The sequence below is a fragment of the Pseudomonas sp. GW821-FHT05H12 genome, from assembly GCF_059419385.1.
The window spans coordinates 81,278-196,189 of sequence record NZ_JBWKRS010000004.1 but is presented as its reverse complement, the minus strand read 5'-3'; the positions used below and the strand labels follow the sequence as shown (position 1 = coordinate 196,189).

The following is a 114,912-nucleotide window of genomic DNA, read 5'->3' as shown; positions in this document are numbered from 1 at the left end:
GCACCAGGCCGTCACGTTGCAGGTGCACCGAGTCGATCTGCATGCCGGCCGCCGTCCAGTGCGCTGCCAGTTGCAAGCCCTTGAGTTCTTCGCTGCCATTAAACAGCAGGCTACCGACGCGAACGTCGCCCAACTGGATCGCAACCGGCAGCTTCAACTCAGGCAGCTGGATTGGCCCACTGCTTTCTTCGGTACTGGGCGGGAATTGCAGGCTGACCTGCTCAACATCGAGCGTGTTGATGCACAGGGTCATGCGCAACAAGCACCCGGGCGACCAATCGAACGTCGGCGTTGTGAGTTCCACGCGACTGCCGTCCTGCTGCCACACCAGATGGTCAGCGCTCCATTGGCCGCCCAAGCGGCCCTGGAAATTCTCTACGCTCAAACCCGGCACCTGGCCCAGAGCCCAGCGACTGCCCGCTTGGGTGCCGAGCACGCTCCACAGCGCCAACAACACCAACGCCAGGACCGCCAACACGGCCAGCCCCGCTATTTTCAAACCACGCATCACAGCTCAGGCCCCATGGAAAAGTGCAAACGAATGCCGCCCGGATCTTCGAGGGCATGGGCCAGGTCAAGGCGAATCGGGCCGACGGGCGAAACCCAGCGTATACCCACGCCCACACCGGTTTTCAGGCTGGGCATTTCCAGGGTGTTGAAGGAGTTGCCCTGGTCGATAAACGTGGCGATCCGCCATTTATCGGCGATGGAATATTGGTATTCGGCACTCAGGGCCATCATGTAGCGGCCGCCGATGCGATCACCGCGATCGTTCTCCGGTGACAGCGTCTGGTACTCATAACCGCGCACGCTCTGGTCACCACCGGCAAAGAAACGCAGCGACGGCGGCACCGACTTGTAGCCATTGGTGGCGCTGCCGCCGAACTGGGCACGGGCGAGGAAGCGATGGTTGTCCCACAGGGTGGTCAAGCCCTTGATGGTAGCCGTGCCGTAAAGCAGGTTGGTGTCGGAGCCGAGCCCTTCCTTGGCGACCTTGGTGTCGAACATCAGACGATAGCCATTGTGCGGGTCGATGCGGTTGTCGCTGCGCAAGTAGGAATAGGTGACACCGGGCATGACCAGGTTACTGAGGCCCGAGTCATTGCCCAGGCGATATTCTTCGCGCTGGTATTTGAGGGAGATCACCCGGGTCCAGCCACTGGGCAGCTTGCTGTGCCATTCGGGGCCGACGGTGAGCAGTTTGCTCAAGGTGTCGGTGCCCGCCAGTTCTTCGTTCTGGTAGCCACCGGCGAAACGCAATTTGTCGGTGAGCGGCGGGTCCAGGGGAATGTCGTACCACAGGCCGACGTTCTGGCGCGGCGCCGACAGCTCGGCCTCCCAGCCGTAACTGTGGCCCTGGGGGTTGACCCAATGACGCGTCCAGTTGGCCTTGCCGCGTGGGCCGACGTCGGTGGAGAAACCCAGGCCAAGGCCCATGGTGCGCGGCTTGCGGGTTTCCAGTTGCACGGCCACCGGGATCACATCGTTGGTCGCAGCAGCAGGCGCGGCGTCCACGCGCACGCCTTCGAAAAAGCCACTGCCTTGCAGGTTCTGGTTGAGTTCGGCGATCAGTTCAGAGTCATAGGGGGTGCCGCTTTTAAACGGCACCATGCGTTGCAGCAGGTCTTCATCAAACGGCGTGTCGCCGGTAAAGCTGACAGCGCCCATGGTGTAGCGCGGGCCGCTGTCGTAAATGAGCTCGATGTCAGCCACACCCGCTTGGGGGTCGACGGATAACTTCTGGCTGGTGAAGCGCCCGCTGAAAAAGCCGTAGCGCGAGGCCTGGTTCTGGATCAGACGCTTGGCGTCTTCATAGTGGCCGTGGTTGAGCACGGCGCCGGATTTGAGGTCGTCGCTGGCGGGTACGCGAAACCCCTTGAGGTTCGCGGCCTGGCCATCGACCCGAATGGTCACGTTACGCAAATGCACCGGTTCGCCGGGGTCGATGGTGAGGATCAGGCGCGGATTCTTGCCGCCCTTTACGTCACTCTCGATCTGCGGTTGATAGAAGCCAAGGGCCTGGGCCGCCTTGCGCGCCTGCTCCTCTGCGCCACGACTGAACCGCAGCAAGGCTTTTTCATCACGATCGCCAACCCCGCCGATGTAGCCTTCGATGTTGGCTTTCAACGCGTCGTTTGAAGGCTTGATGCGCACGTCCAACTCGCTTTGCGCAAAAACGCTGCAGCTTGTGAACAGCAGAATCAAGCCGCTGGTATATCTTCCTGGAAACTTCATAGGCACGGATGCTACACGAGCTAGGGAGTTTCTTTGAATTGGGAATTGTCTGAATAATTCTGTCCTAAGCCGTTTTAGCCTGTAACGACTGGGGGTTGGGATGAAAAAACACGTGCTCAAGCACCGGTCCTACAGCTACTTCACCAATTTCCTGGTAGCCCTGGCGTTTGTAGAACTCCAGGTAGCGCGAGTTGCCGGTATCGAGCACCACGCCTGAGGAATGCGGGTCTTCGGCACACCAGTTGTGCACCGCTTCCAACAACTGCTCGCCGTAATGCTTGCCCTGGAATTGCGGGTGGATGCCCAACAGCGGCAGCACATGCACCGACTCGCTCGGCAGGCAGGCCAGCACCGCGTGATGGTAGTCGAGGTAACGCCGCGTGCCGCGCACGCCGGTGCTCAGCCACATGCGAATCTGCCAGGCCCAGCTTTCGGTGATGCCCAGGCGTCGTTGCGGTGGCGCGATCAGGGCGATGCCGATCAGGCGGTCGTTGACGAACAAGCCGAGGGCGGGCAGCTTCTGGAAAAAGTGTTGCTTGACCAACTCGCGCACCGTGGCACGCACCCGCTGTTCATAGCCGGGACGCTCGGCTTCGAAGATGTAGGCAAAGGTCGGCTCATGCCGGTAAGCCTGATACAGCAAGGAACGCGCTTCACGGGAATAGCCGCTGTTGAGCAGGCGGATTTCGGCAACGGCAGTCGAAGTTTCAGGCATACGGTCAATCTCCCTGGGCGCCACTGAAAAAGATGGCGTTCTTATGGGTACGAACCTGCACGGAACGAGTCGTTCCCAGACCTTAGCAGCGCATCTGCCCTACCGCCACGCTGGCTCCCGTCCGACTTGTCGGCTAGCATCGCCCTTTTGCCAGACTGGACTGCCGACCATGAAAATCGTCTCTTTCAATATCAACGGGCTGCGCGCCCGCCCTCATCAGCTGGCGGCGCTGATCGAAAAACACCAACCGGACGTCATCGGCCTGCAGGAAACCAAGGTCCACGACGACCAGTTCCCCCTGGCCGAAGTACAGGCCTTGGGCTATCACGTGTATTACCACGGCCAGAAAGGCCACTACGGCGTGGCCCTGCTCTCGCGCAAAGAAGCCTTGAGCGTGCACAAAGGCTTTGCCAGCGATGAAGAAGACGCCCAGCGTCGGTTTATCTGGGGCACGTTCGCCGATGAAAACGGCCACCCGATCACCATCATGAACGGCTACTTCCCCCAGGGCGAAAGCCGCGACCACCCCACCAAGTTCCCGGCCAAGCAGCGCTTCTACGAAGACCTGCAGCAATTGCTGGAAAGCCAGTTCAGCAATGAGCAGGCGCTGGTGGTGATGGGCGACATCAACATCTCCCCCGAAGACATCGACATCGGCATCGGCGCCGACAATGCCAAGCGCTGGCTCAAGACCGGCAAGTGCAGCTTCCTGCCCGAAGAGCGCGAGTGGATGGCCCGCCTGAAAAACTGGGGCCTGGTGGACAGCTTCCGTCACCTCAACCCGGCGGTGGCCGACCGTTTCAGCTGGTTTGACTACCGCAGCCGTGGTTTCGAGGACGAGCCCAAGCGTGGGCTGCGTATTGATGTGATCCTGGCGTCCAACGGCCTGGTGTCGAGGGTCAAGGATGCGGGGGTGGATTACGAACTGCGCGGGCTGGAAAAACCATCGGACCATGCGCCGATCTGGCTTGAACTGAGCTAACAACACCATCCCCCGTAGGAGCCGGCTTGCCGGCGATAGCGGCCGAGCGACTTGTATAAGCCTCAAGGGCCTCATCGCCGGCAAGCCGGCTCCTACAGTTGGTCGTCATATTGTTGCAACCTGCCTGACTTATTCTCGCGGCACTCCCTTTGGCTTGAGAAGGTGCCGGCATGAGGCTGCGCGTTCTGTTCCTGCTGGTGCTGTACCCCCTGTTCGCTGTGTCTGCTCCCCTCTCCGCTCCCGATCAAGGCCCCGCGCTACGCGTGCAGGGCTCCAATACCATCGGCGCAGCACTGGGGCCGGCATTGGTCAAAGGGTTGATGGAGCATCAGGGCCTGCAAGGCGTGCACAGCGAACCGGCCGACGGCGCCAATGAACAACGCGTGGTCGGCAAAACCCGCGCAGGCAAGACGGTGACGATCGAGGTAGCCGCCCACGGCTCCAGCACCGGTTTCAGCGCGCTGAAAAAAGCCACGGCGGACCTCGCGGCCTCATCCCGTCCGATCAAGGACGCGGAGCTGGTCGACCTTGAACCCCTGGGCGACCTGAAAAGCCCCGAGGCCGAGCAGGTGATCGCCATCGACGGCCTGGCGATCATTCTGAACCCGCAAAACCCCTTGAACACCCTGAACACCGAGCAACTGGCGCAGATCTTCAACGGTGAAATCAGCACCTGGGAAGCCTTGGGCGGCGTCGGTGGGGCCATTCATCTGTATGCGCGGGATGACCAGTCCGGCACCTACGACACCTTCAAGGACCTGGTCCTGCGCCTGCGTGGCAAACCCCTTGCGCCGTCGGCGAAGCGCTTTGAATCCAGCGAGCAGTTGTCCGATGCGGTCAGCCAGGATCCTCAGGGCATCGGTTTTATCGGCCTGCCCTACGTACGCCAGGCCAAGGCGGTGGCGATTGTCGACGGCGACTCGCAACCGATGTTGCCGCTCAACAGCCTGATCGCGACCGAGGATTACCCGCTGTCGCGCCGCTTGTTCTTTTACCTGCCACCGTCGAGCCATAACCCGTGGGCCAAGGCGCTGGTGAACTTCGCCCAGAGCAGCAAGGGCCAGGCGATCGTGGCGGCCAATGGGTTTATCGCGCAGCAGGTGCAGGCCATGGGCGTGGAGCCGCGTGCGTCGATGCCGACGGAATATCAGGCGATCGCCCGTGAGGCCCAGCGCCTGAGTGTGAATTTCCGATTCGAAGAAGGCAGCGCGAGCCTGGACAACAAGGCGCGCCAGGACCTGCAGCGGGTGGTGGCTTACCTGAAAACCCACGGCAAGCTCGACAAGCAGGTCACGCTGGTGGGTTTTGGCGATGCCAAGAACGACCCGCAGCGCGCGGCGTTGCTGTCGAAATTGCGCGGCATGGCGGTGCGTCGTGAGCTGGTGAAGAACGGTGTGGTGCTGCGCGATATCCAGGGCTTTGGCGCGCAGATGCCGGTGGCGGCGAATACGGCGGATGAGGGGCGGATCAAGAATCGGCGGGTGGAGGTGTGGGTCTACTGACCTTGAGGGTTGTATTGTTCAAACCGGCCTCATCGCGGGCAAGCCCGGCTCCCACAGTTGACCGTGTGGGAGCCGGGCTTGCCCGCGATGCAGGCGACGCGGTGTTACTGGCCGCTGCGCATCAGCTCTTTAGGCACATATTTGCCAATCTCAAACTTGCCGATCGCCGCACGGTGCACTTCGTCGGGGCCGTCGGCCAGGCGCAGGGTGCGTTGCATGGCGTACATGTAGGCCAGCGGGAAGTCGTTGGACACCCCGGCGCCGCCATGGATCTGGATCGCGCGGTCGATCACCTTTAACGCCACGTTCGGCGCCACCACCTTGATCTGGGCGATTTCGCTTTTCGCCACCTTGTTACCCACGGTATCCATCATGTACGCCGCTTTCAGGGTGAGCAGGCGGGCCATGTCGATTTCCATGCGTGAGTCGGCGATCTTGTCGATATTGCCGCCCAGGCGTGCCAAGGGCTTGCCGAACGCGGTGCGGCTGACGGAGCGCTTGCACATCAGTTCCAGCGCGCGCTCGGCCATGCCGATGGAGCGCATGCAGTGGTGGATACGGCCTGGGCCAAGGCGGCCCTGGGCGATTTCAAAACCGCGGCCTTCACCCAGCAGCACGTTTTCGTAAGGCACGCGCACATTGTCGAACAGCACTTCGGCGTGGCCGTGGGGCGCGTCGTCGTAACCAAACACCGGCAGCGGGCGCACGATCTTCACGCCAGGCGTGTCCACCGGCACCAGGATCATCGAGTGCTGCTGGTGGCGCGGCGCGTCCGGGTTGCTCAGGCCCATGAAGATCAGGATCTTGCAGCGCGGGTCGCAGGCGCCGGAGGTCCACCACTTTTTGCCGTTGATCACCCACTCGTCGCCCTGGCGTTCGGCGCGGGCGGCCATGTTGGTGGCATCTGAGGAAGCCACGTCCGGCTCGGTCATGGCGAAGGCCGAGCGAATCTCGCCGCGCAGCAGTGGCTCCAGCCAGCGTTGTTTCTGTTCTTCATTGGCGTAGCGCACCAGCACTTCCATGTTGCCGGTGTCGGGGGCGGAGCAGTTGAACGGCTCCGGGCCCAGCAGCGAACGGCCCATGATCTCGGCCAGCGGTGCGTACTCAAGGTTGGTCAGGCCCGCGCCCAGTTCGGATTCGGGCAGGAACAAGTTCCACAGACCTTCGGCTTTGGCCTTGGCTTTCAGCTCTTCCATGATTGCGGTGGGCTGCCAGCGGTCGCCTTCGCTGACCTGGCGTTCGAACACCGGCTCGGCCGGGTAAACGTAAGCATCCATGAACGCAGTGACGCGTTCACGCAGTTCCTGAACCTTGGGCGAATAGGCGAAATCCATGAGCAGCTCCCTTCTCTGAGAGGTTGTTTAGGTCATGCAATCGATGCTAGAACAGCGCTGATAATTTACCTAGCCTATTCTCGGCGTGTATTAACATTCATCACCGATATATGATCGGCGTATGGACACCTAACAATAAGAGCGCAACGAAATGAATCTGAGCAAGGTCGACCTGAACCTCTTCATCGTCTTTGACGCGATCTACACCGAAGCCAACCTGACCCGCGCCGGGCAGATTGTCGGCATCACCCAGCCGGCGGTGTCCAACGCTCTGGCCCGCCTGCGCGAGACCTTCAACGACCCGCTGTTCGTGCGCACCGCCCAAGGCATGGTGCCCACGCCCATGGCGCAGAACATCATCGGCCCGGTGCGCAACGCGTTGTCGTTGCTGCGGGTGTCGGTGCAGGAAAGTCGCATCTTCAACCCGCAGCAGGCGGCCAAGACCTACCGCATCAGCATGACCGACCTGACCGAGGCGGTGATCCTGCCGTTGCTGTTCCAGCGCCTGCGCCGCCTGGCGCCGACGGTGGTGATCGAGAGCTTTTTGTCCAAACGCCGCGAAACCACCAAGGAACTGGCGGCCGGGCGCCTGGACTTTGCCGTGGATGCACCGCTCAACACCGACCCGCAGGTGCGCCACGTCAAGCTGATGGAAGACCGCTACGTGTGCGCCATGCGCAAGGGCCATCCGCTGGCGAGCAAGGACAAACTGACCCTCGATGATTATTTGGGGCTGACCCACATCCATATTTCCAGCCGCCGCAACGGCCTCGGCCATGTCGACCTGGCACTGGGCAAGATGGGCCTGCAACGCAAGATCGCCCTGCGCTCCCAGCATTACTTGATGGCCTCGCAGGTGTTGCAACAGACCGACATGGTGATGACCGTGCCCGAGCGCTTCGCCCGTCGTCATGAACTGCACTGGTTCAATTTGCCGGTCAATGACGTGCCACCGGTGGAAACCCACCTGTACTGGCACGAAAGCACCGACCAGGACCCGGCGAACCGCTGGATGCGCGAGCAGATGATCGAGCTGTGCCAGCAAGTGACGGCCCATGAAAAGAAACTCGATGGCAAACAGGCTTGAAACCCCTCACGCCCCCTGTAGGAGCCGGCTTGCCGGCGAAAATCTCGCTGCCACCGCGCGTAGTCAGGTAGCCAGCGTCATCGTTGACGAGCATCGCCGGCAAGCCGGCTCCTACAGAGGGGTGCTTGACGTTAACGTCAACCAGACACTAGCCTAGCGCTCAAGACCTTCTTGAGCGCCGCCATGAGCACCACCTACAGCATCTCCGACCTCGCCCGCGAGCTCGACATCACCACCCGCGCCATCCGCTTCTACGAAGAACAAGGCCTGCTGAGCCCCGAGCGTCGGGGCCAGGAGCGCATCTATTCGGCGCGGGACAAGGTCAGCCTCAAGCTGATTCTGCGTGGCAAGCGCATCGGTTTCTCGCTGGCTGAGTGCCGCGAACTGATCGAACTCTACGACCCCACCAGCGGCAACCACATCCAGCTCAACAGCATGCTGGCCAAGATCGCCGAGCGCCGCGAGCAGTTGGAGCAACAGCTGCTGGACATCGAACAGATGAAGCTGGAACTGGACACCGCCGAAGAGCGCTGCACCCAGGCCCTGGCCCACACCATGAGCCAGGTTGGCCATTGATCAGAAGGTAACTGCCATGTCCCTCCCCTCCCATGTGCGCCTGGTTGAAGTCGGCCCGCGCGACGGTTTGCAGAACGAAGCCCAGCCCATCAGCGTGGCCGACAAGGTTCGACTGGTGGACGCCCTCAGCGCGGCGGGCCTGGGTTACATCGAAGTCGGCAGCTTCGTGTCACCCAAGTGGGTGCCACAGATGGCCGGCTCCGCCGAGGTGTTTGCGCAGATCCAGCGCAAGCCCGGGGTGACCTACGGCGCCCTCGCGCCGAACCTGCGGGGGTTTGAAGACGCGCTGGCGGCCGGGGTCAAGGAAGTGGCCGTGTTTGCGGCGGCCTCCGAGGCGTTTTCCCAGCGCAATATCAATTGCTCCATCAGTGAAAGCCTGGAGCGATTCGCGCCGATCATGGCGGCCGCCAAACAACACGGCGTCAGCGTGCGTGGGTATGTGTCCTGTGTGTTGGGTTGCCCTTACGAAGGCCAAGTCGCACCGCAACAGGTCGCGGCGGTCGCCCGCGAGCTGTACGCCATGGGCTGCTATGAAGTCTCACTGGGCGACACCATCGGCACCGGCACGGCGGGTGCCACACGCAGCTTGTTCGAGATCGTCGGTGCACAGGTGCCCAGGGACAAGCTGGCCGGTCACTTCCATGACACCTATGGCCAGGCCATCGCCAATATCTACGCCAGCCTGCTGGAGGGTATCAACGTGTTCGACAGCTCTATCGCGGGCCTCGGCGGCTGCCCCTACGCCAAGGGCGCCAGCGGTAACGTCGCCACCGAAGACGTGGTGTACCTGCTCAATGGCTTGGGTATCGAGACCGGTATCGACCTGGAGGCCTTGATTGGCGCGGGCCAGCAGATCAGCAACGTGCTGGGCCGGCCTACCGGCTCGCGCGTGGCCAAGGCACGTAACGCCGGTTGAGTAGCTTAGTCGTGACAATGTGTTACCGCCGCCTTACATAACGAGTAACACGGGAACATATTTTGTCGCATTTGCCGTAGGCCAAACCCTACATAAAAATCAACTCATTGATTTTAAAGGACTTTTAAAAGTTGGCACGGCTTCTGCTATCTCTATGGCATAACAAGAATAAAAAGCGCCAAACCTAATAAAAATAAGACGAAACGACTCTGACATAACAAGAACAACACGGCAGAGACGCAGCTAACAGATTTTTTTGGAGAAGATGTGCTTCGCAGGGTACGGCGTGCCGAAACCCGCAACCGGTTAGAGAAGAACAAAACTACCTCAAGGTAGCTACCCACTGGTTGGATCGCGTGCGAAGAAGCAGATCAGCGCTCAAAAAAATACGTTTGCTCTTGACCCCGGATGGGGGTCGCCAAAAACAGCGGTAAAGGGTCACGGCTGCCAAAAACAACAACAGGCCGCCCCTCAATAATAAAAAAAGAGCACGCAACGACAAATTAAAGGGGACCCTCGGGTCCCCTTTGTGCTGTCTGTCCCTTTAATTCAGAGGGCGGTCCCGCTCGTGGCCGCGAAGTTGTTCAGTACCCTGCGCGTCAAGGTTTTCAAGGCTCGCTGCTCCAACTGGTGGCGCTCAGCGCCCAAGCTGTTGAGTTCTCGCTCATAAAATGCGCTTTGCATCGAGCCGTTCACCAGGATTTCATCCCTGCGTTTACCCAACAGTCCCGCCAGGTGGTCCGCTGCCGCACCGTGCCTGGCCTGCCAGTCCTCTCCTGCGTCCGGCTGGCCTTGCAAGTCCGAGAGTTCGAACAAAGCCGCACTTTTCTCATCAATCACGTCAAGCTCAGGAGCCATCAGCGCGCTCAGCGCTTGCGAATAACGGGTACGCAGGTGCGTCTCCCAGAACGTGCGCCCGACAAAAAATTCCTCCTCGAGCACAGGGTTGCGCTCATCCCGGAGTACCTGCCCATACGCTGCATCAAGCGTCGCCTGGGCCACGTTGGCCTGTTGTGGAAACAACATGCCGCGGGATTTGACTGGCAATTCCAGCGAGTCGGCAAGCCGCGTTCGATAAGCCAATACGACTTCAACCTGCTCGGTAAACCCTGGCCCTCTTGCCGCAACATCGCGTAGAGCAATGGCGTCGACCAACGCTAAACGAAACAGCTGCCTGGCGGTGGCGATCAGCGCGCCTTCGGCATTGTCCGTTTCTGCCCGTTCAACGGCCCTCGCCCCCATCAGCTCACTTTCAAGGTTCATGAACTCGACCGAACTGCCATCACCACAGGTCACCCGATCATCGGCAGCGGTGAATAACGCTTCGCGAATAGCCTGGTGTTCACTCGCCGCCGTCAGCATGTCCCACACCCGCTCAGCCAGTACCAGGCGAGTCACCTCGCTGGCGTACTCGGCGCTGCGGGTGATGTCGGCCACCACTGCAAAAAAAGCCGCCGATTCGGGGCTGCCCCGCAGTTCATCCCAAACCTCACCGCGCCGTGCCAGCTCGGTCGCCGACACTCCCTCCAGCCATAAGCCCCGTGCTTCGTCCACGGAGATGTGCTCATCCCACTGCACCGGGTTAAAACGCTGATCCAGCCGGGCGAGCGTTGCCGCCGATAAGGGATTGTCATGCACATTGATACGTTCCAGATGCTGGTACGCGTATTCAGGCAACGTGGTGATCTGGTTTGAATGCAGATCAATGCGGGCCAGATTAGGCAATTGTTCGGCGCCTGCAGGAAATGCAGTTGTGCCGGTGTCTGGCAGATAAAGCTGGTTGAGGTTTCGCAACCTGCGCAAATCCGCCCGCCAGCCCAGGCGACGATTGCCGCCAAGCTTGAGAATCTTCAGGCTCTGCATCCCTTCCAGGCGCAGGCGACTGTGTTCGCTCAGTTGAATGTCATTACCGCTCAAATTGAGCTTGGTCAGCCCGGCGCCGTCATTGGCGAAGTCCGGCAGTTGCGTCAGGTTGTTGTCACTCATGTTCAGCCAGCGCAAACCGCCGAAGGCATGCAGGAACGGCTGCGAAGCATCCGATAGCGCCATTCGACGCAGAACCAGGTGCCCCACGTGATCCATGTTGGCGTTGAGCGCTGGCAGCTCGCCCACGCTTTCATCCGAAAGATCCAGCACGTAGCCGATCGGTGTCTGGTCCCCTGCCAATGCCTGTGTACCCGTTCTGCGCCAGGCTGCCTTGATGGTCCCCGACACTCTGCGCCTGGCGCTCGCGTAGCCCGCTTCCCCTGCCTGCTGCCAACTGACCAGCGCTTGATCCAGCGCGACAAATTCTTCTTCGAGCTGGTTCAGCTTCGCCAGGAGCACACTGTCACCCACCCCCTCAAGGCCGAGCATTGTCTCGATCTCTTGCATGGACCTTGATGGATAGAGCGACAGTGCTTTCATCCTGCACACCCAGGTACGCTCAGTCGCGCCGCCCAATGGACTGAGCGGATAGCCCACGCGCCCGTCGGCCAGGCGCATGGGTGATTTGAAACCGGGCTTGATCGCTTGCAAGCCAAGTGCTCGCCGGCTTTGCAACTCACTCAGAGGCTGTTCTGCCAGCTGCCTCTTCAACCGTTGCGCAGCCGCGTTGAAGACTGCCCAACCGGTGAATTCGCCACTGCTCGCCATCCAGAGGGCATTGAAAAAGGCATCCTTGTCGCGGCGCCAGTACTCGACTTTTTCCGGGCCGCTGCAGAGCTTCCATTCCGTCAAATCGGTGTGGATAAGACGAAGCTGCCGAGCGCCGCTGACATCGCCCACTCTGTCCAGCAAGGCGCCGTCGTAGGTACCCGAGCGGAGCTCGATACACGTCTCATTGAGCAACCCGGGGATAGCGGCCATCTTGTGCAATGCCAGGTGCACGCCGTCCAGTGTGAGCGGGTTGTCGAAGAGAAGGTCAGCCTGCGCCCGCATGACCCGCGCCTTCTGCAGGTACACACGCGCTTCCTCGGCCAAACGTTGTGGTAGACGCGACGCGGACCTCATGCGGGCCAGCTCCTGAGCGTTGGCATGGGCCACCATTTCTTCGGCGGCCAATTTAGGCAAGCCGGGGAAGTCGCGCTGGATCAGTTGAACATTGGCGTCGTTGGAAACATCACCGCCTGCTATTTCACGCTTGACTAGTTTGTCTCTGTTGCTATTAGCCGCGCTCAGCAAACGGTCTCGATACCTCACGAACCTTGCATACGGCCTGCGTAAGTGCTGCCTCAACGGATCGGCGCTTTCATCTTCCCGGGTCTGGGAATGCGCAGCCCAACCATCATCTGATACGTCTCGGGTACGCAGGTAAAGTTCGCCAACTTCTCGCTCTGTCATCAGTTCCTCACCCAGCAACTGACGAATTTCAGGCTCCGTCAATTGCTGGACAAAGGACCGAAACAGCAGCCCACTCTCGAGTTGTTCGTGCGTCAGTTCAACCACTTGAGTGGAACCGTTCGGGACGGCTGAGCGCCATACCGGCTGCCCCCCTGCATCCAGTGCCACCAATACCCGAGACTCGGGCCACAAGCCGCCTTCCATCAAAAACTGCACTTGCATCCGCCAGTCGATCCGGCCAAAAACCACAGGGTCCGGGTGCTTTAGCTGGTCGATAACCCTTTGGTATTTGTTGTCGCATTCAAATCGTCGGAGCATGTCTTTGAACAGCGGCGCGGGCGTGTGATGATCGATGAACACGCTTCGCAACTCTTCATCCGACACACCACTGAACGCCCTGGCCAATTCCAATTGGCTATCGCTCAAGTGATCGACAGAATGCCCAATGCGCCGCAACAAGGTCTTACGATCCCAAGTCAAAGGCTGCTCGAACTCATGCACCCAGGCTCCTTCCCCGTTGTGTTGGATTCGGGGTGCATAACGTGAATCGCCATCGGGATGCAGGAGCCTGAACTCATTGGGTTCGTCGCTGGCCCGGACTTTGTAGTGATTGCCGCCCCCTGCCGACAGGTACAGCTCGCCTTCATGACGATACAGGCCCTGGGTGTTGGGTCGTTGACCGTCAGGCAGCGTTATCCGGTGCAGGTAGTGTGCGGGGTCGAATGCATACAAGCGCTTGCGTCCATCGAATTCCACATGCACCAGGCGCTTGATGAAAGGGGCATCTTTGGCTGCCATCAGCCCAGGCGGCACGGCCAGCCCAGCCAGGTTGAGCGCCACGGCCGAAACGTGTGCCCAGGCGGTTTGGGTTTCGTCTTGTGACCAGGCTTCAATGCCTTCGCCGACCTCGTAAGCCATCTGCACGGCGGCGACGATCAGCATTGCCTCCCCCAGGAAAGGCACCACGAACGAGGCAAGATTGAGAATGTCCAGCGCACGGCTGCCGAATGACCATAGCCAGGCGTTGTAGACGCGCTCATCCACATCCCGGGTAGGTACCACGCTGGTGCGAGCATTTTCCACAGTCAGCTGCATGCGCCTTATCGCGCAGTCCACCCACACATCACGCCATGGCGGCGCGTAGCTGCCGTGCCGATTGATCCGCTCCTTTTGGGTGGGCACAAAGTCCACATCGTCGGCGTGACGGGCGTCCGGGTCCAGAAAGGCCTTGAGCCGCGTGAAGAATGCATCCTGGCTGGCAAGCGGCACAAACTGGCTGAAGAAAGTGCGGTACTCGACCCGGCACAGGCGTGTCGTCAGGTGGTCGGTAAACGCGGCAATATCGTCATATAACTTGAGTGGATACTGGGGGTCACCCGGGATGTAGACAATGCAAGGCCGGGAGACCAATTCGGCGTTTCTGAGGTTCGCCCGCCACACGACCGGACCGATGATCAGGATGTTTTCGATGTCGAAAGCGAATAACCGAAACGGTGAAAACTTGACCTCCTCCCCCGCCCATGTCACCTGTGCCTGGCTTCGCAGAAGATCGATGATCAATTGGTGGCCATCGGGCTGGATATCACCCTTCATCAAGGCAATCTCTGCCGCCAACTCCAACTGATGCCGATGGCTGAGGATCAACGTGCTGTACAGCTTGCCGATGCCTGCTTCCGTGCTGGTGATATGTATCCGGCTATTGATGAAGGTTCGCACATACTCGTTGTACGAGCCGCCCAGATCCAGTTCCCGGCAAAGTTGGGCAAACTCGTGGGCCTTGATGCTCAGCTTGACCGACTGGACGTCGCCTGGAGAGGGAAGCCTGACGCGTGACGAGCGGGAAAAGTCGTAACGGGTGACCAGGTGGCAATCCGCGCAAACCGGCTCAGTCGCTTCATCCTGGGTGAAGTTATTTAGCGCCGCTCCCAACAGGCTGTTGCCTTGGTAGGAATAGAATTGCGGGGCCAATGTGCTGGTGCGGCTGGTCGAGACCTCTTGAGGGCCGGCCTCGCATTCTTTCTGCTCCATCTTGCGGGCAAAAAATACCTTTCGAGTGTCCAGGCGCTGGCCGAATTTCTTTTCAATCGCGGCCACCAGCAACGGCTCGGCAAAGGCCGCCGGCCCTTTGAATGGCTTGAACATTTGATCGAGTTCATTCAAGGAACGCCGACTGCGCAGATGGACCGCCCGCAGACGGTCCTTCGCAGCCGTCGAGGCATGGGTGTACCAGTCCGGAATGCGCAGTTGCAATGAGGCCAATTCGGTTTTGCGCTCATCCAGCGCTTCGGTGTACCAGTCTGGGGTGTTGTCCCGTATCACGCGGCCGTGGGGGCTGGGGTCGTCGGCAACCGGGCGCACGGGCGGATCGATAGGGGGGCTGGTCATGGGCATGACCCTCAAGTGGCGAAGTAATGCGCCACTTTAGGGCCCCCCGTTCAGTCCGGAGCAGTAGACATGCACCGCCTCTTAGCGGTCGTTGCGCAACTCCTCGATACTGATCTCGCGCATGCGGAATTTCTGGATCTTGCCCGTTACCGTCATCGGAAACTCCTCCACGAACTTGAAATGCCTGGGAGTCTTGAAGTGCGCGATGCGGCCCTTGCACCAGGTTTGCAATTCCAGTTCATTGGCCACATGGCCGGGGTGGAACTTGACCCAGGCGACGATCTCTTCGCCATAACGCTCATCCGGAATGCCGATGACCTGCACATCCGCCACCGCAGGGTGAGTGAAGAAAAACTCCTCCAGCTCGCGCGGGTACACGTTCTCGCCGCCCCGGATGATCATGTCCTTGTTACGCCCGGCGATGCACACGTAGCCGTGCTCATCCATGGTCGCCAGGTCGCCGGTGTGCATCCAGCCAGCCTCGTCGATGGCCTCACGGGTGCCGTCGGGGTTGTTCCAGTAGCCAAGCATCACGCTGTAGCCACGGGTGCACAACTCACCGATTTCACCGCGCGCAACCGTGTTGCCATCGGCATCGATGATTTTATTTTCCAGCTGAGGTTGTGTGCGGCCGACGGTGGTGACGCGTCGCTCCACGTCGTCGTTGGCACCGGTCTGCAAGGAAACCGGGCTGGTTTCGGTCATGCCGTAGGCGATCTGCACCTCGCCCATGTGCAACTCACTGATGACCCGCCGCATCACCTCGATGGGGCAGGTGGCGCCAGCCATGATGCCAGTGCGCAGGGTGGCCAGGTCCAGCTCGCCCCGGCGTGGGTGGTCGAGCATGGCGATGAACATGGTCGGCACGCCGTACAGGCCCGTGGCGCGTTCTTCGGCAACAGCGGTGAGCGTGAGTAACGGGTCGAAGCCGTCATTGGGGTAGATCATGGTGGTGCCGTGGGTGATGCAACCCAGGTTGCCCATCACCATGCCGAAACAGTGATACAGCGGCACCGGGATCACCAGGCGATCCTGCGCGGTCAGGCCCAGGCTTTCACCGACCATGTAGCCGTTGTTGAGGATGTTGTGGTGGCTGAGGGTGGCGCCCTTGGGAAACCCGGTGGTGCCGGAGGTGTACTGAATGTTGACGGGCTGATCGAAGTGCAGGCTGGCCTGGCGTGTGTGCAGTTGCTCGGGCGGGACGCCAGCCCCAAGCACCGCCAACTGCGACCAGGGCATGAAGCCTTCAGGCGGGCTGGGGTCCAGGCTGATGATGCCGCGCAGGTCGGGTTTCAGTTCCTGGAGCATGGCGTGGTAGTCGGAGCTCTTGAACGAACCGGCGCACACCAGCCAAGAGCAACCCGACTGCTTGAGCACGTAGTCCAGCTCACTGCTGCGGTACGCCGGGTTGATGTTGACCAGGATCACCCCGAGCTTGGCGCTGGCGATCTGGCTGATGCACCACTCGGTGCAGTTGGGCGCCCAGATGCCCAGGCGATCGCCGGTCTGCATGCCCAGGGCCAGGAAGGCACGGGCGTGTAAGTCGACGGCGTCGGCCAGTTGCCGCCAGGTGTAGCGACGCTGTTGATGGCGCACCACCAGGGCCTCGCCCTCGGGAAATTGTGCAACGGTGCGATCGAACGCCTGGCCAATCGTCATGGCCAGCAAGGTCTTGTCCTGAGAGCCACGGCTGTAGCTCTGATTCGGTTGATCCATAACGACCCCTGTTGTCTTTTTTGTAGGTTGACGTAAACGTAAACTACGATTGACAGCGCCGTAACGCAAGCTTACGTTAACGTAAAGGTTAGCGCCCGCCCCTGGCGCGCCACCCACAACAAAACAACGCTCACATTAAGGTGCCTGTCCATGAGTTACCCGTCCCTGAACTTCGCCCTCGGTGAAACCATCGACATGCTGCGCGAACAGGTGCAGCACTTCGTAGCTAAGGAAATCGCACCTCGCGCGGCACAGATCGACAGCGACAACCTGTTCCCCGCCGACCTGTGGCGCAAGTTCGGTGACATGGGCCTGTTGGGCATCACCGTGCCGGAAGAGTACGGCGGCGCGGGCCTGGGTTACCTGGCCCACGTGGTGGCCATGGAAGAGATCAGCCGGGGGTCGGCCTCGGTGGCGTTGTCCTACGGCGCCCACTCCAACCTGTGTGTGAACCAGATCAACCGCAATGGCAACCATGCACAGAAGCTCAAGTACCTGCCCAAACTGATCAGCGGCGAACACGTCGGCGCCCTGGCCATGAGCGAGCCGAATGCTGGCTCCGACGTAGTGTCGATGAAACTGCGCGCCGACAAACGCGGCGACCATTACGTGCTCAACGGCAGCAAGACCTGGATCACCAACGGCCCCGACGCCAGCACCTACGTGATCTACGCCAAGACCGACCTGGAGAAAGGCGCCCATGGCATCACCGCGTTCATCGTCGAGCGCGATTGGAAGGGTTTCAGCCGCAGCAACAAATTCGACAAGCTGGGCATGCGCGGCTCCAACACCTGCGAGCTGTTCTTCGATGACGTGGAAGTACCCGAAGAAAACATCCTCGGTGCCCTCAACGGCGGCGTGAAAGTGTTGATGAGCGGCCTGGACTACGAACGCGTGGTGCTCTCCGGTGGCCCCACCGGGATCATGCAGGCGTGCATGGACCTGATCGTGCCCTATATCCACGACCGCAAGCAGTTCGGCCAGAGCATCGGCGAATTCCAGCTGATCCAGGGCAAGGTCGCCGATATGTACACCCAGCTCAACGCCAGCCGCGCCTACCTCTACGCCGTGGCCCAGGCGTGCGAGCGCGGTGAAACCACGCGCAAGGACGCCGCCGGGGTGATCCTCTACAGCGCCGAACGCGCCACGCAAATGGCCCTTGATGCGATCCAGATTCTCGGCGGCAACGGCTACATCAACGAGTTTCCCGCCGGCCGCCTGCTGCGCGACGCCAAACTGTACGAAATCGGCGCCGGCACCAGTGAGATTCGCCGGATGCTGATCGGCCGCGAACTCTTCAACGAAACCCGCTGAAGGAGCGCGCCATGGCCACCTTGCACACCCAGCTCAACCCGCGTTCGGCGGAGTTCGCCACCAACAGCGCCGCCATGCGCCAGCAGGTCGACGCCCTGCACACCCTGCTCGCCCATGTGCAGCAAGGGGGCGGCGCCAAGGCCCAGGCGCGGCACACCTCACGGGGCAAGCTGCTGCCGCGTGAACGTATCAATCGCCTGCTGGACCCGGGCTCGCCATTTCTGGAACTCAGCCAACTGGCCGCCCATCAGGTGTATGGCGAAGACGTACCGGCAGCCGGGGTGATTGCCGGGATCGGTCGCGTGGAAGGCGTCGAATGCATGATCGTCGCCAACGACGCCACGGTGAAAGGCGGCTCCTATTACCCGCTCACCGTGAAAAAGCACCTGCGTGCCCAGACCATCGCCGAACAGAACCGCTTGCCGTGCATCTACCTGGTGGACTCCGGCGGCGCCAACCTGCCACGCCAGGACGAAGTGTTCCCGGACCGTGAGCACTTCGGGCGGATCTTCTTCAACCAGGCCAACATGAGCGCCCAGGGCATCCCGCAGATCGCGGTGGTCATGGGTTCCTGCACCGCCGGTGGCGCCTATGTGCCAGCCATGGCGGATGAAGCGATCATGGTGCGCCAGCAAGCCACCATTTTCCTCGCCGGGCCACCGCTGGTGAAGGCGGCCACAGGTGAAGTGGTCAGCGCCGAAGACCTCGGTGGTGCCGATGTGCATTGCAAGATCTCCGGCGTGGCCGACCACTATGCCGACAGCGACGAACACGCCCTGGCCCTGGCGCGACGCAGTGTGGCCAACCTCAACTGGCGCAAACAGGGCCAGTTGCTGCAACGCACGCCGGTGGCGCCGCTGTACAACAGCGAAGAGTTGTATGGGGTGATCCCGGCCGATGCCAAGCAGCCGTTCGACGTGCGCGAAGTGATCGCGCGGCTGGTGGACGGTTCGGTGTTTGATGAATTCAAGGCGCTGTTCGGCACCACCTTGGTGTGTGGCTTTGCGCACCTGCACGGCTACCCGATTGCGATCCTCGCCAACAACGGGATCCTGTTTGCCGAGGCCGCGCAGAAAGGCGCGCACTTTATCGAGCTGGCCTGCCAGCGTGGCATTCCCCTGCTGTTCCTGCAGAACATCACTGGCTTCATGGTCGGCCAGAAGTACGAGGCCGGCGGCATCGCCAAGCATGGTGCCAAGCTGGTCACCGCCGTGGCCTGCGCCAAGGTGCCGAAGTTCACCGTCATCATCGGCGGCAGCTTTGGGGCCGGTAACTACGGCATGTGCGGCCGCGCCTATGACCCGCGTTTTTTGTGGATGTGGCCGAACGCGCGCATTGGCGTGATGGGCGCCGAACAGGCCGCTGGCGTACTGGTGCAGGTCAAGCGTGAACAGGCTGAACGGGCTGGCAGCGAATTCAGCGCCGAAGAAGAAGCAGCGATCAAGCAGCCGATCCTCGACCAATACGAGACCCAGGGCCACCCCTACTACTCCAGTGCCCGCCTGTGGGACGACGGCGTGATCGACCCGCTGCAGACCCGTGACGTGCTGGCCCTGGCCCTGTCCGCTTCGCTGAATGCCCCCATCGAGCCGAGCCGCTTCGGCGTGTTCCGCATGTAAATGGAGCTGTACCCCATGAGCGATTTCAACACCCTCGAACTGATCACCGACAGCCGTGGCTTTGCCACCCTGTGGCTCAGTCGTGAAGCAAAGAACAACGCGTTCAACGCCGAGATGATCCGCGAACTGATCATCGCCCTCGACCGAGTGCAAGGCGATCCGTCCCTGCGCTTTCTGCTGCTGCGCGGACGCGGCAAGCATTTCAGCGCCGGAGCCGACCTGGCCTGGATGCAGCAATCGGCCGAGCTGGATTACCACACCAACCTGGATGATGCCCGCGAACTGGCGGAGCTGATGTACAACCTGGCCAAGTTGAAGATCCCCACGCTGGCGGTGGTTCAAGGCGCGGCCTACGGCGGTGCGCTGGGCCTGATCAGTTGCTGCGACATGGCGATTGGCGCCGATGACGCGCAGTTCTGTCTGTCAGAAGTGCGCATCGGCCTGGCACCGGCGGTGATCAGCCCGTTCGTGGTGCAGGCCATCGGCGAACGTGCGGCGCGGCGGTATGCCCTGACCGCCGAACGTTTCGACGGCCAGCGCGCCCGGGAAATCGGCTTGTTGGCCGACAGCTACCCCGCCAGCGAACTGGACCTGCAGGTGCAGCTGTGGGTCGCCAACCTGCTGCAGAACAGCCCGGCCGCCATGCGTGCCAGCAAGGATTTGCTGCGTGAAGTCGGGAATGGCGCCCTGACACCGGCCCTGCGCCGCTATTGCGAAAACGCCATTGCGCGGATTCGCGTCAGCACCGAGGGCCAGGAAGGCTTGCGCGCATTCCTGCAAAAACGCCCGCCCAGCTGGCAAGCACAGGAGCCGCGCTCATGAGCACACTGACCACCCTGCTGGTGGCCAACCGTGGCGAGATTGCCTGCCGCGTGATGCGCACTGCCAAGGCCATGGGCCTGACCACCGTGGCCGTGCACAGCGCCACTGACCGCGACGCGCGACATAGCCGTGAGGCGGACATTCGCGTGGACCTGGGCGGCAGCAAAGCCACCGACAGCTACCTGCAAATCGACAAGCTGATCGCTGCCGCACAGGCCAGTGGCGCCCAGGCGATCCACCCGGGTTACGGTTTCTTGTCGGAAAACGCCGGCTTCGCCCGTGCCATTGAAGCAGCGGGCCTGATCTTCCTCGGCCCGCCTGCCTCGGCCATCGATGCCATGGGCAGCAAATCTGCCGCCAAGGCGCTGATGGAAACCGCCGGCGTGCCGCTGGTGCCCGGCTATCACGGTGAGGCGCAGGACCTTGAAACCTTCCGCGCCGCCTGCGAGCGCATCGGCTACCCGGTGCTGCTCAAAGCCACGGCCGGTGGCGGCGGCAAGGGCATGAAGGTGGTCGAGGAGGTCAGCCAACTGGCCGAAGCCCTGGCCTCTGCCCAGCGTGAGGCGCTGTCGTCCTTCGGCAACGGGCAAATGCTGGTGGAGAAATACCTGATCAAGCCGCGTCATGTGGAGATTCAGGTGTTTGCCGATCAGCACGGGCATTGCCTCTACCTCAACGAGCGCGACTGTTCGATTCAGCGTCGCCATCAAAAGGTCGTGGAAGAAGCACCGGCGCCAGGCCTGAGCGTCGAGCAGCGCAAAGCCATGGGTGAAGCCGCCGTGCGCGCTGCCCAGGCCATCGGCTATGTGGGCGCCGGTACCGTGGAATTTTTGCTGGATGCCCGTGGCGAATTCTTCTTCATGGAGATGAACACACGCTTGCAAGTGGAACACCCGGTGACCGAGGCGATCACCGGCCTGGACCTGGTGGCCTGGCAAATCCGTGTCGCACAGGGCGAGGCGCTGCCAATCACCCAGGAGCAGGTGCCGCTGATCGGCCATGCGATTGAAGTGCGCTTGTACGCTGAAGACCCGGCGAATGATTTCCTGCCGGCCACCGGGCACCTGGCGCTGTACCGCGAATCTGCCCCAGGCCCTGGGCGACGTGTGGACAGCGGCGTTGCACAAGGGGACGACGTGTCGCCGTTCTACGACCCGATGCTCGGCAAGTTGATCGCCTGGGGCGAGGACCGTGAGCAAGCACGCCTGCGGTTATTGAGCATGCTCGATGAGTTTGCCGTGGGCGGCCTGAAGACCAACCTGGGTTTTCTGCGCCGGATCATCGGCCACCCGGCCTTTGCGAGCGCCGAACTGGATACCGGGTTCATTCCGCGCTATCAGGACCAATTGTTGCCGACCGCCGGCGCCCTGAGCGATGAGTTCTGGCAGGCGGCGGGCGCGGCTTATATGCAGAGCTTGCCGGCCGGTGATGGGCCTTGGGCGGACACCCGCGGGTTCCGGGCGGGGCTGCCTGCGGAGGTTTCGCTGCATTTGAGCTGCAATGGACAGGATCGGTTGGTGACGTTGCAGGGGGATGCCTTCAGGTTGCACGGCGAGCAGTTGTCGAGCGAGCACCAAGGCGTGCGTCGCAACCTTCTGGCCGTACGCAGCGAGGGCGGCGTGTTCCTGCGCTGGGACGGCGAGATGCACGCCATCAGCCTGTTCGACCCGATTGCGGCGGTCGAGGCCAACCAGTCTCACCAGGGCGGCCTCACGGCGCCCATGAACGGCAGCATCGTGCGCGTGTTGGTTGAAGTCGGCCAAAGCGTGGAAGCCGGCGCGCAACTGGTGGTGCTGGAGGCGATGAAGATGGAGCACAGCATTCGCGCGCCTGAGGCCGGGATGGTCAAGGCACTGTTCTGCCAGGAGGGTGAAATGGTGGCCGAAGGCAGCGCGCTGGTGGAGCTGGAAACGGCGGGCTAGAACTTCGCCTTGGCTTGCACGACAACGCCGAGGATGCGGCAGTCGTCAGTGAGCAGTTGTTTGGGGTAAGTGGGATTGAGCGGCGTCAGGTAGAGCTGGCCGCTCTCTTCCATCAACTGGCGGAAGGTGGCGTGAGTGCTGTTGGCCCATTGTGCGACCACCAGCCTGCCGGGTTCGGCTTCTATGGCCGGGTCTACCAGGATCATCATGCCAGCGCCGACGCTCAAGCCGCTGGGGGCCGCCATGGCGTCGCTGGTTACCGGCAGCCAGAACGCCTCGCCTTCGCACCGATAATCTGTCAGTTCGAATCGTTGGGCGTCATAGCGCGCGGGTTCTTCGCGGATTTCGCACAGGCCCCTCCAGTCGCTGACCGGGTAACGGAAATACGGCGTGTAGGGTTTTATCGGTGGCGGATCCTGTTCAGTGCCCCGCTCGCGAATCTCAAGCACCACTTCCAGCTCATCAAGCCCCAATGCCTGCAACAGCCGGTTCATGTCTTCCAGGCTCGGCACGCGACGTTTGTTGAGCCAGTGGCCCACACCGCCCTGGGACATGCCCAGGCGTTCGGCCAGTTGGTCCTGCGTGACCTTGCGCTCTTTCATGTTGGCCTTGACCAACGCTATCCAGTTATCCATGGGGCCTGACAATACGTCGCGTATTTTTCAGGGCAATAAACAGTTTGTAGTAATCCATAAAACGACATAAATACGATACGTACTATCATCGATCATATGGTTTTCGACACCCCCACAGAGTACCGACCCTTATGACGACAAGCCCGTACCTCCTGCCTGAAACCGCTGAAAACGATGAGTTGCACGACATGTGCAGCAGCAGCGCCGCCCAACGTGCGCTGGACTATTACTTGAAAGAGGATGTGTCGGCCCCCGTGCCGGACGGCGCCCTGTTTGCCATCAAGCCCGGCATCAGCCAGGAGGAAGCGTTGGTGCACGCTTCTGACCTGTTGCGCAGTGCGGCGGCCACGGCCTATGAGTCTGCGAGCAGCCATCATGGCAATCAACGCGACCTGGCATTTTCAGTGGTGTATTTGATCGATATGGCGAAGGCGATGGTGGAGCGGTCGTTGCAGGCGCAGCAGGCATCGGCAAACGTGTAACGGGCGCGAAAGAAAAATATTTCTATCCCTCGGATAAAAACATTTGACTTGCAAATGATAATGATTATTATTGGACGCAGCTGGTCGCGAGATCAGTCGATAGACCAAGGGACCTTAGGTCGGACTCTTGGAATATCTCCTCATCAGGCTAATCACGGTTTTTGACCCGGCTCTTTGGCCGGGTCTTTTTTTTGCCAGTTTCCCTGGCGTGGCTTCAGGCTAATGAAGACTGTGTGTTGCTTGATGGCGCGCATGGTAGCAAAAGACCATCGCCAAAAGAAAGCCGAACGAGCGCTCTAGCCCGGATCTTTAAGAAATAGCGCTTGAGAATCAATCTCATAGATTCTAAGCTGCTGGCGCGTCAAGGATGACGCCCCCTCCCCATGCAACAATTTTGCATCAAGATTTTGCCCGACTCCTGTGTAAGATATCTGCCACAACACAGCTAATCAGGCGACCCGACCATGACCGTGGCCTTGACCTCCATCAAGATCAGCACCGACTTCGACAGCGGCAACATCCAGGTCCTGGATGCCAGCGACGCCTATCAGTTGCTGCTGGCGATCAACCCCGACACCCGTAGCCCACATTTCCAATGGTTCCACTTCAAGGCCGAAGGCATGCATGTGGGCCACACCCACACCTTCCGCCTAAGCAATGCGGGCCAGTCTTCGTATAAGCATGCGTGGAGCGGCTACAACGCAGTGGCGTCCTACGACCATATCAACTGGTTCCGTGTGCCCACGCGTTTTGATGGCGAGATCCTGCACATCAGCCTGGAAACCCGCGAAAAGCACGCCTGGTTCGCCTACTTCGAACCCTATAGCCGCGAGCGCCATGACTGGCTGATCGAGCAGGCCCTGAACGGTGCCGGCACCCAGCTGCTGGCCACCGGCAAGAGTGCCGAAGGCCGTGACATCCAGTTGCTGCGCCGGGGCAAAGGTGGCGAAGGTCGCCGCAACGTGTGGATCATTGCCCAGCAACACCCTGGCGAACACATGGCCGAATGGTTCATGGAAGGCATCATCGAGCGCCTGCAACAGGACGGTGACGCCGAGCTGAAAAAGCTCCTGTCCGTAGCCGACCTGTACCTGATCCCCAACATGAACCCCGACGGCGCCTTCCACGGCCACCTGCGCACCAACGCCATGGGCCAGGACCTCAACCGTGCCTGGCAGAGCGCCAGCCAGGAAATCAGCCCGGAAGTGCTGTTCGCCCAGCAGCAAATGGATAAGTACGGCGTGGACCTGTTCCTCGACATCCACGGAGACGAAGAAATCCCCTACGTCTTCACCGCAGGCTGCGAGGGCAACCCGGGCTACACCCCGCGTATCGAAGGCCTTGAAAAACATTTCCGCAGCCACTTGAGCGCCCTCACCCGCGACTTCCAGACCGCCCACGGCTACACCCGCGACCTGCCGGGCGAAGCCAACATGACCCTGGCCTGCAACGCCGTTGGCGAGAAGTACGACTGCCTGTCCCTGACCCTGGAAATGCCGTTCAAGGACAACGACGACGCGCCCAACCCGAAAACCGGCTGGTCCGGTGAGCGCTCCAAGCAGTTGGGCAAGGACGTATTGAGCACGGTCGCCGACATCGTGACCATCCTGCGCTAACCCTTTGTAGGAGCCGGCTTGCCGGCAATGAGGCCCTTGATAACAGCAAGAATTTCAAGGACGCCATCGCCGGCAAGCCGGCTCCTACACGGTCAACGTTTGCTGCCGGTCATGCTTTGCAACACACCGTCGCGTCGGATCAGCCCATGGAACAACGCTGCCGCCAGGTGCAACAGCACCGTCAAGAACAGCAGGTAAGCCAGAAAGCCATGGGCCTTGCGCAACACCGCAAACAACGGCGCATTCGCCCCCACCAGCGCTGGCAACTGCACCGAACTGCTAAGCATCACCGGGTCGCCTGCCGCTGAGATCATCGCCCAGCCCAGCACCGGCAACACCAGCATCAAGGCGTACAGCACGACATGTGACGCCTTGGCCGCCAACACTTGCCACAGGGGCAAGTCAGCTGGCAACGGCGGCTGACGCGTCGAAAAGCGCACCACCAGCCGCACGATCACCAACGCCAGGATCGCGATCCCCAGCGGTTTGTGCAGGTGGATCAGCCATTCATGGCGCTCCGACACTGATGCCACCATGCCCGCGCCGATAAACAGCATCGCGATGATCATCAACGCCATCAGCCAGTGCAGCAAGCGCGCCAGAGGGGCGAAAAACCGCGGTTGAACATTCATGGCTTCGACTCCTGAGGGGCACTGTGCAAGGGGCTGACTTCACCGGCACGACGCAAGTACGAACTGGCATACGCAGCCGAGCGTGCCGCCAGCAGCGGGTCGTTGGAAGCCTCGATACCACTGGGTAGAACCAGCGGATCAAAGTTGATATCACGACAATCGCCGTCCGCTTGCGGTTGACTGCCCTGCAACACCAGGGTGCCGGCGTTCAACACCTTGTGTTCACCGCTCCAGGCCTTGCTGGCATCGTCCAGTGGGTCGCCAGGGTTGGCCAACGTCATGTTCAACTGCCAGCGCAACGGCCCCGAGGCCAGGCGCTGCACCAGGTCTTTTTCGAGGAAGTCGCTGCCTGCCGGAGCAACGTCGCCCGGCGCGTCCTGGCTTTGTGGCACTACGCCCCACCGCACTGCCTGGCGCTTGCCATCGGCACTCACCAGGAAAAACGCGTTGATCCCGTTATAGGTTTCCGTCGCGTAGCTGGCGGACGGCTTGGCCGTCTTGACCCACGCCAAAAACGGCGCGGTTTCAGGGTGCGCGGCAAAGAACGCCGGCATGTTCGCCGGGTTCGGCTTGCCGGTGGCCGGGTCGGGTGCGCCGGCCTGGAGCATCTGGTAGAACGCCTGCGGCGTGCCCACCGGGAACACCGGCATGCTGTTCATCCCGGTGCGCCACTGCTGACCGTTGGCCTGGCTGAACTGCAACGCAAAACTGCGGATTGGCACGCTGCTGTCCGGCGCGTAAGGGTTACCGCTGGGCAAGGCAAACCGACCAATCACCGGGGTCCTGGCCTCGCTGAACACCTGGGCGCTGGAGTAGGCACGCGCCTCTGGGCTGCTCTCGAAGTAACCCGCCACGCACAGACCCTTGGCATGGTTGCGACGGAAGCCCGGGTGGATGCCGTTATTGGTTTCCAGGGCATTGACCAGGGTCTTGGGCCGCAGGCGCTGTGGGTCGAGTGTGCCGTTGACGTAGGCAAATGCCCCGGCAACGACCGCAACCACGGCACCGATACCGATGAGCCGTGCGATCAGGCTCGCCGTGCTCAACGGGGGACGCGGCGGTGATGAGTGATCTACCATGAAGAAACTCCAGGGCCAAAGGCCTTAGGGGTGGAACATAAGGTCGGAGCATTAAGACGAACGCCGATCTGCTCTATTCCCTGGCCCTGGATTTATTTTTGGGAGCGGGGAATAACCTTCAACGCCGGACGTCTCTCTAGTCCCAGCGTAGTGATCAGCCAGCCGACCATGCATGAACTCGACGAACAGTTACGTGAACTCATCCCCAGGTTGCGGCGCTTTGCCGTGTCCCTGACCCGTAACGCCAGCAGCGCCGACGACCTGGTGCAATCGACCCTGGAACGGGCGATCATCCGCTGGGCCGACAAACGCCTCGAAGGCGACCTGCGCGCCTGGCTGTTCTCGATCCTCTACCGCCAGTTCCTCGATGCGCACCGTCGCAGCCGACGCTATGCGCGCATGCTCGAATTCTTCACCGGCCGCGATGATGCGCAACCGTCAGTCGAACGCACGGTGATGGCCCAATCGACCCTGCAAGCCTTCGACCAACTCAACACCGAACAGCGCGCCTTGCTGCTGTGGGTGTCGGTCGAAGGCTTGAGCTACAAGGAGGTCGCCGAGATCCTCGACGTGCCCGTCGGCACCGTGATGTCGCGCCTGTCCAGGGCGCGCCAAGCCTTGCGTCAACTCAGTGATGGCGAAATAGCCAGCCCTTCCCTGCGGATACTCAAATGATCAGCCTGCCCCCCAGCGAACGCGATTTGCATGCCTACGTCGATCACCAACTGCTGGAGAGTGATCGCCGTGTGCTCGAAACCTACCTGGCCGCCCACCCCGACGTTGCCGCCCAGGTCCAGGCCTGGCAACAGGATGCGCAATTACTGCGCGCCTCATTGAGTGGTACTTTGCAGCAACCGGCCAACCCCAAGCTGGACCCCGCGCTGATTCGCCAGCGCATCCGGCATCAGTCCCGTCGCCACCTGGCAACGGCCGCCGTGTTGCTGATAGCCGTCAGCCTTGGCGGCGTTGGCGGCTGGCATGCCCGCGAGGTCACTCAACCGCCGATGTTGCCGATGGCCGATGCGATGCAAGCGTTCCGCCTGTTTGCCCAGGACGGCATTCTGCCCGCCGACTACAACACTCAGGGCAACAGCAATATGCAGGCCTGGCTCGACCGCTATTTCAACCAGGCCCATCGTTTGCCCGACCTCAGCGCCTCCGGTTTCACACCGGTCAGCGGGCGCCTGCTGACCACCGAATCCGGGGCGGCGGCGATGGTGGTGTATGAAAACCGTGAAGGCCACAAGATCAGTTTCTACATTCGCCCACCGGGCCCGGAGAACAACTTCCTGCCCCGGGGCAGCCGCAGCGCCGACGGTTTGCAGGCCGAATACTGGTCCGGCGCCGGCTATAACTATGCGATGGTCAGCCCCAACGATGAACCGACCGCGCGGCTGATCAAGCAGACGATCAAGTTCTAGAACCCCACGTCGAGCACCACGTTGTCGAGGTAGGTACCGCCCGGCGGCGTGGCCTGGTCGGTGTAGATCTTGGCGTTGTAGTTGAACACCTGGCTACCGGTGCCCAGGCCGTTGCCGGGGTTGACCTCGGCGGTGGAGCTGTCTCGCCGTGCAGCGCCGACACTGCCCCAGCGCGTGGTGCCGGCGCTCTTGAAGATGTCGTAAGCCAGGTAGTTGCTGCCCGAAATCATCCGCCGACGCCCGCCCACGCTGACCGCGTTCTGGCCATCGCTCAAACCCACACTGTAGGCACTGCCCTTGGTGCAGGAGATGCTGATGGTCTGGCCGGTGACCGGGGTAAAGGCGCTTATCACCGGTGCACTGCCAAAGCTGATGTTGGGCGCGGTGATCTGGCAGTCGTTGGTGACGGTCATGCTCACCGTCAGCGTGCGGGTCTGGGGCGTAAGGTTTCTGTCACGCAGCACACACAAGGACCCTACCCCCAGGCCGATGCAGTAATCCCAGCTCCAGGCCAGGTTCAGCACTTCGGTGTAGACCCCCGCCGCCACGTTGCTGCCCGTGATGCTGCCGAAGTACAGCGGCATGGTCTTGTTGCCCGGGCCGCTCAACAGCCCGGCAGCGGTAGCCAGGCCATTGGGGCCGAAGTCGAACTGGCTGTTACGATTGATCGGAAAGTTGGTGGTGTTGTTGCCGTAGACCGTATAGCCGATCACATCACCGGTGGGGCCGACCAGGCCGCCCGTCAGCGAGCTGATGGTCAGGTAGAAGTGATCGTTGGTGCCCAACGCGATCAGCGACGACCCGCAGCTCAAGCCGGCGTTCTGGGTCGAACTGCCTTGCGAGGCCGTGCGCACGTTGATCGAACTGACCGAGCCAAAGCTGGCCGGTGTCGTCGCCACCACCGAACACAGTGCCATCGCCTGCCCCGACACCCCAAGGCTGGCGCTCGCCAACACGCTGTAAAGCCATCCCTTGCCCCTCACCCGCTCGCTCCTTGCTCAGTCGCTCATTGGCACACCAACGGCCCGATCAGGGGCACGTCCGGTTGTTGCACATCCATCTCAAAGGTCGCCTGGCAGGTACGCCCGCCCACCATCGTGACCTGCAAAGTGTTGTGGGCCGCCAGGTTTTCCAGGTAGACCAGCCCCTCCCAGCCCACCACCGCCTGGGTGTTGCTTTGCTCGTGCACCACCAGGCTGCCCAAGGGCAATTCCTGGTGCTGGCCGTCTACCAGGGTGATGCTCGCGGCGATCACCCGACGCAGCGGAAACTCCAGCAGGTAACCGCTACCCCGGCGCACCGACACCCGCTGCTCCACGTTCGGGCTCTGGATATTCGGTGGCAGGTTGAGCGGATCAATCTCATATTTGGCACGGTAGTAAGCGCTGCTCCAGGGCACCAGCAGGTGCCCGTTACGGTCGGTCTGGCCCACCAACTGATTCTCGTAGCGCACCGGAATCCCGGCGAAACCCTGGGTGCTCACCACCACAAAGGCATCGTTGATGCGATTGGCGGCGAAGGTATCGCCGCCCATCCACACCAACGAACCGCTGGCATCCGCCCAGCGCGTCTCGGCATCGCTGCTGCCGTAGACACCGGCCTGCAACTGCACCGACTGCAAGCGCCAGGTCAGGTCGGCCTGGCGGTAAGTCGGCCCGTCGCCCTGGGCGTAGCCGAGGTTGTAACCCACCCCGCCATCGCTGGGCACCGAGCTGCTGTAGTTGATGCGCTGGCGACTGGCACCGTCCTTGCTGCGTTCGCTGCTCAGGGCCAGGCTGCCATTGAGGTCGAACGGGATCACCAGTTGTGCCTGCACGGCCCAGTTGCTGTCGCCGACCTCACGGTTGGCCGACAGGTAAAAACTGGTATTGCGCCACAGCGGCTTGCTCCAGCTCAGGTTGAGCAGGCGTGTGCGCGAATCGTCCGCGGCCTGCACGTCGAAATAGCCCACGCCCAGGCTGCCGAAACGCTCCAGGTTGAGGCTGAGCGTAACCTGTTCGCTGCGCTTGCTGAGGCTCGCGTAAGGGGTGTCCACCAGGGTCAGGTCAGCGTATTCGTTGTGCCGCTCCACGCGCTGGTACGACAGGCTGTAGCGCGTGCTGTTGTACTGATAACCCAGGCTCAGTTGCTGGCCATTGCGACCGTCGAACTGGCTCTGGCTGAGGGCTGTATTGAGGATGCCGAAGTTGCCCAGACGCAGATTGCCGCCCAGGCCACCGAGGGTCAGGTCACTTGACGCTTCGGCGTGGCTTTCCAGGGTCAGGTTGTCGGAGTAGCCATAGCGAAAGGTGCCACTGGCCACGCCCGGCCCATAGGCGAAATCCCGTACGGTGTAATCGCGGCGCAAGGTCCCGGCCGCCACAGAGAAATCCGTCAGCCCCTTTTGCAGCAAAGTACTGGTGACATAGAACGGCACCGTGGTCGACACTTGGCGCCCCAAGGCGTCCGTAGTGACCACCACCGCCTCGCCGGCACCGTTGATGAAGGGCACGTTAGTGAGGGTGTACGGCCCCGGCTGCAACAAGGCGCTCTCGGATTTGTAGCCATTGATAAACAGGTCCACCGACGAGGGCACCGCCGCCTCGCCGGCAAACTGCGGCAACGGATACGTCACCAGGTCCGGTCGCACCGCGAAATCCCGCGAGAACTGCACCCCACCCAGACGTACCGAACTGCTCCAGGGCAGCGACCCGCTGATCACGTCGCCAGCCTCGTAAGTGAGCATCCGTTCGTCATCGGAGAAACGCCACGTCGTGTCATAACGGCGATAGCCGTTGTTGAGGGTGCTGTTGCTCACATTGCCCGACAGGGTCTGACGGTATTGCCCGGTGTTGGACAAAGTGCCCCACGTGTCGAACAGCCGTACTTCGTTCCAGCCGGCCAGGTAGCTGCCACCTTCGTCGGTGTCGTTGAAGTACAGGTCATAGTTGAGCAAGGCACCGAAGCTGCTCATGGCCTGAGTGCGCGGGTAGGTGTTGCGGTTGCCGATGAACTGTTCCTGCAACCACGACGGCGGCACATCCAGCAACAGGCGCTGGCCGTTGCTATCGTAGTCGCTGTGCAGGCCGGGCAGCTTGTCCAGGGCGATACTGCCGGTGGGATCACCGGGCAGTTTCATGCCGACGTCCTGCAACGCGCTGGCGGGCACATACAGCTCGCCCGCCCGTTGATCGACCGCGATGACGCGGCCGGTGTCCATCTGGTTGACCACCAGTTCCAGAAACAGCTGTGCATCGGCGACAGCCTCCATACTGCTCGGGGGCGGCGGCAGGTCACCAGCCACCCCCGGAAGCGCCAACATCGCGCCCCACAGCCCGCTCACCACTGCCACCGACGGCCACATACAACGAGCCCGACCACGACTCACACATGGCGTTGTGTCCTTCAATGGACATCTCCATCCTGTTGAACCCGGGGTTTACCCCGTCCCGCTGCCTACTCCGTTATCGCGCCGGCGCCAGCGCTTCCACCTGCGCCGCGCCATTGATCCGCACTTGCAACGGCTGGTCGGCTGACACCGCCTCCGGCACCGGCCAGCGCATCGTCGCGCCCGGCAGCACATAGCCCAGCAGGCCGTCCGCCACAGGTCGTGTCTGACCGCCTTGTTTAAACGACGCGTCGGTGAGTCGCGCATGCACGGCGCCCTGGTTGCGTACCTCGATGTAACTGCGCCCGGCAACCGAGACCTTGCGCCAGCTCAAATCCGGTTTGCCGGCGCCCTTGGGATCGCGCTGGCGGGTGGCGTCCTCCTTGCTCCACAGACCCGCGCCGTACGCAAACAACGGCACCGAGTAGCGCATCTGGAAGCGAATCGCCGCCGCCGTGTTCTTGCCTTCCGGTGGGGTCGGCACCTGCAAGGGCGAAGGGATTTCATCGATGATGATGCGGTAGGCCAGCTCTTGCCCGGGTGGCACTTCACGGGTGCGCGTCAGGCGCACCAGCTGTTTCTGCCCCGGCTCGATCTTCGCCACGGGCGGGCTGCCGATGACGTCGCGCTGGTTCTGGTATTGCTCGTCGAAGCCGTTCTGGCTCCAGGCGAATACACGAATCTGCAAGTTGGCCGTCTCGGTGCCACGGTTTTCCAGCCACAACGCACTGGCCTGCTGGTCGGCCTCCAGCACCGGATCGATCGGCCAGATCAGCACCGAACTGGCCGCCTGCACCGCCACCACATTGCTCAATGCCCCCGCCAACACAGCAAAACCCGCGGCCCACAACCGCCGGGAAGGTGAACGCATAAAACCACTCCTCATACCCATAGCCCTACCACGACAATTGCACCTGCAACGTGTCGCTGTACGTCCCCCCAGGCTGATTGCCCGGTAACTGCACCCGCCCGTAGATAGGCAGGCTGATGTTGTTTGCATCGCTGTAGGTCACGTTGACGCTCTGACTGATCCCCAGGCCCTGACTGAACGCTGCATCCTGAAACAACTGATACGCCACCCGTGCAGTGCCGGTATTGAGCTGCAAATTGCGCCCGGTGTTGCTGTGCAGGCCGCCGTTGACGCTCATGCTCAGCGTCACCCCCGGCGTGCATTGCAGGGTCACACCCCCGATCAGGGCGGCGCTCACCGTACTGGTGGACAGCGCCGAATAACTGCCATAGGTCAGCGCCCCATAGTTGGAGCCGCCCCCCACCACCAGGCAGCCGGGGGTGACAGTGGCGCTCACCTGGAAGCTCTGGCTGGTCACCGCCGACAACGGCAGTGGCACCACCAGCCCACACGCCAGCAACGCCCTCACCCACCCAGACCGGATCATGACGTTAGAACGTCAGTTCCACGGCCACGGTGTCGGTGTAGGTGCCCGCCGGCAACCCCGCCTTGCCCACCGCACGACCGTAGAGATTCACGGTTTGCGCCACGCCGGTGCTGGTGGCGAGGGCGATCACGCCATCGATGGCCAGCAGCGAGGAATGCCCGCTGTCGGTGTAGAAGTCATAGGGCACAAAGTTGCCGAGACCATCGGCCAGCGCCCGAGTGCCGCCGGCGGAGGCATTGTCATGGGCCCCCGCACGCACTTTGATAGTCGGCGCAGTCCCCGCCGAGCACAGCACCGACAACGCTCCGCCCGTACCGGTACCGCCCAGCAACTGGGCGTCGGCATTGGTGAACAGGCTGTTGGTAGTACCGAAGTTGAGGCTACCGAAGTTCAACCCGCTGGCCGCGCCGGAACCGTTGACCTGGCAACTGGCGATCAGCGTCAGGCTGGAGGTGATCTGGCCGGTCACGGTGGTGGCCGCATTGAGGCTGGAGGCCATCGCCAGGCCCAGCGCACAAACGCCTAATCGCGATACGAGTACATGCATGATATCCATCCTCATGGTTTACCAATCCAGAGTCACCGTCAGGGTGTCTGTGTAGATGCCGGCCGGTAAGGCCCTGGTATTCGCCACCACCGAGCCGAATACCGGAATTGGTATCTGCGCGCCCCGGGTCACGACGAAATTACGCTGCTGGCCGATGTTGTAGGTGCTGTGCCCCAACGGATCGGCCGAAAGTCGATACGGTATGGTCTGGGTGCCGTTGCTCAGACGCCGTGTGGTGCCGTCACCGTGGGCGCCGCCGTCGATGGTCACGGTAAAGCTGCTGACCACCGACGGGTTGCATGACACTGACAGCGGCGCCTTGTCGCCGTCGGTGACGCCCGCCGCCAAGGTGTTGTTCCAGGTCGGCCCCTGGCTGCCGAAGTCCAGGAGCGCTGTGCCACCTGTAGGACTCACCGGCGCACTTTCAACGCTGCTGACCTGGCAACTGGCAGTGATCACCAGGCGCGCATGAATCTGCCCGCTGGCGACCGCCGCCCAGGCGTCATCGGCGAGCAGCAACAAGCCGCCGAACGCCGCCAGGGCCAGGCTGCGACTCACCATGTGACGGTCACCTTGAGCAGGTCGCTGTAGCGACCGACGGCGGGAATTTCCTTGAGCGGCTCGATGCGGCCGTACAACGGCAGGTCAACGCTGCCGGTGTCCGGCACGCGACCGCTAAGTGGTTCATTCACCGGCAATGGAATGCGCCGCGCGGCGTCGGCGTAGAGTCGGTAGGGAATGGGTTTGGTGGACGGTGCCGAGGCGGCGAGGTAACGCACATCGCCTATGCCGCCATGCAGGCCGCCGTCGACGCGCACTTGGTAAGGGGTGTCGGGGTTGCATTCCAGCCGCGGCTGGCGCTGGCTAATCAGGGCCGCACTCAGGGGGCCGGCCGGGTCATCCAGACGCGGGCCGCTGCCAAAATCCAGTACGCCAAGCTGCTCGATGCCAGCGCTGCGGGTGGTGCCCACCAGCTGGCAGCCCCGCTGCACGTCGATCCGCACCTCCACCTGGAGTTGCGCACCGTAACCCGTGCTGCAGAACATCGCGCCCATGACTGCCAATACCGCTCGTCCCTTCACTGCCCCAAATCCTTATACAGGGGTGACTGCTGTGTATGAGGTTAGTCACTCAGGGGGAAACTGCCAGTCTGGGCGGGTTCAGCGCTGCGCCATGCCTTTTCGAGATAGCTGGCAGCGCCCTTCTCTATTGGTCAAATCGTGGCGGGCACCCTAAAGTGGGCGACCCTCGAAATACAGAGTGACCTGCATTGGCCGTGCTTTCCCTAATCCGGCGCCTGCTCGGCAAACCCACCGAAGCCTTGGGCACATCGCCGATCCCGGCGTTCTTCCAGGCCAAGGCCGAGCAACAGGGCTACACCCTCAGCGACGGCCAGACCCGGGCAATTGCCGCCCTGGCCCGCGAAACCGGGCACCTGCTCGCTGGCCAGCCTACCCGCAGCCTGTACCTGCACGGCCCGGTAGGGCGTGGCAAAAGCTGGCTGCTGGACGGTTTTTTCCAGGCCCTGCCGATTGCCGAGAAACAGCGCGTGCACTTCCACGCTTTCTTCGCCCAATTGCACCGGGGCATGTTCAAGCACCAGGCCGATGAAGATGCCTTGGGCGTCACCCTGGATGAGCTGCTGGCGGGCTGTCGCGTACTGTGTTTCGACGAGTTCCATGTCCACGACATCGGCGACGCGATGCTCATCAGCCGCTTATTCAAGGCGTTGTTCCAGCGCGGCATACTGGTATTGGTGACATCCAACTACGCGCCCGAAGGGTTGTTGCCCAACCCGCTGTATCACCAGCGGTTCAAGCCAGTGATCGACCTGATCGCCGCGCGCATGGAAGTGTTGGAGGTCAGCTCGCCGCAAGACTTTCGCAGCCTGCCCCAGGCCCACGCGCAGCAGCGCTTCACCAGCGGCCACTACGTATGGCCCGGCAGCGTCGAGCAGCGTGAGGCCCTCGGACTGCCCGCTGCCGATTGCCCGCCACAACCCTTGCCCGTCGGCACCCGCCAGCTGACCTGCCGCAGCCGCCAGGGGCGCACCATCGCCTTTACCTTCAATGACCTGTGCGAGCAGCTCACCGCCGTGATGGATTACCTGCTGCTGTGCCAGGACGTTGACCACTGGATCATCGACGGGCTGCCGCAACTGGCTGACAGCCCGATCGCCGTGCAGCAGCGCTTCATCAACCTGGTCGACGTGCTCTACGACCAGGACAAGCGCCTGACCCTGATCGGCCGACAGCCCCTGGCGGAATCGCTGGAAGGCCAGGCCATCGACCTGGCTCGCACCGCCAGCCGCCTGGGCCAATTGCAATCGGTGAGCCCGCAACACTCGCCCGACCCGGTATCATGAGCGCCATTTACACCCTCTTGCCGAGTGATCGCGCCGTTCATGAATACCCTCGCCCAACTCAAGGCCAGCCAACTGGCCGGCATCAAACGCCTGGACCTGTCCTGCGGGCTGACTGAATTCCCGCCGGAGATCTTCGAACTGGCCGACTCGCTGGAAATCCTCAACCTTACGGGCAACGCCCTGAGCCGCCTGCCCGACGACCTGCACCGCCTCACGCACCTGCGCGTGCTGTTCTGCTCGGACAACGCCTTTACCGAACTGCCGGAGTGCCTGGGCCAGTGCGCCAACTTGAGCATGATCGGCTTCAAGGCCAACGGGATCGCTCACGTGCCCGCCGCTGCGTTGCCGCCGTTGTTGCGCTGGCTGATCCTCACCGATAACCACATCAGCGAACTGCCTGACGAACTGGGCGAGCGGCCCTTGCTGCAAAAACTGATGCTGGCCGGCAACCGGCTGACGGCGCTGCCCCGGAGCCTGGTCAACTGCAAGAACCTGGAACTGCTGCGCATCGCCTCCAACCGCTTTACCCAGTTGCCACAGTGGCTATTGACCCTGCCAAGCCTGACCTGGCTGGCCTACGCGGGCAACCCGGTGGAGATGGCGGTGGACGTGTCGGCCGACGACGCGACGCCGGATATCGCCTGGTCAGAACTGGAACTGGCCGAGGTGCTGGGTGAAGGGGCTTCGGGCGTTATCCGCAAAGCGCTGTGGAAGCCTGCCGCCAAGCCGGTCGCGGTCAAGCTGTACAAAGGCACGATCACCAGCGATGGCTCGCCCCTGCACGAAATGCAGGCCTGCATCGCGGCCGGGCTGCACCCGAACCTGATCAAGGTCGAAGGCCGTGTGGTCGGCCATCCGGACGACGGGGCTGCACTGGTCATGGACCTGATCGACCCAAGCTACCGCAACCTCGCGGCCCTGCCGAGCCTGGCGTCGTGCACCCGCGACATTTATGAGCCGGGTACTCGCTTTAGTCTCGAAGTAGCGCTGCGCATGGCGCGGGGGATTGCTTCGGTGGCGGCCCATCTGCACCGGCACGGCATTACCCACGGCGATCTCTACGGCCATAACATCCTGTGGAATGAAGCCGGTGATTGCCTGCTGGGGGATTTTGGCGCGGCGTCGTTCCATGCCACGGCGGATACCGAGGAAACCCGCGCATTGCAGCGGATCGAGGTCAGGGCGTTCGGGGTGTTGCTGGGGGAATTGTTGGAGCGGGTGGAGACGGGGCCGGTCGATCAAGCGTTGATCACGTTGCAGCAACGCTGCTGCCAGCCCGATGTGCTCGCACGACCAGCCTTCAGCGAAATCGAAACGACGCTGCAAACCGTGTAGGAGCCCGGCTTGCCGGCGATGGCGTCCTCAAGATCGCTATCGCCAGCAAGCCGGGCTCCTACAGGGTGGGGGTATCAGACAAAGAGGTGGTCTGATCAGCCTGCCAGGCCGACGAACATGTCCTGCACGTCGTCATGGTTGTCCAGGCCTTCCAGGAAGGCTTCAACTTCAGCCATCTGCTCGTCGGTCAGGCCGCTCACCGGGTTCTTGGAGATGTAGCCCAACTTGGCCGACAGCACGGTAAAGCCCTGCTCCGGCAGCGCTTTCTGCACGGCGTCGAGGTCAGTGGTCTCGGTGATGAACAGGGTGGTGCCCTCTTCTTCACCGTCTTCAAAATCCTGGGCGCCGGCTTCGATGGCGGCCATTTCCGGGTCGGCGTCCGGGGTGTCCGGCGAGGCTTCGATCAGGCCGACGTGGTTGAAGTCCCAGGCCACGGAGCCGGACGCGCCGAGTTGGCCCTTACGGAAGGCCACGCGGATTTCCGCCACGGTGCGGTTGATGTTGTCGGTCACGCACTCAACGATCAGCGGTACCTGGTGCGGGGCAAACCCTTCGTAGGTCACGCGGTGGTACTGCACGGTTTCACCCAGCAGGCCGGCGCCTTTCTTGATGGCGCGGTCCAGGGTTTCCTTGGGCATCGAGGCCTTCTTGGCCTGCTCCACCACCAGACGCAGGTGGGCGTTGGTGGCGGTGTCGGCGCCGTTGCGGGCGGCGATGGTGATTTCTTTCACCAGCTTGCCAAAGATCTTGCCCTTGGCATTGGCTGCCGCTTCTTTATGTTTGACTTTCCACTGTGCGCCCATGACTCACTCTCTTTTCGTCCATCGCGCCCAAACGTCTACTGGCCGGCGCTTTGGGGGCAGAGTTTATAGCGCAAAAACCCATCGTTCCACCAAAAACCGTCAGGGCGCCAGCTCGAAAAACGCCTGGATCAGACGCAACGATCGACGCCGCTCCATGCAGCCCAGCATGTGCCGGTTCACCAGCCCCTCGCCCTGCAGCGCAACCGCACGCACCCTCGGGTCCTGGCTGACCTCCATCGACGACACCACCCCCACCCCCAGTTCGGCGGCGACGGCTTCGGTCACCGCTTCACGACTGTCCAGCTCCAGCAACACCTTGGGCTGCACCGCGGCCGCCAGGCAGGCGTTGTCGAAAGTGCGCCGGGTGATGGAGCTGGGTTCACGCAGCACCATGATCACCTCGTTTAACTGCTCCAGGCGAATGCCCGCCTTTTCGACCGTCCACGGGTGCCCGGCCGGCACCAGGGCGCAGATCCGCGACTCGCTCAACGGCTGCAGGTGCAAGCCAGTGCGCGGTTCCACTTCGGTGAGCACCGCCACATCGGCATGCTCGGACAACAGCGCCGCCAGGGTTTCCTGGGCATTGCCCAGGCGCAGGTTGACGGTGATGCCGGGGTAGCGCGCACGCAGGCTGGCGATCATCGGCATCACCAGGTGCGGGCCATCGGCGGCCACTTCCAGGCGCCCGGTGAGCAGTTGTCGGTTGGCCTCCAGCAGCGTCTGTGCCTCGTCCACCAACCCAAAGATCGCCCGGGTGATGGCCGCCAGGCGCGTGCCCTCCTCGGTCAACTCCACGCGACGGGCAGTGCGGCGCAGCAGCGGGATCTGGTAGTACTCCTCCAGGGCCTTGATATGCCCGGTCACCGCCGGCTGGCTGATAAACAGCCGCGCTGCCGCACGGGTAAAGCTGCCCTCGCGGGCCACGGCATCGAATGCACGCAATTGGAACAGGTTCATAGCTATCGGCCTCACTGATAGCTCGCATAACAACAAACAATTTGATTGATAACAAGCCAAACTGCAATTTAGGCGCCGTAGATTCAACCCCCGATGCTTTGCGAGGACTTGAGATGACCACTGCCGCGCCGATCCTGCTGACTCCCGGCCCCCTGACCACCTCGAACCGCACACGCCAGGCGATGATGGTGGACTGGGGTTCATGGGACGACCGTTTCAACGCGCTCACCGCCAGCGTCTGCGCCCAACTGCTGGCGATTCTTCACGCCGAAGCCAGCCACCATTGCGTGCCGTTGCAGGGCAGCGGCACCTTCGCCGTCGAAGCGGCCATCGGCACCCTCGTACCGCGCAACGGCAAGGTGCTGGTGCTGATCAATGGCGCGTACGGCAAGCGCCTGGCGAAGATCTGCGAAGTGCTCGGTCGCGACTTCAGCACCTTTGAAACCGCCGAAGACGAACCCACCACCGCCGCCGACGTCGAGCGCCTGTTGCTCGCCGACCACAGCATCACCCACGTTGCGCTGATCCACTGCGAAACCAGCACGGGCATCCTCAACCCGCTGCCGGAAATCGCCCAGGTCGTGAAACAGCACGGCAAGCGCTTGATCATCGACGCCATGAGTTCCTTCGGCGCGCTGGCCATCGACGCCCGCCACGTGCCGTTCGACGCCTTGATCGCCGCCTCGGGCAAGTGCCTGGAAGGTGTGCCGGGCATGGGTTTTGTCTTCGCCGACAAGCAGGCGCTGGCCGTCGCCGAGGGCAACTGTCACTCCCTGGCGATGGACCTGTTCGACCAACACGCCTACATGGCCAAGACCGGTCAGTGGCGGTTCACCCCACCGACCCACGTGGTCGCGGCCCTGCACGAAGCCTTGCTGCAATACCACGAAGAAGGCGGCCTGCCCGCGCGGCACCAGCGGTATGCGAGTAACTGCCAGGCGTTGCTGGACGGCATGGCCGAGCTGGGCTTGCGCAGCTTCCTGCCGGCCGCAATCCAGGCGCCGATCATCGTCACCTTCCACGCCCCCAAAGACCCGCGTTATCAGTTCAAGGACTTCTACGAACGGGTCAAGGCCAAGGGATTCATCCTTTACCCGGGCAAATTGACCCAGGTGGACACCTTCCGCGTGGGCTGCATCGGGCATGTGGATGCGGCCGGGATGCGGGCTGCCGTGGCGGCGATCGCGCAGGCACTGCAAGACATGAACGTGCTCGAACCTGTAGGAGCCGGCTTGCCGGCGATCACAGGCGACGCGGTCTCTCTGTAAAACCTCATTTTCGTTCATCGCTGGCAAGCCAGCTCCTACAGGATTTGTGTATGAACTATCAGAACCCCAATACTCTTCAGGCCGTCATCCTTGACTGGGCCGGCACCGTGGTCGACTTCGGTTCGTTCGCGCCCACCCAGATCTTTGTCGAAGCCTTCGCCGAGTTCGGCGTGCAGGTCTCCATCGAAGAAGCCCGTGGCCCGATGGGCATGGGTAAGTGGGACCACATCCGCACGCTCTGCGATCAGCCGCAGGTTGCCGAGCGCTACCGCCAGGCGTTCGGGCGCACGCCGACCGACGATGATGTGACCGCCATCTACCAGCGCTTCATGCCGCTGCAGATCGAGAAAATCGCCGAGCACTCGGCCCTGATCCCCGGCGCCCTGGACACCATTGCGCGCCTGCGGGTGCAAGGCATCAAGGTGGGTAGCTGCTCCGGCTACCCGAAGCAAGTGATGGACAAGGTCGTCGCCCTGGCCGCCACCAACGGCTACATCGCCGACCATGTGGTGGCTACCGACGAAGTGCCCAACGGTCGCCCTTGGCCGGCCCAGGCACTGGCCAACGTGATTGCCCTGGGCATCGATGATGTGGCGGCGTGCGTCAAGGTTGACGACACCGTGCCAGGCATTCTCGAAGGTCGCCGCGCCGGCATGTGGACCGTGGCCCTAACCTGCTCCGGCAACGCCCTGGGCTTGACTTACGAGCAGTTCCGTGCCCTGGATGCGGCCACCCTGGCCAGCGAGCGCAAGCGCATCGAAGCGCTGTTCGAAGGCTCGCGCCCGCATTACCTGATCGACACCCTCAACGACTTGCCGGCGATCATCACCGATATCAACAAGCGCCTGGCCCGCGGTGAAATGCCGCAAAGCCACTGATAGAGGTCAAAACAACGGCATTCACGCCAGGCAAACCGCTCAAAACCGGCATACAGTTAAAGAACTCCGCCGCCCTAGAGCGGAGGTTTGCCCTGATGAGTGAGGAACCCAGCGATGCCGTGGAAAAACTCCGATACGCGCTACAGCACCATGTCGATCGCGTTGCACTGGTTGATGGTGGTGCTGCTGGCGGTGGTCTACGCCTGCATTGAGTTACGCGGCCAATTCCCCAAAGGCAGTGGCGGGCGAACGTTGATCGTTGAAATGCACTTCATGTTCGGTCTCACCGTGTTTGTGCTGGTGTGGCTGCGCCTGTTTGCCCGCAGCCTGGGGGTTGCGCCGAAGATCGTACCGGCACCGCCACAATGGCAGAGCTTATTGGCCACCCTGATGCATTTCGCGCTGTATGCCTTGATGATCGGCATGCCGATTGCCGGCTGGCTGATCGTCAGCGCCGAGGGGCATTCGGTGATGTTCTATGGCATAGAGTTGCCACCGCTGATCGCCGAGAACAAGGCTCTGGCCAAGCAGATCGAAGGCTGGCACGTGCTCTTCGGCAAGATCGGCTACTGGCTGATCGGGCTGCATGCCCTGGCGGGTATCTTTCATCATTATGTGCTGCGCGATAACACTGCCTTGAGAATGATGCCAGGTGGGAGCGGGCTTGCTCGCGAAGGCAGCGGAACAACCACCAAAACAGTTGACTGATAGACCGCATTCGCGAGCAAGCCTGCTCCCACAGGGGATCTGCGCTAGGCTGCAAAGCCCCGGCGGCCTTGCAGGCCACCGGTGTGCACGAAGATCAGGCGGGTGCCGGGGCTGAAGCGCCCGGCCTCGATCTGATGCTTCAACGCCAGCAACGCCTTGCCGGTGTAGAGCGGCTCCAGCGGCAGGCCGCAGGCGCGTTCGGTGGTATCGATGAAGTCGAGCAGCAGCGGGTCGACCTTGGCAAAGCCTCCTCGGCTGGCGTCCAACAGCTCATAACCACCCCGCACGATGGCGTCGACATTCTGGGCGACACCGTGATCATCGGGCACGGCCATGGCGCCGTATACCAGGTGCGCACCAGCCTCCGCCAGTGCCAACCCCGCCAACGTGGTGCCGGTACCCGCTGCCAGCCACCAGGCGTCGTAATCGTCCCAGCCGAGCGCCGCCAATTGCCCGCGCACCTGCTCAACCAGCACCGCGCACCCCGCTGCACCCGCCTGCCCACCGCCGCCTTCGGGCACGGGGTGAAAATCCGGGTACTGCTCCTGCCAAGGCGCCCAGAAACCCGGCGCATGGCGCGCGCGATAACCGCCATAACCGAGCCAATGCAATTGCATGCCGAACGTTTTCAGGTCGAGAACCGTGGGAGTGTCTTGCGGGTGGCCGCGCAGCAGGCCGACGGTGGGAAACCCAAAGCGTTTCCCCGCCGCCGCCACGGCGTGCAGATGATTGGAGTAAGCGCCGCCCAGGCTGATAAGCCCGCTGGCGGCTTGCGCCTGGGCCAGGTGCCCCGTGAGCTTGAACCACTTGTTGCCGCTGATCAGCGGGTCGATACGGTCCAGGCGCAGCACCGCCAACTCGACACCTTTCAGCCAGTCCAACGGCAAAGGTTCAAGGGGTGCCTGGGGAAGCCAATCGAACGGGCCCATCGGCAAATATCTGCATGAAAAAAGGGACGGTAGTCTAACACCGTCCCTTTTCCGCTTTTACAGCTCGGCGGCGAGGCGCGAGCCCTGGTTGATGGCGCGCTTGGCGTCCAGCTCGGCGGCCACGTCGGCACCGCCGATCAGGTGCACATTCTGGCCGGCGGCGACCAGGCCGTCCTGCAGCTCACGCAGCGGGTCCTGGCCGGCGCAGATGATGATGTTGTCCACCGCCAGCACCTGGGGCTCGCCCTCGGCACCGATGCGGATGTGCAGGCCTTTGTCGTCGATCTTCAGGTATTCGACACTGTTGAGCATCTGCACCTGTTTGTTCTTGAGGCCGGTGCGATGAATCCAGCCGGTGGTCTTGCCCAGGCCGTCGCCCACCTTGGAGGTCTTGCGTTGCAGCAGGAACACTTCTCGCGCCGGTGCGTGCGGCTGCGGCTTGATGCCGGCCACGCCGCCACGAGCCTGCAGCTGGGTGTCGATGCCCCACTCTTTCCAGAACGCGTCACGGTCCAGGCTGGTAGAGACGCCCTGATGCACGAGGAATTCCGACACGTCAAAACCGATACCGCCAGCACCGATCACGGCCACGCGCTTGCCCACGGGCTTGCGCTCCAGGATCACGTCCAGGTAGCTCAACACCTTGGCGTTCTCGATACCCGGGATCGCCGGCGTGCGCGGGGCAATACCGGTGGCCAGGATGATTTCGTCATAGCCGCCGGCCGCCAATTGCGCCACATCCACGCGGGTGTTTAGGCACAGCTCGACGTGGGTGGTCTGCAACTTGCGCTTGAAATACCGCAGGGTTTCAAAGAACTCTTCCTTGCCCGGCACGCGCTTGGCGATGTTGAACTGGCCGCCGATTTCGCTGGCCGAATCGAACAACGTCACCTGGTGGCCACGCTCCGCCGCTACCGTGGCTGCCGCCAAGCCCGCAGGCCCAGCGCCGACCACCGCGATTTTCTTGATCTGCTTGACCGGCAGGTAGTTCAGCTCGGTTTCGTAGCACGCCCTCGGGTTGACCAGGCAAGTGGTCAGCTTGCCGCCGAAGGTGTGGTCCAGGCAGGCCTGGTTGCAGCCGATGCACGTGTTGATTTCATCGGCACGTCCGGCCGCCGCCTTGTTGACGAACTCCGGGTCGGCGAGGAACGGCCGCGCCATGGACACCATGTCGGCGTCGCCCTCGGCCAGGATCTGCTCGGCGATTTCCGGGGTGTTGATGCGGTTGGTGGTGATCAACGGGATCTGCACCGCACCGCGCAACTTGGCGGTGACTTTGCTGAACGCGCCACGCGGCACCTTGGTGGCGATGGTCGGGATTCGCGCTTCGTGCCAGCCGATACCGGTGTTGATGATCGTCGCGCCCGCGCCCTCGATGGCCTTGGCCAACTGCACAATCTCTTCCCAGGTGCTGCCACCTTCCACCAGGTCGAGCATCGACAGGCGGAAAATGATGATGAAGTTCGGGCCCACGGCCTCGCGCACACGGCGCACGATTTCCACCGCCAGGCGCATGCGGTTTTCGTAGCTGCCGCCCCAACGGTCGGTGCGATGGTTGGTGTGGGCGGCGAGGAACTGGTTAATGAAGTAGCCTTCGGAGCCCATGATTTCGACGCCGTCGTACTCGGCCACCTGGGCCAGCAACGAGCAGGTGACGAAATCCTGGATCTGCTTCTCGATGCCCTCCTCGTCCAGCTCCTTGGGCTTGAACGGGTTGATCGGCGCCTGGATCGCGCTCGGCGCCACCTGCTTGGGGCTGTAGGCATAACGGCCGGCGTGGAGGATCTGCATGCAGATCTTGCCGCCCGCCTCGTGCACCGCTTGGGTCACGATCTTGTGCTTCTGTGCTTCTTCGTCGGTGGTGAGCTTGGCCGCACCGGCGTACACACCGCCTTCATCGTTCGGGCCAATGCCACCGGTGACCATCAGGCCGACACCGCCACGGGCGCGCTCGGCAAAGTAGGCGGCCATGCGTTCGAAACCACCGGGTTTTTCTTCCAGGCCGGTGTGCATCGAGCCCATCAGGGTACGGTTGCGCAGGGTGGTGAAACCCAGGTCCAACGGGGCCAACAGGTGCGGGTAGGCAGCAGCGCTCATGGTACAGCTCCACAACGGATCATCACGGGACGTGACAGGCTCGAATGGCCTGCCATCGGTTTATGTCCCACAGACTAAGAGGCGCTGGACGACGGCTCAATGACCGAAACTCACAAGTTATTGATCCAAATGCACAGCGCCCCTTGGCAAGCCCCGCCATGGGCCCTACCCTAGTCGGCGAACCCTATACACGGTCTGTTGTCTGTTGCCCCATGCGTAAACTTCTTGCCTTCACCGTCACCATGGCCCTGGTTGCCGCCGTCGCCGCGTATCTGGTCTGGACCCAGGAGCGCCCCGTGGCGCATTACCTGTCGGACCTGCGCATTACCCTGGCCATCAACGAAGGCCTGCCGGCCGATCGGGGCAACTTGCTGGGTATCCAGCCGGAGCTGTTCCCGGCCGACTACCAGAGCCTTGAACGCCTGCACCTGAAGCTCGCGGCCTATCTGCAAAAGGCCCGGGACCAGGGGTTGATCAATCAGAAAACCATCGTGGTGCTGCCCGAGCACATCGGCACCTGGCTGATGCTCAGCGGCGAGAAAAACGAGCTGTACCAGGCCACCCACCTTAAAGATGCAATGAACTGGCTGTCGGCCAGCAACCCGTTCCTGTTTGCCCGTGCCTGGATCGGCGCCACCGGCGATAACCGTACCGACGACGCCTACTTGCGCATGAAAGCCAAGGGCATGGCCCGCGACTACCAGGCGCTGTTCGGCGGCCTGGCCAAAGAATTTGGTGTGACCCTGGTGGCGGGCTCCATCGCCCTGCCCAACCCGAGCGTTCAAGACGGCCAACTGCATGTGGGCCACGGCGCGCTGTACAACGCCAGCCTGGTGTTCGGTACCAACGGCCTGCCCGTTGGCCAGCCGCAGCGCCAGTTCTACCCGATCTACGACGAGCGCGGGTTTATCGAACCGGGAGATGAAAACATCGTCAGCGTGGTGGATACCCCGGCCGGTCGCCTGGGCGTGTTGATTGGCAGCGACAGCTGGTACCCGGACAACTACCGCAAACTCAATGAGCAAGGCGCACAATTGGTGGCAGTGCCGGCGTTCGTCACCGGCCGCGACACCTGGGATCGCCCGTGGCGCGGCTTTAAAAGTGTCTCGACGCCGACTGAAATCAGCCTCAAGCCCGAAGAACTCAGCGAAGGCGAAGCGTGGCGCCGCCTGACCCTGATCAGCCAACAGCCGGTCAGCCAGGCCACCGCCGGCATGAGCGTGTTCCTGCGCGGGCAATTCTGGGATTTGGGCACTGCCGGACACAGTTTCCTCAGCAGCAACGGGCAAGTCACCGCCGACAGCGGCACCCGTGGCGCACGCTTGTTGAATATCTGGTTGTGACACCGTGAAGCCCGTACGCCTGGGGGATCTGTCGGTCGGCTTCGTGCAAGCGCTGGCCGATGCCATCCACAGCCATGGCCTGGACCCGCAACCGCTGCTGCTGCAATACGGCCTCGACCCGGCGCGTCTCGCCGAAGCCGGTGCGCGGTTGTCGATCCCGCGCTACATGCGCCTGGGCCACGCGGCTATCCAGCTCACCGGCGCGCCCAGCCTGGGCTTGCGCATGGGCCAGCTCAGCCGCCTGAGCCAGGCTGGCCTCGCGGGTGTGACGGCCGCCCAGGCGCCCAACGTGCGGGAAGCGGCGCGCACCCTGACCCGTTTCGAAGCGTTGTACGGTTCCAACTATCGCGGGCAGTCGAGCTTTCATGAGGACGCCGAAGGCGCCTGGCTGCGCTTCTATTCCATCAGCCCCTACAACGCCTACAACCGCTTTGTGGTGGACTCGATCATCGCCGGCTGGCTGCACCAATTGTCGAGCCTGGCCCAGCAGCCGGTGCAGGCACAACGCATTGATATCGAGTTCGAAGCGCCGGACTACAGCGAAGACTACAGCGTGCTGGGCGATGGCCCGTTGCACTTTGGCGCCGAGGCCAACCAACTGCGCCTCAGCCAGCACACCCTGGCCCTGCGCAATCCCCAGCACTGCCCCAGTACCTGGCAGATGCTGCTGCAATTATGTGAACGGGAATTGGAACAGTTGACCCGCACCCGCAGCCTGCGCGAGCGCATTACCCGGTTGCTCGGGCCGATGCTCAATGGCGGCCGGGAACCCGACCTGGAAGAAGTGGCGGCACGCTTGAAGCTGCCAACCTGGACGCTGCGCCGCAAACTGGCCGAAGAAGGCACTCAGTTTCGCGCGATTCTCAACGATACCCGCCGCGATTTGGCCATGACCTACATTCGCGACACGGAACTGGCGTTCGGCGAGATCGCCTACTTGCTCGGTTTTGCCTCGGCCCAGGCGTTTCAACGGGCGTTCAGGCGGTGGAACAACCAGACCCCAGGGGAATTTCGCCGCAGTCAGCGGCATTCCGCCTGAAGTCGGTCTTACAGCTCGGTGGCGTCGTCGGCTGGATCCAGTGGATCCATTTCAAACGCGTGGTACTCCAGCAGCTCTTCTTGGTAATCGTCCATGGTGGACTCCTTTTCAGGTAGAAAGCGGTTGCAGATAAATGACCTGCAAACCCAGCCTAAAGTGCCGTGATGACGAAAAAATGTCGACGCCATGACGTTCCTGCACTTGCAGAATAAACGTAGCAGCGTTGCGACGATTTAGCACCTCGGATTTGAGCGACTTTTGCAATAATTGCAATTGCAATTATACGGATATTTCCATTAGGGTATGGGCTTTCGCCATCAGGGGGCTCGACCCATGCCCGCTTCAACCGCGCTTTCGGCGCTGCTCTGCATCGATGCATTGAAGGCTGCCGGGCAGCCGCGCTGCTCACCGCTGTCTACCGTCATGGCGATGGCCCATACGTTGGAGTCCAGCCGTCATGCCTGGGTGATTCGCGGCCAGTCACACTCGCGCCGTGCAAACAGTTGGCCGGTTTGGTTCGCACGCAACACCGCGGAAAAGCCGCTGTTGTACCTGCACAGTGCAGCGTCTTCTGCGCAATTGTGTGCACTCTCGGACCAGACGGCGCGACGCGGCATCCTGTGCAATAGCATCGAGAACCAGCCCTCGACCTGGCCCAAAGGCGCACAACCTTCACTGCCGTTGTGGCTCGCCACCCATCCCCACTGCACCCCGTATGACCCGGCTTGCGCAGAAGAAGCCCGCGCGATTGTGCTCGAAGGTCTGCGCCGGCTGTATGTCGACGGCATGCCCGGTTTTTACTACCTGACGCTGCATGACCATGAGAACCCCATGCCGCTCAATACCCGGCAGCGCAAGCACGCACTCAAGGGGATGTACCGGATCACGCCTTACGGCCCGGCCGACGTGCGACTGCTCGGCGCCGGCCGGGCGCTGGAAGCAGTGCTGCACGCTGCGCAATTGCTGGAACAGGACTGGAATATTTCAGCCCAGGTGTGGAGTTGCCCTAGCTATACCCGCCTGGCCCGTGAAGCGGCGGCGGCCGAACGGTGGGACCGCTTGCACCCTACAGCGCCCAGGCAGGGCTGCCATTTGCGCGATTGCCTGGGCGACAGCCAGGCCCCAGTGATTGCCGTGACCGGCTACCCGCAGGCGATTGTCGATCAGTTGGCGGGGTATGTGAGTGCCAGGTTTGTCGCACTGGGTGCGGGGACGGTGCAGGCGTCAGCGCCGAGCCGGTATTGGATCGTGGTGTCGGCGCTCAAAGCGCTGGCGGATGAAGGGTGTATTGATCTTCATCAGGTGGAAACAGCGATGGCCCTGTACCCACTCGAATGAACTGGAGTGCGGTTAATTGTGGGAGCTGGCTTGCCTGCGATAGCGGTGCATCAGCCAAGAATGTGTTGACTAACAGTCCGCTATCGCAGGCAAGCCAGCTCCCACAATGGATCTCCACAGAGGTCAGGGTTTGCGTCGGCTGCGGGGCTGTATACCCGCCTCCATCGCCAATCCCGCCGTGCGCTCCAGGGTGTCGGCAAACAATTGGCGCTGCTCCGGCTCGATCTGCGAGAGGAACAGTTCATCCACTGTGCTTTCGTAGATCTTCCACATCTTTTTGCGCAACACCCGGCCCGCGTCGGTGATCGAGGCAAACGCCGCACGGCCATCACCCTCGGAACGCGAACGCACCACCAGGCCGTCCTTTTCCAGGCGGTCTACCAACCGGGTCAGGTTGTAGCGCTCGATCGCCAGCACATCGGCCAACTCGTGCATGCGGCGGGTGCCGTCGGGGCCGCTTTCCAGGCCCCACAAGGCGTCATACCAGGCATAGGGCGGCAGGTCCGCCTCGGCCAGGCGGCGTTCAATTTCACGGATGACCGTCCTGTGGGCCCTGACAAAACGGAACCAGACATCAGGCTCTTTCGACGACATGCAACACCATCCGGGGGTTTTCAAGAAGGTTGCAATAGTACCTCATCCCACGCTAGATTCTGGCATGTAGTTGCAATTGCAATTACTTTTGTAGCACTCCCACAAAGAGCCTGCCGCTTGAAATCTGCCTACCCTGGAGCCGCACATGACCACGAATCACGCAGTAAGACCGGACAACGATCCGCAGGAAACCCGCGAATGGCTGGAGTCCATCGAATCGGTGCTGTCCACCGAAGGCCGCCCCCGCGCGCACTACCTGATTGATCAGTTGCTGGATTTCGACGTAGCGCGGCATGGCGACTTCCACGGGCGGGTGACCACACCCTACGTCAACACCCTCCCGCTCGAACGCCAGCTGCCCTACCCCGGTAACCTGTCCATCGAACGCCGTACCAACGCGTTTATCCGCTGGAACGCCATGGCCATGGTGCTGCGCGCCGGCAAACACTCAGGCGTGGGTGGGCATATCGCGACCTACGCGTCAGCCGCCGTGCTGTACGACGTAGGTTTTGACCACTTTTTCCGTGGTCGTACTGACACTTTCGACGGCGACCTGGTGTACATCCAGGGCCACTCATCCCCAGGCATTTACGGTCGCGCCTACCTCGAGGGCCGCATCAGCGAAGCCCAACTGGACAACTTCCGCCGCGAAGCCAGTGGCGAGGGCTTGTCGTCCTACCCTCACCCTCGGCTGATGCCGGACTTCTGGCAATTCCCCACTGTGTCCATGGGCCTGGGGCCGATCACCGCGGCCTACCAGGCGCGCTTTATGCGCTACCTGGAACTACGCGCACTCAAGCAGCACCAAGGGCGCAAGGTGTGGGCCTTCCTCGGTGATGGTGAAATGGACCAGCCGGAATCCCTGGCCGCCATCTCCCTGGCCGGGCGCGAGAAACTCGACAACCTGATCTTCGTGGTCAACTGCAACCTGCAACGCCTGGACGGCCCCGTGCGCGGCAATGCCAAGGTGATCCAGGAGTTCGAAAGCCTGTACCGCGCCGCCGGCTGGAATGTGATCAAGGTGATCTGGGGCGGCGGTTGGGATGCGCTGTTGGAAAAGGACAAGAGCGGCCTGCTGCGCCAACGCATGATGGAGTGCGTCGACGGCGATTATCAGAACTACAAGTCGCAGAACGGCGCCTACGTGCGCGAACATTTCTTCGGCAAATACCCGGAGTTGCTGGCACTGGTCGCCGATATGTCCGACGACGATATCTGGAAACTCTCACGGGGCGGGCATGACCCGGACAAGGTCTACAACGCCTACGCGGCCGCCATGCGCCACAAAGGCCAGCCGACGGTGATCCTGGCGAAGACAGTCAAGGGCTTCGGCATGGGCGAAGCCGGCGAAGGCCAGAACATCAACCATCAGCTCAAGAAGATGGGCGCCGACGCCGTCAGGGCCTTTCGCGATCGCTTCGACCTGGACGTGGCCGACGACCAGCTCGACCAGATTCCCTACCTCAAGCCAGCGCCCGACAGCGAAGAGGCGCGCTACTTCGCGGCACGCCGCCAGGCGTTGGGCGGCTACGTACCGGCGCGTCACAGCGTCGTCGAGCCGTTGCAGATTCCCGAACTGAGCGCTTTCGCCACCCAGCTCAAGGACACCGGCGAGCGCGCGATCTCCACCACCATGGCGTTTGTGCGCATCCTCGGCACTCTGCTCAAGGACCCGAACCTGGGCAAGCTGATCGTGCCCATCGTGCCGGACGAATCGCGCACCTTCGGCATGGAAAGCCTGTTCCGCCAGATCGGCATCCATTCTGCCGTCGGTCAGCTCTACACCCCACAAGACGCCGGGCAACTGAGCTACTACAAAGAGAGCAAAGACGGGCAGATCATGCAGGAAGGCCTGAATGAGTCAGGCGCCATTTCTTCCTGGATTGCGGCCAGTACGTCCTACAGCAACCACGGCCTGATGACCGTGCCGTTCTACATTTTCTATTCGATGTTCGGCTTCCAGCGTGTCGGCGACCTGGCCTGGGCAGCCGGTGACGCACGGGCCCGTGGCTTCCTGCTGGGGGCCACGGCCGGGCGTACCACGCTGATGGGCGAAGGCTTGCAGCATGACGACGGCCACAGCCATATCCTGTCGTCGGTGATTCCGTGTTGCGTGTCGTATGACCCGACCTTTGCCTACGAGTTGGCGGTGATCATTCGCGAAGGCATGCGGCGCATGTATGTCGAGCAGGAGGACATTTACTACTACATCACCCTGCTCAACGAGAACTACCCACACCCGGCCATGCCCGAAGGTGTCGAGGAAGGGATTCTCAAGGGTATGTACCGGCTAACGGCCAGCGAACAGCCACAGGTGCAGTTGATGGGCAGCGGTTCGATTCTGCGGGAGGTGATCGCCGCCGCCGAATTGCTCGATAAGGATTTTGCCGTACGCAGCAACGTGTGGAGTGTGACCAGCCTCACCGAGTTACGCCGTGACGGGCACCAGGTGGAACGCTGGAACCTGCTGCACCCGCACAGCGATCCGCGCGTGAGTTACGTGGAGCAGTGCCTGGCCGACCAGGCTGGGCCGGTGGTGGTGGCGACTGACTACATGAAGTTGTTCGCTGACCAGATTCGCCCGTTCGTCAGCGGCCGCCGGTTTGTGGCGCTGGGCACCGACGGTTTCGGGCAATCGGACACACGGGAAACCTTGCGTGCGTTCTTTGAAGTGGACCGGCACTTCATCGTGCTGGCGGCGCTGAAGGCGCTGGCGGATGACGGCGTGATCGGCCGCGAGAAGGTCGGGGAAGCCATCAGCCGCTACGGGATCGACGTCGACAAGGCCGACCCCGTAGCGGTCTGAGTCACTGCGCAGGCGTTGGCAGGGGCGGAATCGCTTCTGTCGGCGCCGGCAGGCTTGGATTGGTCGGCGCGGGTGCCGGTGCAGGCTCTTCGTGGGGCACAACCGGTGCCGGCTCGGCAGGCGGCACCACCGGCTCGGACGCAGCAGGCGCAGCCGGCGCGGCCGGTTCTTCCTTCGGCGCCTCGACCTTCTCGGCAACCGGGGCAGCCTTGGGCTCTGGTACACCCAAGTCAGCCTTGGGCTTCTCGGGAATATGTTCGGCCTGCTTCACTTCCTGCGGCAGGAACACATCCACCAGTGCAAAGTAACGCTCGTAGAACTTCGGCGCGGAGACGGTCTCGCTCGCCACTTTCACCATGGAGTCATCGGTAGAACCGATCGGCATCGACACCGACCCCAACACACCGACGCCCAGGCTCGCGGAGTTGTTGACCTTCTTCAGGGCATAGCGGTCCTGCAAGGCGTTGGCAAACATCGTCGAGTGATTGTTGCCCTTGCCATCATTGGCGCACACCACGTTGAAGCTGATCTGCATGTGAGTTTCGCCAGTCTGCTGGAAGCTCTTGTTACCCACCACCAACTTCGGATCGCTGCTGGTGATGATGTAGCCCTGGCTCAACAACGCACGACGCGCCGCTTCACAGGCAGCCGCATCGCTGACCGGGTAATCACGGGAGAACGTGCCGGAGTCGTCGAAATTCTCATGTTCATAAATAGCGGTCTTGGGTGACGAGCAGCCCGCGGCGCCCGCCAGCACCAGCGCCAACCCGAGGTTACGCAAGTGAAATGATGTCGACATCGAAAATCCTGAGAAAAACAGTCCGGGCGGTATTGTGCAACAGAACGAGGCCTTGGCGCGCGGATTCCTGTCGGTAAAACGTCACAGACCTACGCACCGGTGCCTGCAGGAAAAAGCCCTGCGCACATATGATCAATAAACACGCGCAGTTTGACCGAGGCATGACGGCTGGAGGGCCAGAGCATCCAGAAACTGCCGCGATGCTCCAGGTAATCGTCCAGTACCCGCTGCAGGCGCCCGTCGGCCACGGCCTGCTTGACCATGTAGTCCGGCAGGCAGGCGATGCCCAAGCCTTCGTGTACGACATGGTTGAGTGACTCGATGGTGGTGCTGACCAACGGCGTGCGCAACACCGGTTCGGCGGCGCCGGGGTCGAGCCGCAAGGGCCAGGGCTCCAGTTTGCCCGTCGCGCAGAACTTGTGGCGCAAGCAGGCATGGCGGTTCAAATCCTGGGGCTGCTGCGGCGTGCCGCACTCGCGAAAGTAGGCCGGGGTGCCCACCAGCACCAGTTGATAATGCCCCAGATGACGGGCCATCAGCCGGGAGTCTTCGGGCTTGCCGGTGCGAATCACCGCGTCGAACCCTTCCTCGATCACGTCCACCATGCGGTCAGAGAAATCCACATCCAGTTCGATCTCCGGATAGGCGCGCATGAAATCGCTGAGTACCGGCATCAACAGGCCGCGCACTTGCGGCACGCTGATGCGCAATTTGCCGCGGGGTGTGGCGCTGGCCTCCGTGAGCTCGCGCTCGGCAGCCTCGACTTCGGCCAGGATGCGCCGCGAGCGCTCCAGGAACAACGTGCCCTCCCCGGTCAGGGTGATGCTGCGCGTGCTGCGGTGAAACAAACGCACGCCCAGGCGCTCTTCCATACGCGCGATGGTTTTGCCGATGGCCGAGGACGACACACCCAGCACACGCCCGGCGACGGTAAAACTGCGAGTCTCGGCCACCTGCACGAAGACCGAAAGGCTGCCCAGACTGTCCATGACAGGGTCCTTGATGATTGCGGACACCAGCGTCCGATAAGTTCGGAACCTTAGCCTGTTTTTCCGCTGACCACAGCCCCCTACTCTGCCGCCTTGCCTTTTGCATGGATCGAGCGCGATGACCTCACTGACCGAATCTCCCGTGACCACCCAGCGGGACACATTGCCATTGGGTGGCCTGCTCGCTTTGGCAAGCGCCGGGTTTATCACTATCCTCACCGAAGCCATGCCTGCAGGGCTGCTGCCGCAGATGGGCGAAGGCCTCGGCGTGTCACCCGCGCTCGTCGGCCAACTGGTCACGCTGTACGCCCTTGGATCACTGCTGGCGGCCATTCCGTTGACACTGCTGACCCGAAGCTGGCGACGTCGGCCATTACTGCTCGTGGCGATCGGTGGCTTTGCACTGGTCAACAGCGTAACAGCCCTTTCCAGTCACTATGGGCTGACCCTGGTCGCACGCTTTTTTGCGGGTGTATTTGCCGGCCTGCTCTGGGCACTGCTGGCCGGGTATGCCAGCCGAATGGTGGCGCCTCACCTGCAAGGCCGCGCAATCGCGGTGGCGATGCTCGGCGCCCCGTTGGCGCTGTCGCTGGGGGTGCCCGCTGGCACCTTCCTCGGCGCGGCCGTGGGCTGGCGCCTGAGCTTTGCAATCATGACCGGGCTCACGCTGGTGTTGCTGATCTGGGCGCGCCTGCAACTTCCGGACTTCGCTGGCGAGCAGGCGGGTAAACGCCTGGGGCTGCATCAGGTAGTGGCGTTGCCGGGTATTCGTCCGGTGTTGTGGGTGACCTTTACCTACGTGTTGGCCCACAACACTCTCTACACCTACATCGCCCCGCTTCTGGTGCCTGCGGGCATTGCCGCCGATGTCGACCGGGTGCTGCTGGTGTTCGGCCTCGCCGCGCTGTTGAGCATCTGGCTGGCCGGTGTGTTGATTGATCGATGGTTGCGCACATTGCTGCTGATCAGTTGCGCACTGTTTGGGCTGATTGCCTTGGCGCTGGCATTCTGGATCATGCAGCCCGTGGTTATTTACCTCGCCGTGGCCTTGTGGGGCCTGGCGTTCGGCGGGCTGCCGGCTTTGCTGCAAACAGCGCTGGCCAAGTCGGCCGGCGAGTCGGCGGATGCCGCGCAATCGATGCTGGTGACCGTGTGGAACCTGGGCATTGCAGGTGGCGGCTTGGCGGGCGGTGTGTTGCTGCAGGGCTGGGGTGTCGGGGCGTTTGCCTGGGCGGTGGTGCTGCTGATGCTACTGGCCTTTGCCGGCGCGCTAAAGACTGCGCCCCAGTAACTGGCCCGGCCACCCATCCACGTCGAATGTTGAAAGCCGCTCATAGCCGCAGGATTCATAGAAGCGCACCAGATCGCCGCTCCCGCCGCCGTAGCAATCCACCCGCAAACGCTTCACGCCGGATGCGCGGGCGCGCTCATCGGCAAAGCCCATCAGTTGCCGACCAACGCCGCGCGCACGCTCATCGCGCGCGGCGATCAGCAAACGCACGTACAGCTCAGGCTCGGTTGCCGGTGGCGCATAAGGCATAGGCTCACCCAACACCAGTGCGGCAAGGATGCGGCCGTCGGGGGCTTCGACGACCCACGCATCCGGCATCGCACAGGCTTGCATGACTTGCTCGACGCGCCGAGGCGAAGCCGACCAAGGCTGCGTGCCCCACTGGCCGTCATTGCCCATGCCGACGAACCAGGCAATCACCTCGTCAAACACCTGCAACACGGCGGGAACATCCGACACCCTGGCGCGACGAATCAGCCCACCTTCTCTTCCTTGATCAAACACGCTTGATACTCCTGGTTCGGCAATAGCGAATAGCCAGTCTAGCGCACATAAAAAAGCCCCCGGTCTTTTCAGGCCGGGGGCTTCTTGTTCAGGCGTGCATCAGAACTTCTTGATGTCAGCCTTGGCTTCCAACTGCTTGCGGTACGCCGCGAAGTCTTGCTGGCCAATACGGGAGGCGAGGAAGCGGCGGTATTGCGCTTTCTCTTCGTCCGTAGGAGCAGCCGCTTCGTTGACGCCGTTCAAGCGCACGATCACCAGGCTACCGTCAGCCAGGGTCACAGTGGTGAAGGTCGGCTTGTCCTTGGCCGCAGGCTTGGGCATGCGGAACAGGGCTTGCAGCACGGCCGGGTCAATCGCTTCCTGGTTGCGGGTAGCCGCTTCGGTCACCTTCCAGGCCTGGCCGTCGATCGGCTGGTTCAGCGGGGTCTTGCCATCACGCAGGCTGGTGATCAACTCGTCAGCATGGGCCTTGGCCGCCGCGCTGGCACGCTCCTTGGTCATCTGGGTGCGGATCGCCGCAGAGACGCTTTCCAGCGGCAGTTGTGTTGGCTTCAAGTGCTCTTTGGCACGCAGCACGATGATGGTTTCCGGGTCCAGCTCGATAGCCGAACTGTTGGCACCTTCATCCAGCACTTCCGGGCTGAACGCTGCGGTCACCACGGCACGGTTGGCCGCAACACCTTCGCCACCTTCACGGCCAAAGGGCGCGGAGGTGTGCACAGTCAGTTTCAGGTCAGAAGCCGGCTGCGCCAGATCGGAGGCTTCGAATGCCGCATCTTCCAATTGCTTGGTCGCTTCGACATAACGCTGTTCAACCTGCTGGGTCTTGAGCTCGCGGGTCAGCTTGTCTTTCAGGCTGGCGAACGTTGGCACTTGCGGTGCCTCAACGCCGAGCAACTTGATCAGGTGCCAACCGAAGGAGGTGCGCACCGGTGCCGACACCTGGTCCTTGTTCAAGGCGTACAGGGCCGTTTCGAAGTCCGGGTCGTAGACGCCAGGGCCGGCGAAACCGAGGTCACCGCCATTGTTGGCCGAACCCGGGTCCTGGGAGAACTCCTTGGCCAGGGCTTCGAACTTCTCACCCTTGGCCAGGCGCGCCTGGATTTCTTCGATCTTGGCCTTGGCTTGCGCCTCGGTGACCTTGTCGTTGACTTCAATCAGGATGTGCGCGGCACGACGCTGTTCAGCGAGGTTGGCGGTTTCTTTCTGATAAGCCGCTTGCAGTTCATCGTCCTTGACGGTGACCTGGTCGAAGAAGGAAGACTTCTTCAGCTCCAGATAGTCGATGACCACCTGGTCCGGGGTCATGAACTCTTTGGCGTGCTGGTCGTAGTAAGCCTTGACCTCATCGTCGGTGAGTTTCACCGCGGCAGGGTTGGCCTTGAGATTGACGGTGGCGAAATCGCGGGTCTGTTTTTCCAGACGGGCGAAGGCAAGCACTTCGGCGTCAGTCACAAAACCACTGCCGGCGATGCCTGCGCGAACCTGGCCGATCAGCATTTCCTGGGTCATCATCTGACGGAACTGCATACGGCTGTAGCCCAGCTGACGGATCACCTGGTCAAAGCGTTCGGCGTTGAACTTGCCGTCCACCTGGAATTCCGGAGTCTGCAGGATCACTTGGTCCAGTGCCGCTTCAGAGAAGCCGAACTTGGAATCCGCAGCGCCTTGCAGCAACAGCTTGCGATCGATCAGGCCCTTGAGGGCCGCGTCGCGCAGCAGCTTTTCGTCCAGCAGGGAAGCATCGAAATCCTTGCCCAGCTGTTGCATCAGCTGACGGCGTTGCATATCGACGGCACTGCTGAGTTCGGTCTGGGTGATTTCTTCACCGTTGACCTTGGCAACGTCCTGCTTGTTGTTGGTCGAAGCCTGGAAAATGGCCTCGATACCGGTGAACGCCATCAACGCGACGATGATCCCGATAATGGTCTTGGCAATCCAGCCTTGTGAATTGTCCCTGATATTCTGCAGCATGCGTCCCCCAGAAACGGTTGAACTTCAAAAATTAGGCAACCGTGGAGCGTGGGTAGAGTCCGGATAGAAGAAAGGCGCATCCGAGGATGCGCCTTCTCGTAACTGGCGGAGCGGACGGGGGTTTGAACCCACACCCCCGGCGTGGCGACCCGATGGATACTTGGGTCAGCTGCCGCTCCGCTGCCAGGCCGGACGTTTGTCCAACCCGGGTAGGTAAGGCTTGAGCGAAGCTTAGTTAACGGCTTCTTTCAGGGCTTTACCGGCTTTGAAACCTGGTTTCTTGGCAGCAGCGATTTGCAGTGCTTTGCCAGTCTGTGGGTTACGGCCAGTGCGAGCTGGGCGGTCAGTCACAGAGAAAGTACCGAAGCCTACCAGTACCACGGAGTCGCCGGCCTTCAGAGCGCCAGTGACGGATTCGATTACTGCATCCAGCGCACGGCCAGCAGCAGCTTTCGGGATATCAGCGGATGCAGCGATAGCATCAATCAGTTCCGACTTGTTCACTCTAAGTCCCCTTATATATCTATTGAGTATGATTCTAAGTTTTTTGGTGAAAGCAAAAACCAGTGCTGAATGGCCTACAGACACTTAAGAGCCGCTTTATAACAAGGGCTCTAAAAAGCTGTCAAGGAAGCCACCAGGCTTAATCGCATTAATGCGTGCTAATTCTTTCCTTGGAATCAGACTCGCGTTTTTCGTCCTTCGCGACTATCTCCGGAGCCACATCCGGCAAGGGCTCCGGCGCGTATTGCAGCGCAATTTGCAGGACCTCGTCAATCCATTTAACCGGTTTAATCTGAAGATCCTGCTTGATGTTGTCAGGAATTTCCTTCAAGTCGCGAACATTCTCTTCCGGAATGATCACGGTCTTGATACCGCCCCGATGTGCAGCCAGCAATTTCTCTTTCAGACCACCGATCGCCAATACTTGGCCACGCAAGGTGATTTCACCGGTCATGGCCACGTCAGCGCGTACCGGAATGCCGGTCAATGCCGAGACCAGGGCCGTGCACATGCCTACGCCAGCGCTAGGCCCGTCTTTCGGGGTCGCCCCTTCCGGCATGTGGATGTGGGTGTCGTGCTTCTCGTGGAAGTCCAGGGGGATCCCCAGGCTCTTCGCGCGGCTGCGCACCACGGTCTGCGCGGCGGTAATGGATTCAACCATCACATCACCGAGGGAACCGGTCTTGATCAGTTGGCCTTTGCCAGGGATCACCGCCGCCTCGATGGTCAGCAATTCGCCGCCCACTTGGGTCCACGCCAGGCCAGTCACCTGCCCTACTTGATCCTGCTGCTCTGCCAAGCCGTAGCGGAATTTGCGCACGCCGAGGAAGTGTTCCAGCGAGTCGGCTGTCACCTTCACCGAGAAGCGTTTTTCCAGTGCGTGCTCTTTGACAGCCTTGCGGCAAATCTTCGCAATCTGGCGCTCCAGGCCCCGTACACCGGCCTCGCGGGTGTAGTAGCGCACGATGTCGCGGATGGTTTCGACCTCAAATTCAATCTCGCCTTTTTTCAGGCCATTGGCTGAAATCTGCTTGGGCGCGAGGTATTTGACGGCAATGTTGATCTTCTCGTCTTCGGTGTAGCCCGGCAGACGAATCACCTCCATCCGATCCAGCAGTGCTGGCGGGATGTTCATGGAGTTGGAGGTGCACAGGAACATCACGTCGGACAGGTCGTAGTCGACTTCCAGGTAATGGTCGTTGAAATTGTGGTTCTGCTCAGGATCGAGCACTTCCAGCAACGCCGACGCCGGATCGCCGCGCATGTCGCTGCCCATCTTGTCGATTTCATCGAGCAGGAACAGCGGGTTGCGCACGCCGACCTTTGTCATCTTTTGAATCAATCTTCCTGGCATCGAACCGATGTAAGTACGGCGATGACCACGAATTTCCGCTTCATCACGCACACCGCCAAGGGCCATGCGCACGAATTTGCGGTTGGTGGCGTTGGCAATGGACTCGGCCAGGGAGGTTTTACCCACACCAGGCGGACCCACCAGGCACAACACCGGGCCACGAATCTTCTTCACGCGCTTTTGCACGGCGAGGTATTCGAGGATGCGTTCTTTGACTTCTTCAAGGCCGTAGTGATCGGCGTCGAGGATGTCCTCGGCACGCGCCAGGTCCAGGCGAACCTTGGTCTGGGCCTTCCACGGCACCTGCACCAGCCAGTCGATGTAGGAGCGCACCACGGTGGCTTCGGCCGACATCGGCGACATTTGCTTGAGCTTGTTCAGCTCGGCGGTGGCTTTGGTCAGGGCGTCTTTGGGCAAGCCAGCGGCATCGATGCGCTTTTTCAGCTCTTCGATTTCGTTGTGGCCTTCCTCGCTATCGCCGAGTTCCTTCTGAATGGCCTTCATCTGCTCGTTCAGGTAGTACTCGCGCTGACTGCGCTCCATTTGTTTCTTCACGCGACCACGGATGCGCTTCTCAACCTGCAGCAGGTCGATTTCCGCATCCAGCAAGGCCAGCACGTGCTCGACACGGGCGGACAGGTCAATGATCTCGAGGATGTCTTGCTTCTGCTCGATCTTCAGCGCCATGTGCGCAGCCATGGTGTCGACCAGGCGGCTTGGCTCATCGATGCTGTTGAGGGAAGACAGGACTTCAGCCGGGACTTTCTTGCCCAACTGCACATACTGCTCGAACTGCGAGAGCAGGCTGCGAACAAACACTTCGGATTCGCGCTCAGGGGCTTCGACTTCGTCGATCAGCGCCACTTCGGCGCGCAGGTGGCCATCCACCTCCATGAAACGCTCTACCGCACCACGCTGCTCGCCTTCTACCAGGACCTTGACGGTGCCATCAGGCAGCTTGAGCAATTGCAGGACAGTGGCAATGGTGCCGACGCGATACAGGGCGTCTTCGCCTGGATCATCATCAGCAGGATTTTTCTGGGCCAACAGCAGGATCTGCTTGTCGCCCGTCATCGCGGCCTCGAGGGCTTCGATAGACTTCTCGCGCCCCACGAACAGCGGGATAACCATGTGCGGATAGACGACGACATCACGCAACGGCAGGAGAGGCAATTCGATGGTGGTCTTCATGATTTCGCCTCTATGACAGATGAAAAATAAGCTTGAAACCAAGATGGGGGCTGCATGCAAAAAAAACAAGCGCAATGCCAGCAGTTAAACGCATGAATACACGCGAATTAAAAACCGCCCCAAAAAACAAGGGGCCCCGAAAGGCCCCTTGCTTGCTCTGCGACTGCAAAACGCTTACGCGTCTGGCGCAGCCTTGGCAGTCGGCTCACTGTTTTCGTAGATATACAGTGGCTTGGACTTGCCTTCTATAACGCTTTCGTCGATCACCACTTTACTCACCTCGGACTGCGAGGGGATTTCGTACATGGTGTCGAGCAACACGCCTTCGAGGATCGAACGCAGGCCACGTGCACCGGTCTTGCGCTCCAGCGCCCGCTTGGCAACGGACTTGAGGGCATCGGTGCGGAACTCGAGGTCCACGCCTTCCATCTCGAACAGCTTGGCGTATTGCTTGGTCAGGGCGTTTTTCGGCTCGGTGAGGATCTGGATCAAAGCCGCCTCATCCAACTCGTCCAACGTCGCCAGGACTGGCAGACGGCCAACGAATTCCGGGATCAGACCGAACTTGACCAGATCGTCAGGCTCGACTTCACGCAGGGACTCGCCCACCTTCTTGCCTTCTTCCTTGCTGCGCACTTCGGCACTGAAGCCGATGCCACCACGGGTGGAGCGCTGCTGGATAACTTTTTCCAGACCCGAGAACGCACCGCCACAGATGAACAGGATGTTGCGCGTATCAACCTGAAGGAATTCCTGCTGCGGGTGCTTGCGGCCACCTTGAGGCGGTACGGAAGCGACCGTGCCTTCGATCAGTTTCAACAGGGCTTGCTGCACGCCTTCACCGGAAACGTCCCGGGTGATCGACGGGTTGTCGGACTTGCGCGAGATCTTGTCGATCTCGTCGATGTAGACAATACCCATCTGGGCCTTCTCTACGTCGTAGTCACACTTCTGCAGCAGTTTCTGAATGATGTTCTCGACGTCCTCACCCACGTAGCCAGCCTCGGTGAGGGTGGTGGCGTCGGCGATGGTGAACGGAACGTTCAGCAGGCGAGCGAGGGTTTCTGCAAGCAGGGTTTTACCCGAGCCTGTAGGACCGATCAGCAAGATGTTGCTCTTGCCGAGTTCAACTTCGTCGCCTTTCTTGTCACGCTGGTTCAGACGCTTGTAGTGGTTGTATACCGCTACGGCCAGAACCTTCTTTGCACGCTCTTGACCGATGACATACTGGTCAAGGATGCCGCTGATTTCTTTAGGCGAAGGCAATTTATGCGCACTGCTCTCGGCCTGGGCTTCCTGCACCTCCTCGCGGATGATGTCATTGCACAGGTCGACGCACTCGTCGCAGATAAACACCGAGGGGCCGGCAATCAATTTGCGTACTTCATGCTGGCTTTTGCCGCAGAAGGAGCAATAGAGCAGCTTGCCGTTGTCCTCGCCGTTGCGGGTGTCAGTCATTCGTTCGATCCAAATCCGATAGGCTTGCAACACAAGATGAAGGCTTATGCGGGCTTTTTCAAGCCCGCCAGTGGTCGGACATGCCGACCAGCCCTATTTTGAGCGGCTTATATTAAGCGGGGCGCTTGTCGATCACTGCGTCGATCAACCCGTATTCACGAGCCGCTTCGGCACTCATGAAGTTGTCGCGGTTGGTGTCGCGCTCGATTTCTTCCAGGGTGCGCCCGCTGTGCTTGGCCATCAGCGTGTTGAGACGCTCGCGGATGAACAGGATTTCCTTGGCGTGGATCTCGATGTCCGACGCCTGGCCCTGGAAACCGCCCAGTGGCTGGTGAATCATCACGCGCGAGTTAGGCAGGCAGAAACGCTTGCCCTCGGCACCTGCGGTCAGCAGGAATGCGCCCATGCTGCAGGCCTGGCCGATGCAGGTGGTCGACACGTTCGGCTTGATGAACTGCATGGTGTCGTAGATCGACATGCCTGCAGTGACCGAACCGCCTGGGGAGTTGATGTAGAGATGGATGTCCTTGTCCGGGTTTTCGGCTTCAAGGAACAGCAGTTGCGCACAGATCAGGTTGGCCATGTAGTCCTCTACGGGACCAACCAGAAAGATCACTCGCTCCTTGAGCAGGCGCGAGTAGATGTCGTAGGCGCGTTCGCCACGAGCGGACTGCTCTACAACCATCGGGACCAGGCCGCCAGCGGCCTGGATATCAGAGTTCTGCTGAATATAGGAATTACGGAACATGCTCTGCAGTTACTCCCAAATAGTCATGTCTTGAAAACGCATAAGCCAGCGCGAGGCTGGCTTATGGTTGAATTTCCAACGAGTTGGACAATCAGTCGGCTTGTGCTGCTTCCGCCGGTTTGACTGCTTCTTCGTAAGAGACCGCTTTATCGGTCACCTTAGCCTTCTGCAGAACAGTATCCACAACTTGTTCTTCCAGCACAACCGAACGTACTTCGTTCAGTTGCTGGTCGTTCTTGTAGTACCAAGCCACGACCTGCTCAGGCTCCTGGTAGGCCGAAGCCATTTCCTGGATCATTTCGCGAACGCGATCTTCGTCAGGCTTGAGGTCGAACTGCTTGACCACTTCAGCCACGACCAGACCCAGCACAACACGGCGCTTGGCTTGCTCTTCGAACAGCTCGGCCGGCAGTTGGTCTGGCTTGATGTTGCCACCAAACTGCTGAACCGCTTGAACGCGCAGGCGATCCACTTCGTTGGACAGCAGGGCCTTAGGCACTTCGATCGGGTTGGCAGCCAGCAGACCATCCATAACCTGGTTCTTGACCTTGGACTTGATGGCCTGGCGCAGCTCGCGCTCCATGTTCTTGCGAACTTCGGTGCGGAAACCTTCGATACCGGTTTCCTTGATGCCGAATTGAGCGAAGAACTCTTCGTTCAGCTCAGGCAGCTTAGGCTCGGAAACGCTGTTGACGGTCACGGTGAACTCGGCAACTTTGCCCGCCAGGTCCAGGTTCTGGTAGTCAGCCGGGAAAGTCAGGTTCAGAACGCGCTCTTCGCCGGCTTTGGCGCCAACCAGGCCGTCTTCGAAGCCAGGGATCATGCGGTTGGAACCCAGCACCAGCTGAGTGCCCTTGGCGGAGCCGCCAGCGAATGCTTCGCCGTCAACCTTGCCAACGAAATCGATGTTCAGCTGGTCTTCGTTCTGGGCAGCACGGTCGGCCACTTCGAAACGGGTGTTCTGCTTGCGCAGGATTTCCAGCATGTTGTCCAGGTCCGAATCAGCCACGTCAGCGCTCAGGCGCTCTACGGCGATACCTTCGAAACCGGCAACTTCGAACTCTGGGAACACTTCGAATACAGCAACGTATTCCAGGTCCTTGCCAGCTTCCAGGGACTTAGGCTCGATCGAAGGCGAGCCAGCCGGGTTCAGCTTTTGCTCGACAACGGCTTCGTAGAAGGAAGCCTGGATCACGTCACCAATCGCTTCCTGGCGCGCATCGGCACCGAAACGGCGCTTGATTTCGGTCATTGGCACTTTGCCTGGACGGAAACCAGCGATCTTGGCCTTTTGGGCAGTCTGCTGCAGACGCTTGTTGACCGCAGTCTCAATACGCTCTGCCGGAACGGTGATGCTCAGGCGGCGCTCGATGGCAGTAGTATTTTCAACAGAAACTTGCATGGATATTCCTCGTTGCACAGACGTTAGCCGGCCGTTTCCGACCCCAGAATCAAGGGCATGCATTCTAGTGGGTCAAACTCAAGAAGTCACCCTACTGAAAACGGGTAGAAAAACAGCAGGCCATTTATAGGTTCAAGTGCACGCATGCACCTCATCCCGTTAGCAAATACAGCTCATCACGCCAGGGCTCTGCGTCAGCCCTTCTATATATAGAGAAGGGCCTGGGAGCGCGCCCCTGGCCACTGGACTTGTGAGCAAGGCCAGCGGGTACGGCGGCAGCATCGAGACACACAAATACGACGAAACGCCCTACCCTGAAAACTCGAAACACTTAAACAAAAACGGCACAGCCCCGTTTCCAGGTACTGTGCCGTCTTCGCTATTAAATAGCTGTACTGATCCGGAAATAGCCCTGAATCAGTTCCACACGCTCAAAACCGGCAACGATTCTAACGCCAAGGCATTGAGAATGCTTGTTTTTTTCTGGGCATCAAAAACCAGCCGAGGCTTGATACTGATCGACCGCCGCAAACACCCGAATTCGCGCGCGATGCAACAGCACCCGGGCATTGGAGAGGCTCACGCCAAGCAACTCGGCAATCTCTTCAAGCTCAAGCCCAACACGCTCACGCAACACCAAGGCAGCGCTCTGAGATGCCGAAAGCGCCTGCAACGCGTGCTCAATACACACCCGCAACTCTTCCTCACTCGCCAGAGCCTCGGGCGTGTCCTCGTGCCACCCGCAAGGCGGGGGCGCCCATTGCCCATCGACCGCACCAAAACGCTCATCGAGCAGCCCATCATCGACAAACATTTCACGACGAGTTTGACCGTAACGACCTTTCGCCTTGTTGGCCGTGATGGTCAGCACCCAGGTCTTGAGGCTGGAGCGCCCTTGAAAACCACTCAAGCCCCGAACAACAGCCAGCCAGGCGTCCTGCACCACATCATCCACATGCCGATGCCCCGCAATAGCAGACGCCACCGCTCGCATGGCGCCCTGATGCGCATTGACCAAGTCGCAATAGGCAGACTGCTCACCTTGCAAAAGGCGATCCAGCAACTGCGCCTCCCCCATCACGTGCTGATGCTCATCCTGCTGGAGTGCCAACATATCCAGATCCTCGACGATGACTTCCGATGAGGACCCAAACCCACGCAGGGCCATCCTCGCCCATACATACGTGGCGCAGCATTTTCTGGATGCAAAAAAAAGCGCCAGATCATAGATCTGGCGCTTTTCTGAATATGGGGTGGACGAAGGGGATCGAACCCTCGACAACGGGAGTCACAATCCCGTGCTCTACCAACTGAGCTACGCCCACCATCTTGCATCAACAAAGAACTCGAACATCTTCCTTGTCTGGCCTCACCCTGCCCGAAGGCCTGGTAAAGCTTAATTGGTGCGGATGAAGAGACTCGAACTCTTACGCCTCGCGGCGCTGGAACCTAAATCCAGTGTGTCTACCAATTCCACCACATCCGCGCTTGAAGCTCTTAAAGCAAAGGCGCCAGATGTTTAATCTGGCGCCTTTCGAAATATGGGGTGGACGATGGGGATCGAACCCACGACAACAGGAGTCACAATCCTGTGCTCTACCAACTGAGCTACGCCCACCATATTGCGCTACTTGTGCCAAAGCTGCCTAATGGCGCACCCGGCAGGACTCGAACCTGCGACCATCCGCTTAGAAGGCGGATGCTCTATCCAGCTGAGCTACGGGCGCCTTATTAATCTGTACTCTTGGAGGATTACAAACTAAGTGCTTCCAGCCTTACAGAACAACAATTCTGCTCGACCTTCTTAACCAGTGCTAGGCTGTGCCCGACAAGTGCGACGAATAGTATAGAGGGCCTGGAAACCCGTCAAATCTTTTTTGAAAAAAATTCATTTTATTTAAGGGGTTAGGGCAATTTGCTGACCAAGCGCCTTTGCCCTCACGTCCTGGCATGCGAGAATGCGCGCACTTTTCTTCCCCCTCTCGATGGTTAATCACGCGTAATGACTGCACAACTTATCGACGGCAAATCAATCGCCGCCAGCCTGCGCCAGCAGATCGCCAAACGCGTCACCGAGCGTAGCCAGCAAGGCCTGCGTACGCCCGGCCTCGCGGTGATCCTGGTCGGCAGCGATCCTGCCTCTCAGGTTTATGTCTCGCACAAGCGTAAAGACTGTGAAGAGGTCGGCTTTATCTCCAAGGCCTACGACTTGCCTTCCGAGACCACCCAACAGGCCCTCACCGACCTGATCGACGGCCTCAACGATGACCCGGCCATCGACGGCATCCTGCTGCAACTGCCGCTGCCCGAACACCTGGACGCCTCCAAGCTGCTGGAGCGCATTCGCCCCGACAAAGACGTGGACGGTTTCCACCCTTATAACGTCGGTCGCCTGGCCCAGCGTATCCCGCTGCTGCGCCCGTGCACCCCGAAAGGCATCATGACCCTGCTGGAAAGCACCGGTGTCGACCTCTACGGTCTCGACGCCGTCGTGGTCGGTGCTTCCAATATCGTTGGTCGCCCAATGGCCATGGAGCTGCTGCTGGCCGGCTGCACCGTGACCGTCACCCACCGCTTCACCAAGGACCTGGCAGGCCACGTCGGCCGCGCCGACCTGGTGGTCGTTGCCGCCGGCAAGCCGGGCCTGGTCAAGGGCGAGTGGATCAAGGAAGGCGCCATCGTGATCGACGTCGGCATCAACCGCCAGGAAGACGGCAAGCTGGTTGGCGATGTGGTGTACGAAACCGCCCTGCCCCGTGCCGGCTGGATCACGCCGGTACCCGGCGGCGTTGGCCCGATGACCCGTGCCTGCCTGCTGGAAAACACCCTGTATGCCGCAGAGACCCTGCACGGTTAATAACCAGGCGTACTGAAAAAGCCCTGCCTTATCGCAGGGCTTTTTATTGCCCGCAGGAAACCCTGTTTTTTCTTAGTTTTTAAGAACTTTCGTCCGGTTCTAGAAGAACATTCGACAGTTTCTGATCCATACTCCTAAAATGTAACGGCATTTATCAAAAACCCGTTTCCGAACGGTATTTCCTTACTTTTTTAGCGAGTTCATCCGCGTGAAAATTCGTCTCTCTCTCGTCAGCCTATTTTTTGCGTTTACAGGCACCTTTGCACACGCCGCCGAAACCACCCTGGCGCCGCGTGATACCTCCAAACTGCAAATCGCCTCCGGCAGCGCCATGCTGGTAGACCTGCAGACCAACAAGGTCATTTACTCCAGTAACCCGGACGTGGTGGTGCCCATCGCGTCGGTGAGCAAACTGATGACCGGCCTGGTGGTGCTTGAAGCCAAGCAAAACATGGATGAGTACATCGATATCAACATCAAGGACACGCCGGAAATGAAAGGCGTGTTCTCCCGCGTGAAAATCGGCAGCGAAATGCCGCGCAAGGAAATGCTGCTGATTGCCCTGATGTCCTCGGAAAACCGCGCCGCCGCCAGCCTTGCCCACCACTACCCGGGCGGCTACCCGGCGTTTATCGCGGCGATGAACGCCAAGGCCAAGGCGCTGGGCATGACCAGCACTCATTACGTCGAACCGACTGGCTTGTCGATTCACAACGTGTCCACCGCCCGCGACCTGAGCAAATTGCTGGCCGCTGCGCGCCACTACCCGCTGCTGAGCCAGCTGAGCACCACCAAGGAAAAAACCGTGTCCTTCCGCAAACCCAACTACACCTTGGGTTTCTCCAACACCGACCACCTGATCAACCGCGCCAACTGGGACATCAAGCTGACCAAGACCGGTTTCACCAACCAGGCCGGCCACTGCCTGGTGCTGGTGACCAGCATGGGTAACCGCCCGGTGTCGCTGGTAATCCTGGATGCTTTCGGCAAGTTCACCCACTTCGCCGATGCCGGCCGCATCCGCAATTGGGTCGAGACCGGCAAGAGCGGCTCGGTGCCTGACGTAGCATTGCGCTACAAGGCCGACAAAAACCTGAAGAACCGTCCTAACGCCGCGGAAGTGCGCCGCTAAACACGCTACCTCCCTGTGTGAGCAGGCTTGTGTGGGAGCTGGCTTGCCTGCGATGCAGACACCAAGGTGTTTCAGTTACACCGCGGTGATGCTATCGCAGGCAAGCCAGCTCCCACATGCCCACACTGGCCTTTAGAGGCTGGCCGTTACTTTCTTTCCGCTAACACCTTAAGTGCCTGCGCCGCCGCCTGCTCCTGCCCAGCCTGCGCCGTCGCATTGGCCGCATCGCGCCAACGCTGTGCATCCACATTGGCCGGCAACTGGCTAGGACGCTGGGTCAAAATCCCCCAATTACCCGCACTCTTCCACGCCGATTCAAAGTCGCTGAAGCTCATCAACAGCCGCCGGTCCATACCCGATCGCAGCAGCACCGTGCTCTTCTGCTGGTTGAACCCCACCACCACGACGTAGCGCGTCCCCGACCAAAAGCTTGAATTGATCCGCGCCATCACCGGGTAACCCGCCGCCACCTGTGCCAGCACGGCCGTCAGCTTGGCATCCACCGGGTACACCATCAGCCCGTACTCGCGCGCCAGCATCTGCATGTTGCGCTCAAGGTCCGCCTCGCCACCCGGCAAGTGCAGGGGTTTATCCAGCAGCCCCGGTGTCATGACAATGCCTTGTTGCGACAGCATGCTGGCTAAAGCCGAAGGGCCGCTCTGATAGGCCTCGCTGCGAAAGGTTGGCACGCCATTGAGTTCGACACGTTCCGGCAGGCCCGCCAGTTTCGACGGATGCCCGGAACAGGCGCCTAACCCCAGCGCGCAGGCCAGCAACAAGGATGTTTGAAGGTTCGACCGTAACCGCAATTTTCTACTCGCTTGATCAGCTTCCGGTAAGGGCCTTGATCATAGGGCGCCGAGCCACGCCGGTATAGCCCAAGCCCTTAGTAAAACGCGCGGGATAGAGCAAAGAAGTTGGAAGGACTCGACCATTGGTCAATAGCGGGCAACCGCCAGGTGACTAGACTGTCCATTGAGAAGACTGTGTGTGCCCCGCAGGGGGCGAAAGGAGGCCCGAATGAGCCTTGCAACAACGATTTTCCTGTTGATCTGCGGTTGGCTGGCGGTTGCCGGCGCCATGTTGTGGGGGGTCATGCGCGTGACCCGTCGGCACCATCACCCCCACGTCAAACCGGCTGCACCGACCAAGCCCCATAAGGCTGCGGTGCACCACGCCTAGCCAGGCATGCAACTGAAGTCCTGCGTCGCGGCCACTTCCTTGCCGTGCCCATCCTTGAGGGATGCGCGCACGGTGGTGCCCAGGCTGGATTCCACCAGTGTGTAGTGCTCGCCCGCCTTGAAGTTCTTGTAGTCGACCCGACCCTGGCAGTCCTGCTGGTTGTCGTCGCCTGGCTCTTCTTCGAACAGCGTCACGTCCAGGCGGTGCTCGCCCGGGGTCACTTCAAAAAAGCGCCCGTCATCCACGCGCTTGCCATCCACGCGCTCGGCCATCAGGTCATTCGGCGCTTCTTCCTTCAAACCAATCCAGGCTTCGCTCGGGTCAGCCTTGGGAAGGGGGCCGGCGCACGCCGACAACAACAGGACAGCACCCAGGGCGGGAATCAACAACAACGGTTTAAGTGACATGGCAGGGCTCCAAAAGGACATCGATAAACACGGTGGACGGCACTCAACTGTGTCGCGTCCGATGGGTTACAAGCTTGAGGAGCCACCCTTTGTAGAACAAATGAATACATATGAAACGATCTTCAGCCCTTAACTAAATGTTCCTTCACCTCGCTGAAAGGCGCGTGTTAGGTGGGTCGGGCAAGACTGCCGGGGTTTGCAATCCTGCTCCAATGGAGGTTCACGCATGCTCGGGCTGGTAAAGACCGCACTGCAAAAGCCGTACACGTTTATCGTGTTGGCCATATTCATCTGCATCATCGGGCCGATGGCGGCCCTGCGAACCCCTACGGATGTTTTCCCCGATATCGGCATCCCCGTGGTCGCCGTGGTCTGGCAGTACAACGGCCTGTCGCCGGACGCCATGGCCGGTCGGGTGATCTACACCTACGAACGCTCCCTGAGCACCACCGTCAACGACATCGAACACATCGAATCGCAATCGCTGCCCGGCATGGGCATCGTCAAGATCTTTTTCCAACCGGGAGTGGACATCCGCACCGCCAACGCCCAAGTGACGGCCGTTTCACAAACCGTCCTCAAGCAAATGCCACCGGGCATCACGCCACCGCTGATCCTCAACTACAGCGCTTCCACGGTGCCGATCCTGCAACTGGCGTTCTCCAGCCCCAGCCTCTCGGAGGCCAAGATCCGCGACCTGGTGCAGAACAACATCCGCCTGCCCCTGAGCGCCCTGCCCGGCCTGGCCATGCCCACGCCCATGGGCGGCAAGCAACGCCAGATCACGCTGGACCTCGACCCGCAGGCGCTCGCGGCCAAAGGTTTGTCGGCCCAGGACGTGGGCAACGCGCTCGCGCTGCAGAACCAGATCATCCCGGTGGGCACCGCCAAGCTCGGCCCCAACGAATACACGATCCTGCTCAACAACAGCCCCAAGGCGATCGATGAACTCAACGACCTGCCGATCAAGACCGTCGACGGCGCACTGATCACCATCGGCCAGGTGGCCCACGTGCGTGACGGTTCGCCACCGCAGACCAACATCGTGCGCGTCGACGGCCACCGCGCCGTGCTGATGCCGGCGCTGAAAAACGGCAGCATCTCCACCCTGTCGATCATCGACGGCATCCGCCAGATGCTGCCGCGCATCAACGAAACCCTGCCACCGTCGCTGAAGACCTCGCTGCTGGGTGACGCCTCGGTGTTCGTCAAAGAGTCGGTCGGCAGCGTGGCCCAGGAAGGCATCATCGCCGCCCTGCTGACCAGTGCGATGATCCTGCTGTTCCTCGGCAGCTGGCGGTCGACGCTGATCATCGCCGCCTCGATTCCCCTGGCCGTGCTCTCGGCCATCGCCCTGCTGGCCGCCACAGGGCAAACCCTCAACGTCATGACCCTGGGTGGGCTGGCGCTGGCGGTGGGGATTCTGGTGGACGACGCCACGGTGACCATCGAAAACATCAACTGGCACCTGGAACAAGGCAAGGCGGTGAAAACCGCGATCCTCGACGGCGCCGCGCAAATCGTCGGCCCGGCGTTCGTCTCGCTGCTGTGCATCTGCATCGTGTTCGTGCCGATGTTCCTGCTGCAAGGCATCGCCGGCTACCTGTTCCGGCCGATGGCCCTGGCGGTGATCTTTGCCATGGCCAGCTCGTTCATCCTGTCGCGTACGCTGGTGCCGACCCTGGCGATGTTCCTGCTCAAGCCCCATGTGCCGGAGCAAGGGCCGGGGCATCACCCGGAAGATGAGTTCATCAACCACCACGAAGGTGAGCAGCACACCAAACCGCGCAATGCCGTGCTGCAAGCGGTGCTGAATTTCCAGCAGGGTTTCGAGCGCCACTTCTCGAATATCCGCGACACCTACCACGGTCTGCTGACCCTGGCGCTGGGCCATCGCAAGCGCTTCATCGTCGGGTTCCTGGCTTGCGTACTCGCCTCGTTCCTGTTGCTGCCAAGCCTGGGCCAGGACTTCTTCCCGGCCACCGACGCCGGCGCCCTCGCCCTGCACGTGCGCCTGCCACTGGGCACGCGCATCGAAGAAAGCGCGGCCGCGTTCGACCGCATTGAAGCGCGGATCCGCGAGGTGATCCCGGCCGAAGAACTCGACACCATCGTCGATAACATCGGCATTCCCCTCAGCGGCATCGACATGGCCTACAGCAGCAGCGGCACCATCGGCCCGCAGGATGGCGACATCCAGGTCACCTTGAAAAAGGACCATGCGCCGACTGCCGACTACGTGAAGAAACTGCGCGAAGCCCTGCCCGAAAGCTTTCCCGGCAGCCACTTCGCCTTCCTGCCCGCCGACATCAGCAGCCAGATCCTCAACTTCGGCGCACCGGCCCCGCTGGACGTGAAAATCTCCGGGCGCAGCGATGAAGAAAACCGCGCCTACGCGGTGGAACTGGAACGCCGCCTGCAACACGTACCGGGCATCGCCGACCTGCGCATCCAGCAGTCAACGGGCTACCCGTCGCTGCAAGTCAACGTGGACCGCATGCGCGCCAATGGCCTGGGCATCACCGAGCGTGACGTGACCAACAGCATGGTCGCGTCCCTCGCCGGCAGCTCCCAGGTGGCACCGACCTTCTGGCTCAACCCGGCCAACGGCGTGTCGTACTCAATCGTCGCCGCCACCCCGCAATACCGTCTCGACAGCCTGCCGACCCTGGAAGCCTTGCCGGTGACCGGTGCCGATGGCCAGTCGCAAATCCTCGGCGGCGTGGCCACCATCTCGCGGGTGCAGAGCCCGGCGGTGGTGACCCACTACAACATCGAACCGACCCTGGACCTGTACGCCAACGTGCAAGGGCGTGACTTGGGCGGCGTCGCCCGCGACGTGCAAAAAGTGCTGGATGACACCGCCTCCATGCGCCCCAAAGGCGCGGTGATCAGCCTGCACGGGCAGATCGATGCATTGCATGAAGCCTTCAGCGGCCTGAGCTTTGGCCTGCTCGGCGCGGTGGTGCTGATCTACCTGCTGATCGTGGTCAACTTCCAGTCCTGGGCCGACCCGTTTGTGATCATCACCGCACTGCCCGCCGCATTGGCCGGCATCGTGTGGATGTTGTTCCTCAGCGGCACGTCGTTGTCAGTGCCGGCCCTCACCGGGGCCATCCTGTGCATGGGCGTGGCCACGGCCAACTCGATCCTGGTGGTGAGCTTCTGCCGTGAGCGCCTGGCCGAACATGGCGATGCACTGAAGGCCGCGATGGAAGCCGGCTACACACGCTTTCGCCCGGTGTGCATGACCGCCCTGGCCATGATCATCGGCATGCTGCCACTGGCGATTTCCCAAGAACAAAACGCCCCCCTCGGCCGGGCGGTGATCGGTGGCTTGATCTTCGCCACCGTCGCCACCCTGCTGTTTGTTCCCGTGGTCTTCAGCCTGGTCCACGGACGTCATCCTACTCGCGCTGTTGCTGGAGAAACTTCACATGTCGTCTGATCACAAACCCTCGCGCAAGCGTCTGATGCTCATGGGTGTCGGCGGCCTGACTCTGGCCGCCCTGTTGGTCGCCAACGGCCTGCACGCCCGCACGATGCACGAACAATCGGTAACCGCCTGGACGGAAACCGCCGCCATCCCCCAAGTGATGGTGTTCCAGCCCAAGCAAAACGCTGCCGGTGACACGCTGCGCTTGCCGGCGCACCTGGAGGCCTGGAGCAAAGCGCCGATTCATGCCCGGGTCAGTGGCTACCTCAAGGACTGGAAAGCCGACATCGGCACCCAAGTCAAAGCCGGGCAAATCCTCGCCGAGATCGACAGCCCAGACCTGGACCAGCAACTGGCGCAAACCCACGCCCGACTGATGCAGGAGCAAGCCAATGCGCGCCTGGCGGAGACCACCGCCACGCGCTGGCAAAATCTGTTGGCCAGCCATTCAGTGTCGCGCCAGGAGGCCGATGAAAAAACCTCCAACGCTGCGGCGGCCAAAGCCAACGCCGAAGCCGCCGCTGCCGACTATGCACGGCTGTCGGCACTGGAAAGCTACAAGACCATCCGCGCCCCATTCGCTGGCACCATCACTGCGCGCAACACCGATATTGGCCAGTTGATCAAGGCCGATACCGACAGCGACCCGGAGCTGTTCAACATCGCCGACACCCATCAACTGCGCCTGTACGTGCCGGTGCCGCAGAACTATGCGGCGGTGATCCACCCGGGCCTTGAAGCCGAACTGACCGTGCCGGAACACCCGGGCGAGCATTTCAAGGCGCGCCTGATCGGCGACTCCACCGCCATCGACCGGCGTTCCGGCACCCTGCTCGCGCAGTTTGTGGCCGATAACCCCAACGGTGAATTGCTGCCCGGAGACTACGCCGAAGCCACGCTGCCGATCCCGGCCGACACCCACGGCGTGAGCATCCCGGCCAGCGCGTTGATCTTCCGCGCCCAAGGCACCCAAGTGGCGGTGCTGGACGCGCAGAACCATGTGCACCTGCAAAACATCCACATCGGCCTCGACCTCGGCGAACGCCTGGTGATCGACCAGGGCCTCAAGCCCGCCGACCGCATCGTCGACAACCCGCCCGATGCCCTGCGCGAAGGTGACCCGGTACAACTGGCCGACGCCTCCGGAGGTGCGCATGCGCCCAAGGCTTAAGCCCCTCGCGGCCTTGATGCTGCTGGCGTTGCAAGGCTGCTCAATGGCGCCCACGTACAAGGTGCCAAGCGTGGACCTGCCCGCCGGCTATCGCGAACAGACCAGCGATGGCCCGTGGCACAGCGCGCAGCCGTCCGACCAGTTGGCGCCCGAATGGTGGAAGCTTTACAACGACCCGCGTCTGAGCGAGCTGCAACAACAACTGCTCAAGGCCAACCCGGACCTGGCCGCAGCGTTGGCGCACTTTGATGCGTCCCAGGCCTATGCCAGCCAGCTGCATGCCGGCTTGTTCCCGCAGATCACCGCCAGCGCACAACCCCTGCGCCAGCGGCAATCGGACACGCGACCGTTGCGTGGCAGCACGCAGCCGTCGGTGTACAACAGCAACACCGCCGGTTTTTCGTTGAGCTATGACTTGGACCTGTGGGGCAAGATCCGCAACCAGGTTGCGGCCGGCGACGCCCAGGCACAAGCGTCTGGCGATGACCTGGCCGTGGCGCGCTTAAGCCTGCAGCATCAGTTGGCGACCTTGTACGTGCAGCTCAACGGCCTGGATGCCCAGGCGCGGATTCTCAACAGCTCGCTGGACGATTTCAGCCAGGCGTTGCAACTGACCCGCAGCCGCTACGAAGGCCAGATTGCCTCGGAGCTGGACCTGACCCGCGCGCAAAACCAGCTGGCCGAAGCCAAGGCCCAGCTGGATGAAGTACGCGGCCAGCGCAACCTCACCGAGCATGCGATTGGCGAGCTGGTGGGGGTAGCCGCGAGCACCTTCACACTGCCGCCGAGCCAGCAATTGATCGCGTTGCCCGGCATTCCATCGCAGCTGCCGAGCCACCTGCTGCAACGGCGCCCGGATATTGCTGCGGCTGAACGCCGGGTGTTTGCCGCCAACGCCAACATCGGCGTGGCTAAGGCGGCCTGGTACCCGGACTTCAGCCTCACCGGGTTGATTGGCGGGCAGACCCAAGGGGTCGGCAACCTGTTTTCGGCGGGTAATCGTTATTGGGCGCTAGGGCCGTTGGTCAATTTACCGATCTTCGATGGCGGCCGTTTGAGCGCCAATGAGCGTCAGGCCAAGGCCGAATTCGAAGAGGCCTCGGCGCAGTACCGCAGCCACGTGTTGAAAGCCATCCGCGAGGTGGAAGATAACCTGGCGCAACTGCGGGATTTGCAGCAGGAAGCCCAGGATGAACAAGCCGCGGCGGATGCGGCGCAGCATACCCAGGCGCTGGCGATGAACAGCTATCAGGCGGGGGCGGTGAGTTACCTGGATGTGGTGACCGCGCAGACCGCCGCGTTGCAGGCACAGCGCACGTTGCAGGCGGTGCAGACGCGGCAGTTGCAAGCCAGCGTCGGCTTAGTCACAGCGCTGGGGGGCGGCTGGCAACCCTCCTCCTGACACCCCGTAATCACCTGTAGGAGCCGGCTTGCCGGCGATGGCGATAAACCAGGCAGCATTGCTTTGCCTGACACTCCGCTATCGCCGGCAAGCCGGCTCCTACATTGGGTGGTGATTCAGGCAGCGAGCTTGCCGCTGGCAATCGCGGCAGACGCAGCAACCATCGCCCGCAACAACACCGCACACCCCGCTGCCAGGTCATCCGGGGCGGCGTTCTCGATTTCGTTATGGCTGATGCCCCCCTCACACGGCACAAAAATCATCCCGGCCGGGCCGAGCTCGGCGACGAAGATCGCGTCATGCCCTGCTCCGCTGACGATGTCCATGTTCGACAGTCCCAGCCCATTCGCCGCATCGCGCACCGCATTCACGCAGCCTTTGTCGAAGTACAACGGCGGGAAGTCGGCCGTGGGCTCCATCTCAAAACTCAGGCCATGTTTGGCGCAGGTCTCATCGATCACCTTGCGCACCTGGGCAATCATCGAGTCCAAACGTGCGGGTTCCAGATGACGGAAATCCAAAGTCATGCGCACTTCGCCAGGGATGACATTGCGCGACCCCGGATACGCCTGCAGGCACCCCACGGTGCCGCACGCATGCGGCTGATGCCCCAACGCCGCCGCATTCACCGCCGCGACCACCGCAGCGGCGCCCACCAGGGCATCCTTGCGCAGGTGCATCGGGGTAGGTCCCGCGTGGGCTTCCACGCCGCGCAGTTTCAGGTCGAACCACTTCTGGCCCAGCGCCCCCAGTACCACGCCGATGGTTTTCTGTTCATCCTCAAGGATCGGGCCTTGCTCAATGTGCGCTTCAAAATAAGCACCGACTTTGTGCCCGCTGACGGCACGCGTTCCCGCATAGCCAATCGCATTCAACGCATCACCCACGCTGACGCCGTCGGCATCGACCTTGGCCAGGGTATCGGCCAGGGTGAATTTTTCGGCAAACACCCCCGAACCCATCATGCACGGCGGGAAGCGCGAGCCCTCTTCATTGGTCCACACCACCACTTCCAGCGGCGCTTCGGTTTCCACGTTGAGGTCGTTGAGGGTGCGCAGCACTTCGACGCCGGCCAGCACACCGAAGCAGCCGTCGAACTTGCCACCGGTGGGCTGGGTGTCGATATGGCTGCCGGTCATCACCGGTGGCAGGTTGGGGTTGCGCCCGGGGCGACGGGCAAAAATATTGCCGATACCGTCGACGGTGACCGTGCAGCCCGCCGCTTCGCACCATTGCACGAACAGGTCGCGGGCCTTGCGATCGAGGTCGGTCAGGGCCAGGCGACACACGCCGCCCTTGGGCGTGGCACCGAGCTTGGCCAGGTCCATCAGGGACTGCCACAAACGGTCGCGGTTGATGAGCTGATGGGTGGATTGCAGAACGTCGAGGGCAGCGTTCATAGGGATCTCCTCAGGCTACATTTTTATAGGTTGAACGGGCTTGTGTGGGAGCTGGCTTGCCTGCGATGGCGGACTGTCTGCTAAAACAGGATCAACTGATACACCGCTATCGCAGCGATGCGGCGACCCGACAAGCCAGCTCCCACATTGACCGTATTTACAACGGGGATTTGGCGGTGACTGGACGGGCCGCTCGCTTGGCATTCAGGCCGTAATACATCAAGCCGCCCAACGCCGAGCCGGTGAACCAGCCATAGCTGTAGAACCAGCTGAACGCATCGCTGCCCAGGGACAACAGCGTCAGTACCACCGGCACGCCGAAGGCAATGAAGCCGCTCCAGTTCCACGCCGGGTACACGTCATCGCGGTACAAACCGGCCAGGTCCAGTTGCTGTTTGCGGGTGATGAAATAGTCCACCACCATGATCCCGGCGATAGGCCCCAGCAGGCTGGAGTAGCCCAGCAACCAGTTGGAATACACCGTCTCCAGGCTCACATCGGACACGATCAGCCCCAGCTTTTTCAGCAGCTCATGGCCCATCAGCGCCAGCCCCACCAGCCCGGTGAGGATCACCGCCGTGGTGCGGTTGATCAGCTTCGGCGCGATGTTCTGGAAGTCGTTGGTGGGCGAGACGATGTTCGCCGCGGTGTTGGTGGACAAGGTGGCGATGATGATCAGCGCCATGGCAATGGCCACCCACACCGGGCTCTGGATATGCCCGATCAGGGTCACTGGGTCAGACACGCTCACGCCCACCAGTTTCACCGAGGCGGCGGTCATGATCACGCCGAGGGCGGCGAACAGGAACATGGTCAGCGGCAGGCCAAAAATCTGCCCGAGGATCTGGTCCTTCTGGCTTTTGGCGTAGCGACTGAAGTCCGGAATATTCAGCGACAGGGTGGCCCAGAAGCCCACCATCGCGGTAAGGCCGGCCATGAAGTAACCGGTGAGGCTCGCGCCTTCGGGGCGCTTGGGCGGGATCGCCATCAACTCGCTGATCGACACATTGGGCATCGCCCACACCAGCAGGCCGATGCCCACCGCCACCAGCAACGGTGCCGAGAGGGTTTCCAGGCGCTTGATCGACTCGGCGCCGCGCAGCACCACCCACAGGTTCAGCGTCCAGAAGATCATGAAGCCGATCACCTCACCCGTGCCGCCGAGGGACTTCCAGCCCTCGAAGATCGAACCCAGGAACAGGTGGATCGCCAGCCCGCCGAACATCGTCTGGATGCCGAACCAGCCACAGGCCACCAGCGCGCGGATCAGGCACGGCACGTTGGAGCCGAGGATGCCAAAGGAGGACCGCAACAACACCGGGAACGGAATGCCGTACTTGGTGCCGGGGAAGGCGTTGAGGGTCAGCGGGATCAGCACCACGATGTTCGCGAGCAAGATCGCCATCAGCGCCTCGCCCACCGACAACCCGAAATACGCCGTGAGCACCCCGCCCAAGGTGTAGGTGGGCACGCAGATCGACATACCCACCCACAGGGCGGTGATGTGCCATTTGTTCCAGGTTCGTTCATGCACCTTGGTCGGTGCCATGTCGTGGTTGTAGCGAGGGCTGTCGAGGACGTCGGGGCCGGCGTCGAGTTCGTACAGGCCGTTGCGCTCAATGACTTGCGATCTGTTCTGTTGCATGGCCGCTCCACGGTTTTTCGAATTATTTTTGCTCACCCAACGCATCACGCCGGGTGGCCGGAGTACCTCGTAAACAACATGACATCACGGGCCCGGCCAGCCGCCACTGCACTCAATAACCGTGCCGACAACCGTTACCGAAACCGCACCGCTTATATAACGCACTGATGTTTATCAGCTTTCCGATTGGGCCCTGGGTACTTGCTGCGTGACTCAGGCTAGATAACGCGCAAGTTATTCGAACTGTCAGGACTCAATCTGGTGCAACACAATTATTTTTATTTCCCATGCCCGTCAAGTGGCATGTCTCAAGCGTCTGATTTGCAATAAGAAATGTTGCTCAATTTAAGAACCTGTCAAGTGCGTCAAAATGGTGAGATGGCGCTTCATTTTGGTGAAAACAGATTTTAATCCTTATAAATCAACATATTAAATACGATATAGGCTTATAAAAAATCTTCTTGCCCAATCTAAAAACTCGGGCTAGTTTCTATTCCTGTCACCGATGACAGGAATTAACCGACCATCGGTAAGCAGCATTACAACACTTAGAACTGGCACAAGCCGGTCAAGCCTGTGAGGAACTCGACATGTCGCTGTTGATCCGTGGCGCTACCGTTATTACCCATGATGAAAGTTACCGCGCCGATGTTTTATGCGCAGGCGGTCTAATTCGGGCCATTGGCACGAACCTGGATATTCCCGCCGGCACTGAAGTACTCGATGGCAGTGGCCAATACTTGATGCCGGGCGGCATCGATCCCCACACCCACATGCAACTGCCCTTCATGGGCACCGTGGCCAGTGAAGATTTTTTCAGCGGCACCGCCGCTGGCCTGGCCGGTGGCACCACCTCGATCATCGACTTTGTAATCCCCAACCCGCAGCAGTCCTTGCTGGAGGCGTTTCATCAGTGGCGCGGCTGGGCGCAAAAGTCCGCCTCCGACTACGGCTTTCACGTGGCAATCACCTGGTGGAGCGAGCAGGTGCGCGAAGAAATGGCCGAGCTGGTCAGCCACCACGGCATCAACAGCTTCAAGCATTTCATGGCCTACAAGAACGCGATCATGGCGGCCGACGACACCCTGGTGGCGAGCTTCGAGCGCTGCCTGGAACTGGGCGCCGTGCCCACCGTGCATGCCGAAAACGGCGAGCTGGTGTATCACCTGCAGCGCAAGCTGATGGCCCAGGGCATCACCGGGCCGGAAGCACATCCGTTGTCGCGTCCCTCGCAAGTTGAGGGCGAAGCGGCCAGCCGGGCGATCCGCATTGCCGAGACCATCGGCACCCCGCTGTACCTGGTGCATGTGTCGACCAAGGAAGCCCTCGACGAGATCACTTACGCCCGCAGCAAAGGCCAGCCGGTCTATGGCGAAGTGCTCGCCGGCCACCTGCTGCTGGACGACAGCGTGTACCAGCACCCCGACTGGCAGACCGCCGCCGGCTACGTGATGAGCCCGCCCTTCCGCCCGCGTGGGCACCAGGAAGCGCTGTGGCATGGCCTGCAATCGGGCAACCTGCACACCACCGCCACCGACCACTGCTGCTTCTGCGCCGAACAAAAAGCCGCAGGCCGTGACGACTTCAGCAAGATCCCCAACGGCACGGCAGGTATCGAAGACCGCATGGCGGTGCTGTGGGATGAAGGCGTGAACAGCGGTCGCTTGTCGATGCAGGAGTTCGTCGCCCTGACCTCCACCAACACCGCCAAGATCTTCAACCTCTACCCCCGCAAAGGCGCGATCCGCGTTGGCGCCGATGCCGACCTGGTGCTGTGGGACCCCGAGGGCACGCGGACCATTTCCGCCAAGACCCACCACCAGCAAGTCGACTTCAACATCTTCGAAGGCAAGACCGTGCGCGGCGTGCCGAGCCACACCATTAGCCAGGGCAAGCTGGTGTGGGCCGATGGTGACCTGCGTGCCGAACGCGGGGCCGGGCGGTATGTGGAGCGGCCGGCGTATCCGGCGGTGTTTGAGCAGTTGAGCAAGCGGGCTGAGCATTCCAGGCCCACGGCTGTGAAACGCTGAGGCCGCCTTCGCAGGCAAGCCAGCTCCCACACTGACTGTATTCACAAATAAAAATATGTGAACCCGATCAACTGTGGGAGCTGGCTTGCCTGCGATGAGGCCAGCACAGGCAACACAAAAACCAATGCCCATCAGAGGCAGCACCTCAATCACCGTGAGGCCAAACCCGTGATCCAGACCCTGACCCACCTCCCCCATCCCCATGAAGACGGGGCAACACTCGCCAGCCACTTCACCGACCTGGCTCCGCCACTCAACGCGCGCCAGGCCCAACTGGAAGCCTCGCGCTGCCTGTATTGCTACGACGCGCCGTGCGTGAACGCCTGCCCCAGCGAGATCGATATCCCGTCGTTCATCCGCAACATCCACACCGAAAACGTCCAAGGCGCCGCGCAGAAGATCCTCTCGGCCAACATCCTCGGCGGCAGTTGCGCGCGGGTGTGCCCCACCGAAATCCTCTGTCAGCAAGCCTGTGTGCGTAACAACGCAGAAGAATGCGCGCCGGTGCTGATCGGCTTGTTGCAGCGCTACGCGGTGGACAACGCACACTTCACCGAGCATCCGTTTCATCGCGCCGCCTCGACCGGCAAGCGCATCGCCGTGGTCGGCGCGGGGCCTGCGGGCCTGGCCTGTGCCCACCGCAGTGCGTTGCATGGCCATGACGTGGTGATCTTCGAAGCCCGGGAAAAAGCCGGTGGCCTGAATGAATACGGGATCGCCAAATACAAGCTGGTGGATGACTTCGCCCAGAAGGAGCTGGATTTCCTGCTGCAGATCGGCGGCATCGAGATTCGCCACGGCCAACGCCTGGGCGACAACCTCACCTTGAGCGAACTGCACCAGCAATTCGACGCGGTGTTCCTCGGCCTCGGCCTGGCTGCCAGCAAACAACTCGGCCTGCCCCATGAAGACGCCCCCGGCCTGCTCGCCGCCACCGACTACATCCGTGAACTGCGCCAGGCCGATGACCTCACTCAACTGCCCCTGGCCGACCGCTGCATCGTGCTCGGCGCCGGCAACACCGCCATCGACATGGCTGTGCAAATGGCCCGCCTCGGTGCTCGCGACGTCAACCTCGTGTACCGCCGTGGCCTGGCGGACATGGGCGCCACCCACCATGAGCAGGACATCGCCAAGGCCAACCAGGTACGCCTACTGACCTGGGCCCAGCCAGAAGAAGTGTTGCTGGATGACAGGGGCCAGGTGCGCGGCATGCGCTTCTTGCGCACGCGCATGGAAAACGGTCGCCTGCACCCCACCGGCGAAACCTTCGAGTTGGCCGCCGATGCCATCTTCAAGGCCATCGGCCAGGGCTTCGACAGCGCGGCACTGCACGATCCGTTGGCCCAACAACTGCATCGGGTGGGCGAACGGATTTTCGTCGATGAACACCTGCAAACCAGCGTTCCAGGGGTGTACGCCGGGGGCGATTGCGTCAGCCTCGGCCAGGACCTCACCGTGCAGGCGGTGCAACACGGCAAGCTGGCCGCCGAGGCCATGCACGCCCAACTCATGCTGAATGTGGAGGCTGCGTAATGGCCGATCTCTCGATTGTGTTCGCCGGTATCAAAGCCCCCAACCCCTTCTGGCTGGCCTCTGCGCCGCCCACCGACAAGGCCTACAACGTGGTCCGCGCCTTCGAAGCCGGCTGGGGCGGCGTGGTGTGGAAAACCCTCGGTGAAGACCCGGCGGCGGTCAACGTGTCGTCACGCTACTCGGCCCACTACGGCGCCAACCGTGAAGTGCTGGGTATCAACAACATCGAGCTGATCACCGACCGCTCCCTGGAGATCAACCTGCGGGAAATCACCCAGGTGAAAAAGGATTGGCCAGACCGCGCATTGATCGTGTCGCTGATGGTGCCGTGCGTAGAGGAGTCGTGGAAAAGCATCCTGCCCCTGGTGGAAGCCACTGGCTGCGATGGCATCGAGCTGAACTTCGGTTGCCCCCATGGCATGCCCGAACGCGGCATGGGCGCGGCGGTCGGCCAGGTGCCGGAGTATGTGGAACAGGTGACGCGCTGGTGCAAGACCTATTGTTCACTGCCGGTGATCGTCAAGCTCACGCCGAACATCACCGACATCCGCGTGGCGGCGCGGGCGGCGTATCGCGGCGGCGCGGATGCGGTGTCGCTGATCAACACCATCAACTCCATCACCAGCGTCGACCTGGAACGCATGGTCGCCCTGCCGGTGGTCGGCACCCAGAGCACCCATGGCGGCTATTGCGGCTCGGCGGTCAAGCCGATCGCGCTGAACATGGTTGCCGAAATCGCCCGCGACCCGCAGACCCAGGGCCTGCCGATCTGCGGCATTGGCGGCATCGGCAACTGGCGCGATGCGGCCGAGTTCGTCGCACTGGGCTGCGGCGCGGTGCAGGTGTGCACGGCGGCGATGCTGCATGGGTTCCGGATTGTCGAGGAGATGAAGGATGGGCTGTCGCGGTGGATGGACAGTCAGGGTTACAAGAACCTGCAGGAATTCTCCGGGCGGGCGGTGGGCAATACCACGGACTGGAAGTACCTGGATATCAACTACCAGGTGATCGCCAAGATCGACCAGGAGGCCTGTATTGGCTGTGGGCGTTGCCATATCGCCTGTGAGGACACTTCGCACCAGGCCATCGAGAGCGTGAAATTAGCGGATGGCACGCATAAATATGAGGTGATCGATGAAGAGTGCGTGGGCTGCAACCTGTGCCAGATCACCTGCCCGGTGGCGGACTGTATCGAGATGGTGCCGATGGACACCGGCAAGCCGTTTTTGAATTGGACGCAGGATCCGAGGAATCCCTACCGGGAGGCGGTGTAGTTCTGTAGACCGCTATCGCCGGCAAGCCGGCTCCTACAGGGGATTGCGTTCCAACTGTGGGAGCTGGCTTGCCTGCGATAGGGCCCTCAGATCCACCACAAAAATCAAGGCTCCAACCCAATCCCCCGCAAAATCACACTCGTCACCGTCTGTATCGCCTTCTCGAACTGCATGTCCGACAACGGCTGGTGATCATTCAGGATCTTCACCTGGTGATCAAAGTCCGCGTAGTGCTGGGTCGACGCCCAGATCATATACAGCAGGCTCGACGGTTCCACCGGCAGGATGCGCTTGTCCTCTACCCACTGGCGAATCTTCGCTTCCTTCATCTTGGCCCAGTCGTACAGGCTTTCATCCAGCGCCTCACCGAGCGTCGGTGCACCATGGATGATCTCGTTGGCCCACACTTTGGATCCATACGGCCGCGTGCGCGAACGCTGCATCTTGGCGCGGATGTAACTGCTGAGCACCACCCGTGGGTCATCGAAGGTTTCGAAACTCAGGGCATCCTGCTTCCACACTTCCAGCAGGTCGAACAGCACCGCACTGTACAGCTCGCTCTTGGTGGTGAAGTAGTAATGCAGGTTGGAGCGCGGCAGTTGCACTTCTTCGGCAATGTCGGCCATGGCGGTGCTGCCATAGCCTTTTTCGGCGAAGATTTTCTCCGCCGCCAGCAGGATTTTCTCGACGTTGACTCGACGAATTCCGATCTTGTGATTACCCATAAAGGCTGCAAACCCACTCACTGTCTATGGACGCTTCAAACGGCACGTGCACCATCACATCACGAACAGACACATTAGGCCACACACCTGCCGCCTCAACTTCGGCTTACGCAGCCGATTGACCGGACATGCCGTTGATCGACAGGTCGGCGTTCGCCTCGCAAAGGCTGCAGTTTTCCTCGGCGTCCGGCCGCGTGATCGGGCTATGATCGGCACATCTGAACCGGACCCCTGACCTATGGCCGTCGACCTGCACACCCTCTATCCAAAATTGATCCACCTGATGCTGGACACGGTCTTCGTGGTCGAAAGCAACAACCAAATCGTTTTTGTCAGCGATGCCTGTGAAACGCTGCTCGGCTATCGCGCCGACGAGTTGACCGGCACGCTCATCACCGACTACATGCACCCTGAAGACCTGGCGCGCACCCGCGCTTCGATCGTGCGGGTCATGAACGGCAAGCCCCACGTCGACTTCCGCAACCGGTATATCCGCAAGGATGGCGGTGTCGTGCACATCCTGTGGGCGGCCTTCTGGTCCGAAGAGGTGGGTGCACGGATCGGCGTTGCACGGGACGTCACGGCCCTGACCCAGGCCGAGGAGGAGCTGCGTTTTCTCGCCCATCACGACCCGCTGACCGCGCTCACCAACCGCTCGCTGTTCAACGACGGGCTGGACTCGGCCCTGCAGGCCGCGCAGCGGCAGAACAGCACCCTGGCGTTGCTGTTTCTGGACGTCAATGACTTCAAGGGCATCAACGACGTGCATGGCCATGGCGTGGGCGACCGGGTGCTCTGCGTGATTGCACGACGGCTGGAACGCTGTGTGCGTGAGGGCGACCTGGTGGCGCGGATGGGCGGGGATGAGTTCACGGTGCTGCTGACGGATATCCAGTCCCAGGACGCCGTTTACGCGAAAGTGACTCAGATCCTCGCGGTCATGGCAGAGCCGTTGGGCGCAGGCTTCGAAGGGATCAAGATGCCGTCCTGCAGCATCGGCGTGGCGTTTTATCCAGCGGACGGTGAGGACGCCGATACGCTGCTCAGCCATGCAGACGGTGACATGTACCAGACGAAACGGCGCAGGCTTGCGGCGGAGTGAAGAGCCGCGTGCACGCCAGGTGAAACTTCCTGTGCGAGCCTTTCCCCTGGAAATCGGATTGGTTAGGATCGCGATCCCAATGAAGGATCAATGCCATGACTATTCGACCTCGCGTGGCCGCCGACGACCCAGTGCTGGGAGCACTGTGGGAGCGCTCGGTGCGGGCCACCCATGACTTCCTCCCCGAGGATGACATTCAACGTCTGCTGCCTCTGGTGCGTGATACCTACCTGCCCATGCCCGCCCTCGACGTGTGGGTGTATGAAGACAGCGCCGGCGTCGCCGGTTTTATCGGCACCGGTGGGCACAATGTGGAGATGCTCTTCATCGAGCCTGCGCGCCGTGGCCAAGGGGTTGGCCGCCAACTGCTGGACCACGCCCGCGCCCGCCACGACACCCTGACGGTGGACGTCAACGAACAGAACCCCCAGGCCGTGGGGTTCTACCTGCACTATGGTTTTACCCAGGTCGCGCGTTCGCCGCTGGATGGCGAAGGCAAGCCCTTTCCCTTGCTGCACTTGGCGTTACCGACGCCCTCACCTGAAGGTACTGAACCATGCTGATCAAGAAAACCCTCACCGCTGTCGCGCTGCTCGCCTCCCTGCTGGGGGCCTCGGCAGCGTTCGCCCACGCCCACCTCAAGAGTTCCACCCCCGCCGCCGACAGCACTGTCGCGGCACCAGCCGACCTGCGCCTGACCTTCAGCGAAGGCGTCGAAGCCACGTTCACCAAGGTGTCCCTGAGCAAGGACGGCACCGAAATCGCCATCAAGGGCCTGGAAACGCCGGACGCCGACAAGAAAGTCCTGGTGGTCACACCGGCCGCCCCGCTGGCAGCCGGCAACTACAAAGTGGTGTGGAATGCGGTGTCGGTCGACACCCACAAGAGCAACGGTGAATACAGCTTCAAGGTCGGCCAATAACCCATGGCGACCCTGCTGGTGCTGTGTCGCTTCCTGCATTTTATCGTCGTGTTGCTGATGTTCGGGGCCTGTGTCTTCAGGCCCTGGCTGCTCGGCGCTGAACCGCGACCGGCACTGGACCGGCACGTGCTGCGCATCACCCGCGCCCTGGCCGGGGTCGGGCTGTTCTCTGGCGTGGCCTGGTTACTGTTGATCACTGCCAGCATGGCGGGCAGTTGGGACGCAGCCTTGCAACCGGCCACCGTGCAGTTGGTGCTGGGTAAAACCTTCTTTGGCCAGGTGTGGGCCTGGCACCTGTTGTTCAACCTGCTGCTGGTGCTGGCGCTGATCAAACCCTGGCCCGCGCTGCGCCTGCCGTTGATCGCCCTGCTGCTGGTGACGCTGGCACCGGTGGGGCACGGCGCCATGCTCGATGGGCTCAGCGGGCAACTGTTGATCCTCAACCAGGTGGTGCACCTGGCGTGTGTTGGCACGTGGTTGGGTGGCTTGCTGGTGCTGGTGTTGGTCCTGCGCCAACCGCAGGGTCATAGGCTGGAGCCGATCCTGCGGCGCTTCAGCGGCGTGGGGTATGGCCTGGTCGTCGGGTTGCTGGTGACCGGGCTGATCAATGTGCGCGTGCTGACTGGGCAACTGTGGCCGACGCCGTTGTTCAGTGGCTTTGCCTTGATTCTGCTGATCAAGGTGATGCTGGTGTTGGGGATGCTTGCCCTGGCGTTGCTCAATCGTCTGCGCATCGAACGCTGCGAGGAGCGCGTGGGCAGTTTGAAAGCCAGCGTGATGCTGGAATGGGCGCTGGGCATTGGCGCGGTTGCCGCGGTTTCCTTGCTCGGTACCCTGCCGCCGATGGTCATGGCGGGTTAAAAATTCACGTTGAAATGTCATCACTGTGGGAGCTGCGGGGCGACGGTTCGGCTTGCCTGCGAAGGCGGTATGGCTGGCGACTAGGATCGAGAGCTTATCCGTTACTTAGGTAACGGCTGCTATTGGTTCCGCCCTTACGGCGGGTCACTTTCGAAAAGCGCGAAAGTAACCAAAGCGCTCTTGCCCCACCACTCGGCACCTCGCCTAGGCTCGGTGTGCCCGAACGAAGGCTTGAATCCGTGGGCCGCCGTCATGGGCCATCCTTGGCCCAGGACGGCTAACCCGACGTCCTGCCGGGTTACCCACGGATTCAAGCCTGCGTTCGGCCAGCGTGGTTAACGGGGCGCCTAAGATCAAGATCAAAAGCAAGAGCACGGCGGCCTGAAAGCCGACCTGAGTGGTGTGGATCAAAAGCGAACGACTGTAGGAGCTGGCTTGCCGGCGATGCAGGCAACTCGGTGAATCAGGCATAACCGGTTGAGGCCATCGCAGCGGTGCGGCGATCCGACAAGCCAGCTCCCACATGGAACGTGTCCGTATTTTGATCCGTGCGGCCATAGTCATCGTATAACTTCTGCTTGACACCCCGCGAAAACCTCGTAAATATCCGCGCAATGTTGTACGACGACGTACGACAAATAATAAAAACAACAAATAAAAGGGAGTTTCACTGTGAGTCCATTCGCCCGCAATTCCTCCTCGCGTATCGGCCTTCTCGGTCTTGGCAGCCTGGTTTGCACCCTACCCCTGACCACCCACGCCGACGGTTTTATCGACGACGCCACGGCCACGCTTAACCTGCGCAACGCCTACTTCAATCGCAACTTCACCAACCCCACCTACCCCCAGGCCAAGGCCCAGGAGTGGACGCAAAACTTCATCCTCGACGCGCGCTCCGGCTTCACCCAGGGCACTGTCGGCTTCGGGCTGGATGTGCTGGGCCTGTACTCGCAAAAATTGGATGGCGGCAAAGGCACCGGTGGCACCCAACTCTTGCCGATCCACGATGACGGGCGCCCAGCGGACAACTTCGGGCGCCTGGGCGTGGCGCTGAAGACCCGGCTGTCGAAGACCGAATTGAAAGTCGGCGAATGGATGCCGGTGCTGCCGATCCTGCGCTCTGATGACGGCCGCTCCCTGCCGCAGACCTTCCGGGGCGGCCAGGTCACTTCCAACGAAATCGCCGGCCTGACCCTCTACGGCGGGCAGTTTCGCGGCAACAGCCCGCGCAACGACGCGAGCATGGAAGACCTGTTCATGAACGGCAAAGCCGCGTTCACGTCGGACCGCTTCAACTTTGGCGGCGGTGAATACAGCTTCAATAACAAGCGCACCCAGGTGGGCGTGTGGTACGCCGAGCTTTCCGACATTTACCAGCAACGCTATTTCAACCTGACCCACAGCCAGCCGGTCGGCGACTGGACCCTGGGCGCCAACCTCGGTTACTTCACCGGCAAGGAAGACGGACGTGCCCTGGCGGGTGATCTCGACAACAAGACCTTTTCCGCACTGCTCTCGGCCAAATACAAGGGCAACGCCTTTTATGTGGGCCTGCAGAAACTCACCGGCGACAGCGTGTGGATGAAGGTCAACGGCACCAGCGGCGGCACGCTGGCCAACGACAGCTATAACGCCAGCTACGACAACGCCAAGGAAAAATCCTGGCAAGTGCGCCATGATTTCAACTTCGTGGTGCTGGGCATTCCCGGGCTGACCATGATGAACCGCTACATCAGCGGCAGTAACGTACACACCGGGGCGATCACCGATGGCAAGGAATGGGGCCGCGAGTCGGAACTGGCCTATACCATCCAAAGCGGTACGCTGAAGGACCTGAACGTGCGCTGGAGGAATTCGTCACTGCGCCGGGACTTCAGCAACAATGAATTTGATGAGAACCGGCTGTTTATCAGCTACCCACTCTCTCTGCTCTAACCCTCTTCTGTAGGAGCCGGCTTGCCGGCGATGGCGTCCTTGAACCCATCGCACGACCTGGGGCCGCCATCGCTGGCAAGCCAGCTCCTACAGGGAGGTGTGTGTTGACAAGCCGAGGGGTCCGTAAGGATACTTTGGCAAAGTCATACGACAACCTACAACAACAATGGAACCCCCATGACCACCACGACTACTACACCCGTTCCATTCAATCGCCTGCTGCTCACCGGCGCTGCCGGCGGCCTGGGTAAAGTCTTGCGCGAACGCCTGCGCCCTTATGCCCAGGTGCTGCGCCTGTCGGACATCGCCGCCATGGCCCCCGCAGCCGGCGCCCATGAAGAAGTGCAAACCTGCGACCTCTCCGACAAACAGGCCGTGCACCACCTGGTGGAAGGCGTCGACGCGATCCTGCACTTTGGCGGCGTATCGGTAGAGCGCCCGTTCGAGGAGATCCTCGGCGCCAACATCAGCGGCATTTTCCACATCTATGAAGCCGCCCGTCGCCATGGCGTCAAGCGCGTGATCTTCGCCAGTTCCAACCATGTGATCGGCTTTCACAAGCAAGGCGAAATCCTCGACGCCCACTCGCCACGCCGCCCAGACAGCTACTACGGCCTCTCCAAGTCCTACGGCGAAGACATGGCCAGCTTCTATTTCGACCGCTACGGCATCCAGACCGTGAGCATCCGCATCGGCTCCTCGTTCCCCGAACCGCAGAACCGCCGCATGATGCACACCTGGCTGAGCTTCGATGACCTTACCCAACTGCTCGAACGTGCGCTGTATACGCCAGACGTCGGCCACACCGTGGTCTATGGCATGTCGGATAACCTCGACACCTGGTGGGACAACCGCTACGCCGCCCACCTGGGCTATGCCCCCAAGGACAACTCCGAAGTGTTCCGCGCACAGGTTGAAACCCAGCCACCGGTGGCCGCCGATGACCCGGCCAAGGTCTACCAGGGCGGTGCATTCTGCGCGGCCGGCCCGTTCGGCGATTGAGCCATGAGTGCAGAACTGATCGTCGACGCACGCAACGCGGTGGGCGAATGCCCGGTGTGGGTGCCTGAAGAAAACGCGCTGTACTGGGTGGACATCCCCCACGGCGGCCTGCAACGCTGGAACGCCGCCACCGGGCATGTCGCCGCCTGGAAAGCCCCGCAGATGCTCGCCTGCATTGCCCGAACGCAAACGGGCAACTGGGTGGCCGGGATGGAGAGCGGCTTTTTCCAACTCACGCCGCACAGCGATGGCAGCCTCGACACCGCCCTGCTGGCCAACGTGCAGCACCCGCGCGCCGACATGCGCCTGAACGATGGCCGCTGTGATCGCCAGGGCCGGTTCTGGGCCGGCAGCATGGTGTTGAACATGGGCTTGAACGCGGCCGAAGGCACCCTGTATCGCTATGCCAGCGGCACCGCACCCCATGCACAACTGGGCGGGTTCATCACCCTCAACGGCCTGGCGTTCAGCCCGGATGGGCGCACGCTGTACGCGTCGGACTCGCACCCGCTGGTGCAACAGATCTGGGCATTCGACTACGACATCGACACCGGCACGCCGTCCAACCGCCGCGTGTTCGTGGACATGCAGGCATACCCCGGTCGCCCTGACGGTGCGGCGGTCGACGCCGAGGGTTGCTACTGGATCTGTGCCAATGACGCCGGGCTGATTCACCGCTTCACCCCTGACGGTCGCCTCGACCGTTCCCTGGCAGTGCCGGTAAAGAAACCTACCATGTGCGCCTTTGGTGGCAGCCGACTGGATACCCTGTTCGTCACCTCGATCCGTGATGATCAGAGCGAACAGTCCGTGTCCGGCGGCGTATTCGCCCTCAACCCCGGCGTGCAAGGCCTGCCAGAACCGACCTTCGCGCTTTAGGTGAATGCCGATGCTGATCGAACTCGAAGACGCCCTCACCCACCTCACCCTGGCCCCGGCCGTGGGCGGCAGCATCGTCAACTGGCGGGTGCGCGCTACCGGGCAGCCCTTGCTGCGCCACAGTGACCAACAGGCGCTGGACACCGGCTTGCCGGGCAAGCTGGGGTGCTACCCGTTGGCGCCCTGGTCCAACCGGATTGCCGAAGGCGGTTTTGATAACCCGGACGGTTGGCTGGCATTGACGCCCAACAGCGCCCTCGACCCATTGCCGATTCATGGCTCTGCCTGGCAACAGGCGTGGCAGGTGGTCAGCCAATCTGCCGACGAAGTGGTGCTATCGGTGGAATGCGACACGCCGTTCGCCTATCGCGCTGAGCAAAGGTTTCGATTGGAGGGTGGCGAGCTGAGCATCGCATTACGCGTGACCCATCTGGCGGCACAGCCTGCGTGGCATGGTTTGGGATTGCATCCTTACTTGCCGCGCAAACCGCGGACACGGCTGCAGGCAGAGGCGTCGCAAGTGTGGTTGAGTGATGCGTCAAAGCTGCCGACGGGGCTGGCGTCGGTGCCGTCAGAGTGGGATTTCCAGGCGCTCAAAGGATTGCCCGAAGGGCTAGTGGACAATGGTTTTTGCCAGTGGGACGGCCACTGCGTGATTGAACAGCCTGAGTTGGGCTACACCCTGGAATGCCACGCCGAAGGTAGCGACTACTTTTTACTGTACTGCCCACCGGGGCTGGAGTTCTTCTGCATCGAACCGGTAAGCCATCCCGTCAATGCCCACCACCTGCCCGGCAGACCCGGCTTGAAACTGCTGGAACAAGGCCAGTCCACCCACCTCAACTTCGCCCTGAAATATCACCCCTTGTAGGAGCCCGGCTTGCCGGCGATGGGGCCATCAAAATCACCGCAAGACGTTCGGGCCCAATCGCCGGCAAGCCGGCTCCTACAGGGATCAGGGTGGGCTGTTCTTCAGGCGCCCCGCCGTGTCGATACTCACCACCACCGACAACCCCGGCCTCAACCGTTCGCTCTCGGCCTGGTCCGGGTCCACCGTGATCCTCACCGGCACCCGCTGGGCAATCTTCACGAAGTTGCCGGTGGCATTGTCGGCCTGCAACAGGCTGAACTCAGAACCCGTGGCCGGGGAAATGTGCTGCACCGTGCCATGGAATTTACGGTGGTTCAGCGCATCCACCGTGAAGGTCACCGGCTGACCGACCTGCACGTTGTCCATCTGGGTTTCCTTCATGTTGGCGATCACCCACAACTGCGGCGGCACCAGCGCCATCAACTGCGCGCCGGAGTTGACGTAGGCGCCCAGGCGCACGCCGATCTGTCCCAACTGGCCGTCACGCGGCGCTGTGATGCGCGTGTTCGACAGGTCGATCCGCGCCAGCTCCACCGCCGCATCGGCACTCGCGACGGCCGCTTCCAGGGAGCCGCGATTGACGATCACTGTTTGCAGGTCCTGCCGTGCGATTTCCAGGTTCGCCTGGGCCTGGGCCACAGCGGCGATGGTCTGCGCGTTGGCGGCGCGGGTCACGTCCAGCTCGCGCTTGGACACTGAGCCGTCACTGATCAACTCTTGATTGCGGCGCAAGTCGGCAGTGCTTTTACGCGACTGCGCCTCGCTGTCGGCCAGGGCCGCCTGGCGCAACTTGATCGTGGCTTCGGCGCTGTTGCGCTGCTGCACCACATTGGCCAACGCGGCCTTTTGCACCGCCAGTTGGGCCAGCGCCTGGTCGAGGCGCTGCTTGTAGATGCGGTCATCCAGGCGCACCAACAGGTCGCCGGCCTTCACGTACTGGAAGTCCTGCACCGGCACTTCGAACACATAGCCGCTGAGTTGCGGCCCGATGATCGTGACCTGCCCACGCACCAGGGCGTTCTCCGTGGTTTCCACCGCGCTGCTGAACGGCGGCAGCTGCCAGGCGTACAGCACGATCAGCACGCCGACGACGGCGATCGCGGCAAAGCCCAGGGACGAAAGAATGCGTACGCGCAACGGCCGCAGCTCGGTGGGCACGGCGCCGGGGGGCGTGCTGCCTTCCGGGGTGGCGGCAATGGCGGTGGTGGTCGTGGTGGAAGGTTCGGTCATGAAGATGCGCCGCTGGGTTGAACGGGAGTGGCTGCTCGGGTGGTGCTCATCAGCCACAGACTGCGGATAAAGATCCAGATCATGGTGAGTATCGCGATGATCGCGATCAACATGAAGACATCGTTGTAGGCCATCACGTTCGCTTCACGGGTGGCCGCCGTGGCCAGGCTGCGAATGCCCATGAGGTTGCGCAGCTCGGGGTCGGCGATGATGCCCCCGTAGGCCGAGCCGCCACTTTTCACCCGTGCGGCCACACGTGGGTCGAGCAGGGTCAGGTGCTCGACGATCATGCTGGAGTGGAATTTCTCCCGCACGATCTGGAAGGTGCCCAGCAGCGCCGCGCCGATCAGGCCGCCGAGGTTCTGGCAAATGCCGAACATCACCGAAAAACTCACCAGATTGCGCGGGTTGGTCAGCACGTTTTTCGTACCCAGCACCATGGTCGGCCCGAGGAAGAAGGTCCCGCCGAAGCCTAGCAGGAACTGGCTGATATACAGGTTTTCCGGGCGGGTCAGGTTGCTGGAAAAGCTGTCCATCACCGACCCCACCGCCATCAGCGCCAGGGAGATCACCAACGGCATCAACAGGTGCGCCGGGTTGATGGTCAACGCGCTCACTGCCAACCCGGCGATCGCCCCGGCCAGCATCACCACGTACAGCGTGTGCATCTGCTGGTAGCTCATGTTCAGCATCTGCATGAAGCCTACCGCGCCGGTGGACTGCTCGGACAGCACCATGCGAATCAGGATCACCGCCAGCGCCAGGCGGATCATCACCCCGCTGCCAAGCCAGCGGGTCATCAGCATCGGGTTGCTGCGGTTATGCTCGATGGCCAGGCCGGCCATGATCAGCACCAGGGAACAGGCCGACGCCACGCCGATCCACGGGGCTTCGAGCCACCAGTCGATACGCCCCAGGGACAACACGGCGCACAGCAATGCCACGCCGGTGGCGAGCAAGGCGAAGGTGAGGAAGTCGAGTTTTTCAAAGGTCTTGAAGCGGTCGCCCGGCGGCAACTTGAGCAGGAACACGCAGCCCAGGCAGATCAGCGCCATGCCCAGTTCGAACAGGTACAAGCCGCGCCATTCGGCGATTTGCAGCAGGTCTTCAGAGAACAACCGGGCCAACGGCAACGCCAGCTGCGCCGTGCCCAGGCCCAGCACCAGCGCCTTCAAGCGCCACTTGGCCGGGAACGCCTGGATCATGTAGTACAAGCCCAGGGAGCTGAGCGCCGCGCCCACCATGCCGTGGGCCGCACGCACCGCGATGGCCGAACTGAGGTCGTTGACGAACAAGTGGCCGAAGGTCACCAGCGCATACAGCACCAGGAACACCTCGGTGAACGCGCGCAGGCCGAACTGCTGGCGAAACTTCACCAGCAGCAGGTTCATGCACACGTTGGTCATCACGTAGGCGGCGGGCAGCCAGGCCATTTCGGCGGTGGTCGCACCCAGGGCGCCTTGCAGATATTGCAGGTTGGCAATCACCAGCGCGTTGCCCAAGCCCCCGGTGATTGCCACCAGCACGCCCACCATCGCGAACAGCCAGCGCTTGTGCGTGGGGTGCAACGGCGTCGACGGCGAACCGGGTAGGCTCGGGCGCTCGTGGGGTTCCCAGGCGTGGGGGGTGTATTTGTCCATTTACAGACCTAGAAGTGCAAGGCTGGGTAACAGTGTACAGGTAGGAGCCGGCTTGCCGGCGATGACAGTTTTGAGAACGACGGTGTTCTTCAGGGCCTCATCGCCGGCAAGCCGGCTCCTACAGGTCGGTGAGCGTTTTCCGCCGCGGGCAAGCCGGTGGAATCAGAGAGCGGCTTTGATCAACATGCCCGCCGCCACCAGCACACACAGGCCGGCAAAGCCGACTTGCAGGGTACGCGTGGGGATCAACGCACACAGGCGCCGACCGGCTAGCATGCCGACGATGCTGGCGCCAATGAACATCCAGCCCACCGGCTCGATGCGCACACCGGCATGGAACGCGCCCGCCACACCAATCAACGAGATCAGGCTGATCACCATCAACGAGGTGGCGACAATGCCGCGCATCTGCACGTCGGTGAGCTGCTTGAACGCCGGCACAATCAGAAAGCCCCCGCCCACACCGAGCAGGCCCGACACGGCACCGGTCACGGCGCCGAGTGCCGCCAGAGTGGCCGTGCATTTAGCGGTCCAGGCCAGGCGCCCGGTCTGCTGGTTGAGCATGCAGTTCTTCTGGCCCCAGGACGCGGCGCCATGGTCGCTGGGCCCGGCCTGTTTTTTTTCGCGCTGCAACATGCGCCAGGCCACCAGCACCATCAGCGCGCTGAACAAGCCCATCAGCAGGTATTCCGGCAATTGGTGGGCGAAAAACACCCCCACCGGTGAAAACAACCCGCCGAGCACGGCGATCAGCAACGCCGCGCGATAGCGCACCAGGCCATGGCGCAAGCCGTCAATGGCCCCCACCGCTGCCGCCGCCCCCACGGCGAGCAGCGACACCGGTGCAGCCTGGGTCATGCTCAGGCCCAACCCCAGCACCAGCGCCGGCACGCCGAGGATGCCGCCACCGGCACCGGTCAGGCCCATGACCAGGCCCATCAAGATGCCCAACACACTGGCCAGCAGCATTCAGTCCACCTTGCTCAGGCGGGTCAGCCACTCGCGGCCCTTGAGCATGCCGTTCCAGTAGAACCACGGCAGCAGCGTCGCCTTGAGGAACCACATTGAACGCCGCGCCTGGGTCGGGTCCAGGGGAAAGGTCGGCAGCAGCTTGCCGCCATAACCGAACTCGGCCAGCACCACCTTGCCCTTCTCCACCGTCAGCGGGCAGGAACCATAGCCGTCGTACTTGAGGGGCAGCGGCGCCTGTTTGCGCAGGGCCAGCAGGTTTTCCGCGACCACCACGATCTGTTTGCGCACGGCCGCAGCGGTCTTGGCGTTGGTGGTGCCGCACACATCGCCCAGGCCGAAGATGTGCGGGTAGCGCAGGTGCTGCAGGCTGTGAGGGTTGACCTCGCACCAGCCGGCCGCGTCGGCCAGCGCACTGTGGCGGATGAAGTCCGGGGAAACCTGCGGCGGGACCACGTGCAGCAGGTCAAAGCTTTTCTCTTGAACAGTGACGTTGCCCTCGGCGTCCTTCACCTCGAACCAGGCCCTGCGCGCCGGGCCGTCGACCTTGACCAGATTGGCGTTGAACGCCAGGCGGGCGTTGTACTTTTCAACGTACTTCATCAACGGCGGGACGAAGGTCGGCACGCCGAACAGCGCGGCACCCGCCAGGTTGAACTCGACGTCGATGTTGTTCAGGACGCCCTGCTTGAGCCAGTGATCGCAGGACAGGTACATCGCCTTTTGCGGCGCGCCCGCGCATTTGATCGGCATGGCCGGCTGGGTAAAGATCGCCTTGCCACCCTTGAGCTGCTGCACCAGTTGCCAGGTGTAGGCGGCGTGTTCATAGCTGTAGTTGGAGGTGACGCCGTTGCGCCCGAGGGTGTCCCGCAGGCCCTCGATTTTCTCCCAGGCCAGGCGCAGGCCGGGGCACACCACCAGGTTTTTCCAGCTGACGCGCTGGCCACTGTCGAGCACCAACGTCTGCTCATCGGCCAGGATTTCGGTGACCGCGGCCTGTATCCAGGTCACGCCATTGGGCAACACATCGGCCAGTGGGCGGCGGGTCTTCTTCACGTCGTAGGCGCCGCCGCCCACTAAGGTCCAGGCCGGCTGGTAGCAGTGGTGGTCGCTGGGTTCGATGAGGGTGATGTTCAGGTGGGGGTCGCGCTTGAGCAGGCTGGCCAGCAGGCCGATGCCTGCCGAGCCGCCGCCGATGACTACGATGTCGCCACTGATGGTTGGGCCCCAGTGTTGGTCGGTCATGGTCTATCGCCTTTTGTATTCAATGCACACAAGGGTCGTTGCCGGATGGCATCACGCCCAGCTTTTTATCACCGCGCCGCAGTACAGGCCGGACAGGGTCTTCATCACTTGAATCACTTCATGGCTGGCCAGCCCGTAGAAGATGTATTTGCCTTCCCGACGGGTGGCTACCAACCCTTCGTCACGCAGGATGCCCAACTGTTGGGACAGCGTAGGCTGGCGAACGCCGGTCATGGTTTCCAGCTCGCCGACGTTGCGCTCGCCCTGGGTCAACTGGCAGAGGATCAACAAACGGTCTTCATTGGCCAGCGCCTTGAGCAAGGAACACGCCTTGGACGCCGACGCGCGCAGCTGGGCGACTTCGCCTTCACTCAGAGTAGATTCCATTTGCCTCGGGTCCTTTTTGTCACTTAAGCTCAAAACATTATGTGTAAACGTAAACTGATTGTAACGACTTTTTTCTTCACCACTTCCTTACAAAACAGGAACAGCCGCCATGCCCGCGTTGATTCAAGCTTTTTTGGACGAGGCATCGTCGACCTACACCTACATCATCTATGAAGCCGACGGCGGCCCCTGTGCCGTCGTCGACTCCGTGCTCAACTACGACCCGGCTTCCGGGCGCACCGACACGGCCCAGGCCGACAAGGTCATCGACTTTGTCCGCGAACACCACCTGCAGGTGCAATGGCTGCTGGAAACCCACGCCCACGCCGACCACCTGTCTGCCGCGCCGTATTTGCGGCGCACCCTGGGCGGCAAAATTGCCATCGGGCAGTCCATCAGCACCGTGCAGGGCGTGTTCAAGAACCTGTTCAACCTGGAGCCGGAATTTCGCGTGGATGGCTCGCAGTTCGATCACCTGTTTGCGCCGGATGAGGTGTTTCATATCGGCAACCTGAAGGCCCAGGCGCTGCATGTACCCGGACATACGCCGGCGGACATGGCCTACCTGATCGACGGCCGGTTGATCCTGGTGGGTGACACGCTGTTCATGCCGGATGTTGGCACGGCGCGCTGCGATTTCCCGGGCGGCGATGCGCGGCAGCTCTACGCGTCGATGCGCAAGTTGCTGGCGTTTCCGCTGGAAACCGAACTGTACGTTTGCCATGACTACCCGCCCGATGGCCGCACGGCGAAATGCCTGACCACCGTGGCCGAACAGCGCGCGGGGAATATCCATGTGCATGACGGGGTGGATGAAGCGGCGTTTGTGGAAATGCGTACCAAACGGGACGCCGGGTTGGGCATGCCGACATTGTTGCTGCCGGCGATCCAGGTGAATGTGCGGGCGGGGAATATGCCGCCGGCGGAAGAGAATGGCGTTGTCTACCTCAAGATCCCCCTCAACAGACTCTGACATACCCACCCCCTGTAGGAGCCGGCTTGCCGGCGATAGCGGTGGGGCAGGCAAACCGCCATCGCCGGCAAGCCGGCTCCTACAGTTGAGCGGGGTGGGTCAGGTGCCCAGGTTGATGCCATTGGCCGGCAACGGCAGCGCGGTTTTATAGCGCACCTGCTTGAGCGCAAAACTCGACCGAATATTCGCCACCCCCGGCACCTTGGTCAGAAAGTCCATCATGAACCGCTCCAGCGACTGGATCGTCGGCACCAGCACCCGGATCAGATAGTCCGGGTCGCCCGCCATGAGGTAGCACTCCATCACTTCCGGCCGGTCGGCAATTGCGCCCTCGAACTGCTGCAGCGCCAGCTCGTTCTGTTTCTCCAGGCTGACGTGGATGAATACGTTGACGTGCAGCCCGAGCAGGTCGGCGTCGAGCAAGGTGACCTGGTCACGGATCAGCCCCAATTCCTCCATCGCCTTGACCCGGTTGAAGCACGGCGTGGGCGACAGGTTCACCGAACGCGCCAGGTCGGCGTTGGTGATGCGGGCGTTCTCCTGCAAGGCGTTGAGAATGCCGATATCGGTACGGTCCAGTTTGCGCATGAGACAAAATCACCTGTTTTTTATGTTTATGCAGTTTTTTTATCCGCAAATGATCTTGAGCGCAATGAAACACAGATAAATATTCTTCTACGCCCCGCCTATGATTGTTGTAGGACAAGATTTCCCTTACCCGGGGACTGACTGTCAGCTAGCGCGCCCACTACAAGAAATTCACAAGATAGAGCGTAGAAAGCCATGACCCAGCAGTACGAACCACTGCGCCTGCACGTTCCCGAACCCTCGGGCCGCCCAGGCTGCAAGACCGACTTCACGTACCTGCGCCTGACCGACGCCGGCACGGTGCGCAAACCCGCCATCGACGTAGAACCCGCCGACACCGCCGACCTGGCCAAGGGCCTGATCCGCGTGCTCGACGACCAGGGTCAGGCCCTGGGGCCGTGGGTCGAAGGCGTTAGCGTCGAGATCATGCGTCGCGGCATGCGCGCCATGCTCAAGACGCGCATCTTCGACAACCGCATGGTGGTCGCCCAGCGTCAGAAAAAAATGTCGTTCTACATGCAAAGCCTTGGCGAAGAAGCCATCGGCAGCGCCCAGGCCCTGGCCTTGAACATCGACGACATGTGCTTCCCCACCTACCGCCAGCAAAGCATCCTGATGGCCCGCGAAGTGCCGCTGGTGGACCTGATCTGCCAGTTGCTGTCCAACGAGCGCGACCCGCTCAAGGGGCGCCAGCTGCCGATCATGTATTCGGTCAAGGACGCCGGCTTCTTCACCATCTCCGGCAACCTCGCCACCCAATTCGTACAAGGCGTGGGCTGGGGCATGGCCTCGGCGATCAAGGGCGATACCAAAATCGCCTCGGCCTGGATCGGCGACGGTGCCACCGCCGAATCCGACTTCCACACCGCCCTCACCTTCGCCCACGTGTACCGTGCGCCGGTGATCCTCAACGTGGTCAACAACCAGTGGGCCATCTCCACCTTCCAGGCCATTGCTGGCGGTGAAGCCACCACCTTCGCCGGACGCGGCGTCGGTTGCGGCATCGCCTCCCTGCGCGTGGACGGCAACGACTTTATCGCTGTATACGCCGCCTCCGCCTGGGCCGCCGAGCGTGCGCGCCGCAACCTCGGGCCTACGCTGATCGAATGGGTCACCTACCGCGCCGGCCCGCATTCCACTTCCGATGATCCGTCCAAGTACCGTCCCGCCGACGACTGGAGCCACTTCCCCTTGGGCGACCCGATTGCGCGCCTCAAGCAGCACCTGATCAAGATTGGCCAGTGGTCCGAAGAGGAACACGCGGCGGTCAGTGCCGAGCTGGAAGCCGAGGTGATCGCCGCGCAGAAAGAAGCCGAACAGTACGGCACCCTGGCCGGTGGCCAGATTCCAAGCGCCGCGACCATGTTCGAAGACGTCTATAAAGAGATGCCGGAGCACTTGAAGCGCCAGCGTCAAGAGTTGGGGATCTGACATGAACGATCACAACAACAGCATTGAAGTGGAAACCGCCATGACCACCACCACCATGACCATGATCCAGGCCCTGCGCTCGGCCATGGATGTGATGCTCGAACGTGACGACAACGTGGTGGTGTTCGGCCAGGACGTGGGTTACTTCGGCGGCGTGTTCCGTTGCACCGAAGGCTTGCAGAACAAGTACGGCAGCTCGCGGGTATTCGACGCCCCGATCTCCGAAAGCGGCATCGTTGGCGTCGCCGTGGGCATGGGCGCCTACGGCCTGCGCCCGGTGGCCGAGATCCAGTTTGCCGACTACGTCTACCCCGCCACCGACCAGATCATCTCCGAAGCGGCGCGCCTGCGTTATCGCTCGGCCGGCCAGTTCACCGCGCCGCTGACCATGCGCATGCCCTGCGGCGGCGGCATCTACGGCGGCCAGACCCACAGCCAGAGCATCGAGGCGGTGTTCACCCAAGTCTGCGGCCTGCGCACGGTCATGCCGTCCAACCCCTATGACGCGAAAGGCCTGCTGATCGCCTCCATCGAAAACGATGACCCGGTGATCTTCCTGGAGCCCAAGCGCCTGTACAACGGCCCGTTCGACGGCCATCACGACCGCCCGGTAACCCCGTGGTCGAAACACCCGCAAGCGCAAGTACCGGACGGTTACTACACCGTGCCGCTGGACGTGGCCGCCATCGTGCGCCCAGGCTCTGCCGTGACCGTGCTGACCTACGGCACCACCGTGTATGTGTCGCAAGTCGCCGCCGAAGAAACCGGTATCGACGCCGAGGTCATCGACCTGCGCAGCCTGTGGCCGCTGGACCTAGAAACCATCGTCAAGTCGGTGAAAAAGACCGGCCGTTGCGTGGTGGTGCACGAAGCCACGCGCACCTGCGGTTTTGGTGCCGAGTTGGTGTCGCTGGTGCAAGAGCATTGCTTCCACCACCTGGAAGCGCCGATCGAACGCGTCACCGGCTGGGACACCCCCTACCCGCACGCGCAGGAGTGGGCGTATTTCCCAGGGCCGTCCCGAGTGGGCGCGGCGTTGAAACGGGTCATGGAGGTCTGAATGGGCACGCACGTTATCAAGATGCCGGACATTGGCGAAGGCATCGCGGAAGTTGAACTGTCGGTGTGGCATGTAAAGGTCGGCGACCTGGTGGTTGAAGACCAGGTACTGGCGGACGTCATGACCGACAAGGCGATGGTGGACATTCCCTCGCCCGTGCACGGCAAGGTGATTTCCCTCGGCGGCGAGCCGGGTGAAGTCATGGCCGTGGGCAGTATTCTGATCAGCATCGAAGTGGAAGGCGCGGGCAACGCCAAGGAAGCGCCCGCCGCGAAAGAAGCGCCGAAAGCTGCACCGGTGGTCGAGGCCAAGCCCACGCCGGTGGCGGTTGAAAACAAACCGGCACCGGTTATCGCAGCCCAGGCACCCGTGGCGCGTGCAGCCGACGAGCGTCCGCTGGCCTCCCCGGCCGTGCGTAAACACGCACTGGACGCCGGCATTCAGTTGCGTCTGGTACAGGGTTCCGGCCCGGCCGGGCGAATCCTCCATGAAGACCTCGATGCCTACCTGCAACAAGGCACGACGAGGGCATCGACGGCCGCCAACCCTTACGCCGAGCGCAACACAGAAGAGCAGATCCCGGTGATCGGCATGCGCCGCAAGATCGCCCAGCGCATGCAGGACGCCACGCGCCGCGCCGCGCATTTCAGCTATGTGGAAGAGATCGACGTCACCGCCCTCGACGAGCTGCGCGTGCACCTCAACGAGAAACACGGCGCCACGCGCGGCAAGCTGACCCTGCTGCCGTTCATCGTGCGCGCCATGGTCGTGGCGTTGCGGGACTTCCCGCAGATCAACGCGCGTTACGACGACGAAGCCCAGGTCATCACCCGCCTTGGCGCGGTGCATGTGGGCATCGCCACCCAGAGCGACGTCGGCTTGATGGTGCCCGTGGTGCGCCACGCAGAAGCCCGCAGCCTGTGGGGCAATGCCGAGGAAATCGCACGTTTGGCCACCGCCGCACGCAACGGCAAGGCCAGCCGTGACGAACTGTCGGGCTCGACCATCACCCTCACCAGCCTCGGCGCCTTGGGCGGCATCGTCAGTACGCCGGTGCTGAACCTGCCGGAAGTGGCCATCGTCGGCGTCAACCGTATCGTTGAGCGGCCGATGGTGATCAAGGGCCAGATCGTGGTGCGCAAGATGATGAACCTCTCCAGCTCGTTCGATCACCGCGTGGTCGACGGCATGGACGCGGCGCAATTCATCCAGGCCATTCGCGGCCTGCTCGAACAACCCGCCAGCCTGTTCCTGGAGTAACGCATGACGCAGACTTTGAACACAACGCTGCTGATCATCGGCGGCGGCCCTGGCGGTTATGTGGCGGCGATCCGCGCCGGCCAACTGGGTATCCCGACCATCCTGGTGGAAGGCCAGGCACTGGGCGGCACCTGCCTGAATATCGGCTGCATTCCGTCCAAGGCCCTGATCCATGTGGCCGAGCAGTTCCAGCAAACCGTGCACCACAGCCAAGGCTCCAAACTGGGCATCGAAGTGGTTGTGCCGACCCTGGACATCCGCAAGAGCGTGGAATGGAAAGACGGCATCGTCGACCGCCTGACCACCGGCGTTTCGGCGTTGCTCAAGAAGCACAAGGTGCAGGTGATCCATGGCTGGGCCAAGGTGGTGGACGGCAAGACCGTCGACGTCGGCGACCAGCGCATCACGTGCGAACACCTGCTGCTGGCCACCGGCTCGAAAAGCGTCAACCTGCCAATGCTGCCGATTGGCGGGCCGATTATCTCGTCCACCGAAGCCCTCGCACCGACAAGCGTGCCCAAGCGTTTGATCGTGGTGGGCGGTGGCTATATTGGCCTGGAACTCGGCATTGCGTATCGCAAGCTCGGCGCAGAGGTCAGCGTGGTCGAGGCGCAAGATCGTATCCTGCCGGCTTACGATGCCGAGCTGACGGCGCCGGTGGCCGAGTCCCTCAAGCAACTGGGGGTGAAGCTGTACCTCAAGCACAGCGTGACGGGCTTTGCCGACAAGCAGTTGCAAGTGCGCGATCCGAATGGCGACACGCTGTCGCTGGAGACCGACCAAGTGCTGGTGGCCGTGGGCCGCAAACCCAATACCCAGGGCTGGAACCTCGAAGCGCTGAACCTCGAGATGAACGGTGCGGCGATCAAGATCGACAGCCGTTGCCAGACCAGCATGCGCAATGTGTATGCCATCGGCGACCTGAGCGGCGAGCCGATGCTGGCGCACCGCGCCATGGCCCAGGGCGAAATGGTCGCCGAGCTGATCAGCGGTCAATCCCGCGAATTCAACCCCGCCGCGATCCCCGCCGTGTGTTTTACCGACCCGGAAGTGGTGGTGGTCGGCAAGACCCCGGACGAGGCCAAGGCCGCCGGGCTGGACTGCGTCGTGGCCAGTTTCCCGTTTGCGGCCAATGGCCGGGCGATGACCCTGGAGTCGAAAACCGGCTTCGTGCGGGTGGTGGCGCGCCGTGACAACCACCTGATCGTCGGCTGGCAAGCCGTGGGCGTGGGCGTCTCGGAACTGTCCACCGCGTTTGGCCTGAGCCTGGAAATGGGCTCGCGCCTGGAAGACGTGGCCGGCACCATCCACGCCCACCCAACCCTGGGTGAGGCGGTGCTGGAAGCGGCGTTGCGGGCGTTGGGCCACGCGTTGCACCTGTAAACACAGCCCTTGTAGGAGCCGGCTTGCCGGCGATGGCGGTCGTCGGGTAAACCGAATTGCCTGGATCGCCGGCAAGCCGGCTCCTACAAACCCGCTGCAGAATGAAGTATTGTTGCGCCCATCCAGAAAAAAACCGACAAGCCTGCCTTCGACCAGGCGGTTGACCAGAGATAGAGGGTGTCATGGGTAACGAAAGCATCAATTGGGACAAGCTGGGTTTTGACTACATCAAGACCGACAAGCGGTTTCTCCAGGTCTGGAAAAACGGCGAATGGCAAGAAGGCACCCTGACCGACGACAACGTGCTGCACATCAGCGAAGGCTCCACCGCCCTGCACTATGGCCAGCAGTGCTTCGAAGGCCTCAAGGCCTACCGCTGCAAGGACGGTTCGATCAACCTGTTCCGCCCGGACCAGAACGCCGCCCGCATGCAACGCAGCTGCGCCCGCCTGCTGATGCCGCACGTGTCGACCGAAGACTTCATCGAAGCCTGCAAACAAGTGGTCGCGGCCAACGAGCGTTTCATCCCGCCGTACGGCAGTGGCGGCGCGCTGTACCTGCGCCCGTTCGTGATCGGCACCGGTGACAACATCGGCGTGCGCACCGCACCGGAATTCATCTTCTCGGTGTTTGCGATCCCGGTTGGCGCCTACTTCAAGGGCGGCCTGGTGCCGCACAACTTCCAGATCTCCAGCTTCGACCGCGCCGCGCCACAAGGCACCGGTGCCGCCAAGGTCGGTGGCAACTACGCCGCCAGCCTGATGCCAGGTTCGGAAGCGAAGAAATCCGGCTTCGCCGACGCGATCTACCTGGACCCGATGACCCACTCGAAAATCGAAGAAGTCGGTTCGGCCAACTTCTTCGGGATCACCCACGACAATAAGTTCATCACGCCGAAGTCGCCTTCGGTGCTGCCAGGCATCACCCGCCTGTCGCTGATTGAACTGGCCCAGACCCGCCTGGGCCTGGAAGTGGTCGAGGGCGAAGTGTTCATCGACAAGCTCGACCAGTTCAAGGAAGCCGGCGCCTGCGGTACCGCTGCGGTGATCTCGCCAATCGGCGGCATCCAGTACAACGGCAAGCTGCACGTGTTCCACAGCGAGACCGAAGTCGGCCCGATCACCCAGAAGCTCTACAAAGAGCTGACCGGCGTGCAGACCGGCGACGTTGAAGCGCCAGCGGGTTGGATCGTGAAGGTCTAAGCCAACAAACCTTGTAGGAGCCGGCTTGCCGGCGATGGCTGCTTTGAAGGCTGCAGTGAATTCAAGGGCCTCATCGCCGGCAAGCCGGCTCCTACAAGTTTACGCCCCGTTTTTGGGGATATTCTGGGCAATCTTCTTGCCCATGCTGATCCTCGGCTCCACCCCATACCCCAACGCCCCGTAGAACCCCACCACCGCCTCATTGCCACTGGTGATCTGCAGGTTGATCTTCATGCAGCCCAGCGCAATCAGTGCCTGCTCCGCATGCCGCACCAGTGAGGCGCCCAGACCCTGGCGCCGATAATCGGCGTGCACCGCCACTGAATACAACCAGCCACGATGACCGTCGTACCCGGCGAGTATCGTGCCGATCACGGCCTTTTTATCCGTCGCCACAAAGAACAGCCCATCGTTGACCGCCAGCTTCTTGTCGATCGCCAGGCTCGGCAGGTTGTGGGCGGTGTCATAGCCAAACGCCTCCTGCCACAACGCCACCACCTGCGCGCGATGCTGTCGGTCGCGATACGGGCCGATGGGATGCCGGGACGACAGCGCCTTTTCCATCACCAGCGTGCGCTCATTGCCGTGGTACACGTCGCGCACGGTGTGGAACCCCAGCTTGGTGTAGAACGGCTCGGCGGTCAGCGATGACGGCACACTCAGCACTGTCACCCCGGCCTCGCGGGCGCGCAGTTCGATCTCGATCATCAACAGGCGGCCAACGCCTTGCCCTTGCAGGTCGGGGTTGACGAACACCGAACGCACCACGTTGCTGTCCAGGGCGGCCGTGGCCACGATCACCTGGCCCTGCACCGCCACCAGCACCAGTCGCCGCGTGAGCAACGCCAATACCGCATCAGGCGTGAAGTTGCTGGCGACGCGGGCGATCACCTCGGCCGGGTAATCCCGTGCATTGCTGCTGTGCAGGGCGGCCAGGATGACCTGGCTGATGCCTTCAGCGTCGGTGGGTTGGGCGAGACGAACGGCGGTGGACATGACGGCTCCCTGCTAAAGCGATTCTCACAAGCGCCTCATACTAATGTAGGAGCTGGCTTGCCAGCGATAGCGGTCTGTCAGGATCACCGCTATCGCCGGCAAGCCGGCTCCTACAGTTTGAGCGCATTCCACTCTCTGCAGCCGATTCGGCTGTGCCACTGCCCTTTTCAGCTTTCCCGGCTGAACCGCCCCGCTGTTTCAGCCGGGATTCATCCCGCACAAGCCACAAAATAAGCGCACAGCTCAACCTCATGGATTCGTGCACCCATGCAAACCACCAACACCGTCTTGATGATTCGCCCGGCGCGCTTTGCCTTCAACCCGGACACCGCGATCAACAACCGTTTCCAGCGCCCGCCCCAGGACCCGCTCAGTGCACAGCAGAAAGCGCTGGAAGAGTTCGACGGCTATGTCGACACCCTGCGCAGCCACGGCGTGGAAGTGCTGGTGGTGCAAGACACGCCGGCCCCCCACACCCCCGACTCGATCTTCCCCAACAACTGGTGGAGCAGCCATGCCGACGGCAGCCTGGTGCTGTACCCGATGGAAGGCCAGAACCGACGACTGGAACGCAACAAAGGCGTGCTGCAGGTGCTCGAGCAACGCTTTGCGATCAACAGCACCATTGACCTGAGCCACCTGGAACAACAGAACATCTTTCTTGAAGGCACCGGCAGCATGGTGCTCGACCGCCAGCACCGCATCAGCTACGCCTGCCACTCCGGGCGCACCCACCACGACGCCCTGCGTCAATTCGCCGAACGCCTCGATTACCAGCTCTGCGTGTTCCACGCCGTCGACCGCCATCACGCGCCGATCTACCACAGTAACGTGATGATGAGCGTTGGCCGCGACCTCTCGGTGGTGTGCCTGCAAGCCCTGCCCGACGCCGACGAGCGCCGCACCCTGGAACGCTCCCTGCGCGACACCGGCAAAGACATCCTCAGTCTGGACTTCGACCAGCTCGAAGCCTTCGCCGGCAACATGCTTGAAGTCCACGACCGCGACGGCCAGCCACTGCTGGTGATGTCCGCCAGCGCCTGGGGCGCGCTGCAGCCAGCGCAGCGCCAGCACGTGGAGCGCCACACGCGCCCGGTGGTGGTGAACATCGACAACATCGAACGCATCGGCGGCGGCAGTGCCCGCTGCATGCTGGCGGAAGTGCACCTGCCCGCCCGCGCCACCTTCCAATAACTCAAGGAGTCTTGCCATGACCCGCTATATCGACGTCAACGACCTCAGCTACCTGGTCTCGCAAAAAGGCCTGCAGACCTGCATCACCGAGATGGCCGAGTACATCCGCGCCGACTACCTGCGCTGGCAGGATTTCGAGAAATGCGCACGCCTGGCCAACCATTCGCCGGACGGCGTGATCGAGTTGATGCCGGTGTCGGACGCCTCGCTGTACGCCTTCAAGTACGTCAACGGCCACCCGAAAAACACCCTGGCCGGCATGCTCACCGTGATGGCCTTCGGCGCCCTGGGCGATGTGGACACCGGCGAGCCGGTGCTGCTGGCAGAAATGACCCTGACCACCGCGATCCGCACCGCCGCCACCTCGGCCCTGGTCGCCCGTTACCTGGCGCGTGAAAACAGCCGCAGCATGGCGTTGATCGGCAACGGCTCACAAAGTGAATTCCAGGCGCTGGCCTTCCACGCCATGCTCGGTATCAATGAGATCCGCCTGTTCGATATCGACGCCAAGGCCACCGCCAAGCTGGCCGCTAACCTCAAGGCCTTCCCGGCGATCAAGGTGATCCTGGCCGGCAGCGTGGCCGAAGCGGTCAAGGGCGCCGATATCGTCACCACCGTCACGGCCGACAAGGCCTACGCCACCATCCTTACCGACGAGATGATCGAACCCGGCATGCACCTCAACGCCGTGGGCGGCGACTGCCCGGGCAAGACCGAGCTGGACCGACGCATCGTCGAACGCGCCCGGGTGATCGTCGAGTACGAACCGCAAAGCCGCATCGAGGGGGAGATCCAGCACATGCCGGAAGACTCGCCGGTGACCGAATTGTGGCAAGTCATCAACGGCCAGAAACCCGGCCGCGAGAACGCGCGCCAGGTCACCCTGTTCGACTCGGTGGGGTTTGCCATCGAAGACTACTCGGCCCTGCGCTATGTGCTGGACGTGGCCAAGGCGCTGGACGTGGGCAGCACCCTGGAGCTGGTGCCGGCGCTGGCCGATCCGAAAGATTTGTTCGCGCGCCTGGCCCAACAGCCCTGTGCACAGCAGAAAAAGCGCGCCTGAGACCGCTCTGGCCTGCCCCTTTGCGACCAGGGCCGGCCAGAATTCAACCGATAAAAAGCCGATTCAGCGCGTGCAGCAGCCGATTCCGCTGCATTGCGCTTTTTAACAGCGCAATTCGCGCTTTATGCACGGGGTAAACGACACAAAAAACGCACCATCATGAAGCATTCTCTGTGCCCAACGATTCAATGCCCTGACATCAATTACAACATATAGGGACAACCCATGACTCCACTGCGATCACTCTTCGCCGCGTTGCTGTTGCCACTCTGCGCCAGCGCCGCTCACGCCCAGGACTGGAAAGAAATCCGCTTCGGCGTATTCCCCGAATACCCACCCTTCGAATCCGTGGCCGCCGACGGCAGCCTGCACGGGTTTGATATCGAGCTGGGCAATGCGATCTGCGCCAAGCTCGAGGTCAAGTGCACCTGGGTGCACAACGAGTTCGACGGCATGATCCCGGCCCTGCGCGCCCGCAAGTTCGACGCGATCATGTCGTCCATGGCCGTGACCCCGGCGCGGGAAAAGGTCATCGACTTCAGCGACCGCCTGTTCCTCAGCCCGACCTCAGTGATCACTCGCAAAAGCGCCGACTTCGGCGACACGCCGGAATCGTTGAAAGGCAAGCAAGTGGGCGTGCTGCAAGGCTCGCTGCAGGAAGCCTACGCCCGTGCCCACCTGGCCAAGCTGGGGGCGCAGATCAAGGCGTACCAGTCTCAGGAACAGAACTACGCCGACCTGCAGAACGGCCGCCTCGACGCCACCCTGACCGACAAGCTCGAAGCCCAGCTCAACTTCCTGTCCAAGCCTGAAGGCGCCGACTACAAGACCGGCCCGGCCTTCAAGGACCCGACCCTGCCCCTGGACATCGCCATGGGCCTGCGCAAGAACGACCAGGAATTGCGCGCGCTGATCAACAAGGGCATCGCCGCCGTGCAGGCCGATGGCACCTACGCGCAGATCCAGAAGAAGTACTTCGGCGATCAAGACATCTACAACGAGTGATCCCAAAGCCTCCCCCCTGTAGGAGCCGGCTTGCCGGCGATGGCGGCCTGAAGCGTTGCGCTGAATTCAAGGGCCTCATCGCCGGCAAGCCGGCTCCTACGAGGGGCGTCTGTGTCCTTGAGAGATACCCACCATGAACGAATTCCTCAACTTGCAGGGCTACGGCCCGATGCTCGCCCACGGCGCCTGGATGACGCTCAAGCTGGCGTTCCTCGCGCTGGCCTTGAGCCTTGCGCTGGGCTTGATCGCCGCGGGTGCCAAGCTGTCCAGCGTGAAATGGCTGCGGGTGCCCGCCACCCTGTACACCACGCTGATCCGCAGCGTGCCCGACCTGGTGCTGATCCTGCTGATTTTCTACAGCCTGCAACTGTGGCTGAACGACCTGAGCGAAACGTTCGGCTGGGACTACTTTGAAATCGACCCTTTCACCGCGGGCGTCGTGACCCTGGGCTTTATCTACGGCGCGTACTTCACCGAAAACTTCCGTGGGGCGATCCTCAGTGTGCCCGCCGGCCAGCTGGAAGCCGCCACCGCCTATGGCCTGAGCCGCTGGCAGCGTTTTCACCTGGTGCTGTTCCCGCAATTGATGCGATTTGCCCTGCCGGGCCTGGGCAACAACTGGCTGGTGCTGCTCAAGTCCACGGCGCTGGTGTCGATCATCGGCCTGTCGGACCTGGTCAAGGCCGCGCAGAACGCCGGCAAGAGCACCAATGAACCGCTGTATTTCCTGATCCTTGCGGGCCTGGTGTACCTGGTGATCACCACCCTCTCCAACCGCATCTTCAAGCGCCTGGAACGGCGCTACAACCTGGGCATCAAGGGGATGGCGCGATGATCGAACTGTTCCAGCAATACGGCCTGGCCTACCTGTTCAGCGATGGGGCAGGGTTGTCCGGCGTCGCCATGACCTTGTGGCTGTTCATTGTCTCGGTAGTCCTGGGATTCTGCCTGTCGATCCCCTTGGCCTTGGCCCGCGTCTCGCCGCACTTCTGGCTGCGCTGGCCGGTGGAGGTCTACACCTACCTGTTTCGCGGCACGCCGCTGTATATCCAATTGCTGATCTGCTACACCGGGCTGTACAGCCTGGAACTGGTGCAGGACAACGCCCTGCTCAACCAGTTTTTCCGCAATGCGCTGAACTGCACGCTGCTGGCCTTTGTCCTCAACACCTGCGCCTACACCGTGGAGATCTTCGCCGGGGCGATCCGCAATATCCCCCACGGCGAAATCGAAGCCGCCCGCGCCTATGGCCTGCACGGCTGGCGCCTGAACCTGTTTGTGGTGGTACCCGCTGCGCTGCGCCGTGCGTTGCCGGCCTACAGCAACGAAATGATCCTGATGCTGCACGCCACTTCACTGGCGTTTACCGCCACGGTCGCCGACATCCTCAAGGTGGCCCGCGATGCAAATGCCGAGACGTTCCTGACGTTCCAGGCCTTCGGCATCGCCGCCCTGTTGTACATGCTGCTGTCCTTTGCACTGGTGGGCCTGTTTCGACTGGCCGAACGTCGCTGGATGCGTTTTCTTGTTCCTACCCGAGGCTAACCCATGAATCAGTCCGCGCAGGCCCTGGCCGCTTATCCCGTCGACCTCCCCGTTGCCAAACCCGTCACCGCCGCCATCAAGCTGCAAGTCGAGGGCATCCACAAACGCTACGGCGAGCACGAAGTGCTCAAGGGCGTGTCGCTGAATGCACGCCAGGGCGATGTGATCAGCCTGATCGGCGCCAGCGGCTCCGGCAAAAGCACGATGCTGCGCTGCATCAACTTTCTTGAACAACCCGATGCCGGGGTGATCACCCTGGACGGCATCAGCATCGAAATGCAGCAAGGCCGTGCCGGCACCCGCGCACCGCACCAGGCCCAACTGCAGAACCTGCGCACGCGCCTGGCCATGGTGTTCCAGCACTTCAACCTGTGGAGCCACATGACCGTGCTCGAAAACATCACCATGGCCCCGCGCCGGGTGTTGGGCGTGAGCGCCGCCGAGGCGGAACAACGCGCGCGCCTGTACCTGGACAAGGTGGGTTTGCCCGGCCGCGTGGCGGACCAATACCCGGCGTTCCTGTCGGGCGGCCAACAGCAGCGGGTGGCGATCGCCCGGGCCCTGGCGATGGAGCCGGAGATCATCCTGTTCGACGAACCGACGTCAGCGCTGGACCCAGAACTTGTAGGAGAAGTTCTCAAAGTCATACAGACGTTGGCCGAGGAAGGTCGTACCATGCTGATGGTCACCCACGAGATGGGCTTTGCCCGCCAGGTGTCCAGCCAAGTGCTGTTCCTGCATCAGGGCCGGGTCGAGGAACAAGGCGGCGCCGAGATCCTCGACCACCCCGGCAGCGAGCGCTTGCAGCAATTTCTTTCCAACCGTTTGAAGTGAACTCATGGATACCAAGGCCAACGGACCCCACTCCTCCCCTGCGCTGGATCGCATCGATGAGGCGATCATCGACGTGCTGCGCCACCAGGGGCGTATCACCTACGAAAAGCTTTCGTCGCTGGTGCACCTGACCCCCAGGCCGTGCCTGGAACGGGTGCGCAAGCTGGAGCGGCGCGGGGTGATTCGCGGGTATGGCGCGATCATCGACGTGCAGATGGTCTCGCCCGGGTTGTCGCTGTTGGTGTTGGTGGCTCTGTCCAACCAGAGCGGGCGTTCGGCGCAAAAAGCCTTCGAGGCCTGCGTCAAGGCGTGCCCGCAGGTGTTCGAGTGCCAGTTGATCAGCGGGCCGTTCGACTACAGCCTGCGCATGCGCTGCCGTGACATGGAGCACTACCGGGTGTTGACGGAAACCTGGCTGAACAATGACGAGCTGCACATTGACAAGCTGGTGGCGCATCCGGAGTTGGCGGTGGTCAAGAACACCGCCACCGAGCTGACCTGAAACCCAATCCCCCTGTAGGAGCCGGCTTGCCGGCGATGGCGGCCTTGAATCGTGCAGCGGTTTGAAGGGCCTCATCGCCGGCAAGCTGGCTCCTACAATGGGTTGCGCGTGGGTCAGTCAGCCTTGGGTTGACTGGCCTATTGTCATCGCAGGCAAGCCAGCTCCCACATTGATCGGGTTCACAATTTTTTTGCCTGGCTTGGTGCCAATCAGCCTGGCCTGGCCATCCTTCTGCTTGCCCATCCGCGCCTCGGTGATCAACCCCGGGATCAACTTGCCCTCCGGCAAATTCTTCCAGAACCGGCTGGGCAAATGCCCTTCCATGACCTTGGGATTCAAGCGTGCCGGGTTGAAGATGTGGCTGTAGTAGGTCAGCCACATGTCACTGTGGGGGTCCTCGACGTTCTGCGCCAATTGCTGCCAGGCCTCGGGGCACTTGCGTTGGTGAATCATCTGTTCGCCGTCGTAATACACCCCGTCCAGCGGCGTGGCGATCATCCAGCGGTGGCGCCCCATGCGCCCGACAAAATGCTGGCTGGCGGACTTGAGGATGTCGTGCGCTGGCTCGTGCCATGCCACATATTCCGGCAACTCAGGGCCCGCCTCGGCCGGCAGCGCGACAAACCGGACAAACGCATGCAAGTGGTGCGCTTCGCGACTCACCTGCTTGATACGCCGCTGCAACTCACTGCCCAGCTTGTCACCGGCCAGCATCGCGGTGCGGTCGCCATGGCTGACGCGCCACAGCACTTCATACAACAGGCTCCAGCGCTGGTCGCCGTGGTAGCAGGCGGCGGATTCCAGCAGCTCCAGCAGGGCCTTGGGCACCCGCGTCTGGAACGGCCCAAGCCCGGCGGGGATGGGTTCATCGGTGGCAAACAGGTCAGCCGCCTGCACCTCGCCCCAACTCACCTGGCTGGGGTCCACCTGATGGCTAAGGAGCCAACGCGCCTGGTCTCGCCATGTGCTGAACAGGTTGTCGCATTCCAGGCTGATCATCCCCACAACCCCATTTGTTGCGGCTGCGGGCGGTCGCGCAGTTGCTCGCGCAGCAACACGCTGGTGCTGTCAGCCTGTTGCGGGTGGTAGTCACTGGTGATGAAAAACGGTTTGGCCTTGGCCAGTACGCAGCGCATGCGGGCCAGGTCTTCGAAGCGGATCTTGCGTTCGCGGCGCAGGTCGACCAGGCGCTGGGTGGTGCGCAGGCCAATGCCGGGAATACGTGCGATCAAGGTGGGCTCGGCGCGGTTCAGGTCCAGCGGGAACACTTCACGGTGCTCCAGCGCCCAGGCCAGCTTGGGGTCGATGTCCAGGGCCAGGTGGCCGGGGCCTTCGAACAGTTCATTGGCACTGAACCCGTAGCTGCGCAGCAAAAAATCGGCCTGGTACAAGCGGTGCTCGCGCATCAGCGGTGGCGCGGCCAGGGGCACGCTTTTCGGGCTGTTGGGGATGGGGCTGAACGCCGAGTAATACACGCGGCGCAGCTTGAAATTGCCGTACAGCGCCTCGGCACCGTGGAGGATGGTGCTGTCGTCGGTGTCGTCGGCGCCCACAATCAATTGGGTGCTCTGCCCGGCCGGGGCAAAACGCGGCGCGCGCGGCTCGTTGCGCACCGTTTGCTCGCCGGTGTAGATGGTCTGCATGGCCTGCTTGATCGACACGATCTTTTTTTCCGGTGCCAGGGTCTGCAGGCTGGCCTCGGTGGGCAGTTCGATGTTCACGCTCAGGCGGTCGGCATAGCGCCCCGCTTCGGCGATCAGTGCCGGGTCGGCGTCAGGAATGGTCTTGAGGTGAATGTAGCCGCGAAAGTCATGCTCTTCGCGCAGCAGTTTCGCGACGCGCACCAGCTGTTCCATGGTGTAGTCGGACGAACGGATGATGCCGGAACTGAGAAACAGCCCGCTGACGCAATTGCGCCGGTAGAAATCCAGGGTCAGGGTGACCACCTCCTCCGGGCTGAAGCGTGCACGGGGCACGTCGCTGGAGCGGCGGTTGACGCAGTATTGGCAGTCGTAGAGGCAGAAGTTGGTGAGCAACACCTTGAGCAGCGAGACGCAGCGCCCGTCGGGCGTGTAGCTGTGGCAGATGCCCATGCCATCGGTGGAACCCAGCCCCGCCTTGCCCTCGGAACTGCGCTTGGGCGCACCACTGCTGGCGCACGAAGCGTCGTACTTGGCGGCGTCGGCGAGGATGCTGAGTTTTTCGATCAACTGCATGGAGGGCTACCGATACTGGTTTTTTGTACAGTATCAGCGAGCACCCGCAAATGCCAGCGTGCAATGACGAACTGTAGGAGCCCGGCTTGCCGGCGATGGGGATCTCAGGGACGCCATCGCCGGC

At 61.8% G+C, this 114,912-nt stretch carries 99 protein-coding genes and 4 tRNA genes (1 of these 103 running past the window's edge); 53 read left to right on the top strand and 50 right to left on the bottom strand.

The features are described from left to right. From AC07SU_RS05405 to AC07SU_RS05395, 3 genes are all read right to left on the bottom strand, one after another. Nucleotides 1–508 carry the 5' portion of a translocation/assembly module TamB domain-containing protein gene (locus tag AC07SU_RS05405; protein WP_494996436.1) on the bottom strand. It extends 3,164 nt beyond the left edge of the window, so 508 of the gene's 3,672 nt are visible here — the first part of the coding sequence; it begins with the start codon at nt 506–508; its stop codon lies off the left edge, out of view. Next, nucleotides 508–2,235: an autotransporter assembly complex protein TamA gene (locus AC07SU_RS05400; RefSeq protein ID WP_494996435.1), complete on the bottom strand. Its 1,728-nt coding sequence runs from the start codon at nt 2,233–2,235 to the stop codon at nt 508–510. The genes AC07SU_RS05405 and AC07SU_RS05400 overlap by 1 nt, the downstream gene beginning before the upstream one ends. 64 nt (nt 2,236–2,299) lie before the next feature. Beyond that, nucleotides 2,300–2,950, bottom strand: a complete 651-nt coding sequence (locus AC07SU_RS05395; protein WP_494996434.1) for a GNAT family N-acetyltransferase — start codon at nt 2,948–2,950, stop codon at nt 2,300–2,302. Between the two features lie 169 nt (nt 2,951–3,119). Between AC07SU_RS05395 and xthA the strand changes: the two genes are divergently transcribed. Together xthA and AC07SU_RS05385 are read left to right on the top strand one after the other, a co-directional pair. Next, nucleotides 3,120–3,932: an exodeoxyribonuclease III gene (gene xthA, locus AC07SU_RS05390; RefSeq protein WP_176998858.1), complete on the top strand. Its 813-nt coding sequence runs from the start codon at nt 3,120–3,122 to the stop codon at nt 3,930–3,932. A gap of 170 nt (nt 3,933–4,102) precedes the next feature. After that, nucleotides 4,103–5,434 carry a substrate-binding domain-containing protein gene (locus AC07SU_RS05385; protein ID WP_494996433.1) on the top strand — a complete coding sequence of 444 codons (1,332 nt, stop codon included), beginning with the start codon at nt 4,103–4,105 and terminating at the stop codon, nt 5,432–5,434. A 104-nt stretch (nt 5,435–5,538) separates the two neighbouring features. Here the strand turns inward: AC07SU_RS05385 and AC07SU_RS05380 are convergent, their stop codons facing one another. Further along, on the bottom strand, nt 5,539–6,768 hold the full coding sequence (locus tag AC07SU_RS05380; protein WP_028616890.1) for an acyl-CoA dehydrogenase: 1,230 nt from the start codon (nt 6,766–6,768) through the stop codon (nt 5,539–5,541). A 151-nt stretch (nt 6,769–6,919) separates the two neighbouring features. On the opposite strand from AC07SU_RS05380, the gene AC07SU_RS05375 reads away from it, so the two are divergent. The 3 genes from AC07SU_RS05375 to AC07SU_RS05365 all read left to right on the top strand — a co-directional run bounded on the left by AC07SU_RS05375 (nt 6,920) and on the right by AC07SU_RS05365 (nt 9,347). Then, nucleotides 6,920–7,855: a LysR family transcriptional regulator gene (locus AC07SU_RS05375; protein WP_176998860.1), complete on the top strand. Its 936-nt coding sequence runs from the start codon at nt 6,920–6,922 to the stop codon at nt 7,853–7,855. Nucleotides 7,856–8,038: 183 nt separating this feature from the next. Then, complete coding sequence (locus tag AC07SU_RS05370) at nt 8,039–8,431, top strand: MerR family transcriptional regulator (RefSeq protein ID WP_176998861.1); 393 nt, start codon at nt 8,039–8,041, stop codon at nt 8,429–8,431. A 16-nt stretch (nt 8,432–8,447) separates the two neighbouring features. Next, nucleotides 8,448–9,347, top strand: a complete 900-nt coding sequence (locus AC07SU_RS05365; protein WP_494996432.1) for a hydroxymethylglutaryl-CoA lyase — start codon at nt 8,448–8,450, stop codon at nt 9,345–9,347. 549 nt (nt 9,348–9,896) lie between these two features. On the opposite strand, the gene AC07SU_RS05360 is transcribed toward AC07SU_RS05365, so the two are convergent. Both AC07SU_RS05360 and AC07SU_RS05355 read right to left on the bottom strand, forming a co-directional pair. Continuing rightward, on the bottom strand, nt 9,897–15,053 hold the full coding sequence (locus AC07SU_RS05360) for an NEL-type E3 ubiquitin ligase domain-containing protein (protein ID WP_494996431.1): 5,157 nt from the start codon (nt 15,051–15,053) through the stop codon (nt 9,897–9,899). An 81-nt stretch (nt 15,054–15,134) separates the two neighbouring features. Then, on the bottom strand, nt 15,135–16,769 hold the full coding sequence (locus AC07SU_RS05355; RefSeq protein ID WP_494996430.1) for an AMP-binding protein: 1,635 nt from the start codon (nt 16,767–16,769) through the stop codon (nt 15,135–15,137). Between the two features lie 150 nt (nt 16,770–16,919). On the opposite strand from AC07SU_RS05355, the gene AC07SU_RS05350 reads away from it, so the two are divergent. Genes AC07SU_RS05350 through AC07SU_RS05335 form a run of 4 tightly spaced genes read left to right on the top strand, consistent with a single transcriptional unit; the run spans nt 16,920 to nt 22,446 of the window. Continuing rightward, nucleotides 16,920–18,083 (top strand): isovaleryl-CoA dehydrogenase, encoded by a 1,164-nt coding sequence (locus AC07SU_RS05350; RefSeq protein ID WP_494996429.1) that lies wholly within the window; start codon nt 16,920–16,922, stop codon nt 18,081–18,083. Nucleotides 18,084–18,094: 11 nt separating this feature from the next. After that, nucleotides 18,095–19,702 (top strand): carboxyl transferase domain-containing protein, encoded by a 1,608-nt coding sequence (locus AC07SU_RS05345; protein WP_494996428.1) that lies wholly within the window; start codon nt 18,095–18,097, stop codon nt 19,700–19,702. 15 nt (nt 19,703–19,717) lie between these two features. Then, entirely contained in the window at nt 19,718–20,524 is an 807-nt protein-coding gene (locus AC07SU_RS05340) for a gamma-carboxygeranoyl-CoA hydratase (RefSeq protein WP_176998867.1), read from the top strand. After that, nucleotides 20,521–22,446 carry an acetyl/propionyl/methylcrotonyl-CoA carboxylase subunit alpha gene (locus tag AC07SU_RS05335; protein ID WP_494996427.1) on the top strand — a complete coding sequence of 642 codons (1,926 nt, stop codon included), beginning with the start codon at nt 20,521–20,523 and terminating at the stop codon, nt 22,444–22,446. The genes AC07SU_RS05340 and AC07SU_RS05335 overlap by 4 nt, the downstream gene beginning before the upstream one ends. Here AC07SU_RS05335 and AC07SU_RS05330 read toward each other — a convergent pair. Further along, a complete protein-coding gene (locus tag AC07SU_RS05330) occupies nt 22,443–23,081 on the bottom strand; it encodes a LexA family protein (protein ID WP_494996426.1) in 639 nt (212 codons plus the stop codon). The genes AC07SU_RS05335 and AC07SU_RS05330 overlap by 4 nt on opposite strands. A 131-nt stretch (nt 23,082–23,212) precedes the next feature. Here AC07SU_RS05330 and AC07SU_RS05325 point away from each other — a divergent pair, with 131 nt between their 5' ends. Further along, complete coding sequence (locus AC07SU_RS05325; protein WP_176998870.1) at nt 23,213–23,563, top strand: DUF6124 family protein; 351 nt, start codon at nt 23,213–23,215, stop codon at nt 23,561–23,563. Nucleotides 23,564–24,027: 464 nt separating this feature from the next. Continuing rightward, on the top strand, nt 24,028–25,179 hold the full coding sequence (locus tag AC07SU_RS05320) for a M14 family metallopeptidase (protein WP_494996425.1): 1,152 nt from the start codon (nt 24,028–24,030) through the stop codon (nt 25,177–25,179). A gap of 92 nt (nt 25,180–25,271) precedes the next feature. Here AC07SU_RS05320 and AC07SU_RS05315 read toward each other — a convergent pair whose 3' ends face one another. Both AC07SU_RS05315 and AC07SU_RS05310 read right to left on the bottom strand, forming a co-directional pair. Further along, entirely contained in the window at nt 25,272–25,811 is a 540-nt protein-coding gene (locus AC07SU_RS05315) for a cytochrome b (RefSeq protein WP_494996424.1), read from the bottom strand. Beyond that, nucleotides 25,808–26,890, bottom strand: coding sequence for a catalase family peroxidase (locus AC07SU_RS05310; RefSeq protein ID WP_494996423.1), 1,083 nt, complete (start codon nt 26,888–26,890; stop codon nt 25,808–25,810). The genes AC07SU_RS05315 and AC07SU_RS05310 overlap by 4 nt, the downstream gene beginning before the upstream one ends. Nucleotides 26,891–27,058: 168 nt before the next feature. Between AC07SU_RS05310 and AC07SU_RS05305 the strand changes: the two genes are divergently transcribed. Together AC07SU_RS05305 and AC07SU_RS05300 are read left to right on the top strand one after the other, a co-directional pair. Continuing rightward, nucleotides 27,059–27,565, top strand: coding sequence for a sigma-70 family RNA polymerase sigma factor (locus tag AC07SU_RS05305; protein WP_494996422.1), 507 nt, complete (start codon nt 27,059–27,061; stop codon nt 27,563–27,565). Next, nucleotides 27,562–28,311, top strand: coding sequence for an anti-sigma factor family protein (locus AC07SU_RS05300; protein ID WP_494996421.1), 750 nt, complete (start codon nt 27,562–27,564; stop codon nt 28,309–28,311). The genes AC07SU_RS05305 and AC07SU_RS05300 overlap by 4 nt, the downstream gene beginning before the upstream one ends. On the opposite strand, the gene AC07SU_RS05295 is transcribed toward AC07SU_RS05300, so the two are convergent. From AC07SU_RS05295 to AC07SU_RS05265, 7 genes are all read right to left on the bottom strand, one after another. Beyond that, nucleotides 28,308–29,294: a Csu type fimbrial protein gene (locus tag AC07SU_RS05295; RefSeq protein ID WP_494996420.1), complete on the bottom strand. Its 987-nt coding sequence runs from the start codon at nt 29,292–29,294 to the stop codon at nt 28,308–28,310. The two genes, AC07SU_RS05300 and AC07SU_RS05295, sit on opposite strands and share 4 nt — an antisense overlap. 23 nt (nt 29,295–29,317) lie before the next feature. Then, complete coding sequence (locus tag AC07SU_RS05290) at nt 29,318–31,654, bottom strand: fimbria/pilus outer membrane usher protein (RefSeq protein WP_494996419.1); 2,337 nt, start codon at nt 31,652–31,654, stop codon at nt 29,318–29,320. Between the two features lie 100 nt (nt 31,655–31,754). Further along, a complete protein-coding gene (locus AC07SU_RS05285) occupies nt 31,755–32,549 on the bottom strand; it encodes a fimbrial biogenesis chaperone (protein ID WP_494996418.1) in 795 nt (264 codons plus the stop codon). Nucleotides 32,550–32,574: 25 nt separating this feature from the next. Then, complete coding sequence (locus AC07SU_RS05280; RefSeq protein ID WP_494996417.1) at nt 32,575–33,075, bottom strand: Csu type fimbrial protein; 501 nt, start codon at nt 33,073–33,075, stop codon at nt 32,575–32,577. Nucleotides 33,076–33,079: 4 nt separating this feature from the next. Next, nucleotides 33,080–33,622, bottom strand: a complete 543-nt coding sequence (locus tag AC07SU_RS05275) for a Csu type fimbrial protein (protein ID WP_178918842.1) — start codon at nt 33,620–33,622, stop codon at nt 33,080–33,082. An 18-nt stretch (nt 33,623–33,640) separates the two neighbouring features. Beyond that, on the bottom strand, nt 33,641–34,183 hold the full coding sequence (locus AC07SU_RS05270) for a Csu type fimbrial protein (RefSeq protein ID WP_259175307.1): 543 nt from the start codon (nt 34,181–34,183) through the stop codon (nt 33,641–33,643). Further along, nucleotides 34,177–34,677 (bottom strand): Csu type fimbrial protein, encoded by a 501-nt coding sequence (locus tag AC07SU_RS05265; RefSeq protein WP_494996476.1) that lies wholly within the window; start codon nt 34,675–34,677, stop codon nt 34,177–34,179. The genes AC07SU_RS05270 and AC07SU_RS05265 overlap by 7 nt, the downstream gene beginning before the upstream one ends. Nucleotides 34,678–34,892: 215 nt before the next feature. Between AC07SU_RS05265 and zapE the strand changes: the two genes are divergently transcribed. After that, nucleotides 34,893–35,987, top strand: coding sequence for a cell division protein ZapE (gene zapE, locus AC07SU_RS05260; protein ID WP_494996416.1), 1,095 nt, complete (start codon nt 34,893–34,895; stop codon nt 35,985–35,987). 39 nt (nt 35,988–36,026) lie between these two features. After that, the gene (locus AC07SU_RS05255) at nt 36,027–37,322 is read left to right on the top strand and encodes a protein kinase (protein WP_494996415.1); all 1,296 of its coding nucleotides are present in this window, start codon (nt 36,027–36,029) and stop codon (nt 37,320–37,322) included. A 95-nt stretch (nt 37,323–37,417) separates the two neighbouring features. Here the strand turns inward: AC07SU_RS05255 and AC07SU_RS05250 are convergent, their stop codons facing one another. Then, nucleotides 37,418–38,125 carry a YebC/PmpR family DNA-binding transcriptional regulator gene (locus AC07SU_RS05250; RefSeq protein WP_131698122.1) on the bottom strand — a complete coding sequence of 236 codons (708 nt, stop codon included), beginning with the start codon at nt 38,123–38,125 and terminating at the stop codon, nt 37,418–37,420. Between the two features lie 99 nt (nt 38,126–38,224). After that, on the bottom strand, nt 38,225–39,082 hold the full coding sequence (locus AC07SU_RS05245; protein ID WP_494996414.1) for a LysR substrate-binding domain-containing protein: 858 nt from the start codon (nt 39,080–39,082) through the stop codon (nt 38,225–38,227). Between the two features lie 113 nt (nt 39,083–39,195). Between AC07SU_RS05245 and AC07SU_RS05240 the strand changes: the two genes are divergently transcribed. The 3 genes from AC07SU_RS05240 (at nt 39,196) to AC07SU_RS05230 (ending at nt 41,936) form a co-directional block, all read left to right on the top strand. Beyond that, entirely contained in the window at nt 39,196–40,350 is a 1,155-nt protein-coding gene (locus AC07SU_RS05240) for a 2-aminoethylphosphonate--pyruvate transaminase (protein ID WP_494996413.1), read from the top strand. 50 nt (nt 40,351–40,400) lie between these two features. Then, nucleotides 40,401–41,228 (top strand): phosphonoacetaldehyde hydrolase, encoded by an 828-nt coding sequence (gene phnX, locus AC07SU_RS05235; RefSeq protein ID WP_176998886.1) that lies wholly within the window; start codon nt 40,401–40,403, stop codon nt 41,226–41,228. A gap of 114 nt (nt 41,229–41,342) precedes the next feature. Beyond that, complete coding sequence (locus AC07SU_RS05230; protein WP_176998887.1) at nt 41,343–41,936, top strand: cytochrome b; 594 nt, start codon at nt 41,343–41,345, stop codon at nt 41,934–41,936. Nucleotides 41,937–41,980: 44 nt separating this feature from the next. Here AC07SU_RS05230 and AC07SU_RS05225 read toward each other — a convergent pair whose 3' ends face one another. Both AC07SU_RS05225 and AC07SU_RS05220 read right to left on the bottom strand, forming a co-directional pair. Continuing rightward, complete coding sequence (locus AC07SU_RS05225; RefSeq protein ID WP_494996412.1) at nt 41,981–42,865, bottom strand: 1-aminocyclopropane-1-carboxylate deaminase/D-cysteine desulfhydrase; 885 nt, start codon at nt 42,863–42,865, stop codon at nt 41,981–41,983. Nucleotides 42,866–42,922: 57 nt separating this feature from the next. Further along, complete coding sequence (locus tag AC07SU_RS05220; protein WP_494996411.1) at nt 42,923–44,962, bottom strand: oxidoreductase; 2,040 nt, start codon at nt 44,960–44,962, stop codon at nt 42,923–42,925. 212 nt (nt 44,963–45,174) lie between these two features. Between AC07SU_RS05220 and AC07SU_RS05215 the strand changes: the two genes are divergently transcribed. Both AC07SU_RS05215 and AC07SU_RS05210 read left to right on the top strand, forming a co-directional pair. Then, complete coding sequence (locus AC07SU_RS05215; protein ID WP_494996410.1) at nt 45,175–46,305, top strand: carbon-nitrogen hydrolase family protein; 1,131 nt, start codon at nt 45,175–45,177, stop codon at nt 46,303–46,305. 4 nt (nt 46,306–46,309) lie between these two features. Next, a complete protein-coding gene (locus AC07SU_RS05210; RefSeq protein WP_176998891.1) occupies nt 46,310–47,344 on the top strand; it encodes an AraC family transcriptional regulator in 1,035 nt (344 codons plus the stop codon). A gap of 8 nt (nt 47,345–47,352) precedes the next feature. Here AC07SU_RS05210 and AC07SU_RS05205 read toward each other — a convergent pair whose 3' ends face one another. Further along, nucleotides 47,353–47,532, bottom strand: coding sequence for a hypothetical protein (locus tag AC07SU_RS05205; RefSeq protein WP_494996409.1), 180 nt, complete (start codon nt 47,530–47,532; stop codon nt 47,353–47,355). Nucleotides 47,533–47,677: 145 nt separating this feature from the next. On the opposite strand from AC07SU_RS05205, the gene AC07SU_RS05200 reads away from it, so the two are divergent. Next, on the top strand, nt 47,678–48,682 hold the full coding sequence (locus AC07SU_RS05200; RefSeq protein ID WP_494996408.1) for a transketolase-like TK C-terminal-containing protein: 1,005 nt from the start codon (nt 47,678–47,680) through the stop codon (nt 48,680–48,682). 123 nt (nt 48,683–48,805) lie between these two features. Here AC07SU_RS05200 and AC07SU_RS05195 read toward each other — a convergent pair whose 3' ends face one another. Beyond that, complete coding sequence (locus AC07SU_RS05195; protein ID WP_176998893.1) at nt 48,806–49,276, bottom strand: MarR family winged helix-turn-helix transcriptional regulator; 471 nt, start codon at nt 49,274–49,276, stop codon at nt 48,806–48,808. 145 nt (nt 49,277–49,421) lie between these two features. Here AC07SU_RS05195 and aceE point away from each other — a divergent pair, with 145 nt between their 5' ends. Beyond that, nucleotides 49,422–52,082 (top strand): pyruvate dehydrogenase (acetyl-transferring), homodimeric type, encoded by a 2,661-nt coding sequence (aceE, locus tag AC07SU_RS05190; protein ID WP_494996407.1) that lies wholly within the window; start codon nt 49,422–49,424, stop codon nt 52,080–52,082. A 1-nt stretch (nt 52,083) separates the two neighbouring features. Here aceE and AC07SU_RS05185 read toward each other — a convergent pair whose 3' ends face one another. Both AC07SU_RS05185 and AC07SU_RS05180 read right to left on the bottom strand, forming a co-directional pair. Next, nucleotides 52,084–52,881, bottom strand: a complete 798-nt coding sequence (locus tag AC07SU_RS05185) for a DUF2242 domain-containing protein (protein ID WP_259175321.1) — start codon at nt 52,879–52,881, stop codon at nt 52,084–52,086. 89 nt (nt 52,882–52,970) lie between these two features. Then, nucleotides 52,971–53,870 carry a LysR family transcriptional regulator gene (locus AC07SU_RS05180; RefSeq protein ID WP_494996406.1) on the bottom strand — a complete coding sequence of 300 codons (900 nt, stop codon included), beginning with the start codon at nt 53,868–53,870 and terminating at the stop codon, nt 52,971–52,973. 118 nt (nt 53,871–53,988) lie between these two features. On the opposite strand from AC07SU_RS05180, the gene AC07SU_RS05175 reads away from it, so the two are divergent. After that, nucleotides 53,989–55,161 (top strand): MFS transporter, encoded by a 1,173-nt coding sequence (locus tag AC07SU_RS05175; RefSeq protein WP_494996405.1) that lies wholly within the window; start codon nt 53,989–53,991, stop codon nt 55,159–55,161. On the opposite strand, the gene AC07SU_RS05170 is transcribed toward AC07SU_RS05175, so the two are convergent. From AC07SU_RS05170 to AC07SU_RS05115, 12 genes are all read right to left on the bottom strand, one after another. Further along, nucleotides 55,141–55,665 (bottom strand): GNAT family N-acetyltransferase, encoded by a 525-nt coding sequence (locus AC07SU_RS05170; protein WP_494996404.1) that lies wholly within the window; start codon nt 55,663–55,665, stop codon nt 55,141–55,143. The two genes, AC07SU_RS05175 and AC07SU_RS05170, sit on opposite strands and share 21 nt — an antisense overlap. Nucleotides 55,666–55,764: 99 nt before the next feature. Then, a complete protein-coding gene (locus AC07SU_RS05165) occupies nt 55,765–57,639 on the bottom strand; it encodes a SurA N-terminal domain-containing protein (protein ID WP_494996403.1) in 1,875 nt (624 codons plus the stop codon). 231 nt (nt 57,640–57,870) lie between these two features. Beyond that, nucleotides 57,871–58,158: an HU family DNA-binding protein gene (locus tag AC07SU_RS05160; RefSeq protein ID WP_221034285.1), complete on the bottom strand. Its 288-nt coding sequence runs from the start codon at nt 58,156–58,158 to the stop codon at nt 57,871–57,873. A gap of 133 nt (nt 58,159–58,291) precedes the next feature. Beyond that, nucleotides 58,292–60,688 carry an endopeptidase La gene (gene lon, locus AC07SU_RS05155; protein ID WP_176998900.1) on the bottom strand — a complete coding sequence of 799 codons (2,397 nt, stop codon included), beginning with the start codon at nt 60,686–60,688 and terminating at the stop codon, nt 58,292–58,294. A 174-nt stretch (nt 60,689–60,862) separates the two neighbouring features. After that, on the bottom strand, nt 60,863–62,146 hold the full coding sequence (clpX, locus tag AC07SU_RS05150) for an ATP-dependent Clp protease ATP-binding subunit ClpX (protein WP_003238279.1): 1,284 nt from the start codon (nt 62,144–62,146) through the stop codon (nt 60,863–60,865). A 112-nt stretch (nt 62,147–62,258) separates the two neighbouring features. Beyond that, on the bottom strand, nt 62,259–62,894 hold the full coding sequence (gene clpP / locus AC07SU_RS05145) for an ATP-dependent Clp endopeptidase proteolytic subunit ClpP (RefSeq protein ID WP_016974096.1): 636 nt from the start codon (nt 62,892–62,894) through the stop codon (nt 62,259–62,261). A 91-nt stretch (nt 62,895–62,985) separates the two neighbouring features. Further along, a complete protein-coding gene (gene tig, locus AC07SU_RS05140; RefSeq protein ID WP_176998901.1) occupies nt 62,986–64,296 on the bottom strand; it encodes a trigger factor in 1,311 nt (436 codons plus the stop codon). Nucleotides 64,297–64,786: 490 nt separating this feature from the next. Next, nucleotides 64,787–65,410 (bottom strand): RNA polymerase sigma factor, encoded by a 624-nt coding sequence (locus AC07SU_RS05135; protein ID WP_494996402.1) that lies wholly within the window; start codon nt 65,408–65,410, stop codon nt 64,787–64,789. Nucleotides 65,411–65,545: 135 nt separating this feature from the next. After that, nucleotides 65,546–65,621, bottom strand: a tRNA-His gene (locus AC07SU_RS05130). Nucleotides 65,622–65,697: 76 nt separating this feature from the next. Further along, nucleotides 65,698–65,782 (bottom strand) — tRNA-Leu (locus AC07SU_RS05125). A 56-nt stretch (nt 65,783–65,838) separates the two neighbouring features. Beyond that, nucleotides 65,839–65,914, bottom strand: a tRNA-His gene (locus AC07SU_RS05120). Between the two features lie 32 nt (nt 65,915–65,946). Beyond that, nucleotides 65,947–66,023, bottom strand: a tRNA-Arg gene (locus AC07SU_RS05115). 275 nt (nt 66,024–66,298) lie between these two features. On the opposite strand from AC07SU_RS05115, the gene folD reads away from it, so the two are divergent. Next, the gene (gene folD / locus AC07SU_RS05110) at nt 66,299–67,153 is read left to right on the top strand and encodes a bifunctional methylenetetrahydrofolate dehydrogenase/methenyltetrahydrofolate cyclohydrolase FolD (protein WP_178920847.1); all 855 of its coding nucleotides are present in this window, start codon (nt 66,299–66,301) and stop codon (nt 67,151–67,153) included. 208 nt (nt 67,154–67,361) lie between these two features. After that, the gene (gene pbpG / locus AC07SU_RS05105) at nt 67,362–68,285 is read left to right on the top strand and encodes a D-alanyl-D-alanine endopeptidase (protein WP_176998904.1); all 924 of its coding nucleotides are present in this window, start codon (nt 67,362–67,364) and stop codon (nt 68,283–68,285) included. 146 nt (nt 68,286–68,431) lie between these two features. Here pbpG and AC07SU_RS05100 read toward each other — a convergent pair whose 3' ends face one another. Continuing rightward, nucleotides 68,432–69,094: a peptidase C39 family protein gene (locus AC07SU_RS05100; RefSeq protein WP_494996401.1), complete on the bottom strand. Its 663-nt coding sequence runs from the start codon at nt 69,092–69,094 to the stop codon at nt 68,432–68,434. Nucleotides 69,095–69,305: 211 nt separating this feature from the next. On the opposite strand from AC07SU_RS05100, the gene AC07SU_RS05095 reads away from it, so the two are divergent. Next, entirely contained in the window at nt 69,306–69,467 is a 162-nt protein-coding gene (locus tag AC07SU_RS05095; protein WP_494996400.1) for a hypothetical protein, read from the top strand. On the opposite strand, the gene AC07SU_RS05090 is transcribed toward AC07SU_RS05095, so the two are convergent. Further along, complete coding sequence (locus AC07SU_RS05090; protein WP_494996399.1) at nt 69,464–69,874, bottom strand: PA0061/PA0062 family lipoprotein; 411 nt, start codon at nt 69,872–69,874, stop codon at nt 69,464–69,466. The genes AC07SU_RS05095 and AC07SU_RS05090 overlap by 4 nt on opposite strands. A 226-nt stretch (nt 69,875–70,100) precedes the next feature. Between AC07SU_RS05090 and AC07SU_RS05085 the strand changes: the two genes are divergently transcribed. The 3 genes from AC07SU_RS05085 to AC07SU_RS05075 are packed head-to-tail and all read left to right on the top strand — an operon-like array spanning nt 70,101 to nt 75,883. After that, the gene (locus tag AC07SU_RS05085; RefSeq protein WP_494996398.1) at nt 70,101–73,322 is read left to right on the top strand and encodes an efflux RND transporter permease subunit; all 3,222 of its coding nucleotides are present in this window, start codon (nt 70,101–70,103) and stop codon (nt 73,320–73,322) included. Further along, complete coding sequence (locus AC07SU_RS05080; RefSeq protein WP_494996397.1) at nt 73,312–74,481, top strand: efflux RND transporter periplasmic adaptor subunit; 1,170 nt, start codon at nt 73,312–73,314, stop codon at nt 74,479–74,481. The genes AC07SU_RS05085 and AC07SU_RS05080 overlap by 11 nt, the downstream gene beginning before the upstream one ends. Then, complete coding sequence (locus AC07SU_RS05075; protein ID WP_494996396.1) at nt 74,465–75,883, top strand: efflux transporter outer membrane subunit; 1,419 nt, start codon at nt 74,465–74,467, stop codon at nt 75,881–75,883. Before AC07SU_RS05080 ends, AC07SU_RS05075 begins: the two co-directional genes overlap by 17 nt. Before the next feature lie 116 nt (nt 75,884–75,999). On the opposite strand, the gene AC07SU_RS05070 is transcribed toward AC07SU_RS05075, so the two are convergent. After that, nucleotides 76,000–77,283, bottom strand: a complete 1,284-nt coding sequence (locus AC07SU_RS05070) for a Zn-dependent hydrolase (RefSeq protein WP_494996395.1) — start codon at nt 77,281–77,283, stop codon at nt 76,000–76,002. 157 nt (nt 77,284–77,440) lie between these two features. Then, a complete protein-coding gene (locus AC07SU_RS05065; protein ID WP_494996394.1) occupies nt 77,441–78,928 on the bottom strand; it encodes an NCS1 family nucleobase:cation symporter-1 in 1,488 nt (495 codons plus the stop codon). A 590-nt stretch (nt 78,929–79,518) separates the two neighbouring features. Between AC07SU_RS05065 and hydA the strand changes: the two genes are divergently transcribed. From hydA to preA, 3 genes are all read left to right on the top strand, one after another. After that, nucleotides 79,519–80,958 carry a dihydropyrimidinase gene (gene hydA, locus AC07SU_RS05060; protein ID WP_176998913.1) on the top strand — a complete coding sequence of 480 codons (1,440 nt, stop codon included), beginning with the start codon at nt 79,519–79,521 and terminating at the stop codon, nt 80,956–80,958. 168 nt (nt 80,959–81,126) lie between these two features. Further along, the gene (locus AC07SU_RS05055) at nt 81,127–82,494 is read left to right on the top strand and encodes an NAD(P)-dependent oxidoreductase (protein WP_176998914.1); all 1,368 of its coding nucleotides are present in this window, start codon (nt 81,127–81,129) and stop codon (nt 82,492–82,494) included. Then, entirely contained in the window at nt 82,494–83,768 is a 1,275-nt protein-coding gene (gene preA / locus AC07SU_RS05050; protein ID WP_494996393.1) for an NAD-dependent dihydropyrimidine dehydrogenase subunit PreA, read from the top strand. Before AC07SU_RS05055 ends, preA begins: the two co-directional genes overlap by 1 nt. A 104-nt stretch (nt 83,769–83,872) precedes the next feature. Here preA and AC07SU_RS05045 read toward each other — a convergent pair whose 3' ends face one another. After that, nucleotides 83,873–84,493 carry a TetR/AcrR family transcriptional regulator gene (locus tag AC07SU_RS05045; RefSeq protein ID WP_025854871.1) on the bottom strand — a complete coding sequence of 207 codons (621 nt, stop codon included), beginning with the start codon at nt 84,491–84,493 and terminating at the stop codon, nt 83,873–83,875. A gap of 238 nt (nt 84,494–84,731) precedes the next feature. Between AC07SU_RS05045 and AC07SU_RS05040 the strand changes: the two genes are divergently transcribed. The 8 genes from AC07SU_RS05040 to AC07SU_RS05005 all read left to right on the top strand — a co-directional run bounded on the left by AC07SU_RS05040 (nt 84,732) and on the right by AC07SU_RS05005 (nt 92,065). Continuing rightward, on the top strand, nt 84,732–85,595 hold the full coding sequence (locus AC07SU_RS05040) for a diguanylate cyclase domain-containing protein (RefSeq protein WP_494996392.1): 864 nt from the start codon (nt 84,732–84,734) through the stop codon (nt 85,593–85,595). Nucleotides 85,596–85,690: 95 nt separating this feature from the next. Then, entirely contained in the window at nt 85,691–86,158 is a 468-nt protein-coding gene (locus AC07SU_RS05035) for a GNAT family N-acetyltransferase (protein WP_176998917.1), read from the top strand. Next, entirely contained in the window at nt 86,152–86,517 is a 366-nt protein-coding gene (copC, locus tag AC07SU_RS05030) for a copper homeostasis periplasmic binding protein CopC (protein ID WP_176998918.1), read from the top strand. Before AC07SU_RS05035 ends, copC begins: the two co-directional genes overlap by 7 nt. A 3-nt stretch (nt 86,518–86,520) precedes the next feature. Next, nucleotides 86,521–87,378: a copper homeostasis membrane protein CopD gene (copD, locus tag AC07SU_RS05025; protein WP_494996391.1), complete on the top strand. Its 858-nt coding sequence runs from the start codon at nt 86,521–86,523 to the stop codon at nt 87,376–87,378. Nucleotides 87,379–88,050: 672 nt separating this feature from the next. After that, complete coding sequence (locus AC07SU_RS05020) at nt 88,051–89,313, top strand: OprD family porin (RefSeq protein WP_494996390.1); 1,263 nt, start codon at nt 88,051–88,053, stop codon at nt 89,311–89,313. Nucleotides 89,314–89,490: 177 nt separating this feature from the next. Further along, complete coding sequence (locus AC07SU_RS05015) at nt 89,491–90,315, top strand: NAD-dependent epimerase/dehydratase family protein (RefSeq protein WP_494996389.1); 825 nt, start codon at nt 89,491–89,493, stop codon at nt 90,313–90,315. Between the two features lie 3 nt (nt 90,316–90,318). Then, a complete protein-coding gene (locus tag AC07SU_RS05010) occupies nt 90,319–91,194 on the top strand; it encodes an SMP-30/gluconolactonase/LRE family protein (RefSeq protein ID WP_494996388.1) in 876 nt (291 codons plus the stop codon). Between the two features lie 10 nt (nt 91,195–91,204). Next, on the top strand, nt 91,205–92,065 hold the full coding sequence (locus AC07SU_RS05005; protein ID WP_494996387.1) for an aldose 1-epimerase: 861 nt from the start codon (nt 91,205–91,207) through the stop codon (nt 92,063–92,065). An 84-nt stretch (nt 92,066–92,149) separates the two neighbouring features. Here AC07SU_RS05005 and AC07SU_RS05000 read toward each other — a convergent pair whose 3' ends face one another. The 5 genes from AC07SU_RS05000 to AC07SU_RS04980 all read right to left on the bottom strand — a co-directional run bounded on the left by AC07SU_RS05000 (nt 92,150) and on the right by AC07SU_RS04980 (nt 97,536). After that, nucleotides 92,150–93,295, bottom strand: coding sequence for an HlyD family secretion protein (locus AC07SU_RS05000; protein WP_176998924.1), 1,146 nt, complete (start codon nt 93,293–93,295; stop codon nt 92,150–92,152). After that, the gene (locus AC07SU_RS04995) at nt 93,292–94,935 is read right to left on the bottom strand and encodes an MFS transporter (RefSeq protein ID WP_494996386.1); all 1,644 of its coding nucleotides are present in this window, start codon (nt 94,933–94,935) and stop codon (nt 93,292–93,294) included. The genes AC07SU_RS05000 and AC07SU_RS04995 overlap by 4 nt, the downstream gene beginning before the upstream one ends. A 162-nt stretch (nt 94,936–95,097) precedes the next feature. Further along, nucleotides 95,098–95,904, bottom strand: a complete 807-nt coding sequence (locus tag AC07SU_RS04990; protein WP_494996385.1) for a sulfite exporter TauE/SafE family protein — start codon at nt 95,902–95,904, stop codon at nt 95,098–95,100. Beyond that, nucleotides 95,905–97,149 (bottom strand): NAD(P)/FAD-dependent oxidoreductase, encoded by a 1,245-nt coding sequence (locus AC07SU_RS04985; RefSeq protein ID WP_494996384.1) that lies wholly within the window; start codon nt 97,147–97,149, stop codon nt 95,905–95,907. A gap of 51 nt (nt 97,150–97,200) precedes the next feature. Next, entirely contained in the window at nt 97,201–97,536 is a 336-nt protein-coding gene (locus tag AC07SU_RS04980; protein WP_017136253.1) for an ArsR/SmtB family transcription factor, read from the bottom strand. Nucleotides 97,537–97,645: 109 nt separating this feature from the next. On the opposite strand from AC07SU_RS04980, the gene AC07SU_RS04975 reads away from it, so the two are divergent. Further along, on the top strand, nt 97,646–98,509 hold the full coding sequence (locus AC07SU_RS04975; protein ID WP_494996383.1) for an MBL fold metallo-hydrolase: 864 nt from the start codon (nt 97,646–97,648) through the stop codon (nt 98,507–98,509). A 99-nt stretch (nt 98,510–98,608) separates the two neighbouring features. On the opposite strand, the gene bkdR is transcribed toward AC07SU_RS04975, so the two are convergent. After that, nucleotides 98,609–99,097, bottom strand: coding sequence for a Bkd operon transcriptional regulator BkdR (bkdR, locus tag AC07SU_RS04970; protein WP_176998929.1), 489 nt, complete (start codon nt 99,095–99,097; stop codon nt 98,609–98,611). Between the two features lie 195 nt (nt 99,098–99,292). Between bkdR and AC07SU_RS04965 the strand changes: the two genes are divergently transcribed. The 5 genes from AC07SU_RS04965 (at nt 99,293) to AC07SU_RS04945 (ending at nt 105,433) form a co-directional block, all read left to right on the top strand. Further along, on the top strand, nt 99,293–100,528 hold the full coding sequence (locus tag AC07SU_RS04965) for a 3-methyl-2-oxobutanoate dehydrogenase (2-methylpropanoyl-transferring) subunit alpha (protein ID WP_176998930.1): 1,236 nt from the start codon (nt 99,293–99,295) through the stop codon (nt 100,526–100,528). A gap of 1 nt (nt 100,529) precedes the next feature. Then, entirely contained in the window at nt 100,530–101,588 is a 1,059-nt protein-coding gene (locus tag AC07SU_RS04960; protein ID WP_016974130.1) for an alpha-ketoacid dehydrogenase subunit beta, read from the top strand. Beyond that, the gene (locus AC07SU_RS04955) at nt 101,589–102,848 is read left to right on the top strand and encodes a dihydrolipoamide acetyltransferase family protein (RefSeq protein ID WP_494996382.1); all 1,260 of its coding nucleotides are present in this window, start codon (nt 101,589–101,591) and stop codon (nt 102,846–102,848) included. Between the two features lie 3 nt (nt 102,849–102,851). Further along, entirely contained in the window at nt 102,852–104,231 is a 1,380-nt protein-coding gene (lpdA, locus tag AC07SU_RS04950; RefSeq protein WP_494996381.1) for a dihydrolipoyl dehydrogenase, read from the top strand. Between the two features lie 182 nt (nt 104,232–104,413). After that, entirely contained in the window at nt 104,414–105,433 is a 1,020-nt protein-coding gene (locus AC07SU_RS04945; RefSeq protein WP_494996380.1) for a branched-chain amino acid aminotransferase, read from the top strand. A 99-nt stretch (nt 105,434–105,532) separates the two neighbouring features. On the opposite strand, the gene AC07SU_RS04940 is transcribed toward AC07SU_RS04945, so the two are convergent. After that, nucleotides 105,533–106,429, bottom strand: coding sequence for a GNAT family acetyltransferase (locus AC07SU_RS04940; RefSeq protein ID WP_494996379.1), 897 nt, complete (start codon nt 106,427–106,429; stop codon nt 105,533–105,535). A gap of 267 nt (nt 106,430–106,696) precedes the next feature. Between AC07SU_RS04940 and ctlX the strand changes: the two genes are divergently transcribed. The 7 genes from ctlX (at nt 106,697) to AC07SU_RS04905 (ending at nt 112,572) form a co-directional block, all read left to right on the top strand. Continuing rightward, the gene (gene ctlX / locus AC07SU_RS04935; RefSeq protein ID WP_494996378.1) at nt 106,697–107,623 is read left to right on the top strand and encodes a citrulline utilization hydrolase CtlX; all 927 of its coding nucleotides are present in this window, start codon (nt 106,697–106,699) and stop codon (nt 107,621–107,623) included. Between the two features lie 16 nt (nt 107,624–107,639). After that, entirely contained in the window at nt 107,640–108,686 is a 1,047-nt protein-coding gene (ocd, locus tag AC07SU_RS04930; protein ID WP_176998937.1) for an ornithine cyclodeaminase, read from the top strand. A 225-nt stretch (nt 108,687–108,911) separates the two neighbouring features. Continuing rightward, nucleotides 108,912–109,691 (top strand): ABC transporter substrate-binding protein, encoded by a 780-nt coding sequence (locus AC07SU_RS04925; protein WP_494996377.1) that lies wholly within the window; start codon nt 108,912–108,914, stop codon nt 109,689–109,691. Nucleotides 109,692–109,824: 133 nt separating this feature from the next. Continuing rightward, nucleotides 109,825–110,526: an ABC transporter permease gene (locus AC07SU_RS04920; protein WP_176998939.1), complete on the top strand. Its 702-nt coding sequence runs from the start codon at nt 109,825–109,827 to the stop codon at nt 110,524–110,526. Next, the gene (locus AC07SU_RS04915) at nt 110,523–111,236 is read left to right on the top strand and encodes an ABC transporter permease (RefSeq protein WP_494996376.1); all 714 of its coding nucleotides are present in this window, start codon (nt 110,523–110,525) and stop codon (nt 111,234–111,236) included. The genes AC07SU_RS04920 and AC07SU_RS04915 overlap by 4 nt, the downstream gene beginning before the upstream one ends. A 3-nt stretch (nt 111,237–111,239) precedes the next feature. Next, nucleotides 111,240–112,070, top strand: a complete 831-nt coding sequence (locus tag AC07SU_RS04910; protein WP_494996375.1) for an ABC transporter ATP-binding protein — start codon at nt 111,240–111,242, stop codon at nt 112,068–112,070. A 4-nt stretch (nt 112,071–112,074) separates the two neighbouring features. Continuing rightward, nucleotides 112,075–112,572, top strand: a complete 498-nt coding sequence (locus AC07SU_RS04905) for an Lrp/AsnC family transcriptional regulator (protein WP_071487193.1) — start codon at nt 112,075–112,077, stop codon at nt 112,570–112,572. Nucleotides 112,573–112,689: 117 nt separating this feature from the next. Here AC07SU_RS04905 and AC07SU_RS04900 read toward each other — a convergent pair whose 3' ends face one another. Both AC07SU_RS04900 and AC07SU_RS04895 read right to left on the bottom strand, forming a co-directional pair. After that, nucleotides 112,690–113,571 carry a TIGR03915 family putative DNA repair protein gene (locus AC07SU_RS04900; protein ID WP_494996374.1) on the bottom strand — a complete coding sequence of 294 codons (882 nt, stop codon included), beginning with the start codon at nt 113,569–113,571 and terminating at the stop codon, nt 112,690–112,692. After that, nucleotides 113,568–114,788 carry a putative DNA modification/repair radical SAM protein gene (locus tag AC07SU_RS04895; RefSeq protein ID WP_176998942.1) on the bottom strand — a complete coding sequence of 407 codons (1,221 nt, stop codon included), beginning with the start codon at nt 114,786–114,788 and terminating at the stop codon, nt 113,568–113,570. The genes AC07SU_RS04900 and AC07SU_RS04895 overlap by 4 nt, the downstream gene beginning before the upstream one ends. Nucleotides 114,789–114,912: the final 124 nt, after the last annotated feature.

Coding starts and splice junctions, on each gene's coding strand:
- preA (WP_494996393.1), top strand. CDS start 82,494: ATGGCCGATCTCTCGATTGTGTTCGCCGGTATCAAAGCCCCCAACCCC.
- AC07SU_RS04945 (WP_494996380.1), top strand. CDS start 104,414: ATGGGTAACGAAAGCATCAATTGGGACAAGCTGGGTTTTGACTACATC.
- AC07SU_RS05265 (WP_494996476.1), bottom strand. CDS start 34,677: ATGGGCGCGATGTTCTGCAGCACGGGTTACGGTGCGCAACTCCAGGTG.
- hydA (WP_176998913.1), top strand. CDS start 79,519: ATGTCGCTGTTGATCCGTGGCGCTACCGTTATTACCCATGATGAAAGT.
- AC07SU_RS05220 (WP_494996411.1), bottom strand. CDS start 44,962: ATGAGCGCTGCTGCCTACCCGCACCTGTTGGCCCCGTTGGACCTGGGT.
- AC07SU_RS05185 (WP_259175321.1), bottom strand. CDS start 52,881: ATGTCGACATCATTTCACTTGCGTAACCTCGGGTTGGCGCTGGTGCTG.
- ctlX (WP_494996378.1), top strand. CDS start 106,697: ATGCAAACCACCAACACCGTCTTGATGATTCGCCCGGCGCGCTTTGCC.
- aceE (WP_494996407.1), top strand. CDS start 49,422: ATGACCACGAATCACGCAGTAAGACCGGACAACGATCCGCAGGAAACC.
- copC (WP_176998918.1), top strand. CDS start 86,152: ATGCTGATCAAGAAAACCCTCACCGCTGTCGCGCTGCTCGCCTCCCTG.
- AC07SU_RS05045 (WP_025854871.1), bottom strand. CDS start 84,493: ATGGGTAATCACAAGATCGGAATTCGTCGAGTCAACGTCGAGAAAATC.
- AC07SU_RS05385 (WP_494996433.1), top strand. CDS start 4,103: ATGAGGCTGCGCGTTCTGTTCCTGCTGGTGCTGTACCCCCTGTTCGCT.
- AC07SU_RS04995 (WP_494996386.1), bottom strand. CDS start 94,935: ATGGACAAATACACCCCCCACGCCTGGGAACCCCACGAGCGCCCGAGC.
- AC07SU_RS05375 (WP_176998860.1), top strand. CDS start 6,920: ATGAATCTGAGCAAGGTCGACCTGAACCTCTTCATCGTCTTTGACGCG.
- AC07SU_RS04965 (WP_176998930.1), top strand. CDS start 99,293: ATGACCCAGCAGTACGAACCACTGCGCCTGCACGTTCCCGAACCCTCG.
- AC07SU_RS04920 (WP_176998939.1), top strand. CDS start 109,825: ATGAACGAATTCCTCAACTTGCAGGGCTACGGCCCGATGCTCGCCCAC.
- clpX (WP_003238279.1), bottom strand. CDS start 62,146: ATGACTGACACCCGCAACGGCGAGGACAACGGCAAGCTGCTCTATTGC.
- AC07SU_RS05320 (WP_494996425.1), top strand. CDS start 24,028: ATGACCGTGGCCTTGACCTCCATCAAGATCAGCACCGACTTCGACAGC.
- AC07SU_RS05340 (WP_176998867.1), top strand. CDS start 19,718: ATGAGCGATTTCAACACCCTCGAACTGATCACCGACAGCCGTGGCTTT.
- AC07SU_RS05285 (WP_494996418.1), bottom strand. CDS start 32,549: ATGCGTTCACCTTCCCGGCGGTTGTGGGCCGCGGGTTTTGCTGTGTTG.
- AC07SU_RS05040 (WP_494996392.1), top strand. CDS start 84,732: ATGGCCGTCGACCTGCACACCCTCTATCCAAAATTGATCCACCTGATG.
- AC07SU_RS05300 (WP_494996421.1), top strand. CDS start 27,562: ATGATCAGCCTGCCCCCCAGCGAACGCGATTTGCATGCCTACGTCGAT.
- AC07SU_RS05085 (WP_494996398.1), top strand. CDS start 70,101: ATGCTCGGGCTGGTAAAGACCGCACTGCAAAAGCCGTACACGTTTATC.
- AC07SU_RS04975 (WP_494996383.1), top strand. CDS start 97,646: ATGCCCGCGTTGATTCAAGCTTTTTTGGACGAGGCATCGTCGACCTAC.
- AC07SU_RS05240 (WP_494996413.1), top strand. CDS start 39,196: ATGACCACTGCCGCGCCGATCCTGCTGACTCCCGGCCCCCTGACCACC.
- AC07SU_RS04955 (WP_494996382.1), top strand. CDS start 101,589: ATGGGCACGCACGTTATCAAGATGCCGGACATTGGCGAAGGCATCGCG.
- AC07SU_RS05035 (WP_176998917.1), top strand. CDS start 85,691: ATGACTATTCGACCTCGCGTGGCCGCCGACGACCCAGTGCTGGGAGCA.
- AC07SU_RS05090 (WP_494996399.1), bottom strand. CDS start 69,874: ATGTCACTTAAACCGTTGTTGTTGATTCCCGCCCTGGGTGCTGTCCTG.
- AC07SU_RS05345 (WP_494996428.1), top strand. CDS start 18,095: ATGGCCACCTTGCACACCCAGCTCAACCCGCGTTCGGCGGAGTTCGCC.
- clpP (WP_016974096.1), bottom strand. CDS start 62,894: ATGTTCCGTAATTCCTATATTCAGCAGAACTCTGATATCCAGGCCGCT.
- AC07SU_RS05000 (WP_176998924.1), bottom strand. CDS start 93,295: ATGACCGAACCTTCCACCACGACCACCACCGCCATTGCCGCCACCCCG.
- AC07SU_RS05335 (WP_494996427.1), top strand. CDS start 20,521: ATGAGCACACTGACCACCCTGCTGGTGGCCAACCGTGGCGAGATTGCC.
- AC07SU_RS04900 (WP_494996374.1), bottom strand. CDS start 113,571: ATGATCAGCCTGGAATGCGACAACCTGTTCAGCACATGGCGAGACCAG.
- tig (WP_176998901.1), bottom strand. CDS start 64,296: ATGCAAGTTTCTGTTGAAAATACTACTGCCATCGAGCGCCGCCTGAGC.
- AC07SU_RS05270 (WP_259175307.1), bottom strand. CDS start 34,183: ATGGTGAGTCGCAGCCTGGCCCTGGCGGCGTTCGGCGGCTTGTTGCTG.
- AC07SU_RS05350 (WP_494996429.1), top strand. CDS start 16,920: ATGAGTTACCCGTCCCTGAACTTCGCCCTCGGTGAAACCATCGACATG.
- AC07SU_RS05015 (WP_494996389.1), top strand. CDS start 89,491: ATGACCACCACGACTACTACACCCGTTCCATTCAATCGCCTGCTGCTC.
- AC07SU_RS04905 (WP_071487193.1), top strand. CDS start 112,075: ATGGATACCAAGGCCAACGGACCCCACTCCTCCCCTGCGCTGGATCGC.
- copD (WP_494996391.1), top strand. CDS start 86,521: ATGGCGACCCTGCTGGTGCTGTGTCGCTTCCTGCATTTTATCGTCGTG.
- AC07SU_RS05275 (WP_178918842.1), bottom strand. CDS start 33,622: ATGCATGTACTCGTATCGCGATTAGGCGTTTGTGCGCTGGGCCTGGCG.
- lon (WP_176998900.1), bottom strand. CDS start 60,688: ATGAAGACCACCATCGAATTGCCTCTCCTGCCGTTGCGTGATGTCGTC.
- AC07SU_RS05175 (WP_494996405.1), top strand. CDS start 53,989: ATGACCTCACTGACCGAATCTCCCGTGACCACCCAGCGGGACACATTG.
- AC07SU_RS05305 (WP_494996422.1), top strand. CDS start 27,059: ATGCATGAACTCGACGAACAGTTACGTGAACTCATCCCCAGGTTGCGG.
- AC07SU_RS05370 (WP_176998861.1), top strand. CDS start 8,039: ATGAGCACCACCTACAGCATCTCCGACCTCGCCCGCGAGCTCGACATC.
- AC07SU_RS05195 (WP_176998893.1), bottom strand. CDS start 49,276: ATGTCGTCGAAAGAGCCTGATGTCTGGTTCCGTTTTGTCAGGGCCCAC.
- AC07SU_RS05215 (WP_494996410.1), top strand. CDS start 45,175: ATGCGTAAACTTCTTGCCTTCACCGTCACCATGGCCCTGGTTGCCGCC.
- lpdA (WP_494996381.1), top strand. CDS start 102,852: ATGACGCAGACTTTGAACACAACGCTGCTGATCATCGGCGGCGGCCCT.
- bkdR (WP_176998929.1), bottom strand. CDS start 99,097: ATGCGCAAACTGGACCGTACCGATATCGGCATTCTCAACGCCTTGCAG.
- AC07SU_RS04960 (WP_016974130.1), top strand. CDS start 100,530: ATGAACGATCACAACAACAGCATTGAAGTGGAAACCGCCATGACCACC.
- AC07SU_RS04895 (WP_176998942.1), bottom strand. CDS start 114,788: ATGCAGTTGATCGAAAAACTCAGCATCCTCGCCGACGCCGCCAAGTAC.
- AC07SU_RS05200 (WP_494996408.1), top strand. CDS start 47,678: ATGCCCGCTTCAACCGCGCTTTCGGCGCTGCTCTGCATCGATGCATTG.
- AC07SU_RS04985 (WP_494996384.1), bottom strand. CDS start 97,149: ATGACCGACCAACACTGGGGCCCAACCATCAGTGGCGACATCGTAGTC.
- AC07SU_RS05135 (WP_494996402.1), bottom strand. CDS start 65,410: ATGTTGGCACTCCAGCAGGATGAGCATCAGCACGTGATGGGGGAGGCG.
- AC07SU_RS05075 (WP_494996396.1), top strand. CDS start 74,465: ATGCGCCCAAGGCTTAAGCCCCTCGCGGCCTTGATGCTGCTGGCGTTG.
- AC07SU_RS04915 (WP_494996376.1), top strand. CDS start 110,523: ATGATCGAACTGTTCCAGCAATACGGCCTGGCCTACCTGTTCAGCGAT.
- AC07SU_RS05380 (WP_028616890.1), bottom strand. CDS start 6,768: ATGGATTTCGCCTATTCGCCCAAGGTTCAGGAACTGCGTGAACGCGTC.
- AC07SU_RS05070 (WP_494996395.1), bottom strand. CDS start 77,283: ATGAACGCTGCCCTCGACGTTCTGCAATCCACCCATCAGCTCATCAAC.
- AC07SU_RS05225 (WP_494996412.1), bottom strand. CDS start 42,865: ATGGGCCCGTTCGATTGGCTTCCCCAGGCACCCCTTGAACCTTTGCCG.
- phnX (WP_176998886.1), top strand. CDS start 40,401: ATGAACTATCAGAACCCCAATACTCTTCAGGCCGTCATCCTTGACTGG.
- ocd (WP_176998937.1), top strand. CDS start 107,640: ATGACCCGCTATATCGACGTCAACGACCTCAGCTACCTGGTCTCGCAA.
- AC07SU_RS04990 (WP_494996385.1), bottom strand. CDS start 95,904: ATGCTGCTGGCCAGTGTGTTGGGCATCTTGATGGGCCTGGTCATGGGC.
- AC07SU_RS05095 (WP_494996400.1), top strand. CDS start 69,306: ATGAGCCTTGCAACAACGATTTTCCTGTTGATCTGCGGTTGGCTGGCG.
- AC07SU_RS05245 (WP_494996414.1), bottom strand. CDS start 39,082: ATGAACCTGTTCCAATTGCGTGCATTCGATGCCGTGGCCCGCGAGGGC.
- AC07SU_RS04910 (WP_494996375.1), top strand. CDS start 111,240: ATGAATCAGTCCGCGCAGGCCCTGGCCGCTTATCCCGTCGACCTCCCC.
- AC07SU_RS05165 (WP_494996403.1), bottom strand. CDS start 57,639: ATGCTGCAGAATATCAGGGACAATTCACAAGGCTGGATTGCCAAGACC.
- AC07SU_RS05080 (WP_494996397.1), top strand. CDS start 73,312: ATGTCGTCTGATCACAAACCCTCGCGCAAGCGTCTGATGCTCATGGGT.
- AC07SU_RS05315 (WP_494996424.1), bottom strand. CDS start 25,811: ATGAATGTTCAACCGCGGTTTTTCGCCCCTCTGGCGCGCTTGCTGCAC.
- AC07SU_RS04940 (WP_494996379.1), bottom strand. CDS start 106,429: ATGTCCACCGCCGTTCGTCTCGCCCAACCCACCGACGCTGAAGGCATC.
- AC07SU_RS05280 (WP_494996417.1), bottom strand. CDS start 33,075: ATGATCCGGTCTGGGTGGGTGAGGGCGTTGCTGGCGTGTGGGCTGGTG.
- AC07SU_RS05395 (WP_494996434.1), bottom strand. CDS start 2,950: ATGCCTGAAACTTCGACTGCCGTTGCCGAAATCCGCCTGCTCAACAGC.
- AC07SU_RS05310 (WP_494996423.1), bottom strand. CDS start 26,890: ATGGTAGATCACTCATCACCGCCGCGTCCCCCGTTGAGCACGGCGAGC.
- folD (WP_178920847.1), top strand. CDS start 66,299: ATGACTGCACAACTTATCGACGGCAAATCAATCGCCGCCAGCCTGCGC.
- AC07SU_RS05325 (WP_176998870.1), top strand. CDS start 23,213: ATGACGACAAGCCCGTACCTCCTGCCTGAAACCGCTGAAAACGATGAG.
- xthA (WP_176998858.1), top strand. CDS start 3,120: ATGAAAATCGTCTCTTTCAATATCAACGGGCTGCGCGCCCGCCCTCAT.
- AC07SU_RS04980 (WP_017136253.1), bottom strand. CDS start 97,536: ATGGAATCTACTCTGAGTGAAGGCGAAGTCGCCCAGCTGCGCGCGTCG.
- AC07SU_RS05230 (WP_176998887.1), top strand. CDS start 41,343: ATGCCGTGGAAAAACTCCGATACGCGCTACAGCACCATGTCGATCGCG.
- AC07SU_RS05005 (WP_494996387.1), top strand. CDS start 91,205: ATGCTGATCGAACTCGAAGACGCCCTCACCCACCTCACCCTGGCCCCG.
- AC07SU_RS05255 (WP_494996415.1), top strand. CDS start 36,027: ATGAATACCCTCGCCCAACTCAAGGCCAGCCAACTGGCCGGCATCAAA.
- AC07SU_RS04925 (WP_494996377.1), top strand. CDS start 108,912: ATGACTCCACTGCGATCACTCTTCGCCGCGTTGCTGTTGCCACTCTGC.
- AC07SU_RS05355 (WP_494996430.1), bottom strand. CDS start 16,769: ATGGATCAACCGAATCAGAGCTACAGCCGTGGCTCTCAGGACAAGACC.
- AC07SU_RS05365 (WP_494996432.1), top strand. CDS start 8,448: ATGTCCCTCCCCTCCCATGTGCGCCTGGTTGAAGTCGGCCCGCGCGAC.
- AC07SU_RS05290 (WP_494996419.1), bottom strand. CDS start 31,654: ATGTGGCCGTCGGTGGCAGTGGTGAGCGGGCTGTGGGGCGCGATGTTG.
- AC07SU_RS05065 (WP_494996394.1), bottom strand. CDS start 78,928: ATGCAACAGAACAGATCGCAAGTCATTGAGCGCAACGGCCTGTACGAA.
- AC07SU_RS05330 (WP_494996426.1), bottom strand. CDS start 23,081: ATGGATAACTGGATAGCGTTGGTCAAGGCCAACATGAAAGAGCGCAAG.
- AC07SU_RS05250 (WP_131698122.1), bottom strand. CDS start 38,125: ATGGGCGCACAGTGGAAAGTCAAACATAAAGAAGCGGCAGCCAATGCC.
- AC07SU_RS05400 (WP_494996435.1), bottom strand. CDS start 2,235: ATGAAGTTTCCAGGAAGATATACCAGCGGCTTGATTCTGCTGTTCACA.
- AC07SU_RS05180 (WP_494996406.1), bottom strand. CDS start 53,870: ATGGACAGTCTGGGCAGCCTTTCGGTCTTCGTGCAGGTGGCCGAGACT.
- AC07SU_RS05010 (WP_494996388.1), top strand. CDS start 90,319: ATGAGTGCAGAACTGATCGTCGACGCACGCAACGCGGTGGGCGAATGC.
- AC07SU_RS05205 (WP_494996409.1), bottom strand. CDS start 47,532: ATGGCGTCGACATTTTTTCGTCATCACGGCACTTTAGGCTGGGTTTGC.
- AC07SU_RS05360 (WP_494996431.1), bottom strand. CDS start 15,053: ATGACCAGCCCCCCTATCGATCCGCCCGTGCGCCCGGTTGCCGACGAC.